The organism is Acinetobacter brisouisimilis (assembly GCF_000368265.1).
GTDB lineage: Bacteria > Pseudomonadota > Gammaproteobacteria > Pseudomonadales > Moraxellaceae > Acinetobacter.
Window position 1 is genome coordinate 1,123,870 of the sequence record NZ_KB851219.1, and the last position, 115,343, is coordinate 1,239,212.

The 115,343-nt window shown below is 39.8% G+C and carries 124 protein-coding genes, 3 pseudogenes and 1 CRISPR repeat array (1 of these 128 running past the window's edge); of the genes and pseudogenes, 25 read left to right on the forward strand and 102 right to left on the reverse strand.

The features are described from left to right. Window positions 1-6 precede the first annotated feature (6 nt). Window positions 7-394: direct repeats of the CRISPR family, unit length 28 nt; unit sequence CTTCTAAGCTGCCTACATGGCAGTGAAC. Window positions 395-525: 131 nt separating this feature from the next. The 6 genes from cas6f to cas1f all read right to left on the reverse strand — a co-directional run bounded on the left by cas6f (window position 526) and on the right by cas1f (window position 9,546). Continuing rightward, entirely contained in the window at window positions 526-1,140 is a 615-nt protein-coding gene (cas6f, locus tag F975_RS09020) for a type I-F CRISPR-associated endoribonuclease Cas6/Csy4 (RefSeq protein WP_004752515.1), read from the reverse strand. Next, window positions 1,140-2,180 (reverse strand): type I-F CRISPR-associated protein Csy3, encoded by a 1,041-nt coding sequence (gene csy3, locus F975_RS09025; protein WP_004752517.1) that lies wholly within the window; start codon window positions 2,178-2,180, stop codon window positions 1,140-1,142. The genes cas6f and csy3 overlap by 1 nt, the downstream gene beginning before the upstream one ends. Before the next feature lie 2 nt (window positions 2,181-2,182). Beyond that, the gene (gene csy2, locus F975_RS09030) at window positions 2,183-3,283 is read right to left on the reverse strand and encodes a type I-F CRISPR-associated protein Csy2 (protein ID WP_004752519.1); all 1,101 of its coding nucleotides are present in this window, start codon (window positions 3,281-3,283) and stop codon (window positions 2,183-2,185) included. Further along, on the reverse strand, window positions 3,283-4,617 hold the full coding sequence (gene csy1 / locus F975_RS09035) for a type I-F CRISPR-associated protein Csy1 (protein WP_004752521.1): 1,335 nt from the start codon (window positions 4,615-4,617) through the stop codon (window positions 3,283-3,285). The genes csy2 and csy1 overlap by 1 nt, the downstream gene beginning before the upstream one ends. 448 nt (window positions 4,618-5,065) lie before the next feature. Next, a complete protein-coding gene (cas3f, locus tag F975_RS09040) occupies window positions 5,066-8,581 on the reverse strand; it encodes a type I-F CRISPR-associated helicase Cas3f (protein WP_004752523.1) in 3,516 nt (1,171 codons plus the stop codon). Next, window positions 8,578-9,546: a type I-F CRISPR-associated endonuclease Cas1f gene (gene cas1f / locus F975_RS09045; protein ID WP_004752526.1), complete on the reverse strand. Its 969-nt coding sequence runs from the start codon at window positions 9,544-9,546 to the stop codon at window positions 8,578-8,580. The genes cas3f and cas1f overlap by 4 nt, the downstream gene beginning before the upstream one ends. A gap of 439 nt (window positions 9,547-9,985) precedes the next feature. Between cas1f and proP the strand changes: the two are divergent. Continuing rightward, window positions 9,986-11,464: pseudogene (gene proP / locus F975_RS15490) on the forward strand (glycine betaine/L-proline transporter ProP). A gap of 55 nt (window positions 11,465-11,519) precedes the next feature. Here proP and F975_RS09055 read toward each other — a convergent pair. Both F975_RS09055 and hrpA read right to left on the reverse strand, forming a co-directional pair. Continuing rightward, the gene (locus F975_RS09055; RefSeq protein ID WP_004752532.1) at window positions 11,520-12,623 is read right to left on the reverse strand and encodes a beta-ketoacyl-ACP synthase III; all 1,104 of its coding nucleotides are present in this window, start codon (window positions 12,621-12,623) and stop codon (window positions 11,520-11,522) included. A gap of 25 nt (window positions 12,624-12,648) precedes the next feature. Then, window positions 12,649-16,500, reverse strand: coding sequence for an ATP-dependent RNA helicase HrpA (hrpA, locus tag F975_RS09060; protein WP_004752534.1), 3,852 nt, complete (start codon window positions 16,498-16,500; stop codon window positions 12,649-12,651). A gap of 339 nt (window positions 16,501-16,839) precedes the next feature. Here hrpA and ahpC point away from each other — a divergent pair, with 339 nt between their 5' ends. Continuing rightward, window positions 16,840-17,403, forward strand: a complete 564-nt coding sequence (gene ahpC / locus F975_RS09065; RefSeq protein ID WP_004752537.1) for an alkyl hydroperoxide reductase subunit C — start codon at window positions 16,840-16,842, stop codon at window positions 17,401-17,403. A gap of 55 nt (window positions 17,404-17,458) precedes the next feature. Here ahpC and F975_RS09070 read toward each other — a convergent pair whose 3' ends face one another. From F975_RS09070 to aceI, 5 genes are all read right to left on the reverse strand, one after another. Beyond that, window positions 17,459-18,262 carry an SDR family NAD(P)-dependent oxidoreductase gene (locus F975_RS09070; protein WP_004752539.1) on the reverse strand — a complete coding sequence of 268 codons (804 nt, stop codon included), beginning with the start codon at window positions 18,260-18,262 and terminating at the stop codon, window positions 17,459-17,461. 71 nt (window positions 18,263-18,333) lie between these two features. Further along, window positions 18,334-18,723 (reverse strand): MerR family transcriptional regulator, encoded by a 390-nt coding sequence (locus F975_RS09075; RefSeq protein ID WP_004752541.1) that lies wholly within the window; start codon window positions 18,721-18,723, stop codon window positions 18,334-18,336. Window positions 18,724-18,732: 9 nt separating this feature from the next. Further along, a complete protein-coding gene (locus tag F975_RS09080) occupies window positions 18,733-19,461 on the reverse strand; it encodes a PDC sensor domain-containing protein (protein ID WP_004752542.1) in 729 nt (242 codons plus the stop codon). 66 nt (window positions 19,462-19,527) lie between these two features. Next, window positions 19,528-20,244 (reverse strand): FadR/GntR family transcriptional regulator, encoded by a 717-nt coding sequence (locus F975_RS09085; protein WP_004752544.1) that lies wholly within the window; start codon window positions 20,242-20,244, stop codon window positions 19,528-19,530. A 619-nt stretch (window positions 20,245-20,863) separates the two neighbouring features. Further along, window positions 20,864-21,283, reverse strand: a complete 420-nt coding sequence (aceI, locus tag F975_RS09090) for a chlorhexidine efflux PACE transporter AceI (protein ID WP_004752546.1) — start codon at window positions 21,281-21,283, stop codon at window positions 20,864-20,866. A 99-nt stretch (window positions 21,284-21,382) separates the two neighbouring features. On the opposite strand from aceI, the gene aceR reads away from it, so the two are divergent. From aceR to leuE, 3 genes are all read left to right on the forward strand, one after another. Continuing rightward, a complete protein-coding gene (gene aceR, locus F975_RS09095; protein WP_004752548.1) occupies window positions 21,383-22,276 on the forward strand; it encodes an HTH-type transcriptional regulator AceR in 894 nt (297 codons plus the stop codon). A gap of 70 nt (window positions 22,277-22,346) precedes the next feature. Beyond that, a complete protein-coding gene (gene tal / locus F975_RS09100) occupies window positions 22,347-23,327 on the forward strand; it encodes a transaldolase (RefSeq protein WP_004752550.1) in 981 nt (326 codons plus the stop codon). A gap of 70 nt (window positions 23,328-23,397) precedes the next feature. Continuing rightward, window positions 23,398-24,060 (forward strand): leucine efflux protein LeuE, encoded by a 663-nt coding sequence (gene leuE / locus F975_RS09105; protein WP_004752552.1) that lies wholly within the window; start codon window positions 23,398-23,400, stop codon window positions 24,058-24,060. A 1-nt stretch (window position 24,061) separates the two neighbouring features. Here the strand turns inward: leuE and F975_RS09110 are convergent, their stop codons facing one another. The 8 genes from F975_RS09110 to F975_RS09145 form a co-directional block, all read right to left on the reverse strand. After that, window positions 24,062-24,397: a DMT family transporter gene (locus tag F975_RS09110; RefSeq protein WP_004752555.1), complete on the reverse strand. Its 336-nt coding sequence runs from the start codon at window positions 24,395-24,397 to the stop codon at window positions 24,062-24,064. A gap of 711 nt (window positions 24,398-25,108) precedes the next feature. Continuing rightward, complete coding sequence (locus tag F975_RS09115) at window positions 25,109-25,327, reverse strand: hypothetical protein (RefSeq protein ID WP_004752558.1); 219 nt, start codon at window positions 25,325-25,327, stop codon at window positions 25,109-25,111. 131 nt (window positions 25,328-25,458) lie between these two features. Then, window positions 25,459-26,211, reverse strand: coding sequence for an adenosylcobinamide-GDP ribazoletransferase (locus F975_RS09120; RefSeq protein WP_004752559.1), 753 nt, complete (start codon window positions 26,209-26,211; stop codon window positions 25,459-25,461). Continuing rightward, entirely contained in the window at window positions 26,208-26,816 is a 609-nt protein-coding gene (locus F975_RS09125) for a histidine phosphatase family protein (RefSeq protein ID WP_004752561.1), read from the reverse strand. The genes F975_RS09120 and F975_RS09125 overlap by 4 nt, the downstream gene beginning before the upstream one ends. 1 nt (window position 26,817) lies before the next feature. Further along, window positions 26,818-27,870 carry a nicotinate-nucleotide--dimethylbenzimidazole phosphoribosyltransferase gene (gene cobT, locus F975_RS09130; RefSeq protein WP_004752562.1) on the reverse strand — a complete coding sequence of 351 codons (1,053 nt, stop codon included), beginning with the start codon at window positions 27,868-27,870 and terminating at the stop codon, window positions 26,818-26,820. Beyond that, the gene (cobU, locus tag F975_RS09135) at window positions 27,867-28,388 is read right to left on the reverse strand and encodes a bifunctional adenosylcobinamide kinase/adenosylcobinamide-phosphate guanylyltransferase (RefSeq protein ID WP_004752564.1); all 522 of its coding nucleotides are present in this window, start codon (window positions 28,386-28,388) and stop codon (window positions 27,867-27,869) included. The genes cobT and cobU overlap by 4 nt, the downstream gene beginning before the upstream one ends. Window positions 28,389-28,396: 8 nt before the next feature. Next, window positions 28,397-29,026: a 2'-5' RNA ligase family protein gene (locus F975_RS09140; RefSeq protein WP_004752566.1), complete on the reverse strand. Its 630-nt coding sequence runs from the start codon at window positions 29,024-29,026 to the stop codon at window positions 28,397-28,399. 2 nt (window positions 29,027-29,028) lie between these two features. Continuing rightward, a complete protein-coding gene (locus tag F975_RS09145) occupies window positions 29,029-29,349 on the reverse strand; it encodes a hypothetical protein (protein WP_004752569.1) in 321 nt (106 codons plus the stop codon). A gap of 119 nt (window positions 29,350-29,468) precedes the next feature. Between F975_RS09145 and F975_RS09150 the strand changes: the two genes are divergently transcribed. The 3 genes from F975_RS09150 to F975_RS09160 all read left to right on the forward strand — a co-directional run bounded on the left by F975_RS09150 (window position 29,469) and on the right by F975_RS09160 (window position 31,697). Then, window positions 29,469-29,894 (forward strand): HD domain-containing protein, encoded by a 426-nt coding sequence (locus F975_RS09150; protein WP_004752571.1) that lies wholly within the window; start codon window positions 29,469-29,471, stop codon window positions 29,892-29,894. A gap of 63 nt (window positions 29,895-29,957) precedes the next feature. Further along, window positions 29,958-30,875 carry a LysR family transcriptional regulator gene (locus F975_RS09155; RefSeq protein WP_004752573.1) on the forward strand — a complete coding sequence of 306 codons (918 nt, stop codon included), beginning with the start codon at window positions 29,958-29,960 and terminating at the stop codon, window positions 30,873-30,875. A gap of 315 nt (window positions 30,876-31,190) precedes the next feature. Continuing rightward, window positions 31,191-31,697, forward strand: a complete 507-nt coding sequence (locus tag F975_RS09160; protein WP_004752574.1) for an RcnB family protein — start codon at window positions 31,191-31,193, stop codon at window positions 31,695-31,697. Window positions 31,698-31,748: 51 nt separating this feature from the next. Here F975_RS09160 and F975_RS09165 read toward each other — a convergent pair whose 3' ends face one another. From F975_RS09165 to F975_RS09295, 27 genes are all read right to left on the reverse strand, one after another. Continuing rightward, window positions 31,749-32,408, reverse strand: a complete 660-nt coding sequence (locus tag F975_RS09165; protein ID WP_004752576.1) for an SOS response-associated peptidase family protein — start codon at window positions 32,406-32,408, stop codon at window positions 31,749-31,751. 129 nt (window positions 32,409-32,537) lie between these two features. After that, on the reverse strand, window positions 32,538-34,703 hold the full coding sequence (locus F975_RS09170) for a malate synthase G (RefSeq protein WP_004752578.1): 2,166 nt from the start codon (window positions 34,701-34,703) through the stop codon (window positions 32,538-32,540). Between the two features lie 315 nt (window positions 34,704-35,018). Continuing rightward, window positions 35,019-36,173, reverse strand: coding sequence for a cell division protein ZapE (gene zapE / locus F975_RS09175; protein WP_004752580.1), 1,155 nt, complete (start codon window positions 36,171-36,173; stop codon window positions 35,019-35,021). Between the two features lie 282 nt (window positions 36,174-36,455). Beyond that, complete coding sequence (gene pyrF, locus F975_RS09180) at window positions 36,456-37,136, reverse strand: orotidine-5'-phosphate decarboxylase (RefSeq protein WP_004752582.1); 681 nt, start codon at window positions 37,134-37,136, stop codon at window positions 36,456-36,458. A 30-nt stretch (window positions 37,137-37,166) separates the two neighbouring features. Further along, window positions 37,167-37,526: a lipopolysaccharide assembly protein LapA domain-containing protein gene (locus F975_RS09185; protein ID WP_004752584.1), complete on the reverse strand. Its 360-nt coding sequence runs from the start codon at window positions 37,524-37,526 to the stop codon at window positions 37,167-37,169. Window positions 37,527-37,560: 34 nt separating this feature from the next. Then, on the reverse strand, window positions 37,561-37,869 hold the full coding sequence (locus tag F975_RS09190) for an integration host factor subunit beta (RefSeq protein WP_004752586.1): 309 nt from the start codon (window positions 37,867-37,869) through the stop codon (window positions 37,561-37,563). A 157-nt stretch (window positions 37,870-38,026) separates the two neighbouring features. Then, window positions 38,027-39,703, reverse strand: a complete 1,677-nt coding sequence (rpsA, locus tag F975_RS09195; protein WP_004752588.1) for a 30S ribosomal protein S1 — start codon at window positions 39,701-39,703, stop codon at window positions 38,027-38,029. A gap of 95 nt (window positions 39,704-39,798) precedes the next feature. Further along, window positions 39,799-40,491, reverse strand: coding sequence for a (d)CMP kinase (cmk, locus tag F975_RS09200; protein ID WP_004752590.1), 693 nt, complete (start codon window positions 40,489-40,491; stop codon window positions 39,799-39,801). A 253-nt stretch (window positions 40,492-40,744) separates the two neighbouring features. After that, window positions 40,745-41,638: an amino acid ABC transporter substrate-binding protein gene (locus tag F975_RS09205; protein ID WP_004752592.1), complete on the reverse strand. Its 894-nt coding sequence runs from the start codon at window positions 41,636-41,638 to the stop codon at window positions 40,745-40,747. A gap of 178 nt (window positions 41,639-41,816) precedes the next feature. Further along, complete coding sequence (gene tadA / locus F975_RS09210; protein ID WP_004752595.1) at window positions 41,817-42,320, reverse strand: tRNA adenosine(34) deaminase TadA; 504 nt, start codon at window positions 42,318-42,320, stop codon at window positions 41,817-41,819. Then, entirely contained in the window at window positions 42,310-43,431 is a 1,122-nt protein-coding gene (locus F975_RS09215) for an enoyl-CoA hydratase/isomerase family protein (protein ID WP_004752596.1), read from the reverse strand. Before F975_RS09215 ends, tadA begins: the two co-directional genes overlap by 11 nt. Further along, on the reverse strand, window positions 43,428-44,141 hold the full coding sequence (gene ung / locus F975_RS09220; RefSeq protein WP_004752598.1) for a uracil-DNA glycosylase: 714 nt from the start codon (window positions 44,139-44,141) through the stop codon (window positions 43,428-43,430). The genes F975_RS09215 and ung overlap by 4 nt, the downstream gene beginning before the upstream one ends. Before the next feature lie 25 nt (window positions 44,142-44,166). Then, window positions 44,167-44,766 carry a 6-pyruvoyl trahydropterin synthase family protein gene (locus tag F975_RS09225; protein WP_004752599.1) on the reverse strand — a complete coding sequence of 200 codons (600 nt, stop codon included), beginning with the start codon at window positions 44,764-44,766 and terminating at the stop codon, window positions 44,167-44,169. 104 nt (window positions 44,767-44,870) lie between these two features. After that, on the reverse strand, window positions 44,871-45,488 hold the full coding sequence (locus F975_RS09230) for a TetR/AcrR family transcriptional regulator (RefSeq protein ID WP_004752601.1): 618 nt from the start codon (window positions 45,486-45,488) through the stop codon (window positions 44,871-44,873). 24 nt (window positions 45,489-45,512) lie between these two features. Further along, on the reverse strand, window positions 45,513-46,286 hold the full coding sequence (locus tag F975_RS09235) for a TatD family hydrolase (RefSeq protein ID WP_004752603.1): 774 nt from the start codon (window positions 46,284-46,286) through the stop codon (window positions 45,513-45,515). A gap of 13 nt (window positions 46,287-46,299) precedes the next feature. Then, window positions 46,300-46,644, reverse strand: a complete 345-nt coding sequence (locus F975_RS09240) for a PilZ domain-containing protein (RefSeq protein ID WP_004752605.1) — start codon at window positions 46,642-46,644, stop codon at window positions 46,300-46,302. Window positions 46,645-46,658: 14 nt separating this feature from the next. Beyond that, the gene (locus F975_RS09245; protein ID WP_004752606.1) at window positions 46,659-47,672 is read right to left on the reverse strand and encodes a DNA polymerase III, delta' subunit; all 1,014 of its coding nucleotides are present in this window, start codon (window positions 47,670-47,672) and stop codon (window positions 46,659-46,661) included. After that, complete coding sequence (gene kdsB, locus F975_RS09250; RefSeq protein ID WP_004752609.1) at window positions 47,669-48,430, reverse strand: 3-deoxy-manno-octulosonate cytidylyltransferase; 762 nt, start codon at window positions 48,428-48,430, stop codon at window positions 47,669-47,671. The genes F975_RS09245 and kdsB overlap by 4 nt, the downstream gene beginning before the upstream one ends. A 2-nt stretch (window positions 48,431-48,432) precedes the next feature. Further along, window positions 48,433-49,452, reverse strand: coding sequence for a tetraacyldisaccharide 4'-kinase (gene lpxK, locus F975_RS09255; RefSeq protein ID WP_004752610.1), 1,020 nt, complete (start codon window positions 49,450-49,452; stop codon window positions 48,433-48,435). A 3-nt stretch (window positions 49,453-49,455) separates the two neighbouring features. Continuing rightward, complete coding sequence (msbA, locus tag F975_RS09260) at window positions 49,456-51,180, reverse strand: lipid A export permease/ATP-binding protein MsbA (protein WP_004752613.1); 1,725 nt, start codon at window positions 51,178-51,180, stop codon at window positions 49,456-49,458. Further along, complete coding sequence (locus F975_RS09265) at window positions 51,177-51,605, reverse strand: ExbD/TolR family protein (protein ID WP_004752614.1); 429 nt, start codon at window positions 51,603-51,605, stop codon at window positions 51,177-51,179. The genes msbA and F975_RS09265 overlap by 4 nt, the downstream gene beginning before the upstream one ends. Further along, the gene (locus tag F975_RS09270; protein WP_004752616.1) at window positions 51,602-52,246 is read right to left on the reverse strand and encodes a MotA/TolQ/ExbB proton channel family protein; all 645 of its coding nucleotides are present in this window, start codon (window positions 52,244-52,246) and stop codon (window positions 51,602-51,604) included. The genes F975_RS09265 and F975_RS09270 overlap by 4 nt, the downstream gene beginning before the upstream one ends. 16 nt (window positions 52,247-52,262) lie before the next feature. Continuing rightward, entirely contained in the window at window positions 52,263-53,153 is an 891-nt protein-coding gene (locus tag F975_RS09275) for a ParB/RepB/Spo0J family partition protein (protein ID WP_004752618.1), read from the reverse strand. Continuing rightward, window positions 53,150-53,935 carry a ParA family protein gene (locus F975_RS09280; protein ID WP_004752619.1) on the reverse strand — a complete coding sequence of 262 codons (786 nt, stop codon included), beginning with the start codon at window positions 53,933-53,935 and terminating at the stop codon, window positions 53,150-53,152. Before F975_RS09280 ends, F975_RS09275 begins: the two co-directional genes overlap by 4 nt. A gap of 20 nt (window positions 53,936-53,955) precedes the next feature. Continuing rightward, complete coding sequence (rsmG, locus tag F975_RS09285; RefSeq protein WP_004752622.1) at window positions 53,956-54,588, reverse strand: 16S rRNA (guanine(527)-N(7))-methyltransferase RsmG; 633 nt, start codon at window positions 54,586-54,588, stop codon at window positions 53,956-53,958. A gap of 83 nt (window positions 54,589-54,671) precedes the next feature. Further along, a complete protein-coding gene (gene murU, locus F975_RS09290; protein ID WP_004752624.1) occupies window positions 54,672-55,361 on the reverse strand; it encodes an N-acetylmuramate alpha-1-phosphate uridylyltransferase MurU in 690 nt (229 codons plus the stop codon). Next, window positions 55,358-56,374 carry an aminoglycoside phosphotransferase family protein gene (locus F975_RS09295; protein WP_004752626.1) on the reverse strand — a complete coding sequence of 339 codons (1,017 nt, stop codon included), beginning with the start codon at window positions 56,372-56,374 and terminating at the stop codon, window positions 55,358-55,360. Before F975_RS09295 ends, murU begins: the two co-directional genes overlap by 4 nt. A gap of 120 nt (window positions 56,375-56,494) precedes the next feature. Between F975_RS09295 and F975_RS09300 the strand changes: the two genes are divergently transcribed. Then, a complete protein-coding gene (locus F975_RS09300; protein ID WP_004752628.1) occupies window positions 56,495-58,915 on the forward strand; it encodes an LPS-assembly protein LptD in 2,421 nt (806 codons plus the stop codon). Further along, window positions 58,912-60,234, forward strand: a complete 1,323-nt coding sequence (locus tag F975_RS09305; RefSeq protein ID WP_004752630.1) for a peptidylprolyl isomerase — start codon at window positions 58,912-58,914, stop codon at window positions 60,232-60,234. The genes F975_RS09300 and F975_RS09305 overlap by 4 nt, the downstream gene beginning before the upstream one ends. Window positions 60,235-60,325: 91 nt before the next feature. On the opposite strand, the gene hfq is transcribed toward F975_RS09305, so the two are convergent. The 4 genes from hfq to tsaE all read right to left on the reverse strand — a co-directional run bounded on the left by hfq (window position 60,326) and on the right by tsaE (window position 64,278). Then, window positions 60,326-60,847 carry an RNA chaperone Hfq gene (gene hfq, locus F975_RS09310; RefSeq protein WP_004752631.1) on the reverse strand — a complete coding sequence of 174 codons (522 nt, stop codon included), beginning with the start codon at window positions 60,845-60,847 and terminating at the stop codon, window positions 60,326-60,328. A gap of 91 nt (window positions 60,848-60,938) precedes the next feature. Continuing rightward, window positions 60,939-61,883, reverse strand: coding sequence for a tRNA (adenosine(37)-N6)-dimethylallyltransferase MiaA (gene miaA, locus F975_RS09315; RefSeq protein ID WP_004752633.1), 945 nt, complete (start codon window positions 61,881-61,883; stop codon window positions 60,939-60,941). A 6-nt stretch (window positions 61,884-61,889) separates the two neighbouring features. After that, window positions 61,890-63,809 (reverse strand): DNA mismatch repair endonuclease MutL, encoded by a 1,920-nt coding sequence (mutL, locus tag F975_RS09320; RefSeq protein WP_004752636.1) that lies wholly within the window; start codon window positions 63,807-63,809, stop codon window positions 61,890-61,892. Further along, window positions 63,796-64,278 (reverse strand): tRNA (adenosine(37)-N6)-threonylcarbamoyltransferase complex ATPase subunit type 1 TsaE, encoded by a 483-nt coding sequence (tsaE, locus tag F975_RS09325; protein WP_004752638.1) that lies wholly within the window; start codon window positions 64,276-64,278, stop codon window positions 63,796-63,798. Before tsaE ends, mutL begins: the two co-directional genes overlap by 14 nt. Before the next feature lie 490 nt (window positions 64,279-64,768). Between tsaE and F975_RS09330 the strand changes: the two genes are divergently transcribed. Continuing rightward, a complete protein-coding gene (locus tag F975_RS09330) occupies window positions 64,769-65,287 on the forward strand; it encodes a DUF6714 family protein (RefSeq protein ID WP_004752640.1) in 519 nt (172 codons plus the stop codon). Window positions 65,288-65,459: 172 nt separating this feature from the next. Here the strand turns inward: F975_RS09330 and F975_RS09335 are convergent, their stop codons facing one another. The 40 genes from F975_RS09335 to F975_RS09520 all read right to left on the reverse strand — a co-directional run bounded on the left by F975_RS09335 (window position 65,460) and on the right by F975_RS09520 (window position 94,954). Further along, complete coding sequence (locus F975_RS09335; protein ID WP_004752642.1) at window positions 65,460-66,080, reverse strand: lysozyme; 621 nt, start codon at window positions 66,078-66,080, stop codon at window positions 65,460-65,462. Between the two features lie 58 nt (window positions 66,081-66,138). Beyond that, complete coding sequence (locus tag F975_RS09340) at window positions 66,139-66,360, reverse strand: hypothetical protein (RefSeq protein ID WP_004752644.1); 222 nt, start codon at window positions 66,358-66,360, stop codon at window positions 66,139-66,141. A gap of 1 nt (window position 66,361) precedes the next feature. Then, the gene (locus tag F975_RS09345) at window positions 66,362-66,637 is read right to left on the reverse strand and encodes a phage holin family protein (protein WP_004752647.1); all 276 of its coding nucleotides are present in this window, start codon (window positions 66,635-66,637) and stop codon (window positions 66,362-66,364) included. A gap of 66 nt (window positions 66,638-66,703) precedes the next feature. Then, window positions 66,704-67,621: a LamG-like jellyroll fold domain-containing protein gene (locus tag F975_RS09350; RefSeq protein WP_004752649.1), complete on the reverse strand. Its 918-nt coding sequence runs from the start codon at window positions 67,619-67,621 to the stop codon at window positions 66,704-66,706. Next, window positions 67,614-70,292: a phage tail protein gene (locus F975_RS09355; protein WP_004752651.1), complete on the reverse strand. Its 2,679-nt coding sequence runs from the start codon at window positions 70,290-70,292 to the stop codon at window positions 67,614-67,616. Before F975_RS09355 ends, F975_RS09350 begins: the two co-directional genes overlap by 8 nt. Continuing rightward, window positions 70,258-70,515 (reverse strand): hypothetical protein, encoded by a 258-nt coding sequence (locus tag F975_RS09360; protein WP_004752654.1) that lies wholly within the window; start codon window positions 70,513-70,515, stop codon window positions 70,258-70,260. The genes F975_RS09355 and F975_RS09360 overlap by 35 nt, the downstream gene beginning before the upstream one ends. 3 nt (window positions 70,516-70,518) lie before the next feature. Then, window positions 70,519-70,734, reverse strand: coding sequence for a hypothetical protein (locus tag F975_RS09365; RefSeq protein ID WP_004752656.1), 216 nt, complete (start codon window positions 70,732-70,734; stop codon window positions 70,519-70,521). Next, window positions 70,731-71,765, reverse strand: a complete 1,035-nt coding sequence (locus F975_RS09370; RefSeq protein ID WP_004752657.1) for a baseplate hub domain-containing protein — start codon at window positions 71,763-71,765, stop codon at window positions 70,731-70,733. The genes F975_RS09365 and F975_RS09370 overlap by 4 nt, the downstream gene beginning before the upstream one ends. A 2-nt stretch (window positions 71,766-71,767) precedes the next feature. After that, window positions 71,768-72,913, reverse strand: coding sequence for a hypothetical protein (locus tag F975_RS09375; RefSeq protein WP_004752659.1), 1,146 nt, complete (start codon window positions 72,911-72,913; stop codon window positions 71,768-71,770). 99 nt (window positions 72,914-73,012) lie between these two features. After that, window positions 73,013-73,192: a hypothetical protein gene (locus F975_RS09380; protein WP_004752661.1), complete on the reverse strand. Its 180-nt coding sequence runs from the start codon at window positions 73,190-73,192 to the stop codon at window positions 73,013-73,015. Further along, complete coding sequence (locus tag F975_RS09385) at window positions 73,189-77,289, reverse strand: transglycosylase SLT domain-containing protein (protein WP_004752662.1); 4,101 nt, start codon at window positions 77,287-77,289, stop codon at window positions 73,189-73,191. Before F975_RS09385 ends, F975_RS09380 begins: the two co-directional genes overlap by 4 nt. A 64-nt stretch (window positions 77,290-77,353) precedes the next feature. After that, complete coding sequence (locus F975_RS09390) at window positions 77,354-77,956, reverse strand: hypothetical protein (RefSeq protein WP_004752664.1); 603 nt, start codon at window positions 77,954-77,956, stop codon at window positions 77,354-77,356. 26 nt (window positions 77,957-77,982) lie between these two features. Then, on the reverse strand, window positions 77,983-78,396 hold the full coding sequence (locus F975_RS09395; protein ID WP_034425922.1) for a hypothetical protein: 414 nt from the start codon (window positions 78,394-78,396) through the stop codon (window positions 77,983-77,985). A 66-nt stretch (window positions 78,397-78,462) separates the two neighbouring features. Beyond that, window positions 78,463-79,227 (reverse strand): BRO-N domain-containing protein, encoded by a 765-nt coding sequence (locus F975_RS09400; RefSeq protein ID WP_004752668.1) that lies wholly within the window; start codon window positions 79,225-79,227, stop codon window positions 78,463-78,465. 349 nt (window positions 79,228-79,576) lie between these two features. Further along, complete coding sequence (locus tag F975_RS09405) at window positions 79,577-79,789, reverse strand: hypothetical protein (protein WP_004752670.1); 213 nt, start codon at window positions 79,787-79,789, stop codon at window positions 79,577-79,579. Window positions 79,790-79,794: 5 nt separating this feature from the next. Continuing rightward, window positions 79,795-80,334, reverse strand: coding sequence for a phage tail assembly chaperone family protein, TAC (locus F975_RS09410; protein ID WP_004752672.1), 540 nt, complete (start codon window positions 80,332-80,334; stop codon window positions 79,795-79,797). A gap of 39 nt (window positions 80,335-80,373) precedes the next feature. Continuing rightward, a complete protein-coding gene (locus F975_RS09415) occupies window positions 80,374-80,835 on the reverse strand; it encodes a phage tail tube protein (RefSeq protein WP_004752673.1) in 462 nt (153 codons plus the stop codon). A 70-nt stretch (window positions 80,836-80,905) separates the two neighbouring features. Next, on the reverse strand, window positions 80,906-81,256 hold the full coding sequence (locus tag F975_RS09420) for a DUF3168 domain-containing protein (RefSeq protein WP_004752675.1): 351 nt from the start codon (window positions 81,254-81,256) through the stop codon (window positions 80,906-80,908). Then, the gene (locus F975_RS09425; RefSeq protein ID WP_004752677.1) at window positions 81,253-81,825 is read right to left on the reverse strand and encodes an HK97-gp10 family putative phage morphogenesis protein; all 573 of its coding nucleotides are present in this window, start codon (window positions 81,823-81,825) and stop codon (window positions 81,253-81,255) included. Before F975_RS09425 ends, F975_RS09420 begins: the two co-directional genes overlap by 4 nt. Before the next feature lie 3 nt (window positions 81,826-81,828). Beyond that, window positions 81,829-82,179 carry a phage head closure protein gene (locus F975_RS09430; protein ID WP_004752680.1) on the reverse strand — a complete coding sequence of 117 codons (351 nt, stop codon included), beginning with the start codon at window positions 82,177-82,179 and terminating at the stop codon, window positions 81,829-81,831. A 3-nt stretch (window positions 82,180-82,182) separates the two neighbouring features. Beyond that, entirely contained in the window at window positions 82,183-82,419 is a 237-nt protein-coding gene (locus F975_RS09435) for a hypothetical protein (protein WP_034425924.1), read from the reverse strand. A 51-nt stretch (window positions 82,420-82,470) separates the two neighbouring features. Further along, window positions 82,471-82,614: a hypothetical protein gene (locus tag F975_RS15855; RefSeq protein WP_004752683.1), complete on the reverse strand. Its 144-nt coding sequence runs from the start codon at window positions 82,612-82,614 to the stop codon at window positions 82,471-82,473. Between the two features lie 2 nt (window positions 82,615-82,616). Further along, window positions 82,617-82,901, reverse strand: a complete 285-nt coding sequence (locus tag F975_RS09440) for a head-tail connector protein (protein WP_004752685.1) — start codon at window positions 82,899-82,901, stop codon at window positions 82,617-82,619. Next, the gene (locus F975_RS09445) at window positions 82,882-84,159 is read right to left on the reverse strand and encodes a phage portal protein (RefSeq protein WP_004752687.1); all 1,278 of its coding nucleotides are present in this window, start codon (window positions 84,157-84,159) and stop codon (window positions 82,882-82,884) included. Before F975_RS09445 ends, F975_RS09440 begins: the two co-directional genes overlap by 20 nt. Continuing rightward, window positions 84,160-84,336, reverse strand: coding sequence for a hypothetical protein (locus F975_RS15715; RefSeq protein ID WP_004752689.1), 177 nt, complete (start codon window positions 84,334-84,336; stop codon window positions 84,160-84,162). It abuts the gene before it with no gap. Between the two features lie 62 nt (window positions 84,337-84,398). Beyond that, entirely contained in the window at window positions 84,399-85,721 is a 1,323-nt protein-coding gene (locus tag F975_RS09450; RefSeq protein ID WP_004752691.1) for a phage major capsid protein, read from the reverse strand. Further along, entirely contained in the window at window positions 85,718-86,347 is a 630-nt protein-coding gene (locus F975_RS09455) for an HK97 family phage prohead protease (RefSeq protein ID WP_004752693.1), read from the reverse strand. The genes F975_RS09450 and F975_RS09455 overlap by 4 nt, the downstream gene beginning before the upstream one ends. A gap of 45 nt (window positions 86,348-86,392) precedes the next feature. Then, entirely contained in the window at window positions 86,393-86,659 is a 267-nt protein-coding gene (locus tag F975_RS09460) for a hypothetical protein (protein ID WP_004752695.1), read from the reverse strand. Then, window positions 86,660-86,854 (reverse strand): hypothetical protein, encoded by a 195-nt coding sequence (locus F975_RS09465; protein WP_004752697.1) that lies wholly within the window; start codon window positions 86,852-86,854, stop codon window positions 86,660-86,662. A gap of 8 nt (window positions 86,855-86,862) precedes the next feature. Next, window positions 86,863-88,551: a terminase large subunit gene (locus F975_RS09470; RefSeq protein ID WP_004752698.1), complete on the reverse strand. Its 1,689-nt coding sequence runs from the start codon at window positions 88,549-88,551 to the stop codon at window positions 86,863-86,865. Window position 88,552: 1 nt separating this feature from the next. Then, window positions 88,553-89,026: a terminase small subunit gene (locus F975_RS09475; RefSeq protein WP_004752700.1), complete on the reverse strand. Its 474-nt coding sequence runs from the start codon at window positions 89,024-89,026 to the stop codon at window positions 88,553-88,555. Between the two features lie 232 nt (window positions 89,027-89,258). Continuing rightward, window positions 89,259-89,504: a hypothetical protein gene (locus F975_RS09480; protein ID WP_004752701.1), complete on the reverse strand. Its 246-nt coding sequence runs from the start codon at window positions 89,502-89,504 to the stop codon at window positions 89,259-89,261. Next, entirely contained in the window at window positions 89,501-89,815 is a 315-nt protein-coding gene (locus tag F975_RS09485; RefSeq protein WP_034425926.1) for an HNH endonuclease, read from the reverse strand. Before F975_RS09485 ends, F975_RS09480 begins: the two co-directional genes overlap by 4 nt. Window position 89,816: 1 nt before the next feature. Then, entirely contained in the window at window positions 89,817-90,185 is a 369-nt protein-coding gene (locus tag F975_RS09490) for a hypothetical protein (RefSeq protein ID WP_004752703.1), read from the reverse strand. A 429-nt stretch (window positions 90,186-90,614) separates the two neighbouring features. Further along, the gene (locus F975_RS09495; RefSeq protein WP_004752705.1) at window positions 90,615-91,085 is read right to left on the reverse strand and encodes a hypothetical protein; all 471 of its coding nucleotides are present in this window, start codon (window positions 91,083-91,085) and stop codon (window positions 90,615-90,617) included. A 10-nt stretch (window positions 91,086-91,095) separates the two neighbouring features. After that, complete coding sequence (locus F975_RS09500; RefSeq protein ID WP_212749272.1) at window positions 91,096-91,452, reverse strand: hypothetical protein; 357 nt, start codon at window positions 91,450-91,452, stop codon at window positions 91,096-91,098. Window positions 91,453-91,486: 34 nt separating this feature from the next. Then, window positions 91,487-93,310, reverse strand: a complete 1,824-nt coding sequence (locus F975_RS09505; RefSeq protein ID WP_004752709.1) for a DUF5906 domain-containing protein — start codon at window positions 93,308-93,310, stop codon at window positions 91,487-91,489. Then, entirely contained in the window at window positions 93,307-94,209 is a 903-nt protein-coding gene (locus F975_RS09510; protein WP_004752711.1) for a primase-helicase zinc-binding domain-containing protein, read from the reverse strand. The genes F975_RS09505 and F975_RS09510 overlap by 4 nt, the downstream gene beginning before the upstream one ends. Then, complete coding sequence (locus F975_RS09515; protein WP_004752713.1) at window positions 94,209-94,712, reverse strand: phage regulatory CII family protein; 504 nt, start codon at window positions 94,710-94,712, stop codon at window positions 94,209-94,211. The genes F975_RS09510 and F975_RS09515 overlap by 1 nt, the downstream gene beginning before the upstream one ends. A 29-nt stretch (window positions 94,713-94,741) precedes the next feature. Then, window positions 94,742-94,954 (reverse strand): Cro/CI family transcriptional regulator, encoded by a 213-nt coding sequence (locus F975_RS09520; protein ID WP_004752714.1) that lies wholly within the window; start codon window positions 94,952-94,954, stop codon window positions 94,742-94,744. 100 nt (window positions 94,955-95,054) lie between these two features. On the opposite strand from F975_RS09520, the gene F975_RS09525 reads away from it, so the two are divergent. The 7 genes from F975_RS09525 to F975_RS09560 all read left to right on the forward strand — a co-directional run bounded on the left by F975_RS09525 (window position 95,055) and on the right by F975_RS09560 (window position 99,712). Next, window positions 95,055-95,696 carry a LexA family protein gene (locus F975_RS09525; protein ID WP_004752716.1) on the forward strand — a complete coding sequence of 214 codons (642 nt, stop codon included), beginning with the start codon at window positions 95,055-95,057 and terminating at the stop codon, window positions 95,694-95,696. 106 nt (window positions 95,697-95,802) lie between these two features. Next, the gene (locus F975_RS09530) at window positions 95,803-96,111 is read left to right on the forward strand and encodes a hypothetical protein (protein ID WP_004752718.1); all 309 of its coding nucleotides are present in this window, start codon (window positions 95,803-95,805) and stop codon (window positions 96,109-96,111) included. A 3-nt stretch (window positions 96,112-96,114) separates the two neighbouring features. After that, window positions 96,115-96,834 (forward strand): hypothetical protein, encoded by a 720-nt coding sequence (locus F975_RS09535; RefSeq protein WP_004752720.1) that lies wholly within the window; start codon window positions 96,115-96,117, stop codon window positions 96,832-96,834. Between the two features lie 275 nt (window positions 96,835-97,109). Next, on the forward strand, window positions 97,110-97,391 hold the full coding sequence (locus F975_RS09545; protein WP_004752724.1) for a pyocin activator PrtN family protein: 282 nt from the start codon (window positions 97,110-97,112) through the stop codon (window positions 97,389-97,391). A 263-nt stretch (window positions 97,392-97,654) separates the two neighbouring features. Next, entirely contained in the window at window positions 97,655-98,356 is a 702-nt protein-coding gene (locus tag F975_RS09550) for a hypothetical protein (protein ID WP_004752726.1), read from the forward strand. A 105-nt stretch (window positions 98,357-98,461) separates the two neighbouring features. After that, on the forward strand, window positions 98,462-98,857 hold the full coding sequence (locus F975_RS09555; RefSeq protein WP_004752728.1) for a transposase family protein: 396 nt from the start codon (window positions 98,462-98,464) through the stop codon (window positions 98,855-98,857). Between the two features lie 516 nt (window positions 98,858-99,373). After that, window positions 99,374-99,712: a hypothetical protein gene (locus tag F975_RS09560; RefSeq protein ID WP_004752730.1), complete on the forward strand. Its 339-nt coding sequence runs from the start codon at window positions 99,374-99,376 to the stop codon at window positions 99,710-99,712. A gap of 508 nt (window positions 99,713-100,220) precedes the next feature. On the opposite strand, the pseudogene F975_RS15500 reads toward F975_RS09560, so the two are convergent. The 3 genes and pseudogenes from F975_RS15500 to F975_RS09570 form a co-directional block, all read right to left on the reverse strand. Next, a pseudogene (locus tag F975_RS15500) lies at window positions 100,221-100,349 on the reverse strand (IS5/IS1182 family transposase); the annotation flags it as partial. A 31-nt stretch (window positions 100,350-100,380) separates the two neighbouring features. After that, the gene (locus tag F975_RS09565) at window positions 100,381-100,785 is read right to left on the reverse strand and encodes a hypothetical protein (protein ID WP_004752732.1); all 405 of its coding nucleotides are present in this window, start codon (window positions 100,783-100,785) and stop codon (window positions 100,381-100,383) included. 62 nt (window positions 100,786-100,847) lie between these two features. Next, complete coding sequence (locus F975_RS09570; protein ID WP_034426297.1) at window positions 100,848-101,996, reverse strand: tyrosine-type recombinase/integrase; 1,149 nt, start codon at window positions 101,994-101,996, stop codon at window positions 100,848-100,850. A gap of 106 nt (window positions 101,997-102,102) precedes the next feature. Between F975_RS09570 and F975_RS09575 the strand changes: the two genes are divergently transcribed. From F975_RS09575 to F975_RS09585, 3 genes are all read left to right on the forward strand, one after another. After that, window positions 102,103-103,038: a pseudouridine synthase gene (locus tag F975_RS09575; RefSeq protein ID WP_004752736.1), complete on the forward strand. Its 936-nt coding sequence runs from the start codon at window positions 102,103-102,105 to the stop codon at window positions 103,036-103,038. 83 nt (window positions 103,039-103,121) lie between these two features. Beyond that, window positions 103,122-103,424 (forward strand): type II toxin-antitoxin system RelB/DinJ family antitoxin, encoded by a 303-nt coding sequence (locus tag F975_RS09580; RefSeq protein WP_004752738.1) that lies wholly within the window; start codon window positions 103,122-103,124, stop codon window positions 103,422-103,424. 96 nt (window positions 103,425-103,520) lie between these two features. Beyond that, window positions 103,521-103,964 carry a GNAT family N-acetyltransferase gene (locus F975_RS09585; RefSeq protein ID WP_004752740.1) on the forward strand — a complete coding sequence of 148 codons (444 nt, stop codon included), beginning with the start codon at window positions 103,521-103,523 and terminating at the stop codon, window positions 103,962-103,964. 1 nt (window position 103,965) lies between these two features. Here the strand turns inward: F975_RS09585 and F975_RS09590 are convergent, their stop codons facing one another. Then, the gene (locus F975_RS09590; RefSeq protein ID WP_004752742.1) at window positions 103,966-104,679 is read right to left on the reverse strand and encodes a pseudouridine synthase; all 714 of its coding nucleotides are present in this window, start codon (window positions 104,677-104,679) and stop codon (window positions 103,966-103,968) included. A gap of 124 nt (window positions 104,680-104,803) precedes the next feature. Here F975_RS09590 and F975_RS09595 point away from each other — a divergent pair, with 124 nt between their 5' ends. Beyond that, window positions 104,804-105,259, forward strand: coding sequence for a DUF441 domain-containing protein (locus tag F975_RS09595; RefSeq protein WP_004752744.1), 456 nt, complete (start codon window positions 104,804-104,806; stop codon window positions 105,257-105,259). 61 nt (window positions 105,260-105,320) lie between these two features. Here F975_RS09595 and F975_RS09600 read toward each other — a convergent pair whose 3' ends face one another. After that, a complete protein-coding gene (locus F975_RS09600) occupies window positions 105,321-106,241 on the reverse strand; it encodes a LysR family transcriptional regulator (protein ID WP_004752747.1) in 921 nt (306 codons plus the stop codon). A 127-nt stretch (window positions 106,242-106,368) separates the two neighbouring features. On the opposite strand from F975_RS09600, the gene metE reads away from it, so the two are divergent. Further along, window positions 106,369-108,654, forward strand: a complete 2,286-nt coding sequence (metE, locus tag F975_RS09605; protein WP_004752749.1) for a 5-methyltetrahydropteroyltriglutamate--homocysteine S-methyltransferase — start codon at window positions 106,369-106,371, stop codon at window positions 108,652-108,654. 169 nt (window positions 108,655-108,823) lie between these two features. On the opposite strand, the gene F975_RS09610 is transcribed toward metE, so the two are convergent. Together F975_RS09610 and tkt are read right to left on the reverse strand one after the other, a co-directional pair. Then, window positions 108,824-110,056: a chloride channel protein gene (locus F975_RS09610; protein WP_004752751.1), complete on the reverse strand. Its 1,233-nt coding sequence runs from the start codon at window positions 110,054-110,056 to the stop codon at window positions 108,824-108,826. 151 nt (window positions 110,057-110,207) lie between these two features. Next, window positions 110,208-112,196 (reverse strand): transketolase, encoded by a 1,989-nt coding sequence (tkt, locus tag F975_RS09615; protein WP_004752753.1) that lies wholly within the window; start codon window positions 112,194-112,196, stop codon window positions 110,208-110,210. Between the two features lie 390 nt (window positions 112,197-112,586). Here tkt and metK point away from each other — a divergent pair, with 390 nt between their 5' ends. Then, the gene (gene metK, locus F975_RS09620; RefSeq protein WP_004752755.1) at window positions 112,587-113,753 is read left to right on the forward strand and encodes a methionine adenosyltransferase; all 1,167 of its coding nucleotides are present in this window, start codon (window positions 112,587-112,589) and stop codon (window positions 113,751-113,753) included. 65 nt (window positions 113,754-113,818) lie between these two features. On the opposite strand, the gene F975_RS15505 is transcribed toward metK, so the two are convergent. Further along, a complete protein-coding gene (locus tag F975_RS15505; protein WP_004752757.1) occupies window positions 113,819-114,061 on the reverse strand; it encodes a hypothetical protein in 243 nt (80 codons plus the stop codon). A gap of 191 nt (window positions 114,062-114,252) precedes the next feature. On the opposite strand from F975_RS15505, the gene F975_RS09625 reads away from it, so the two are divergent. Next, window positions 114,253-114,432, forward strand: coding sequence for a hypothetical protein (locus tag F975_RS09625; protein ID WP_004752760.1), 180 nt, complete (start codon window positions 114,253-114,255; stop codon window positions 114,430-114,432). A 48-nt stretch (window positions 114,433-114,480) separates the two neighbouring features. Here F975_RS09625 and F975_RS09630 read toward each other — a convergent pair whose 3' ends face one another. Together F975_RS09630 and F975_RS16025 are read right to left on the reverse strand one after the other, a co-directional pair. Then, window positions 114,481-115,023, reverse strand: a complete 543-nt coding sequence (locus F975_RS09630; protein WP_034425928.1) for an FxsA family protein — start codon at window positions 115,021-115,023, stop codon at window positions 114,481-114,483. A gap of 251 nt (window positions 115,024-115,274) precedes the next feature. After that, window positions 115,275-115,343 (reverse strand): annotated as a pseudogene (locus tag F975_RS16025) (hypothetical protein) (it continues 113 nt past the right edge of the window).

The window sequence follows — 115,343 nt, forward strand, 5'->3', positions numbered from 1 at the left end:
TATAATCTTCTAAGCTGCCTACATGGCAGTGAACTCACATGGTTATGCTGATGATCGTGTACTTAACTTCTAAGCTGCCTACATGGCAGTGAACGCTAACTTCTCTGATGAACTAATCAGTCGAATCTTCTAAGCTGCCTACATGGCAGTGAACGACGATGTTTGTATTCACGACGTGCATACGATCTTCTAAGCTGCCTACATGGCAGTGAACCATATTTTTGTATCATGTCGGAATTTTGGACACTTCTAAGCTGCCTACATGGCAGTGAACTACGGAGAAAAACAATGACAATCTTAAAAATACTTCTAAGCTGCCTACATGGCAGTGAACCATTACAAGGATTGGCTAGCTTCATTGATCAACTTCTAAGCTGCCTACATGGCAGTGAACAATAAAAATATCACAAAAAATAAAGCTATAACAGTGAGTTAAACCTAAAATCCAGCAAAAGGCCAAAGTTTTCACTCACCACTATAACTTATTGATTTTATTAAACTGTTAAAGAGTAAAAAAATATTGGGTTAAAATTCGGGTACAGATGAAACGGAACTTAGCCCATAGGTACTAAAAACCTGAGTTTCAGATTTTTCTGCAATTTGTTTTTCAATAAATAATTTATAGTGATGTTTACAATTTTCTGCTAAGTCTTTCGAGCTGCTATCACTGAGCATTTGGATATAAGGTAAATTTGTTGTTTTGACGAATTTACAATAATGAGCCAAGGCATCTTCATAACTATAACGCCCTTTTCTTGCTTCAGCACGAGCAAGTCGTTCAGCACTACTTTTAACTTGTTTCCGTTTATAGATTGCGTAACCAGTTACTTTGTCCATAGGTACGGCTTTAATGGAACTAATATGCACATAATCAACATAACGACTCAGCCATTTTTGTACTTCTAAATGGTTAAACATATCTTCAGATGATGCAAAAACTCGTAGCTTCTCACCAATGAAACCAGTACTTTTTTTAGGGTCAAACCGATATTGAGGAAATGAAAAACCAACTTTAACGGTATTTTCAGCATTCTTAATACTTGCTAAAGCAAGATGTAACTGTTTATAAATTTTAGACCATAAAAAGTGTATTGAAATATCATCATCAGGTAGAAATTTAATTTCCAGATAATATTTCATTATTTATCACTCTCACCGAATACACCGCCACGGACTAAAACAGACATCACATAATGTTGCTGCTCAATAGTAGGTACTTTATTTTCATTAACCCAAGCATCAAACAAACTATAGAAATCTTGTTTCTCTTTTGGTTGACGGTATGCCTTTCCTTCAGAAGTTACCGAACCATAAGGTTCGACTGCAATTGGTTTTTCGGCATCTGGATACCATGTATCAATTGTACGTAGTGCATTACCAATTTTCTGTGAATGCAAACCTGCTTCTTTGTCTTTCACCGCATATAAAGTTTTACTTTTTGCACCTTTAGCATTACTTGTATCTAAAATAAGTTCCTGTGATGGATAGACTTCTTGCCCCTCACCGAGGCGTGCAAAACCTGTCACTTTTAATAGAACATGTTCATCACCATTTAAACCCGCTTGCACCCAGTTTGATAACTCATCAAACTGTTTTTGCTGATCTGGATGAACTGTAATTTCATTTAAACGATTACTGAGTGCGTCAAAATTTAAAGTATTTTTAGGTTGACCATCTACAATACGTGCGACTGATACAGTGACATTTTCCGCACCAATACGATTTCGCCACAAGAATCGTCCATTTGCTAAATTCACAGCATAACGCTTCGCCAATTCAATAAATTTATTATCTGTTTGATATGCTGAAACTACAGTACTTAAACGCTCCGAAAACCCTACATCATTACATGCAGATGGCTGTCCTACATTCGGCAACACACGTAAGGTAAAACTTACAGCGACGGTGTCCTTACCTTGAGGCAAAGCTGCAACATCTACTGTTTGCAAATTCGCTTTATTCACTGCAGCATCAATATAGGCAGGATCAATTTCTTTGCTATTTTTTGGGCGGTTTGAAATCGTACCACGTACCGATTTTTCTTGAATCAAAATTGCTGTTGTTACGTCATCTTTTGCAATATCAGCCCAATTTACTGCAAACATACGACCATCTGACGGATCTAGATGACGGTTAAATGAAAGGACTGATGCTGTTTTTAATTTGTCGTTCTTTGCCATGATTAAAATTCCTCTTCTTCTGTTTCAAATTCAAATGAATGATTTTCTAGTTCATCGACTGATGATGGGTTTAAATTTAATTTTGGAGCAAATGACTGTACTAATTCATACACCCCATTTTTAGGTTCTGTATTGTAATTCCATAAAATGTCTACAATATTCTTGATACGATGTGGGCTTTTCCATTCACCAAGACTCAGTAATGTTTCTACAAAAGTTGCTGGATATTGATCATTTCTCAACCCATTGACCATACCTTGTGGCTGTATTTCAGTCAGCGCAGCATAACCAATTGGAATTGGAACCAACCACCCTTGTAAATGCTCAGGTCGTGGACGAATTTGCCAATTTCCTTCGGCCACATCTGTTGAGTCAGTATTATTATTTGCTGTACTGACAAAATTTAATCGCTGAATATCTAGTAAAGTGTCGAGTAAATTTGGTTCGCTTTTCTGCGTATCTAGATAGTGAGCATATTGTTTCAACCAAGCTTGATGTGCCGTTAATACTTCGTGACGATGCATCAAGGCAAAACCAGGTAATAAATAATGACGTAATTGTTTGGTTTTATCTTCAGCATCACTGGATAACCAATTGACCAATTTTGGTTTCATACGTTTGTGCGGAAAAATAGACCCTCCTGCCAAGCGCATGCCATACACCAATTGATTCAATTTTTCCAATAAAGTCTGTGTTGCTAAAGATAAATCCTGATCATTCGCAGATAAATGTTGATCTAGCCCATCACCTGCCAAACCAATCACCAAGCTGACGTCCATATGCCCCTTGCCTTCTTCAATTATTGCAGGGGTTGAACCATCTGACTTTAAAGGATGGCGCGCTAAATTAAGCTGATAAGGTGAATAGCGATAACTACTACTTTTGGTTACTTGTGGAATAAATTGATGTGAAATAACTCCAATACCACAACATTCAATCTGCTGATATTCCGCAACCTCATTCAACTTTCGCTGCAAATTGTGCATAAACCCTGTAAATGCACTGGGCGCAGGAAAGCCCCATGTTAAATGACTACTAACAATCGACACATTTTCAACATTTAAGCGAACGATATATAACGCTTTAGAATAGGTTTGAGCCATTATGCAAACTCCTCTTTCAACAATTGGAGTTTTTCACGCAAAATCAATGACCATGCACGATCTTCATTGTCATCTAAATCTGTCAATTTTGCTTTTTTGACCAAAATTTCGCTCAGCCAATTCCCAAAGTTATAACCAATTTCTTTACGCCAGTCTCGTTCACGATACGCGTGTAACCATACTTCCTCATCTTCGGTTAATTCATTCGCATCTTCTTTATCAAAAAGTGCTTCTCGATAACCACGATCTAGCCAGAAACTTTGCGCAGCACTAAATTCCTTTGTCTGTGTCCATCCTGCAACAGCACTTTGTTGCAACTCGAAACTCAAATCAATCACACAGTCTGCTAACTCAGCGACCAATGCATCACGTTGGTCTCGAAATTCAACGGTATTACGACGATCTTCTTTTCGATATAACGCAATAATTTTGTTCAATAGCGATTTTACATCTTTACGGTTGATTAAATATCCTGAAAAAACCGTATCGCCTTTCGGTAACGCAAACACCTGACCTTGCCAAGTGGGAGGGATAGATGGCATTAACCACATTAAACCACGGCGGTCACTATTTAATTGTGAGATATTTTGTGGCTTGGAACCACCAAAATTTTGCACTAATAAATTTGGATACTCACGGCTTTCTTGTGAGTGATTTAATTTTTTAAAACGTGCTTCACGTAAAATTTTGCTGTTTTCACCAAAACGATCATTCGAGATTTGCTGATATGCACGGTGCACTAATGCACTTGGATATAACAAAACCAAGGTGTGATAATCATCTTGCTGTACAGGAAACAAAACTTGCTTAGACAAACGTCCTGCATTTAACTCAGTGGGTAACTGACTAAAAGCCAAGAATCGCTGATAACGAATTTCAGCCAAATCTTTGTTTAGTGCGAGTGCGACTATAAAATCAGTATCAGCATTTAAAAGACGATCCAATAAAGTCTGTTCTTGGAACTTTAACCGCAATAATTTAAACACATCTAAAACAGCAGCATTACCAATCACATCTGCTTCAAGTTGAACACCTTGTGAACCCACATATTCATGTGTTTGTTCAGTCACGTTATAAAACATGGCTGATGCTTTCGAATCAGGATGATGCTGTTTTGGCGTATGCGTTGCCAACCGCAATTGGCTTATCCGCAAACTTGCATCTTCAAGCCATGTTTCAACTTGATATTTTTCTAAGAGTTTCTCACGCTCTGCTACATCATCCGCTTTCAGTTTTTCAAGCTTCTCATTCAAACGCCCCTGAATGTATTGCTCAATTAACTCACGAATGCTGGTAGGTTCAGAGTCCGACACTCCGTCTACTTCTTCGTTCATTTTTATACTCAATAAATTTCTTAATACAAAACAAGCTTTTTTTTAGAATCCATTTCTTGCTATCATCTACGATAGATTGACTATCGCAGATGATATGTAACTGCAATTGATTAGACTCTTCTAACCAAATGTATGCCAAACATCATTTCCTCCTCACCCTTTTGGGTAGTGTGATCTAGCAGATCGGTAGTTAATTTAAATTTAGAGATTGCCGTCTCTATATCCCTAAGTTAGCTAATATCATTAGTAGGCTAACGATTATTAATTAATCATAGATCTTTTGATTTAGCAAGAGATCTATTTCAGTTTCTCTTGATCTAAGTTTTTACTTAGTAATATAGAACCGTTCACAGCCATATAGGTTGCTTAGAAATACTAATGAAAATAGCTGACTCAGCTAAATTGTTCACTGCCATATAGGCAGCTTAGAAGTCTTGATTTATCAGGGTTATTCCCTGATAAACCCAAGCCAATCATGGTATAGCCATTTTCGTTGTCCTGATAATTCAGGCAAAGTTAAACTCAAATAACGTCCACAATTTTCAATCCAACTCCGTTCATTTGAATTTGTATCCAAATATTTTATTAATGATTGTTCGGGATCTTGATTCGGCCAACAATGAATTTGAGTATTTTTAAAGAGCTCAATTTTTCTGACAAAACTTTCTCTTTTTAACCAGTTGCCTGTTTTATCGTTATATTCACTCAGTTCTAAAGGCTGTTCTGCTTCTGCTCTAAATGCCATAAATTGCTCAGCTTGTGACTGTCTAAATTGACTCAAGCGTTGCAAAACTCCTGTGTAATGAATCGGAGTATCCCAAAAATCATACGTAGGAAATTTCACTCGTAAACCATTATGAGAAATTTCTGCATCAAGTTTTTGACTAATTCCTCGATTTAGCAGTACATGTGTCATTCGATCATGTTCTAAGTCTGCTAAACGGTAATAGCCTTTTTCTTTTATATAATTTTTCCGAATTTCATCGGGCGTATTAGGTCGTAAACGAGCAGTTGCATCTAAATTTTTTAAATGTTCATCTGCAATCAGTCCATCATTGGCAGTTTGAGTCGAACTTTTTAAAAAATGTCGTGATACTTGAAAGTTTGCATTTTCAAACCCTGGTTTAGAAAAGCATGCCTGATCAGGATTTTTATAATACCGAATATTACTTTCCATCAAAAAGACATTGGTCTGATCATATTTTTCAACGCGATGTCGCCTTGCCCGTCCAGAAGCCTGAATAATCGAACGCATTGATGACGGCTCTAAAATCATCCAGTCATAATCATGGTCACGTCCCACTTCACAAACAGGTGAAGCCAATACCAAGATGATCTGTTGTTGCTCAGGATAACGCTGTAACCAACTCTGAATCATCGGATGGTCATGAGGTTGTTTACCCTGATTACGATCCAAAATTTCATCTAAATATTTTTCAATATTGGCACGTATTAATAATGGAAATCGAGAGTGGTAAACACATAAATGAACTCGGTTTTTTGGATCAATCTTTTGTTTTAAAAGCTGCTGTGCAATGGTTGCTAATGGATCAATATTGGCAAATCGTACTAAACCGACACTATATTGTTTAGCTGTTTTAGGATCGGTAATGCAATTCAGTTGATGTGCTTTTAACACGGTCGCTAAAATTTTTTCAGTAAAAATATCCTGCCATTTTTTTATACTGATTTCTTTTGGTAGACCAACCCATTCTGTTGTACGTCGTTTGGTTTCAGGTGCTTGTTGATTTAAATACTCCACACGTTTTTTAGTAAAGTTTAAATGGGCCTTTTTAAATGTAGCATCAACTTCTGTAGTACTTCTATTTGAGTGACATGGAATCACTTCATGACAAATGCTGGTGGCATTTTCATCAAACCATGCTGCAATAATTGGCTGATCAGGTTGTGTACGATTTTTATTATAGAACTTACGCCCTGAACTATAAGCCAAAAACAATCCATTAATTTCCGCGGGCATTAATGTAGCTGAGGATAAAAGCACCCGACTACCTAGTAAACCAGCCCAATACACCAATCGAGTTAACGCATAATAATCCTCTGGTGAAAAATCGTCGGGTTCATCAAATACTAAATCTGATGACATTAAACGCAGCATAGGCGCAATTTGCTTCCCACCACGGGTACTTTCTGTCGCAGGAATTAAGTGATCAATAGTGCAGCATAAAATCGGGCTCATCAGCATTTTTTTGACCTGATGATTACCTTTCAGCCATTGTGCAAACATATGTTGATTGTCAAGTATGCCCTCAAAATCAATCTCTGCATCATCATAATCTATAAAACTTTCTTCATCAGATAAGCCCACTAAAGATTCTGAACCCATTTGTTCTGCTAACACTGGATTTTGATTCGGGTCTATATTTTGACTTTGTTCTTCTAAAATTTCTGATGAACTTTTTTGACTGTAATGCTCGAATATTTCTTTAACAGCGCCGCCACCGACCATAATGGCTAAATCAGTTTCATCTAAATCTAGTTTTTGACGTAATGCTTTCCCTGTCTGTAAGGTTAAAGTTCTTAAGCCTAATGCAATATTAAAACGTGCACCCTGTTCAGGATCAGCTAAACCATACATAATGCGAGTGTTGGCTAAGGTTTTTCCTCGACCTGTTGATGCAAGATTAACTCCAAAGAATCCATGATTTGGATATTTTTTTTGTATAGTCCGTGCTTCTTGATAAGATTTATCTTGCCACTGGTAATAGCTATTATTGGTTTTGCCTTCAAGACTTTTTTGCTGTGGTAAACGATCAAATAATTCATGTAACCGTGTCATCGCCCCCATAAGTTGCCGTGCATTTTGACTCACACCAACCAAATGATCATCTAGAGGCTGTTTCAAATCTCCAAACTTATCCGTATTCGCAAATCTTTTATATGCTGGATCATGCCATTTAGGTGTTGGTTCACAACTTGAATAATAATGATCTGAAAGCATTAAAACTAAGCGTGAAACATGGCTGATATAAGGATCATCTAGACTTGGTAAAGATGGTAAAGCTAAAAATTGCTTTAACTTCATAGCACAAGCCCTAACTTCTTTAGACCATGTGATACTGTTAAAAGGAAGGTGCTCTGCTGATATATTCCAGCATTTTTTGATATCCTTATCTCGACTCTGATCATCCTGTAAATACTGACGTGGGTAGCACCATTGAAAATTAAGGTCATTCAAAACATTATTAAAGTGCGACCTTTGATACTTGTTATCTTGACTTTCTGCTTGAGCTTTATTTGGAAATAAATAGTTTGGAATTGGTAAGCGGTGGTGAGAAACAATCAACCATGAGGTTAATTTTGCAATTTCAGGTATATCTTTAAATGGTGATGTAGAATATTGAATATAATCATCTTTCACTACATTGATTAACCAAGAAAGATTATGATTACTTGATGATATTTCTGATAATGCACCTATCCAGTCCTCATCAGATTGACCACAAGATTTAACAAAAGCTTCAAATAAACGCAAAGAAATCCATTCATGCCGAAATGGGTCTGCGATCGACTTTTGACTTTTTTTCGCATTCGCTAATTTTTGAGCAAAAAATGGATTGGCTTTTCCAAAATCATGAAATAAAGCTGCAATACGGCTAACCAATGTAATTACGGCGGCTGAATTCCAATTGCTATCGCTATAATCCAGTTTGATCAGTTTAACTGTTCGGTTCACAGGAACAATACCCTGCGCATTAAACTTATTGCGATTCCCTACAATCCAAAGCAACTCGCTTCGCCGCCGACCACGAATCCAGTGACAACTCACAGCGGTACTTTTGGTCACGGTTTTACGTAATAATTTCTTAACTGCAATTAAGCCATCTTCTGTAATTACAGTTTGCCATGTGTTATCGCCTATTCGGTCGGCAAAGGCATCCAACACACGGCGAGTGCGAGGAATGGCTTTCTTTTTACATTGAGAAATAAAGGTCACAATCATGCTTGATCTCCACCTTCAGACAAAGATCGTTGCAAAGCTTGCTCTTTCACCTGATCAAACATAAAGTCTAAACATTGATGCTCAGTAAATTTTTGCAATATCTGTTGGCGAAATTCTTGTTCAGTCATTTTCTCTTTGGCACAAATAAATGCCCATGGCAGCACAATTGCATCTTTAATCAAATCTGCCACATCAAATACCAAAGCACCGCGACGGGTTTTACCATGCATCACAGCAAAGCTATGCGAAATCCCCAGTACCCAAAGTGTGGTTGCTGCTAAACCATACGCCAAGTAATTCCCATGATTGAGAAAATCATTGGCTAAATCGCCTTGTTCGGAATTACGCTCAAAACCAAGCTTGCAACGTGTTGCCGCAATTTTATAAAGTTGTTTGGTGGTTTGTGCTTCGACAAGCAACAAATCGCCCACTTTATCCTGATGTGGAATTTTCTTTTCAAACTGAGAGAGTGCTTGTTCTATATCTAAATCATCAAGATAAAAACCTTCAGCTTGTAATTCTCTGTCTTTTGACCAAATTTTACGAACATATGCAATACGTGCATGCTGGAACTGCTTTGCCACTTGCAAGCGTTTCGCTTCATCAAACCAAAACTGCATCCACCCCTGCATGTACTCCGTTGGGCGATACTCACTTTGTGGCGTCATCCACTCAATTTCACTTCCCATAAACAGCGGGGTTCCGCCGCCACCACAAAAGCCTACCAAAACACCTGCACTAGCAAGCATTCGCATTGCAGCTTGAGTAATTGATGTACCTGTACCCAGTAAAATCACTGTGGTGTTCGCGATAGGAATATTCCAATATTGATTTTCATTTTTAGCTTCAGTCAAATATAGTACCCGACCATCTTTTTGCATGACACGTGCATGTTCAAGGTAATAGACATTTGCACGTTTTGAATGAAGAATGGCTTTTAAATCTGATGGATTAAGTTGCTGCATTGGTATTTTATCTTTTAATAAATTATGGATCTGAGTGTATGCCAATCAAGGTAAAAATGAAGCCTGATTTCATTTTAAGACGACAACCATTGACGTTATAGTTCAGGGTTTAATTTGGAAATGTAGGTACAAAATTCCTCCCCTCAAGCTACTCACATAAAAATAAATAAAATTTCATTTGATTACAAAAAGCCAGCTTTTTAGCCACTATTTGTAAGCAGAACTTAAACATTTTTATCTTTTATTCAATTATTATAAATAAATGTTTGAATTTGTTTAACTTTAAATTAAGCATTATAAGAAAAAATAAGTATGAGTTCATTTCGCTTTTTCTAAAGCACTTATTTTCTCTTATCATGTTGAAACAATTTCTTGTCAATCACCGACCGTTTTTTCAAAAGCTGGTCAGCTTTTGCTCTCTGATTTCACAAGGAATATTATGCGCAAATTAAGAAAAAAACCTCAGCCCTTACAAATTGATGATATCAATATCATTGATCAGCAAAAAACTAAAAAGGCGATTACTGCTGCTGCAATCGGTAATGCAATTGAATGGTTTGATTTTGGCGTCTATGGCTTTGTCGCGTTCGCACTGGGTAAAGTGTTTTTCCCACATGCTTCACCAAGCATACAAATGATTTCGGCACTGGCAACGTTCTCAATCCCGTTTATTTTTCGTCCATTAGGTAGCTTGTTTTTTGGTGTTTTAGGCGACAAATATGGTCGGCAGAAAATTCTTGCCATCACCATTATTATTATGTCGCTGAGTACCTTTGGTATTGGGCTGATTCCAAGTTATGCCAGTATTGGGCTTTTGGCACCTGTCTTGTTGTTTATTGTCAAAATTGCACAAGGTTTCTCAGTGGGTGGCGAATACGCAGGTGCCAGTATTTTTGTTGCCGAATATTCACCTGACCGTAAGCGTGGATTTATGGGTAGCTGGCTGGATTTTGGTTCGATTGCAGGTTTTGTACTCGGTGCAGGTCTGGTTTCCCTGATTACTTTCTTTGTAGGCGAAGACCAGTTTTTAGAATGGGGCTAGCGTTTGCCATTTTTCTTAGCCCTGCCACTGGGGATGATTGGTTTATATTTACGCCATGCTTTAGATGAAACACCAACATTTCAACAGCATAGCGAATCACAGGAAAAGCCTCAAAAACTCAGTATTCAACAGGTTTTTAAGCAGCATTCGCGCAGTTTGTTTATCTGTATGGGTTTAGTGATTTGTACCAATGTCAGCTACTACATGTTACTGACTTATGTGCCAAGTTACTTGACGCACAACTTAGGCTATTCAGAAAGTCACGGCGTTCTGATTATTATTGCTGTGATGATGGGCATGTTGTTTGTACAACCCATGATTGGCTGGCTGAGTGATCGCTGGGAACGCCGCCCATTTATTTTCATGGACAGTTTTATGCTGATTTTCCTGTCTTACCCTGCATTTTTATTGCTAAACAGCCATGTCATTATTTTAGTTTTCTTGGGGTTACTGATTCTTGCCCTATCATTGAATATGCTAATCGGGGTGATGGCTTCGACGCTACCTGCGTTATTCCCAACCGCGATTCGTTATAGTGCACTTGCCAGTGCCTTTAATATTTCTGTGGTGATCGCAGGTTTAACGCCAACCTTAACCGTAGCACTGGTCGAAACAACTCAAAACCTAATGATGCCAGCCTACTATCTAATGCTCTGCGGTATGTTCGGTTTAGCCACAGCATTTTATTTAAGAGAAACTGCCAACAAACCACTGACAGGCGCTGCACCATTAGCAACCTGCGAAGCTGAGGCTCAGGAGTTACTAGAACAATTTCATGATCATATTGAACAGAAAATTGATATCCTAGATCAGAAAATTGGACATTTACAACGTAAACACCAAAACCTAGCTGATCAGCATCCCAAAATTAACTAAACCTGACCCAATAAAAAAGCCCAGAATTTGGGCTTTTTTATTTGAAAGACTGCAATTAAGCGACTTTTTTCAGCAAGACTGTACCCACTGAATAACCTGCACCAAATGAACTCAAGATTGCATACTCGCCGACTTCAACTTCATGTGCCGTTTTATGCATCGCAATTATTACGCCTGCTGAAGAAGTATTGGAAAATTCATCTAAAATAATCGGTGCACGGGCAGCTTCTGCCTGTTTGCCTGCCACATATTTCAAAATCAGTTCATTCATGTTGGCATTGGCTTGATGTAACCAGAAACGCTTGATTTGATCAGCATTTAGCTGATTTTTCTCAAGTTGCTGGTTGATCATTTGTGCAACCAATGGGCACACTTCTTTAAACACCTTACGCCCATCTTGGTTAAACAGCAAACCATCCCCAAAGGCATCTTCGCAGCGGTTTAAGAAGCCAAAGTTATTGCGAATATTGTTGGAGAACTGGGTTTGTAAATTTATATCTACCAACTCAAAACCTGCTTTATCCGCACTTGCTTCAATAATTGCCGCAGTTGCCACATCACCAAAGATAAAATGACAATCGCGCGATTTGAAGTTGAGATGTGCCGAGGTAATTTCAACATTGACCATTAACACACGGCGCGCACCCGCCTGAATCGCATCACGCGCCTGTTTCAAGCCAAAAGTCGCTGAAGAGCAGGCAACATTCATGTCATAGGCATAACCCTTGATCCCCAATGCCGACTGAATTTCAATCGACACCGCAGGATAAGCCCGCTGCATGTTGGAACATGCCAAAATCACTACATCAATATCGTCTGCCGTGACATTTGCCTGTTGCATGGCTTGTTGCGCTGCAGTCACGCCCCACTCCGCTTGTAATGACAATTCATCATTACTGCGTTCAGTCAAGCGTGGGTACATGCGGTCGATATCTAAAATACCCGATTTTTCTACCACATAACGGCTTTTGATACCTGATGCTTTTTCAATAAACGCTTCGCTTGAACCCTGCAATTCTACAAGCTCACCTTTGGCAATTTGCTCGGCATGCTGTTGATTATAGCGTTCTACATAAGCATTCAAGCTGGCGACCAGCTCCTGATTGCTAATCGCTTCGGCTGGATGAAATAACCCTGTCCCTGTAATACGAATGCTCATGTCAAATTCCTCAATGATTCAAAAATCAAAGACCCAACTGTTGCCATTGCTTTTGCAAGCGATTTTCGGAAATTGGCATCTTGGTTTTCATGGGCTGTGAAAATAGTGAAATTCGCAGCTCTTCAACCATGGTGTACAATTCACGTAGTCTTGGGTCATTTTTATGCTTGAATAATTTTTCCATCCAAGGGTCGACCTGATCAATGGCAGCATTATCTCTTTGCAAGTTATTTGGTAGACGCTCCAGTCGCATTATGAGTGCTTTCAAATAACGCGGGAACTCTTGCCACAAACTCAAAGGTTGTGTATAGACGAAATTATCCAGACGCATCAAGTCTAACTGGTCTTCAATATCGTCCATATTCTTGCCAAAGATCCCTTGATCAAGCGTAAGTAGTTGACGGCGAATGGTTTGCCATGGGATCAGAATGTCATTTAACAGGCTTAAAATATGCTGACCATGCGTCAAAAACTGCTTTTTGACTTGCGTGACCAATTCTGCGAAGGCTTTGGCATCGACAGGTAATTCATTAATCACTTCGTCCAAAGTGGCATAAACCAACATTTGTTCCAGTTTAGCTTTATCACCGAGTGGCGAATAAGCCAAAGCCAGTGGCTTAGAAATCTGTTTTTTCAACTGTCGAATTGCATCGCCCAGTTGCAAATGTACTAAACGGATCACCCCTTGCTTATGCTGATGCATGGCTTCGGCTTGATCATTGAAGGTCTGAATCACTACACCCGATTCGTCTTTGGCATCTAGCTCAGCAAAGGATTTGGTCGGGACAAGTGCCTGAAATTGCTTGACGACCACGCCCGTAACTTTCTGAGCCGCTTCAAACACGAACTGTTCAGGGAAGGTTTGAAACTCACCCTTAGACTGTTTCACAGGTCGATGAGTTTCTGTACGACAACGCACCTTGAGTTCGGGCAGATCGCGCCCTTTTTCAATCACGCGGCCTTTTTCATCTACCACCACAATAAATGGCATAAGATACGGATCAATGCGTTCAAACGAGAAATCTTTCTCTGTAATTTGTTCACCACGTAGTGCAAATGCCAGATATTTAAAAATATGCTCACGTAAATGCACCGCATCTACAGCGTTCAATAATTTTTTAGCGGTGTCTGGAATCGGCACGATATTACGGCGCTTATCTTTTGGTAAGGCTTTGAGCAAAGCCTCGATCAAATCCAAACGCCAGCCCGGAATTCCCCAAGACCAGATATTTTCATCAACCTGCGGCAGTGCCTGAACTGGAATTTTGACCGTTGCCCCATCTTGATCATGACTTGGGTCAAAACGGTAACTGGTGGCTAAACGCAGCTCACCATTATGCAAATAATCAGGGAATTGCTGTGTGGTTGGGCGATCACTTTGCCAAAGTGCGTCATTTTCCACAAACAGGTAACGTGGCTGTTTCGGCTCAATGGTCGCATGCCAGTCTTCAAAAGCACGGCGACTGGCAATTTCTTCAGGCACACGCGCTGCATAAAATTGATAGATGGTTTCTTCATCCACCACTAGATCACGGCGACGCAATTTATCTTCAACGCGTTCAACTTCCTCAAGTTTGAGTAAATTGTGCTTCAAAAATGGCGGCATGATGCCCAAGTGACCTGTCGTTAAAGCATCACGCAGGAAAATTTCATGCGACGCTGCGTGATCAACCTTTTCAAAATTAATCAGGCGTTTCGGTTCAATAATCAGACCAAACAGTGAAATTTGCGCATACGCATTCACAATCCCCGACTTCTTCGACCAATGTGGCTCAAAGTAATGGTATTTGAGTAAATCACGTGCTGCCAGCAAAATCCATTCAGGGTCAATCTTCGCCAAGGTACGCAAATACACCTGCGAAGTTTCCACCATTTCAAAGGCCATCACCCATGAAGCGCCTGCTTTATGCAGACTACTGGCAGGGAAAATACGCGCTTTTTGCTGACGCACCGCCATATAGACATTACGTTCATCGGTTTTGTTGGCAATAAACGACAGTAACCCCGTGAGCAAGGCACGGTGCAGGTTTTCATAACTGGCAGGCTTGTCATTCCACGACAGTTTTAGACCTTCAGCCAGTTCAACCAACTGCTTATGGGTCTGTCGCCATTCACGTAGGCGCAGCCAACTTAAAAAATGCTGACGGGCAAACGTGCGACGTTTGTTTTCCGTCATCACTTCACGATTGCTTTGTAGCGTATCCCAAAGTTTCAAATAAAACAGAAAATCTGAATCTGCTTCTTTAAATAAAGCGTGCTTCTGATCTGCCTGAGTTTGTTTGTCGGCAGGACGTTCACGTGGATCCTGTACAGCCAATGCGCTGACCACCACCAGAATTTCCTTGAGTACCCCAAAATGCGAACCTGCAATGATCATACGAGCTAAACGCGGGTCAATCGGCATTTTCGTCATCATTTGCCCGACTTTGGTCAGCTCATTTTTACGTTCGCTCATCGCGCCGAGTTCAACCAGAAGCTTTCGACCATCATTCACCAGACGATGATCAGGTGGCTCAATAAAATCAAATTCTTCGAGATTGCCCAATCCCAAACTTTGCATCTGTAAAATCACCGATGCCAAGTTGGTTCGCTTGATTTCAGGTTCGGTAAATTCTGGGCGACTTAAAAAATCTTCTTCGCTATACAAACGAATGCAGACACCTGCCGCAATACGACCACAACGACCTTTACGCTGATTGGCAGCTGCTTGTGATACTGCTTCAATCGGCAAACGCTGCACCCGTGAACGATAGCTATAGCGTGAAATACGCGCAAAACCACTATCAATCACGTAGCGAATATTGGGAACTGTCAGCGCGGTTTCGGCAACGTTGGTGGCAATAATAATGCGTCGACCTGACCCACCTGGATTGAAAATCTTCTGCTGTTCAGAAAGCGCCAAACGCGCATATAAAGGTAAAATTTCAGTATGACGTGGGCCATATTTTTGCAAAGTTTCTTGCAGCTCACGAATTTCTTGTTCTGTACTGGAAAAAATTAAAATATCAGCATGTTCTGGATGACCCTTTGCGGCAGCATCAGCAAAACATTCTTCAACGGCCTGCACCACAGCACGTGGTAAGTTTTCTTCAAAGTCATCGAACTCATCGTCATCACTCCCGCCAATATTCATCTCAGAAATTGGGCGATAGCGCACTTCTACAGGGAAACTGCGCCCTTCGACTTCAAAAATTGGGGCCTGACGGAAATATTCACTAAAGCGATTTACGTCTAATGTTGCCGAGGTAATAATAACTTTTAAATCTGGGCGTTTTGGCAATAACTGCTTCAAATAGCCCATAATAAAGTCAATATTGAGAGAGCGTTCATGCGCTTCATCAATAATAATCGTATCGTATTTCGTTAAAAAACGGTCATGTGCCAGTTCCGCCAGCAAAATCCCGTCCGTCATTAAACGAACGATTGAATCATTTGAGCCTTGTTCATTAAAACGGATTTTAAAACCAATCGACTCACCGAGTTTTTCACCCACTTCTTCGGCAATCCGCTGCGACACACTGCGCGCTGCCAAACGACGAGGCTGGGTATGCCCGATCATGCCTGTTAAGCCACGTCCTGCAAGCATGGCAATTTGTGGTAACTGTGTTGTTTTACCTGAGCCTGTTTCACCCGCAACAATAATGATCTGATGCTTTTGAATGGCAGCAATCAGGCGCTCAGCATACTGGGTAACAGGTAAATCTTGGTTGAGTTTAATTTTGGGTAAGCGTTGAAACCGCGCTTTTACCTGTGCATTCGATTTCTCAAATAATTCTTGGTATTGCTTTTGATCTGCATCCTTCGTTTTGCCTAGTCGATTTAAACGATGTCGGTCACGCACCATAACCAATTGATCTATATTTAAATCACTTTGCACCGAATGCTATCCTCATACATAAAAGTGCCTAGTTTACTCGACTCTGATCGTGATAGAAAGAATTACATTTTCAAGTTTTTTTGAATCAAACTCTTGAATTCAAACCCCTGAATCGCCATATTGAGTCAAAGTGATGCGAAATAGGATTGTGACTGTCATCACCTTGCAATAGATGCACATAACAATCTTGATTGTAAGAAGTGAAAGGTATTGCAAAAATCAATAATTCATTTTTCCGATTCTTTGCATTAAAAAATACTATTTTACCAATGATGTTTTTTTTCTTATTCTAAATTTCGTAAACAGATTACTACTTCCATCCATCTTACGGAGATAATGATGAGCTTAATTAATACTGAAGTTAAACCATTTAAAGCAACTGCATATCATAACGGTCAATTCATCGACATTACTGAAGCCACTCTTAAAGGCAAATGGTCTGTATTCTTCTTTTATCCAGCAGACTTCACTTTCGTATGCCCAACTGAGTTAGGCGATCTTGCAGACAACTACGCTGAATTCAAAAAATTAGGCGTTGAAATCTATTCAGTTTCTACAGATACTCATTTCACACACAAAGCTTGGCATGATTCTTCTGCTGAAATCAAAAAAATTGAATATCCAATGGTTGGCGACCCAACTTGGGCACTTGCTAAAAACTTCGAAGTATTAATTGAAGAAGCTGGTCTTGCTGACCGTGGTACTTTCGTTATCGATCCTGAAGGTAAAATCCAAATCGTTGAAATCAACGCTGGTGGTATCGGTCGTGACGCTCAAGAACTTCTTCGTAAAGTAAAAGCAGCTCAATACGTACACAATCACCCAGGTGAAGTTTGCCCAGCAAAATGGAAAGAAGGTGACGCAACACTTGCTCCATCTATCGATCTAGTAGGTAAAATCTAATCTTTCGATTAGATCATCTCTAAAAAGAGCCCCTCATTTGAGGGGTTCTTTTTATTTAGGCAGAAGCAATGCGTTTTTCGAACATATTTGCCACCAAATTGACCATTGACTGGCGTGACAGCACTCGCGCAAGCTGTGCCGTCAAATAATTAAGTTTCCCTGTAATGACAAAGGTTTGCTTTTTCTCCAATCCACGGATCGCAGACTGAATAACCTCCTCTACTGTCATTGCCTGCATACCTTCTGTATTTGCCTGTGCGACCTCTGCAAAATTGGTCGTGGTATTTCCTGGGCAAAGTGCTAACAATTGCACACCAGAATTGCGGTACTCTCCTGCTAATGCTTCAGTAAGATTTAAGACATAACTTTTAGTTGCACCATAAACGGCGATATATGGTAAAGGCTGAAATGCAGCAGTTGATGCAACATTTAAGATAATCCCTTGTTTTTCTTGTAACATTTTTGGCAAAAACAATTGGGTTAATTGTGTCACAGTCAACATGTTCAGCAAGGTCATTTCTTGGTAGCTTTGTAGTGATTGCTCTAGAAATTTTGTCCATTTACCAAAACCCGCATTATTGATCAAAATATCAACATTCAAACCTTGTTGAGTAATTTTTTCAAATAGTTGTGATGCGGCATCCAGTTTTGCCAAATCCAGTGAAATACAATCGACTTGAATCGAATAACGCTGCTGTAGCTGTTCAGCCAAATGCTGCAATTTTTCAGTGCTACGCGCCACAATAATCAGGTGAATACCCTGTTTTGCCAAATATTCAGCAAAGCCTTGTCCAATCCCAGAAGATGCACCTGTAATTAAAGCTGTTTTATTTTTAAATTTTTCTAAGACATGACTCATATTGCATTTACCTTTTATCATTGAGTCATGACTATAAACTCGTCCCTTAGGGACAGAGTCAAGTGTTTATTTTAGGCAAGGTCATCAGTACATATTTGCTGATCTTCATCGGCATATAATCGGGTCAAGGTTTGATCAAGATCTAACAAATCGTGTTGTAACTGTATCAAATGCTGTTTCTGCTGTTCTAATTTTTGCCATTTTTCAGTCATGAGCTGCTTGGCAATATCTAAGGGAAAGCGCTGTTGCTGCGCTTTGATATGAGCCAGCTCTTGAATCTCAGCCAAGCTAAAACCAACAGTTTGTGCTTGGCGAATCATCTTGACCAAGCGTATATCCAGATCAGAATATACGCGATATTTACCCAAGCGCTTTGGTTCAGGCAGCAAACCTAGCTGTTCATAATGACGAATGGCTTTGGGTGTTGTGTTACAACATGCTGCAAGCTGTCCAATATACATAAATTTTATCTAAGTGCGGGATGAAGAATAATTCTGCATTAACATCAACTGAAATGGATGATTTTGTGGCACAGCGTTTTGAGTCGCTTTTGTCTGCTCACGAAATAATGCGCCTGTGCGGTATTTTGCCGTATTGGATAAAATAATTCGAGCATCATCATTGGTGACGACAGCAGTCTGATCCAATCTACGCAATCGAGGTAAAATAAGCTGATCTAGCGTTGAAACCAATAGGTCAATCACAATGACCCCAACAAATTGCTGTGCAATCATGACAGGATGTGAAAATGTGATGGTATAGGCATGATTACAAATATAATCAACATAAGGTCCATCAACATACGGTTGTTTATTTTTTGTAGGATAATTAAACCAGTCAAATAAGCGAAAATCCAAGCGCTGTTGTAAATCCTGATAGCTTTCTAACTCTGCCTGCTGAATTTTTTGATCTTTTTTATACCACCATTCGAGTGTCCAGTAACCTTGTTCTTCTGGAGTTTCCGAAGAGTAGCCAGCAAATCCCATACCATGACTGTATTGGCTCTGTTGTAATGCAGTTTGAATATGCTGTTGAAGTTTGTACCGATCTGAGGATGTCAGCTTCACGCCTTCTGGCAAGAGAGAATCTGCTGAAAGTAAGTGGCGAGCTTGTTCTACCAGTCCTTTGGCAGCTTGAGTAATTTCGACAACGACTTGGTTCAGTAAGTTCTGAATCTGTTCAATCTGTATATCGCTCATGCTTTTATTTCCTTTTTTTACCACTTTTTCTTTGTGCTCGAACAGTGTCAGAAACTTACTTTGATTTTAAAGTGTTAACTTATATTCAAGCATTTGATCTGTTAATGTATCAAGCAAATTTTGTGCCTGTTGAGCGGCGGCATCAGCATCCTGCTGTTGCAAACAAGCAAATAGTTTTAGGTATTCAGCAACAGTTTGTGTATGAATTTTATCGTTTTTGTACAATGTTGCAACCAGTGGCAGCCATTCTGCCTGAATAGCGAGTTCCTGATTGGCTAAACGCGAAGATTGTGCATAAGCCACAATCATCAATAAACATCGCATGTCAGTTTGGGCACGCACATCAGCAGACTGTGCATCTTGAAAAGTCAAGATCAGTTCATGCAGTTTGGATAATTGCTGAGGGGTTGTGCGTTGCGTCGCAAGTTTGGCACTATGCGATAAAATTGCACTATGAAACTCGCATAGATCAGCGAGATATTCATTACTGACTTGGCGTAAAGGTTGTTGCTGTAACACTTGGTTGGCAGAAAGCTCACAAACAAAACTTCCACCATTTCGTCCACGACGTGTATCAATTAATCCTTTGACACGTAGCGTATTCAGCGCTTCACGTACAGTTACAGGTGACACGCCCATAAGACGCGATAAATCAGCTTCGTTTGGAAGTTGTTCATTTGCTTCAAGCAACCCTGCAATAATGGCATTGCCTAATCGTTCCACGACCTGTTCAGAACGTGTGGCTTGACCGATTGGTGCATATATAACGGTATGTGCTGTCATCGCTAGTTCTCGTCTAAATCAAGCATCATGCTTGATACGGTAGGCTAAAAAAGATAAAGCTTTCCATAAAACCCCTCATCCCTATTGTCTCTAAGCAGAATATGCAATGCTTATCTATATTTTAGAAATTCCATTTCTGATGCAGATGGTTGGCTTAAATAATTTAACTGGTTTGCATTCCAGCATTGAATTGCCAAATTGATCATCTTTCAATGTTTTATGGATGCGCTGATTATAACAAATCGTTTATAAATTAATGTCGTTTCTTGAAAAATCAACGATAATTTGAATGGTTTAAATGGACCAATTGCATTAATCTCATACAGATATTCCAAATATCGTGCCATATCACGAAAATTCTAGATAGATTTAAAAAATTATTGTTTTCCCTATATTATATTTTTTAATTCATATTAAATATAAGTTATTGTTTAATATAATTAATCAAGTTTTAAATATGAAATATAATTTATTATACAAAATGCTATCCAATATAAAATTTTTCTAGCCTTTAAATCAAAATAATCTTAGTGCTTTTGTAAATAATGGAATTTCACCATAAATTTATAATTTTTCTTTTTTGATCAATTACTTTTTTTTAATTCTCTAACTGAGATAATTATGTTTGACCCAAACTGTATTTTCTTTCAATTACATCAAAACACCATTGAAATATAAAGGTATACACTAAAATGCATAAAGTAATACTTATATCGAGCAGCAATGCATTCAAAAAATCTAAATTTAAACTATAGGCAATCAGCGGTACGCTTATAAATAGTAATCCCCCTTCAAAACCAATCGCATGCAGAATACGTATCCAAATACTACGTTGCAACTTTAAATAGCATTCCAATTTTTCAAACAGATTGTTATAGAGCATATTCCAGAACACTGAAATAATTGCCATTGCCAACCCTAAACTTCCCATAAGTTCCACAGGTATTTCAAACATATAACTTAATACTGAAGTCATGATCAACAATAAAATACCTTCATAACTTAACGCATGAATCCATCTTTTCTTTGACATCAACATAAAATTTTCAGCTCTTTTGCTTGGAATCACTGCATTTTATTTTTATTATTCTGATTAATCGAATTAGATTCTTTCAGAATAATTGATAGATGAATATAAATGAACATTAACCAAGAACAACTCAATATCTTTAAAACTGTTATGGAAACAGGCTCTTTTTCTGCCGCTGCCCGCCAGCTTGGTAAAGTCCCCTCTGCGGTCAGCATGTCGATTGCCAATTTGGAAGTTGATCTCAACTTGCAGCTGTTTGAACGGGTTGGGCGTGAACCAAAACCGACCGCACAAGCTCAGGTACTTTACGAAAAAACCCTGTATTTGCTGACGGAGATGCAGCAATGGGTACAGCATGCAAATGCTCTCAGTGATGGTCTGGAATCGACGTTAAGTATTGTGGTGGTATCTGAACTGATTCATACGGAATGGACAGATTATATTGCCCTGCTTGAACAACAGTTTCCCACGCTACAACTTGATATTTTTTCAGCACCACAAGAAGATGCTTTACGCATGCTGATGCAAGGACAAGTCCAATTTGCCCTGATGTTTGAGCGAGAATATCTTGATCATCGTGAATCGTTTATCGAGCTGAAACGAGAAACCATTGTACCCGTTGTCAGCTTGTCACACAGCCTAGCAAAGCAAAATCAAATTCCACTAGAAACACTACAGCGTTACCGTCAAGTGATTGTCACAGGGCGCGACCAGCATCAAAAACCTGAGCTATTGTTTTCGACTCAATACTGGCGCACCGATAATCATCAGCTTGCTCTTTCTTTAATTTTAAAAAATCTGGGCTGGGGGTTATTGCCATTGACCATGTTGGAGCAAAATCCGCATTTATATACCCAGTTGAAGATTCTGGATATTTTGGAAATCACCCCACAACTTGAATATTACATTGACCTTGTCTGGAATAAAGAAGCGCAACTTGGGCAAGCCAGTCAATTTTTAATTGATTTTGTTCGACAACAGCGTCTTAAAAAAGTGCAATAAAACACATCTTTTTTGCAAAAAGCTATGCTATAACTAGATAGATTCAAAACATGATCGAACAGTTTAAACAATGACAACTTCCTCTTTATCCCAATTAAAAAAATTGACAACCATTGTTGCTGACAGCAGCGACTTAAGTGCGATTGAACAATTCCGCCCACTCGATGCAACCACCAACCCATCCTTAATTACGGCGGCCGCAGCCCAAGAAAGCAGCCGTGAACTGATTGAAGCCGCTTATACCCAAGCCAAACAAGAAGGTTTATGCGCTGATGAGTTGATTGAACGTACGATTGATATTTTAACTGTCAAATTTGGTGTAGAAATTCTAAAACTCATCGAAGGGCGAGTTTCAACGGAAGTTGATGCAAGCTTGTCTTACGATACCGAAGCAACAATTGCCAAAGCCAAAGAATTACTAACCTTGTATAAAGGCTATGGGATCGACCAAAACCGTATCCTGATTAAAATTGCTTCGACATGGGAAGGAATTCAGGCAGCAAAAGTACTGGAAGCTGAAGGTATTCACTGTAACCTGACGCTATTGTTTGGTTCTCATCAAGCCAAAGCCTGTGCAGATGCTAAAGTCACCCTTATCTCACCGTTTGTTGGCCGTATTTTGGACTGGTATAAAAAAGCAGAAAATGTTGACCATTATCCAATCGAACAAGATCCAGGTGTGCTATCGGTTAAAGCTATTTTTAACGATTATAAAGCCCACGGTGTTCAAACTGAGGTGATGGGTGCAAGTTTCCGCAGTATTGAGCAAGTTCTAGCTTTGGCAGGTTGTGACCTATTAACAGTTGCGCCAAATTTACAGGCTCAACTGAATGAAGATCAGCGTCAGGTCACTGCTCAGTTAGTTCCAACACAAAATATTATTCCTGCTGAACCAGAGCTGACTGAAGTAGAATTCAAACATCAGCTTGAACATGACCTCATGGCATTTCAGTTATTACAGGCAGGTATTGATGGATTTATTAAAGCGCGTGAACAACTCAGTGCTTTATTAAGACAATCTTTTGGTATAACTGCCGAATTAAAGAACTAAAATATATTCTCTTTCTTATAGCAACCGAAACTGATTTAAACAGTTTCGGTTTTATTTATGGTCGGTTATCGTGTTTGGGATTATTGATTTACCAAGATTTATTATTGGTACGATTTTAATTGTTTTACTTCCTGGTCCAAATTCCTTATATCTGTTAGCGACAGCTTCTCGTTATGGGATCAAACGAGGCTATCAAGCTGCTCTTGGCATTTTAACAGGAGATAGCATACTGATTTTAGCGACAGTGCTAGGGGCTGTATCTTTAATCCATGCTTACCCAATCATCTTTACGGTTCTAAAAGTGTTGGGTGCAGGTTATTTGGGATATTTAGGCATAAAACTGTTTTTGCACAGTATTGGCATTTGGAAAAATGCTAAAAACCAAGTTGTTGTCACAGAAGTTACATCAACAAGTGAACCTCCAATGATCGCATTACGCCCATTTCGTACTGCACTCACGATTAGTTTGCTGAACCCGAAAGCCATCTTATTTTTTCTGTCTTTTTTTGTGCAATTCGTTGACCCAAAGAGCTCGGCACCAATGCTCAGTTTTCTGATTCTTGCCGTGATTTTACAGTTCATTAGTTTCAGTTATTTAACCAGCCTGATTTTTGGCGGCAGAAAGTTGGCGCGTTACTTTTCTCAGCAGCAGCGTCTAGCAAGTCTGGCAACCTGTGCGGTTGGTATTTTATTTTTAACTTTTGGTGCAAAACTCGCTTTTTCAACTATTTAAATTAATGCCCAACTGTTTTTGAAAATAAGTTCATAATCAACACACCTGCAATAATAAATCCGATACCAATAAATGCAGGTGTATCTAGAGCTTGCTTAAATACGTAATAGCCAATGATTGCTGTAAATACAATACCAACTCCACTCCAGATGGCATAAACCACACCAATATTAAGAGTTTTGGTGACCTGAGAAAGTGCATAAAATGATGCAGTATAAAAAACAATCACTAAGAGTGATGGTAATAATTTACTAAAACCTTCTGATTTCACCAGAAAAGTTGTTCCTAAAACTTCGGCAATAATTGCAAAAGCTAAAATGATATAGGCATAAAACATCAAGCTCGTGAAAACCCCTAAAAAATGCAACTCACTTTAAAGATCCCATAACAACTATAAGCAATGACTTAATTTAGTATCACAGCAAAACCGTTCTGAAAGAGTAGTTTGTGAAAATACTTCTATGCTAGCATTTTTGATATTTGACTCTATATCACGATCAGAGCAAGAGATTCATGTTTTTTGATTAAACTATATAACCTGAAAGAACAGGTGACCATCATTCCAAATAACAAAGCACCCGAAGGTGCTTTACTCATTTTATGAAATAGCCCAATTAAACATCTGTCCGAAGGCATACACGATGGTGATCAGCATTAATACAGATGATGACGTTAATAATAATTCTAAAGTTGTCATACCCCACCTCTCTCAGGCAAGTTGAATATTTTTTATACAATATTTTAAGAAACAATTCAATAACAAAAAAATATAATTTTACAATCTTTAAATACTCAAAATTTCATTAATTAACTTTTCTTATACAACATTGAATTCAATCATGTACTTGTATTACCAATACTTTCTCTTTAACAAGTGGATAAATTTAATTTTAATTTTAATCGTCTTGCTTACGACTTAAAAACACTGTGATGCAATGCACAAATTTGATCATACCGTTCATACAAAATGAAAAAATTATAGGGAGAAAAATAATGAAAGGCTCAGATAAATAGCATCTACCTACCTGAACCATTCACGTTCAACTACTTAATTTTCAATAACTTTATAGATTTTACAATCAGCTTCACTTTGAAAAAGCAATTCGATTGTTGGTAAAATCCGTTCTCCATAAATCTCAATAAAATCAACTTTTTGCTCTAAAGAATACTGCTCAGAGTCCTCTCCATCTGCCAATTCTTTCAATACAGCTTTTGCCATATGATACACATCAAATTGATCTTTCACTTGAATATGAATCGTTCGCATAACTCGATTCCTCATCCTGATCTAATTGGTGATTTTTTTATAACATAAATCTTCAAATGAGAATTTTTTGTAATTGTTAAAATTCTTCGCATTGTGATCAGTTTGTAAAAATATAAGTGAGTTATTCTGTGTCAGAAAAGTCGCATTGATAGCAGGATTGCAAGGCTAAGTAAGCTCACACATTCAGAAATTTCAATACTGGCCCCCACGGTATCACCTGTGATTCCGCCTAAACGACGTACAAATACATGACGCAAATACCCCAAACAGCTACAAAATACGACTGTAACCACAAGCCCTACCCATCCCAAGCTGCTACATGCGAACAGGCAAATAAGCAATATGATCCATAAAAGCTTGCGAGGTAAATCCTGCAAAAAGGATGAACCCAGTCCATGTGCTCGTAGATAGTCACAAGTCAGAAATAAAAATAAGGCTGTTAAGCGCCCAAGAACAGGAATGATCACCAGTCCATACAGGTGTTGAGTTTGTAAAATTACATAAATGCTGGAAAATTTGAGCAGTAAACTCAAAACCAGACTCAACACCCCGATTGGACCACACTGTGGATCTTTCATGATCTTTAAAGTGCGTTCACGGTCACCATATCCACCAACCCAAGCATCAGCCGTATCTGCCAAACCATCCAGATGCAATCCACCCGTTATAACTACCCAAACCGTTAAAATCAGGCTGGCGGAAAGTAAAACAGGTAAATGAATAGAATTAAGCCCCCACGCCATCGCAAAGATGAGTCCACCAAGGAACAAACCAATCACAGGATAAAAAGCGAGTGAGTAAGCATTTTGTCGCGGGCTAGGTAACTGTTTAAGCTGTATGGGAAAAATGGTTAGAAACTGTAATGCTATCCAAAATGGCATCATAGGATTTGCTCTTGAATACACAATTGCAAGTGTTCGTTCTGCTTGAGATATATCGCTTGAATACTGGCAAGTTCAGCAGGCATAGTCAGCAGTTGAGTGAGTGGCTGTTGTTGAGCCATACATTTTAACCACTTAATCACACCACCATGACAAACTAGCAATACCTTTTGCCACCGTTGCTGCTGTGCCTGATTAAGCAGCATTTGGCAGCCTTGCTGTAACCTGTTCTGAAAATCCAGTAAATTTTCCCCTTGTGGGGGTGCATACTGACAAGGATCTTGCCAAAACTGCCCTAACTGTTCTGGCTGAGTTTCATGGATATGTTGTAACGTCAGACCTTCCCAATCGCCAAAATACAACTCTTTAAATTGTGGCATCGTGATGAGAGGCAAACCAAACTGTTGCTGCACATCCTGAGCAAAACTGAAGCAGCGTTGCAATGGCGATGTCACTATTGCATCCCAAACAGGATGCTGTTGTAAATATAAGGCTATCGTATCCTGCATTTGTTGGCAGCCTTCGGCAGTCAGGGCATCATCCAGATGCCCGCGCAAGGTATGTCCCTGTGTTGTTTGTCCATGCCGTAATACATCCAATTGCAGCATTTTATTGCTTTTCACCTGTTACCGCAGCTTGTTGAAAGGTTGCCATTTCATTATGCAGCACACATGCCATTTTGAGGATACTCAGTGCAACACCTGCGCCACTTCCCTCACCCAAACGCAAATTCAATTGCAAAATCGGCTGTGCATGTAACTCTTTTAAAATACGGCGATGTCCATACTCCGCAGATTGATGCCCAAACAGCATCCATGTACGGACTTTAGGTTGAATCTGTACTGCAATTAAAGCAGCCACAGAGCTAATAAAACCATCGACCAGCATTGGAATACCAACTTGTGCGCAGCGCAAATACGCCCCAACCATTGCAGCAATTTCAAAACCACCGACTGCGGCTAAAATTTTAATTGGATCTGCCTGCACATCAGGTTGATGCAACTCAATAGCCTGTTGAATCACCTGTTTTTTATGTTGCAATTTTGCATGATCAATACCTGTCCCTACACCTGTAAGTACTTCGGCAGGTTCATTTAATAACAAACAGGCCAGTGCTGATGCTGAACAGGTATTCCCGATTCCCATTTCACCTGCGATAAACAAATTACTATGTTGTTCTACCGCCTGATCGACACTGTTTTTACCAATTGTCATCGCAGCGATGCACTGGGTTTCACTCATGGCAACCGTTTTTACAAAATTCTGTGTTCCTGCTGCAATTGGATGCTGCTGCACACCTGAATAATCATAAGCATCACCGACCGTCCCACAGTCAATCACCTGTAAATGCGCCTGATGCTGTCTGGCAATTACACTGATTGAAGCGCCACCCGATATAAAGTTCTGAAGCATTTGTCGGGTCACGGCTTGCGGATAAGCAGAAATATTTTCTTCCATCACGCCATGATCCCCTGCAAACAAGCTAATCCAGACATGATCAATATTGGGTTGCTCGGTACGCTGCAAACTTGCCAAGGTGACTGCTAACTCTTCCAGATCCCCCAATGCCCCAGCAGGTTTTGTCAGTTGAGCCTGTCTTTCCAATGCTTTTTCTTGAAATACGCTATCGATATTACGACACGGCTGTAACCACCAACTCATTTTTCTACTCCTTTCAATTGTATCGGAAACCCAGCAACGCAAAATACTGCATGTTGACAAATCTGCCCCAAAGCCTGATGTAAGCGTCCAGACTCATCGACAAAACGACGTGTAATTTCCCCCAACGGCACAACCCCAAGTCCCGTTTCATTGCTGACTAGAATGATTTCAGATTTTAAATTCGGTAATAATTCTAATAATTTCAGGCATTCACGTGAATGTAAATCAGGATCTTGTGCGCAGAGAAGATTACTCATCCAAACAGTCAAACAATCAATTAAAATAACCTGATGTTCAGCATCCAATTCCTGCAAACGCTCTGCCAAATATATCGGTTCTTCAACCAACTGCCAATTTTGATCACGTTGCTGCTGATGCTGATGGATACGCTCCTGCATTTCATGATCAACTGCCTGAGCCGTAGCAATATACACTCGCGATTTTTGTGTTGCCAGTGCGAGCTGTTCAGCATAATGACTTTTTCCTGAACGCGCCCCACCCAATACTAAATGCAACATAAATAAAATTAACCTAAATGAAAACGATAATGTGCGGACAATTCACCTTGTAATTGGCGTGCCTGATATGAACCAAAAGTCAAATATCGAAATTTAACGGTCCATGGTTGAACTGGTATTTGCTCTATCTGTTCTAAAATTGGATTGGCAGCAAATTCATCCCGATACAAGCCTATCGTTACGTGCGGACAGTAAATGATTGCATCAATTTCTTTTGCAACAGGCCAAAAACAGTGGCGTAGCTGCAATAAAATATTTTGTTCATCAATCACATCTACAAATAAAGCACTTTGGAAACTGCGTACTCGACCCAGTTTGAGCTCAAAAGTATTTGCCTGTAATTGCTGTAACAATTCAATCTGTTGCTTGAGCTGGCGTTCATGAAAATGATCAGGTAAATGCTGTAAATGAAATGGTGATTGCCAAAACCCGCATACAAACAATGTAATATGCCAGCGTCGACGGTTAGGCATATACAGATAAGATTGAAATTGCTGTTGTATTTGCTTTAAATACTCGCTACAGGCAGCATCGTCTATCTCTAAATACCAGAGAGAAAATTGGTCTCTTCCTTTATGCCAATCTGAATAATCTGCGTCCAGACTTGCAAATGTATGGCTGTTGGGCTGTAAAAACATGGCTAAAACAGCGTAATTCCCACATAGCGATATAAATCTGCTACTCCCAATTCCATTTTATAAATAAGCAACTGCTCTACCTGAGCATGAGTGATTTCTTCAAATACATTCATTTCTTGTGTATGAATATCATCGACTGAATGGGGTAAGCAATGCTCAAACTGATCTGCAATATATTCAAACCCCAAATCCATCGCAACAAATGCCGTATGCTCGCAAGGCTGCACATACTGTTCTTCTTCCCAATTCAGCACAACATGCTGGCAATACGGACAAGCAAGGTTTATCTGCTCACCCTGAATTTCAATAAGCTGGTAATTCATAAAATATCATTTTTTTCAGATACTATAGTTTAAAATATTTTATGCCAAATAGCATTGTATACTTTGAAATTGGTTATAATTTTGGCAAAAAGAGTGGAACATCTTTCAAGGAACTCAACATGGCAACTCTAGAAAAAGCCATTACGTTTGCAACACGCAAACATGCAGGACAGGTCGATAAGGCAGGTCAACCTTATATTCTTCACCCACTACGTTTAATGTTAAAAATGAAGAATGAAATACAGCAAATAGTCGCTGTACTGCATGATGTCATCGAAGATACTGATGCAACAATTGTCGACCTCATCTCTTTGGGTTTTAGTCAAGATGTCATTGATGCCGTTTGTGTACTCACCAAAAAAGAAGGCGAAAATCGTATAGAAGCTGCATGGCGTGCTGTCAAAAACCCAATTGCACGAGAAGTCAAACTTGCCGATGTTGCAGACAATATGGATCTGAGCCGAATTACCCACCCAACCGAACGGGACTTTTTACGCTTAAAAGAGTATCAGCAGGTTCAGGAAATCTTGCAGCATGACATTTAAAACTTGTATCTATTTATAAGAACGTATATTTTCTAAATACTTTATCTCTCAGGTCGGCTTTTTATGCTCAGCGATTTAGACGATTTCTACTGTTTTGCTTTGGTGGTTGAACATGGCGGATTCAGTGCAGCTGAACGTGCTACAGACATTCCCAAATCTAAATTAAGTCGCCGTGTATATAATTTAGAGGAACGTTTAGGTGTTCGCCTGATTCAGCGCAGTTCACGTCATTTTGCGGTGACTGACATTGGTATGAATATTTACCGCCATGCTCAAGTCATGATGAATGCCGCGCAAGCCGCACATGATCTGATCGACCATTTGAGTGTTGAACCACGCGGTATTGTCAAGGTCAGCGTACCTGTTTCAGTTGCTCAAAATGAATTTACCAAAATTCTCCCCGACTTCCTGAAGCGTTACCCAGAAATTCGTTTGCAACTGCTCGTCAGCAATCGTCGTGTCGATGTCATTAATGAAGGGGTTGATGTCGCCTTACGCGTTCGTGCAAAAATTGATGATGACCCTGGACTGATTGTGCGTAAATTTGACCGACATGAGCAACATCTTTTCGCGAGTCAAGCTTATCTGAATCAGTATGGTGATTTGAAAAGCCCAGAACAGTTAAGTGAGCATAAAGTCCTGAGCATGGTAGATGAACATGCCGATCAGTTTATGGTATTACATAATCAACAAAATCAGCCGATTAAAATTAAAATTAATCCAATTGTGATGGGTTCGGACTTGATGATGCTGTGTCAGCTGGCTCGACAAAATTGTGGTATTGCCTTATTACCAGACTCGATTGCGGCTGACTATGTTAAAACAGGCGAACTCGTTCGTGTCCTACCTGAGTGGAAAGCACCACATGGTATTTTACATGCGGTTTATCCTTCTCGACGTGGCATGTTACCTGCAGTTCGAGTTTTTATTGACTACTTGGTAGAACATCTAACATACAAAGATGGTATTGATGTTTTTTAAAATAGCTCGCAAATTAGCATAAGATTACAGCTTATCTATTGAGCTTTAATAGATAAGCTGTCGTATCTCCATTATTTACCCGTAATATATTGATAAGTTAGTAACAGGTAAGAAATTGGTCAGAACATATTCTCCCCAATTTCTATATTTAAAGATCTGACAATATATTTATGCGTATGGTTTTTATCTGTACAAATAAAGATGAATTTTAATATGTCAGATTCAATTTACTTAGCTTGATAACGTATTATTTTATTAATGATAAATACACAAACAAAATAATATGCGCCAAGCACAGTCAACTGGAGAAATCTCGTGAAAACCCAATTAATGGCAATCACCTTAGCAATGACTACCGCCTTATCCGCAGGTGCAGCATTTGCAGACCCAAATGATAACTATCGTGGCGGCCCTCAACAAAACCAACAAAATGATCATCGTGACGGCGGTTATCAGCAAAATGATCGCCACAATGGCTATCAACAACAACGCCCATCAAACGATCGCCATGATGGTGGTTATCAACAACATCAGTCAAATGATCGTCGTGATGATCATCAGCAAGATCGTCACTGGACTCCTCGCTACCAACAACATCCTCAAGCTTATCGACATGATATGCCACGACCAGGTCAAGAATGGCGTAGAGGTGGACGCGTTCCCGCTCAATACCGCGGTTACGAATATGAGGTTCGTGACTGGCGTTCACATGATTTACCAGCGCCTCCACGCGGCCATCGCTGGGTTCGCATTAATGGCGACTACGTTCTTATTGCCATCGCAACAGGCGTAATTGCACAAATCTTGCTTGGTGGACATTAATTCCTCTCTGCAAGTTTTCAATCCTAAAGCACCTAAATATAGGTGCTTTTTTTATTCAAACATGTTGAGCTGAGGTGTTTGCTTAATTAGTTTTTGTTTGGGTACATGTAAACATTCAAATTCATCTACAGGAAAACCTTCAACAAAATGGGTAATATTTGGACTTTTCCAATTTAACCATGCCTTTAAATGATGATGCGGAACAACAATCACTGAACGTTTTACATTTCCAGGCTCATGAAAATCTTTCATCATCGGGTGATCTAAAGCATCCATCGTCAGCATAGTTGCAGAACGAATAATTTGCTCTCCGATCTTCACGATTTCATATAAAGCTGCAATAAAGAAAGCCTGCCCATCTTTACGTTTCACACCCCAACGCTGCGGTTTATCATCAATATATTTACTTTCATAAAACTCCGTAACAGGAATCACACCAAATTTGCATCTCAAGATTGATGCCTGAAAACTTGGTTTTTGCAGCAGCGTTTCCTGCCGAGCATTATAAGTATGCTTGGCAACCGTTACATCTTCCGCCCATTTTGGTACTAAACCAAACATGACGTTACGCCATTCTAACTCTCGCTCTGCCTGAAACAGTAAAGGACAGTTTCCCATAGGGTAAACTTCATCAGCATACTCAAAATCAATCACAGGTAGCTGTAATTGCTGAAGTTGAGTGAGTGTTAGAGGCTTGAAATTCGCGCACATATTCGAATCAAATTTGACTGTCTCGACTTATTATCAATGAAAAATCATATTTTTTCTAATTCAGACAATCTAAAAGCTATTTCATAGACATAAAAAAGCCTCCGAGGAGGCTTTTTTTAGTTTAGGTAATTAATCACCTGTATAACCTTTCAATTGTAAACGTGCTGCATGCAATAGAGGTTCTGTGTAACCTGCTGGTTGCTCTGCACCTTTAAAAATCAAATCAGAAGCAGCTTTGAACGCAATATTGTTGTCAAAGTCTGTTGACATGGCTGTATATTCTGGGTCATTGGCGTTTTGCTCATCAACCACTTTCGCCATGCGGTGTAAAACTTCTTCAACTTGTGCTTGAGTTACGATACCGTGACGCAACCAGTTCGCAACGTGCTGAGAAGAAATACGTAATGTTGCTCGGTCTTCCATCAGGCCAACATCATTAATATCTGGAACTTTAGAACAACCTACACCAAGGTCAACCCAACGTACCACGTAACCCAAGATCCCTTGACAGTTATTTTCAAGTTCTTTGGTAATTTCTTCAGCAGTCCAGTTAGTTTCAGCAGCTAAAGGTGGTGTTAACAAATCATCTAAAGGCAATGCTGATTCAGACAATAATTCTTGCTGACGCTCAGATACATTGCATTGATGATAATGGATTGCATGAATCACAGCACCAGATGGAGATGGAACCCATGCACATGAAGCACCTGCTTGAGGATGTTCAATTTTGGTTTTGTACATGTCAAGTAACAAATCTGGTTTTGGCCACATGCCTTTACCAATCTGAGCTTTACCACGTAAACCACATTGTAGACCAATCATCACGTTACGGTTTTCATAAGCTGCAAACCATTTTTGGTTTTTCACTTCAACCTTACGCACCATTGGACCTGCTTCCATAAAGGTATGGATTTCATCACCCGTACGGTCCATGAAGCCTGTATTAATGAAAATGGTACGATCTTTTGCTGCTGCAATACAGTTTTTCAAGTTTACAGATGTACGACGTTCTTCATCCATAATACCGACTTTCAAACTCTTCGCTGGCAGACCAATCAATTGTTCTGCGCGTTCGAATAATTCAACCGCGAATGCAACTTCTTCAGGGCCGTGCATTTTTGGTTTAACAATATACATTGAACCTTTGCGAGAGTTCTTAACTGTATTTTGTCCCAAAATATCAACCTTAGACAATAATGGAGTCACCAAAGCATCCATGATGCCTTCGTAAATTTCTTCACCATCGACCAAGATTGCAGGGTTTGTCATAAGATGACCAACGTTACGCAACAACATCAGTGAACGACCATGAACTGTCGTCGTACCACCTACCAAGTTATGATAGCTACGATCTTGATTCAAAGCACGCTTAACTGTTTTGCCTGATTTTTCAAAAGAATCTTCTAAAGTTCCTTTCATCAAACCAAGCCAGTTACGATAGCCTTCTACTTTTTCTTCAGCATCAACAGCAGCAACTGAATCTTCCAAATCCTGAATGGTTGTTACAGCCGCTTCAAGCACAATATCTTTCACATGAGCGCTATCTGTTTTACCAATCGGGCTATTGGCATCAATTTGCACAATTGCATGCAAACCATTTTCTTTCAGTACAATTTCTGTCGGCTGAGCAGGATTACCATTGTAACCAACAAACAATGCTGTTTTTGCAAGTGTAGTTTTTGTGCCGTCTTTTAGCGTAACAACCAATTGGTTATTTTCAACTGTATACGACACTACATCTGCATGAGAACCTTGAGCTAAAGGGAAAATTTCATTTAAGAAATTTTTAGCAAATGCTACAACTTTTTCGCCGCGAACTGGGTTATAAGCTTTGGTTTTTTCTGCACCATCAGTTTCAGGAATAACATCGAAACCATAAAGTGCATCATACAATGAACCCCAACGCGCATTGGCAGCGTTTAGGCTATAACGTGCGTTACGCACAGGAACAACCAATTGTGGTCCTGCAAGTAGTGCAATTTCTTCATCTACATTTTCAGTTATAATTTGGAAATCTTCTACTTCGGGTAATAAGTAGCCAATTTCAGTCAGAAAAGCCTTGTAAGCTTCTAGTTTAAATGTGTTATTGCGATGCCATTCATCAATTTTAGCTTGAAGCTCATCACGCTTAGCTAAAAGCGCTTTGTTCTTTGGGCTAAGATCAACAACAACTTGTTCAAATCCTTTCCAGTAGCTGTCGCTGTCTAAACCTGAACCAGGTAGAGCTTCATTTTCAATAAAATCGTACAATTCCTTAGCAATTGCAAGTTTGCCTTTTTGAATACGTGCAGTCATTGTCTTTCCTGATTGTGCTACTTTTTATTACCGAAGTATTCAGTATAAACATTTATACTGGGCTGAATAGCTTTATTAAGTTGCGAAATAGTGAATATTTAAAAACCAACACTATCTCACCATATCATTGATATATAAAAATAAAATACAGAAAAAAAGGATGTAAATTATTTTTAAAGGCCCTGTAATTAGACTAAAGTGCCACTCGTCATCATTGCAGTCAAATTGACTCTAACAAATTTTAACCGATAGCGTCTATGCTTTTATTTTACGCAGATGTAAGAAAATAAAAGCGCCTTTTCGGCGCTTTTATTTTTATATTTCTTCTTTTTTATCAGATGTTTGCTCTATGTGATGATGCTCAGAATTCAAATAATCATCCGACTGCATTTCAAGCAACCGTGAGCGTGTCCGCTCAATTTCAAATGCCAGCTTTTCACCTGAGTAAATTTCAATAATACTGTCTTGTGAAGTCAACAATAACTTGACGCCACGGTCATAAAACTCATCGACCAAATAAATAAAACGTCGTGTTGCATCACTGAGCTGATCAGTTAAATGTGGAATATGGCTGACCAGTACCGTATTGTAAATATTCGCAATTTCAATAAAATCAGCAGGGCTGCGTGGCTTTAAACACAACTCTTTAAATTCGCACCACAATACATCCTGACTATGACCAAGTGTTTCAATCTGGCGATGGTTAATCTCAATATTACTTTTGACGATATGTTGTGACTGAGTCAGCGCATGAAAACGCTCATCAATCCATCGGTCTGCTTCAGGTGTAAGTGGATGCTTAAACAACTCTGCCTGCTTCAATACCCGCAAACGATAATCCACACCCGCATCAACGTTTAAAACGGCACAGTTTTCTTTGACCATTTCGATGGTTGGCAGGAAACGATCTCGGTGAATACCATTTTTGTATAAGCCATCTGGTGCAATATTTGACGTTGCAACTAAAGTAATCCCTCGTTGGAACAACTTTTGGAACAAATCACTTAAAATCATGGCATCGGTCACATTCGATACAAAAAACTCATCAAAACAAATAATGACCGCATCTTTATAAATCTGATCAGCAACCAAATCCAAAGGATTACGCTGCCCTGAAAGTTTGTTTAATTCCTTATGCACATATTGCATAAAATGGTGAAAATGCATTCGGGTTTTACGTCGAAATGGAATTGAATCAAAAAACTGATCCATCAACCAAGTTTTACCACGCCCCACTCCACCCCACATGTACACACCTTGTGGTGTAGTTTGGCGGCGAAAGCGGCGGAACGCTTTTTTTGAGGCCTTATAACGGTTTAGCAACTCTTGCCAGACTCGCTCCAGCTCATGCACCGCCTGAGCCTGCGCATCATCTGGCATAAACTGCCCTGAAGACAATGCTTTCGCATAACGTTCCGCAGGCGATAATGCCGCGGCATGAGTCAGATTTTCAGATTTAGAATTAAACATATGCTTCAATATTTCGTGTCAATAAACAACGTTATGCGAATTTGGCTGTGATTTTTATGTCTTAGGCAATAAGCCTAATCATAAATACAATCATTTTAAACATTCATTCCCTTGCACCATAAAAATCTGAATAAATTATATATTCATCCATATGATTTGCAGCACAATTCCACCGTATTATTTTATAAAGCAAAGCCTGATTTCAAGTTTTTTTACCTTGAAATTGCAAAAGGCGGCAAAATTGCACGCCTTTTTTAACATTAAATGAGTATTTAAAGTAAATTATATTGTTGCCAAAATATCTCGCAACACTTGCTGAGGGTGTTGTGCTTGAGTAATTGGTCGACCAATAACCAGATGTGTAGAGCCATCCTGCATTGCCTGCGCAGGCGTCACAATACGTTTTTGATCATCTGCATTTGAACCTGCTGGGCGAATGCCTGGAGTCACGAGAGCAAATTCGCTCCCCAAATCCTGACGTAAAATTTTGGCTTCCTGCGCAGAACACACAACACCATCCAAGCCACAATCATAGGTCAATTTTGCTAAACGGCGAACCTGATCAACTGGCTCAACATCCAAACCAATATCACGTAAATCTTCACGCCCCATAGACGTTAATACGGTAACCGCAATCAATTGGGTTGAATAATTTCCAGCTTTTAGTCGCTCAACACAAGTTTCCATCATTTTGCGACCACCAGAAGCATGGACATTCACCATCCAGACGCCCAAATCTGCAGCGGCACACACTGCCTGTGCAGTTGTATTTGGAATGTCATGAAATTTCAAATCCAAAAAGACTTCAAATCCAAGATGATGTAAAGCTTTTACAATCTGCGGACCTTCATGAGTAAATAGTTCCTTACCTACTTTCACTCGGCAAAGTTCAGGGTCAAGCTGTTCAGCAATAGTTAACGCTTGGGCTTGGCTTTTCGCATCTAAGGCAACAATAATACTCAAGAGATTAATTCCAACCAAAAATAAAGCCCATTATAATGGGCTTTTATCTTCTGGGCTAATATCCAAAACAGTTTTTTCTTGCCTACTGTGAGTAATTGCTTCTGTAGCAGCCAGTTGCGCGCTTTGAATCTGCTCTTTACGTAAATGATCAATATCTTTACGTAAGCGCTGGATTTCCCAACGACTTTGAAACACACGAAAAACCTGTACGCCTAACAACAACCCCAGCACCACACCTAAAGCCAACGTTAATAATAACATTAAGCCTGAACGCATAGCAGGAACCTGAGTAAATAGTAGATCTACACTTAACTCAGTACCATTTTGTAAAACCAAAGCCAATGAATAGCCAAACAATATAATCAATACAAGAATAAGGATAAAGCGCATAAGGCCTACCTCCTACATCAGCGTGCTGTTTTAGTTATTTTTCACTTCCAGCTTCATTGACAGCATCACGCAATGCTTTACCCGGTTTAAAATGAGGAACCGCCTTTGCTGCAACCTCAACAGATTTACCTGTTTTAGGGTTACGTCCTACACGTGGTTCACGGTGATGTAGCGCAAAGCTTCCAAAGCCGCGGATTTCAATACGATTGTCCGATGACAACGCCTCAATCATTTGATCAATCATAATCTTGACAGCTTCCTCAACAAGAGGCTCAGCCAAATGCGGATTTTTCAAAGAAATACGTTGTATTAAATCAGATTTATTAAGTGCTTCTGTAGTCATCTATGACCTCATTGGTTTATATCGATTTATCAGTCAATTGATAATAACCCGTTTAAATACAAAACGGTAGCGCAGTATACCAATACTACGCTACCGTTTACAGTAATTAAATAAAAAGTATCAATTAGTTACACTAATTTTCAACCTTTTTACGTTATTACTTCATTTGAGCTTTAATCAAATCACCAATAGTCTTAGGACCATTGTCTTGACCAGTAGCAGTTACTTGACGTAAGTTAGCAACAGCTTCTTTCTCTTCAGCTTCATCTTTTGCTTTAATAGACAAGTTGATAGAGCGAGATTTACGATCAACATTGATGATTTTAGCTTCAACTTCTTGACCAACTTCTAAGAACTTAGTCGCATCTTCAACGCGATCACGGTTGATTTCAGATGCTTTAAGAGTTGCTTCAACTTCGTCAGCTAACTTAATAGTAGCGCCACGAGCATCAACTGCAGTTACAGTACCTTTAACAAGCGCACCGCGTTCGTTAGTAGCCAAGAAGTCGTTGAATGGATCGCTATTCAATTGTTTGATACCAAGGCTAATACGGTTGCCTTCAGCATCTACAGATAGGATAACTGCTTCAACAGTATCACCTTTTTTGTAACGACGGATTGCTTCTTCGCCTTGTTCATTCCAAGAAATGTCAGACAAGTGAACTAGACCATCGATACCGCCAGGTAAACCGATGAAGATACCGAAATCAGTGATTGACTTGATCGTACCTGAAACTTTTTCACCTTTGTCATGGTTCTTAGCAAACTCTTCCCATGGGTTAGCACGAGTTTGTTTGATACCAAGAGAAATACGACGACGTTCTTCGTCTACTTCAAGAACCATTACATCAACTTCATCACCGATCTGAACAACTTTAGATGGGTGGATGTTTTTGTTAGTGTGATCCATTTCAGAAACGTGTACTAAACCTTCAACGCCTTCAGCGATTTCAGCGAAGCAACCGTAGTCAGTAAGGTTAGTTACGCGCGCTTTAACGATAGAACCTTTAGGATAACGGCTCATGATCGCTAACCATGGATCTTCACCAAGTTGTTTAAGACCTAGTGAAACACGGTTACGCTCGCGGTCAAATTTAAGTACTTTAACAGTAACTTCTTGACCCACTTCAACCACTTCTGAAGGGTGTTTGATGCGTTTCCAAGCCATATCTGTGATATGAAGAAGACCATCAATACCGCCAAGATCAACGAATGCGCCGTAATCAGTAAGGTTCTTAATTGTACCTGTAACTGTTTGACCTTCTTCAAGCTGAGCAAGAAGAGCTTCACGGTCAGCTGAAGATTCAGCTTCCATAACAGCACGACGAGATACAACAACGTTGTTACGTTTAGCATCAAGTTTGATAACTTTGAACTCTAACTCTTTACCTTCAAGGTGAGTTGTATCACGGATAGGACGAGTGTCTACCAAAGAACCTGGCAAGAACGCACGAACTGGACCGATGTCAACAGTGAAACCGCCTTTAACTTTACCAGAGATAACACCAGTAACGATTTCGCCATCTTCAAAGATTTTTTCAAGTTTAGTCCAAGTTTCAGCACGTTTTGCTTTTTCACGTGACAAAACTGTTTGACCCATGCCGTTGTCAAGCGCTTCAACAACAACATCAACAGTATCACCAACTTGAACTTCAAGTTCACGTTGGTCATTTAAGAATTCTGCACGGTCAACAACGCCTTCAGATTTAAGGCCAGTGTCAACAGTTACCCAGTCGTCATCGATGCTTACTACAACACCTTGGATGACTGCACCCTTTTCAACGTTTAGATTTAATTCGCTTTCTTCAAAGAGGGCTGCAAAAGATTCGGTCATGTTATACCTGATAAATTCAACAGTCTTGGATCAGTCAAGGCTGGTTTAGTTACGCTGACATATCATCCATAAATCTGATCAAGTGATGTGTCAAGCTAATAAAATGCTTTTGCTAATTGCACATCGATATAATTAACCATTTGTGCAAAGACTTCATCGATTGTTAACAATGAGCTATCAATCACCAAAGCATCTACAGCCGGCTTAAGTGGAGCGACTTTGCGCTCCATATCTCGTTTATCGCGTGCTTGTATATTAGCTAAAATGTCATCTATTTTAGCATCCTCACCCATGCTCTGCAACTGTTTTACGCGACGCTCGGCTCTTGACTCTGCTGATGCTGTTAGATAAATTTTTGCCTGTGCTTCAGGGAATACAACTGTTCCCATATCACGGCCATCTGCGATTAAACCAGGCAACTGAGCAAAATCTCTCTGGCGTTGTAACAACGCATCACGTAATTCAGGAATTACGGCAACTCGAGATGCAAATGCACCCACCTCTTCGGTACGAATAACCTGTGATACGTCTTCATGATCTAACAAAACCCGAATACCTTGCTCTGTTGCTACAAATTCAATCTGTAGATTACGAGCAATCTCAACACACTCAGTTAAATTATCTTGCAAAACTTCAAGTAATTTTCTTTTTTCCAATGACAAGCCAAGCAACCGATATAGCGCCCCAGAATCCAACAGGTGATAATGATAGTGTTGCGCGATTTTGGTTGCCAAAGTTCCTTTACCAGAACCACTTGGCCCATCAATCGTAATTACATGAATATTCATAAATCATCCAAATATAAATTTAATATTTAGGTTTAGTTAAGCTAGCTAGTCTGCATTTTGCATGCAATAAATTCAATCATCTTTTCTTATTTTAAAAAGAAACGTCATACATTTTATTATTAGGCTTCTTTTATCATGATTTGCAGCTATTTTGAGTTTATTATTCGCAGAAAATAATACCTAAAAACATCTATTATCCGCTAATCAGCGGTCTAGCCAGAGCATTTCTGGCTAGACCTTTGAATTGAATATTTTAATTACCTGCGTCTGTTGGGCGCATTCTTAAAACTTTATTCGCTTTATTTAATTCCATATTTAAAGCGATATTGCGAGGTGGGATTGGAGATAAAAACCATTTTTTATAGAGTTGATCCATTTTTCCTGAACGCCACAGCCCCACAATCACCTTATCTGCTATAGCTTTCATTTTCACATCATGATTTGGCAACATGATCGCATATGGGTCAACTGATAATGCCGTACCTACAATTTTATAGTCGCGTGGATGCCCTGAAGTTGCAATTAAACCCGCAAGGGTTGAATCAGCACCAACAAAAGCATCTGCTTTGCCTGCTGCAAGCAATGCAAATGACTCGCCATGATCACGACCATAAATTTTATGAATCGTTAAATCGTGACCGCGAACGGTTCTATTTAGGTATTTGTCAGCAATCACACCTGCAGTTGTTACTACAGTCTTATTATCTAAATCATCAAACTCTCTCACATGTGAAGTGCTTTTCACAGCCATGCGAATTTCAGCCATATAATAGTTCGTTGAAAATTTAACTTCACGATCGCGAATCACTGAATGGGTTGATGTTCCACACTCCATGTCAATTTGCCCAGATCTTAGCATTGGAATACGTTCAGTTGGAGAAACTGCTTTATACACCACATGTAAATTTGGCATGTGTAATTCTTTTTTAATTTCTGATGCAACATCATTACAAATATCAATTGCATAACCTACTGGGTGTCCATTGACCACATAAGAAATGGGCTGTGAGGATACACGGTGCCCAATAACCAACGTACCTGTTTTTTGAATTTTGGCCAATGTATCCACTGCAAAAGCAGATGTAGCTGACATAGATAATGCACAAACCATGCTAGATGCACAAATTTTTCTAAGACCTGATTTCATACTTTCCCTTTATGATCATATCAATATTTATTGTTTTCCCAATATTATTGATATTCACATCTCAATATAATTTATGAACGCACAAATATAGGTCATTTTATATAAATTATCAGTAAAACAATAAATTACATGATCAAAATTAGAACATAAAAAATATTTTAAATCTAAATAATACGTTTTATTGTTTTTTTTCAGCTCTACGCTTTTTAAAAAAAGCACTTAATAGTGCACTTGCTTCTTGCTGTAAACAACCATCTTGATACTCAAAAACATGATTATAGTAGCCATTATTTTTTAATAGTTGACGCGCACTCAACAAAGAACCTGCTTTAGGCTCATACGTTGCAAAAATAACTTTATGAATACGGGCATGAATCAATGCACCAACACACATCGTACAGGGCTCTAAAGTTACATAAAGCACAGCATCGTCAGGAAGGCGGTAATTTTGAATACGGGCACAAGCATCACGTAATGCAACGATTTCGGCATGCGCTGTAGGATCTTGCAAAGTAATTGGCGCATTATAACCTACGCCAATGACTTGATTTTGACTGACAATCACAGCACCGACAGGGATTTCACCCTGAATTTCTGCAAAGCTTGCCTGCTCTAGTGCCAACCGCATCCATTTTTCATCATCAGAAGAAAAATGGTGCTGAGTCAATACATTAAATGACATGGTATTGTTTTAAAATCGCATTCCAACTTTCAATCGTTGTAATTGGAGGACATGCTCCCAAAATCCCTTTAAGGCTGAGTTCTTCATACTTTTGCCACTCTGGAGACAAGTCTTTATCAACCAGACGGGCACGTACACCCTCAATGAAATCTGGATGGCGAATCTTCCAATTTGAAATCTGGACTTCAAGATCAAACACTTCGTTCCATGAGTGCACGTTACGCCCCCACTGCCATAACAACCAAGTCAGTGCAGCAGTTACAGGCGAACCTTTTTGTAAGTTTTCACTGGCTTGGCGCAACCAGTCACTTCGCGCATCACTCAAACCAATGATTGCTTCATAATCATATTCAAAATGAACACCACGGCAAACACTATGCAGCACATCAAGAGAGTTTTGCAAAGGCCCCGCACCAACTGGTCGATGCAAACTATTGAGTGTGTCATCAATTGCGCGGAAATCCCCAGCAGGATAATGCGCCCAATCAATATCGATCACTTTTTTCAGAACAACATCGCGCTGTGCATCACAAATATGAGTTGCCCAACCAATCGCGTAAGCACCAGCTGAGGTCATGATTGATCCTGTTAAACCAGTAAACAGTCCAACCGCTCCTCGGTCTGCCAAGAAACGGGTACCGCCCACATCTGGATATAAACCGATATTAATTTCAGGCATAGCCAGACGAGAATATGGCGTAACCAAACGGAATGGCGCAGCCATAAACAGACCAAGTCCACCGCCCATTACATACCCTTCACCCCATACTACGATTGGTTTGGCATAGTTATGTAATAACAAATCCAAGGCATATTCTTGTTTGAAAAACTCTGTTGCTGTATCTGCATCGTTTTCAAGTACTAACTGGCGTAACTTGCGAACATCGCCACCCGCACAAAATGCTTTAGGTGTGGTGGAATCCAGCCAAATTGCTTTAACCGTATCATCCTGATGAAAATCTTCAAAAACATCTTTTAATGCTTTAACTATGGATAAATCCAAAGCATGTAGAGATTTTGGTCGGTTTAAACGTACAATACGCCAGCCATTTTCTGCTTGTTCAACAATAAGGTCTGGATGATACTGCTGAGTATTAGAAGGTTGTGTCATGCGTCCAGCTGCCAGTTTATTGGCTCAATGCCATTTAGTTTCAGATAATTATTGGTCTTAGAAAACACTTTACAACCAAAAAAACCACCACGATTTGCCGCGAGTGGTGATGGATGGGCTGCTGTAAGTACCAAGTGTTTTTCTCGATTAATTCGTTGTCCCTTACGCTGTGCGTATGCACCCCAAAGAATGAAAACAACATGTTCGCGTTGCTCATTTAACACATCTATCACATGGTCAGTGAATTCTTCCCATCCTTGACGCTGATGCGATGTTGGTTGCCCTGCTTCCACAGTCAATACACTGTTCAGCAATAGCACTCCTTGCTTTGCCCATTGGCTTAAATCACCATGATGGGGTATTTTTATACCAAGGTCAGCGTGAAGCTCATGGAAAATATTACGTAAAGATGGCGGTAATGCAACCCCTTTTTGTACAGAAAAGCTCAGACCATGTGCCTGATTAGGACCATGGTAAGGGTCTTGCCCTAAGATAACCACTTTAACCTGATCTAAAGGTGTCGTATTCAGTGCATTAAAAATAAGTGGGTTTGGTGGATAAATCGTTTTATCAGCCTGCTTCTGTATCATCAAAAACTGACGTAAATCATCCATTTTTGCGCTGAGCAGAAAATCTTGCAGTGCATATTTCCACGAAGCTTCCAATTGTACTTTATCTAACTTTTGCTGCTGTTGTTCCGTTAATGACATGTAAAAACCAATATCCCATTTAGTTTCAAGAAATTTGCACCTGTAATTCAACTTTAGGATTCAGAAATGCTTCTCCCTGCTTTAATTTACGATACATTTCGGGATCTGACCATTCTGCCTGAACCTGCTCAGAAAATTCAATTTCTTCAAGAGTCAACACACCCATTTGTGTATTTTCAATGTCTTCCAAGAAACTCTGCGCGTATCCCGTGTCAGTTTCATGCACAATCACCGAGTACACTTCAACATCACCTTCCCCATTTTGGGTTTGGGTTGATTTTAGAACCTGTTGAGCTAAATAGAAAAAAATCCGGGAGAACTGCTCTGCAGAAGGCGAAACGGGCAAGCTGATCCAGCGAGCACTAAAAGTTTGACACGCCTGAATATATTCAGCACTGTCCTGATTCCAGAAACAGATCGCATGATCGAAACTATCGAATAATTCTTTGATAACGCCTTTTAGCAAACCAAAGTCATAAACCATTTGCCCATGATCCAGCTTCGATGCTTTAAGCAACAGCTCGACTTTGTAACTATGACCATGAATTGAGCGTTTGCAACGATCTGAGGTACAGTTTCTTACAATATGAGCATTCTCAAACTTAAATAACTTACGAATTAACATGAGGCTAATGAATAACTATGAATCTTGAGTAGGACGTTCGATTATAGAACAAAAGTCGATTTTTGCGGAATAATTTTCATGTGAAGTTGCATTTTACTCACAAATCAGTCTTGAGCATGTGACATATGCATTTTTGGTAGTGCCAATGCTTGCTCAATATAAGCAACACGCAAACTGTCACGCGAACCCAAATAGCGCTGATAAAAACTAGAATTGAGCAACATCGCTGCGCCATGGGTCAACGACCAAATACCAGCCAGATAATCACGCACACTCATTTGACTTTGAATAGATTGCAAATAATCTTCGGTAATCTCAATAATAATTCGCAAACGCTGGCGACGAATCTGATATAACTGGCTAAACAATTGCTGTATACATGTACCAGTCATAGATAATTTTTCTTCCACACTATGAAATAAAACAGTGCGCTCGGAATAATGCAAATGATGCAACATAAAAAATGCCAGATGCTCAGCAAAATTCTTATTGGCATCTTGCAACATTTCCAGCAACATCTGTTCATTGCGAATAATCAGCAACATGTAAAGTTCATCTTTACTTTGAAAGTGCTTATAAAGTGTACCTTTTGCCAGATCTAACTCCGCAGCCAGAGCATCTAACGTCATCCCTGCTTCGCCATTTTCTAATAATAATTGTTCAGCAACTTGAAATATTAATTGTTCCCTTGCTCGAAACTGTGCTTGACGATCCGTCTTCATTTACTACATTTTCCAATAATTACATTATTTTAAGTTAAGAAGGTTTTCAAAATTCTGGCTAGTAATTTGGCCAATTTCTTCTACAGTCAAACCATAAACCTGCGCAAGCGCTTGAGCAACAAACGGTACATATTTAGGCTCATTGGTTTTACCGCGATATGGCATAGGTGCCAAATAAGGGCTATCTGTTTCAATCAATAAACGATCTAAAGGGACATGCTTGGCAACATCTCGCAACTCTTGCGCATTTTTAAACGAAACAATTCCTGAAAATGAAATGTAATAACCACAATCTAAAACGGCTTTTGCTGTGGCTAAATCTTCAGTAAAGCAGTGCAAAATACCATGTGTCGATTGCTCGGCACGAATCATATCAATCGTGTCCTGTTTCGCAGAACGTGTATGCACAACAACAGGTTTTCTCACCTGTTTTGATGCTTCGATATGTCGAGCAAAGCAGGCTTTTTGCTCTACAACATACTCTGTACTATGGTAATAATCTAAACCTGTTTCGCCAAGTGCCCATACCTTAGGATCTTGTGCCAATTCAACCAGACGCTCTACGGTTGCACTTTGCATCACGTCAACATCTTCACAAGGATGAACGCCTACGCTATAGCCAACATCGGCATATCGCTTTGCAATCTCAGATAAAGCCACATAATCCTCTAGTGCTACCGATATTCCCATGAATTTTGTGACACCAGCATCGCGCGCTGCCTGTAAAGCTTGATCCAGATCACCTGCGTATGGGCTTAAATCCAGCATAGTGAGATGGCAGTGAGTATCGGTAAACACTAGAACTCCAATTTTAAATCGTATAACTAAGGTGATTGAGTGACAAACTTCCTGCAAGCAACTTTTCTGCTTCAGCCTTGTAGTAAGCACCTTTATCATTTGTCAGTTGAATCGCAAATCCCTGAGGTTTGGCAACTGACTCTTTGTAGTTAATCCAAATGACTTTACCTGTTAGGGGAATTTTCTGGCTTTGATCTGGCAAAGTTGCCAAAACAAAAACTTCCTGTCCAAGTCGCACAGGTTGCTGCGAAGAAATAAATAAACCACCACCATTTACAAATGGCATATAGCTCGCTTGTAACGTAACACGATCAGTAATATTGGCTTGGATAATTCCGCCCATACGAGGTTGTAACATTATTCTTCCCCCTTCTATTGATTGCGGTTAGCATTCATCAAAAGTACAAACATTTGATCTATCACCAGATTAGTTTGCACATTCTGTTGAATCATTATTTTACTCTGTTGTAACTCTGCATAAATGTCAAACAATGCTTCTAGAGAATAAAAATCACACAATTGCGTAAAATCTAAATCTATATTTTTTACAGATTGTTTCAGTTTGACACAAATTAGATCGGACAACAAATATTCAAGTAAATGTTGCAACTCAGCAAAATTGAGTTCCTTTGCCCATTTTGTTGCATAGCGGATTGGCGAACTCTTTTGTTGTACCAAATTTAACCAGTCTTGCATAAATTCCTGACGTCGACTTATCCATGCTTGTTCTAGCAGACTGATCGCCTGTAAAGGCATACCATTGGCTAAATTCAGATACAGTTGAATCTGCTGAACATTTAAGCTTGTCAATTGTTGCTGCAAGTAATCTGTTGCTTGATCGAGCTCAATACGGTCTAGCGGGTAACGTTGTAATCGACTACGGATCGTTGCTGGTAATTTCAAAAAATGCTCAGCAACAAGAATGATCACAACTCGCTCACCAGGCTCTTCGAGTGTTTTAAGCAAGGCATTCGCAGATGCGATATTCAATGCTTCTGCAGGTTGAATAACGATCACCCGCCAACCATCTACCGTTTGTTGCACAAAAGGGAGTAGCTCTCGAATCTTTTCAATCTTGATTTGGGCATTGGCTTTTTTATTATCTTCGTCTGTGCTAATCGATACATAATTTGGATGAGTATCTGACTTTAACCACTGACAACTACCACATTGCCCACAAGCCCCGTGAGTCTGTTTATTTAAACACAATAACCAAGCAACAAAATGCTCGACAAAAGCATCCTTACCACAGCCCTGCTTACCATAGAACAATAAACCATGCCCAATATCTGGAAAGCGTTGGGTCAGCATTTTCCAGACTGGTTGCTGCCACGGATAAATCATGCTATTGGCAGACTCTGGTCGGGTATCAATATCCTGAATCATTGAAATACAGAAACATCCAAAGCATTTAAACGGTCTAAGTCTTCCTGAGTATCTACACCTGGTGGTAGGTTAGCTTGTGCAACTGCAATCGCAATACGTCGGCCATTTTCCAATACACGCAATTGCTCAAGGCTTTCTAAACGTTCAAGCTGCCCCATTTCCCATGTAACATATTCTTGTAATAATGCAACGCGATAGGCATATAAGCCCAAATGGCGGTAAGCCACATTATGTAAATGCTCTGACTGATGTTTAACGGCATCACGATCATAAGGAATCGTTGCACGACTAAAATACAGCGCTTCGTGATATTTAGACATGACCACCTTGACAATACTGTCACGGCGAAATTCATCTAATGTATGAATTGGCTCACACAGTGTCGACATTGAGCACTGCGGCTGATCAACCAATAATTGTGCAACTTGCTGCACCAGTTGTGCTGGAAGCAAAGGCTCATCACCCTGTACATTGACAATAATGTCTTGAGCATCCCAACCTTTAATTTTTGCGACTTCACTTAAGCGATCAGTGCCTGATGGGTGATCTGCAGATGTAATGACAACATCAACACCTTCAGCACGACAAATTTCTACAATCCGTTCATCATCGGTCGCGACACACAGGTCATCAAAACCTTGTACTTTTTTTGCCTGATCTACGACACGTAAAATCATTGGGCGACCATGAATTTCTAATAATGGCTTACCTGGCAAACGCGAACTGGCGTAACGAGCAGGAATAACAATATGCTTCATAATCAAACCTTTGCAATATGAATATTAAGTTGCTGTAATTGATGTTCTAGCGTGGTATAACATGCAGTAGACAGCACTGCCTCTACAGGTAATACCCAAATTTCTCGCTGTAACTGTTCCGCGTGTTGCTGTAACAATTTTTTTATTTTCACTGCATCTTTTTCAGTCGTGATGATAGGTGCAGCATCTTCAAACTGTAAATCACTGAGTTCATACGCATAATGATCAGCAAATTCATGTGCTTGAATATTAGTCACCCCAATACTGTTTAAACTGTCATAAAAACGCTTTGGATAACCGATACCAACAACGACATGAAATTTTTGCTTTAAATCAAGTGCAGTTAAATCGTCTGAATTTGTATTTAGTAAATAAGGCCGTCCAACTTGTAAATGCATATGCATTTTAGAAGCTGGCTGAGCTGAATGTTCAATGACTGTACCTTGATTTAAACGTGATGCTGGTTCACGTAAAAAACCTTCTGGTAACAGTTTTTGATTACCCAATCCGCGATTATTGTCTAAAACAATCCATTCTAACTGACGTGCCAAAGCCCAGTGTTGTAGACCATCATCACTAATAATTAAATCAAGCTGATGATGTTTTAACAGTAATTCTATCGCTTGCTGGCGATTTGAGCCCACTGCCATTGGCACATGGGTATTTTGTACGATCAGGCATGGCTCATCACCCACAACATCAGCTGGAGAGTCTGGCAGAACCAATGCTGGAAAAGGCCCAGCACCACCGTAACCTCGACTGATTACCCCAACTCGTACATGATGTTGTTGTAAATATTTAACCAGCTGAATAAGTAGCGGCGTTTTTCCACTTCCACCCACTGTAATATTTCCAATCACCATAACAGGCACAGGAGCTTGGTAAATTTTTTTTAAGCCTGAGTGATACAATTGTTTATTCAACTGAAACCCAAAGCCATATAAACAGGATAATGGGCGTAATAGCACCAACCATTGAGATTGCTTATTCCAAGCTTCCTGAATGCGCTGTGCTAAACCCATCAATTAATCCTCGAAGTTACGCTGATGCAACTGAAAATATGCACCATGCTTCGCAAGAAGTTCTGTATGTGTACCTTGTTCCAGAATGCGACCTTGATCCATCACCACAATAATATCTGCATTTTCAATCGTCGATAACCGATGGGCAATCACAATTGTGGTACGTTGCTGCATGGCTTGTTCAAAAGCTTTTTGAATAAAATATTCTGACTCGTTATCCAGCGCACTGGTCGCTTCATCAAGAACTAAAATAGGTGCATTTTTCAAAATGGCGCGGGCAATCGCAATACGCTGACGCTGACCACCTGACAAAGTCAAACCTTGTGCACCCAAGACCGTATCGTAGCCTTGTGGTAATTGCATGATAAAATCATGTGCATAAGCTGCTTTAGCCGCTGCAATTACTTGCTCATCACTGGCATTTTGCAACTGACCATAGGCAATATTGTCACGAACACTACGATCAAACAGTACCACTTGCTGATTCACCATCGCAATCTGGCTACGTAAACAATCTAATTCAATATCTTCAATTTTCAAATCATCCAACAGAATGTTACCCGATTGGATCTGCTGAAAACGTACTAATAGATTCACCAGTGAGGTTTTACCTGCACCTGAACGCCCCACCAATGCAACCGTCTGGCCTGCCTTGATTTGCAAGTTAAAATCATGGATTGCATGTGAGCCATCAGGATAAACCAAATTAACCTGCTCAAAGCGGAGATTACCTTTAAGCTGCGGTTTTTGGGTTCCTGTATTTTCCTCTTCTTGCATATCCAGCAAATCGAATACAGAATGCGCCGCTGCCAAACCACGCTGCAATTTTTCATTGACTGTGGTTAAGTTTTTAATTGGTTTACTGAGCATACCTGCTGCGGTAATAAAGGCCACAAACTGCGCAGATGATGTATTACCCAAAATTTCGGGGCGCAGTGCAATCCACATAATAATTGCCATCGCAATCGACATGATAAATTGCACAATCGGTGTGTTTAAAACATTAACAATATGAAGTTTTAAACCACGTTTCAAGTTATCACTTGAGCGATCAAATAAACGCTGTTCTTCTAATTCTTGCGCACAAAACCCTTTTACTACAGCCTGTCCCAAAATCGACTCTTGCACTACATGGTTGACATCCCCCATGGTATTTTGCACTTGAGTCGAAAGTTTGCGCATACGTTTTGCTGCCTTACGCACCACAAAACCAATAATTGGTGCAAACACCAAAATAACCAGAGAAAGCCTCCAGTTTTGATAAAACAGATAACCCAGAAGTCCTATTGTTGTCAGGCCCTCTTTGAGTAAAATTTGTACAGATTCAGATGAAGCGGCAGTCACCTGCTCAATGTTATACAGAATTTTAGACGTAATATGCCCACTTGAATTCTTCAAATAGTAGTTTGGAGGCAAGCGCAATAACTTGCCAAAAACTTGCTGACGAATACGAAAAATCAGGTGTCTAGAAATCACTGCCGAATAGTAATCTCCCAGAACAGAACCAATACCCCGTACAAAAATCAGCAAAACCACTAAAAATGGAAAAATTGAGGTCTGATGTGTATTTTGCGTCTGAATTGCATTGATTACAAATTCAAGGAGCTTAGCAATTGAAACTTCCGTGCTTGCACTCAAAGCAAAACCGATTAAAACCAGTAAGGCATATCCCCCATAGGGTTTTAGATAAGCCAGCAGACGAAAATAAACTTTAATGTCTTGATTCACTCATAACCTCGAGTAGGTGCTTTGGTACTAATATTGATATTGACGAAACCGAGTTGTCCCGCAACATCCATTACACGAACAACATCCTGATGTGTCGCTTTGGCATCTGCCGCAATCACAAACATTAAATCGTGTCGTCCATCAGCAGCCTGTTTCACTGCAGTAGACAAATCAGCAGTATCGTGACTGGCAAGCGCCTGCCCATTTACCGAATAATGCCCGCCGGAGTCTACCATGACTTCAATCTTGTGATCGTATTGTTTAGGTGGAACACCTTGCGCATCAGGTAAAGTTAAATTAATACGGCTTTGCTGATAAAATGTTGTCGACAATAACAAAAACACCAAGATGAACAACAAACAGTCAATCATCGGTGTTAAGTTGATGTGGATTTCTTCAACGCGCGAAGCTCTTCTGAATTTCATGCAACATCCTTTGCTCTATCTTGGTCATACGCTGGCTTTTGACGTTGATAAAATAATTTTGCATGAAACAAAGTTGCTTGTTGTTCTAGCTCAGCAACATATTCTTGTACCAGACGTTGAAAATAACGATAAGCAATCAAGGCAGGAATTGCCACAACCATCCCCATGGCAGTCGCAATCAGGGCTTTGGAAATCCCGGGAATCATTAGGGTTGGACTGACATTTGAGCCGACATCGATCACCAAGAATGATTCAATAATCCCAATCACTGTGCCAAGTAACCCAAGTAAAGGAGAAACTGCACTCATTGTCCCAAGGAAATTAATATTTTTTTCTAAATAATGAATTTCCTGAGAAGCTGCCGCTTCCATCTGCGCACGTGCAAACTGATCCGTTTCATGCTTGGCACTCAGACCTGCAAACAGTACCTGTCCCAATGCAGATTCAGTCAGTTTAGAGTTTTGCTGCAACAATTGAGCAATTTGCTGAACTTCAGTTTGTGCAGTAACTGTTAGGTCTTTTGGAATCACAGAAGCGTGGCGTAAACGAATAAAACGCTCAATACTAATGGCAACTGTAAAAACAGAGCATAGTAAAAGTGGCAACATAAGCCAACCACCCGCCTTAAAGAGTTCCCACATATCTACCCCAAAAATCTTAGTTAGTTGTCAGACAGATGTTCAAAATACCATCTAGCTCATCTAGTGAATGATAATGAATCACCAGCTTACCTTTACCTTGCTGATTATGATCAATCTGTACATTGGCATTAAACCGCTCAGATAATTTCTGAGTCAATTGCTCAAGATCAGGAGATGGCACCGGCTTCACTTTTTCATTTTTTGGTGTATTAAATTCACGCACCAATTGTTCGGTTTGACGCACCGATAAGCTTTTTTCAATAACAATATCAGCAATGCGTTCTTGATCTTTTGCCTTCAATGTTAAAATCGCACGGGCATGCCCCATGTCTAAAATACCCGTTTGCATCAATTCTTTCACAGGTTCAGCCAATGTCAGTAAACGCAATAAATTACTGATCGTCGTGCGTGCTTTCCCCACAGTATCGGCGATTTCCTGATGGCTTAAACCAAATTCTTCATGAAACCGCTGGAGTGCCATTGCTTGATCAATCGGGTTCAAGTCCTGACGTTGAATGTTTTCAATCAACGCCAAAGCAATCGCTACCTGATCATTCATTTCACGGACAATCGCAGGAATTTCAGTTAAACCCGCTAATTGTGCCGCACGCCAACGACGCTCACCTGCAATAATTTCATACGGATAGCGTTCATCATCTACTGGACGAATCACAATAGGCTGCATCACGCCATGTTTTTCGATTGAAGCTGCAAGCTCTTGTAATGCTTCTTCATTCATAAAACGACGTGGCTGGTATTCACCACGTTTTAATAAATTGACATCAATATTTTTTAATTGCCCATGATCATGCGCTTGTTGTTCAATTTTCAGTTTTTCTTTTTGAATCGAACCGAGCAAAGCATCTAAACCGCGCCCTTTTGCTAATCCGCGTTTTCTTACGCTCATGCTGATTGTCCTTTTTTTACTACTTTAGTTTTTTTAACTAATTCGGTTGCCATTTTCAAATAGGCAACTGCGCCCTTGGAGCTTTTTTCAAAGAAAATTACAGGAAGTCCATGTGCTGGTGCTTCAGCTAAGCGTATGTTACGCGGAATAACGGTTTCATAGAGTTTTGAACCAAAATACTGTTCAAGCTCAGCAGAAACATCCCGAGTTAACGCATTACGCGGATCATACATGGTACGCAATACACCTATAACCTGTAGTTGTGGATTTAATACCTGCTGAATACGATCAATAGTCTGAGTCAAATCAGCCAAGCCTTCCAAAGCATAATATTCACACTGCATTGGAATCAACACACCCTGTACAGCCGCCAAAGCGTTCACAGTAATCAGGCTTAAACTCGGTGCACAGTCAACAATAATAAAGTCAAAAGACTGTTCAACTTGTTGCAGCGCATCACGCAAAATAAACTCACGTTTCTTCTGTTCTGCAATCGCAAGTTCAACCCCAGAAAGATCACGGTTTGCACCCAGCAATTTATAACCCACTTCTGTTTTACTAATTGCTGTCTCAATAGGGACTTCGCCCAGTAAAACATCAGTCACGGTATACAACAAATCATTTTTTTGCACACCCGAACCCATGGTGGCATTTCCTTGTGGATCCATATCCACCAGCAAAACACGCTTTTTCAATACAGCGAGAGAAGCTGCCAAATTTACTGCGGTTGTTGTTTTACCGACCCCACCTTTTTGGTTTGCAATTGCAATAATTTGAGCCATGTTCAATAAAACCCCAATCCTTAATTTTTCTGCAAAATGATTAAATGACGTTGCTCATCTAAACGCGGCACTTTTAATTCAATCACTTGATGGTTAAATTCCTTGGAAAACTCAGCTATTTCCTCATTTGGAATTAAACCTTTCATCGCACAAATATAACTACCTGTATGCATATATGGCTTAGATGCAGCAATAAAATCAGTCAATGATGCAAAAGCTCGACTGGTAATGACATCAAACTGTCCAAGCTCACGAATACTGTCTTCATCTTCCACACGAGTTTGCACTGCGATGACATTAGGCAATTTCAAATCTGCAATAAACTGTTTTAAGAAGCGGATTTTTTTGCCATTTGAATCGAGTAAAACACACTCACGTTCAGGCTGACATAACGCAATAATCATCCCTGGCATACCACCACCTGTGCCTATGTCCAGCAAACGTCCTGCTGGCAAAGAAGGTAAAATGCTCAAGCTATCTAACAAATGTTTCACCAGCATTTCTTTCGGATCACGAATTGCAGTCAGGTTATAAGCCTTATTCCAAAGCACTAGCGCATCTTGATATTTCAATAATAGATTCAAAGCATTTTCATTCAGGTCAAGCCCTAATGCCTTACTGCCTTGTTTTAATTCCTGAAAAAAAAGATGCATAGCCAAACTCGTCCGTTAAAATTAGGTGAAGTATACTGATTTATCTGCTCAAGCATAGAGCAGAATGCTTAGTGAATACCCATTTAAGCATATTGCCTCTGGCGGATTTGTCGATCTAGATCAGATAAACGTTCAGGTGTACCGACATCAACCCATGCTGCTGGCAGTTTTTGCGCCGAAATTCGCCCTTGTAACATCGCCTCTTTTAATAAAGGTGCTAAAGGGCGCTTTCCTTCTGCCAAACCTGCAAACATTTCAGGCGAAATCACAGCAATACCACTATAAGTCAGGGCTTCACCCTGCTGATTTTGCTCAAAAGTATACGCTTTTTGTGCATACAGAACAAAATCTCCTTGCGGATGTTGTGCAGGATTATCCACTAGCATCAAATGCGCCAGATTTTGACCTAATTCAACGTGCAATAAGGGCGCAAAATCATAGTTTGTCCAGACATCACCATTCACTAAAATAAATGGCTGATCGCCCAGTAGCGGTAAAGCATGAATAATTCCACCCGCGGTTTCCAAGCCCTCACCTTCATTTGACCAGTGAATCTTGACACCAAACTGATCGCCTGTACCTAAAGCTGCGATAAGCTTCTCGGCAAGCCACGCAGTATTGATCACGATATCGGTTACACCAATTTTTTGTAATTTTTCAATATGCCAGACAATCAAAGGTTTATCGGCAACTTCAAGCAAAGGTTTAGGAGTATGCAAGGTCAAGGGACGCATACGATTTCCTAAACCAGCCGCTAAAATCATGGCTTTCATGCTGTGACTTCCTGATATTGACCATATTTTTCAGTAAAGCGCGGCATAATGCGCTGTTGCATAAACGAAATAAAGTCTGCTAACTCAGGATAGGCTTGACTTTCTGTCAGTACATACCACATCACACGCGGCAAATCTTTTAAATAGCCAGACTTGCCATCACGTTCAAACAAGCGCACAAAGATCCCTAAAATTTTAATGTGACGTTGTAACGCCATAAAATCTGCATCGCGTTTAAATTGCTCAAAACTACGGTTCTGCTTCGCAGCTTCAGGCAACAAAGTATAAAATTGCTCAAACCATTGATATACACGCTCAGGCTGCCATTGCACATAAGCATCACGGGTAATCGAAATCAGGTCATAAGTATCCGCACCAATCACGGCATCCTGAAAATCAATCACACCCAAATCAATTTCACCATCTAACTGCATCAAATTACGGCTATGAAAGTCACGATGCACAATCACTTGTGGCTGAGCCAAAGCTGAATTCGCCAGAAGATCAAACGTATTTTCAACTAAAGTCTGCTCGGCTTCACTTAGTTGAATCTCCAGTGCAGGAAACATCCAGTCGGTTAACAAGCGCATTTCTGTTATCAACTTATGATGAGAATAAGCTGGCAAGTCTTGCGTACCATCAATCGCTTGCAACTGAATCAGTTGTTTAAAACTTTGCAGATAATATTGATCTACCGTGTCTGCATTCAACAAATTCGACAGCAATACGTCACCAAAATCTTCAAGCAATAAAAAGCCAGCATCTAAATCTTTTGCAACAATATGTGGAACACGAACCTGATGCTGATCTAAAAATTCATCAATACGTACAAAAGGAACACAATCTTCTTTTTCAGGTGGTGCATCCATCAACATAAATGATTTATGATCTAAGGTAACGCGTGCATAACGACGGAAGCTTGCATCACCTGTTAAATAACTGATTTCAAATCGATCCGAACGAAGGACAGTGATTAACCATGTTTGTATCAATTGTTCACGTTGAGTATTCATTTGCAAAATAATCTAATACAGGCTGAATTTTTGAAGTCCTAAGTGTAGCCACTTATAGACTTTTTCTCTATGATGCGACAATAATTAATTGCAAAAAAGCATACTTGGTTAAAGAGACACATGAAGCAACAGTTTAGATTTAATCCCCTAGCGACTGCAATTTTGACACTTTTGTGTGGCAGCTCAATACAATCAAGCTATGCTGCATCTTCAGATGCCGTATCTTCTGTGGACAATCAACAGCTCAAGCAACAGTTAAATGAAAGCTACCCAGGACAAAACTTTTTTGAACAATATTATGTCAGCAAAGACAGCCCTGAAGCTCAACAGCGTGTCCCTGATCCGAAATTTTCACCTTACTGTCAAGGTATTTGGGTAACTCCTGTTCAATCGACCACCAAAGCACCAGATCCAAACAATACCACGACTTATGTAACTGCTGATTATGGCTTTTATAATCCGAATGGCGATTCTGAACTCAAAGGAAATGTCATTCTAGACCAAGAAGGTCGCCAAGTACGTGCTGAACATATCACTATTGATAAAGACCAAACTATTGCACATGCACAGGGCAATGTTCAGCTTGCTCAAAGTGGTTTGATCTCACAAAGCAGTAAAGTCGATTACAACTTAAAAGAACAAACAGGCAATTTAAATGACAGCTATTTTATTGCCGAACAAACACATGCACACGGCCATGCACAAAATATCGAACGTAAATCAGCCTCTACAGTCATTTTAGAAAATGCTAGCTATACGGCATGTGCGCCAGGCAAAACACCTGACTGGCATATTAAAGCCAAGAAAATTGAACTGAATCAGGAAACAGGACGTGGTTCAACGCACGACACCACATTGTATGTTAAAAATGTTCCTGTGATGTATTTACCTTATTATAACTTCCCAATCGATGACAGAAGAACAACAGGGTTATTGACACCAAGCTTTGGCTGGTCAAGTGGTGAAGGCTTCCTGATTTCTTTGCCTGTTTATTTGAACCTCGCACCCAACTATGACATGACGCTAACACCACGCTATTTGGGAACACATGGCGCGATGCTTGAAGGCGAATTCAACTATAAAACAGCAAATTTTGGTGAAGGTTCAATTACGGGTGGCTATCTACCAAACGACCCAGACTATAGTAATAAAGACCGTAAGTCTCTACGAATCACTCATGACTGGACCATTAACCAATATTTCTCAACTAACTTTGAGTACAACTATTTATCAGATATTGACTATATCTATGATATAAAAAATGATCCGAACATTTCTACTGACTTAAACCAACGACGCGTAGCTCAGCTTAACTTTGCCAATGCAGTCCCTGGTTTAGATGCAAGCCTTAAAGTCGAAACCTACCAGACTCTCGATAAAACCCTGTCTGATGCAGACAGACCATATGCCCGTCTGCCACAGTTCTTATTGAACTACACCACACAAAATCCTCAAGGCTGGCAATTTGAGTACCATAATGACAGTGCTTATTTTCAAAAAGACCTTAGTGGTGGTAATGGATTAGCAGAAAGTGGGACACGTCTATATAACTCAGGCGCTGTTCGCTACAATTACCGCACACCTTGGGCATTTGTGATTCCTGAAGCATCAGTACGCAGTCTGAATTATTTTTATAATCCGAATGGAAGCAGTTCTGAAACTAAAACTGTGGTTGTTCCACAATTTACTTTGGATACAGGTTTAAATTTTGAGAAAGAAGGTAAATTTCTACAAACTTTAACACCACGTTTGTTCTATGCTTATGCACCATATAAAAATCAAACTGGTTATCCTAACTTCGATACAACGACAGCATCGGTAAGTTATGACCAACTGTTTAGTCCATACCGTTTTTATGGTAATGATCGCCTAGACGACAATAATTTTATGTCTTTAGGCCTAAGCTATAGTTTATTTGATCAACAAGGCTTAGAACGCTTAAAAGCTGCTGTAGGTAAAAGTTTTTATTTTTCAGACCGTAAAGTTACTTTAAAGGATGGAGATACTGTTCAGACCAGCAGACAATCAGACCCTGTTCTCTCATTATCTAGTCAAATTACAAATCATTTTACGATTGCTTCTACTGTGGCTTGGGATGATAGTTCAATTGCCCAAGCGAAATTCCAAACTTACTATACATCTGCACAAGGCACGATTTACAACTTAGGCTATTATAAACGTAAAGAAGTCAATAATGCTCAACTTACATATAATCAAGTTGTTGCATCTCTCATACAACCAGTCAAAGATAACTGGCGTATCATAGGGCACGTTCAGTATGACATTGACCACAGTCTAGCTCGTGAATTTTTATTAGGTGTCAATTACGAGTCGTGCTGTTGGGCAGTTTCAGTCTATGGTCGTTCATATTACAACGATCTTGATGATGTCACCCTACCTGGTGTAAAACGTAAAAATGCAATTATGGCAGAATTTACATTAAAAGGACTCGGAGCCTTCAACAACAAACTGGCATCTTTACTTGAGCAACGTGTTGTCGGCTTTAACAAATCTAATCAATCTTGGACACAATCTCAATGAAGAAACAACAACTGACCCGTCTTTTTAAAGCAACAGCGCTCGCTCTTCTGATCTCTAGCTCAGTTCCAGCGTTTGCAGCGACAAGCGACGAAGTTGTAGCTATTGTTGATAATAGTGCGATTTTACGTAGTGACTTAGATCAAATGACAGCCGAACTTGCTCGTCAATTACAGACACAAAAACAAGCACTCCCACCCCAACAAGTTTTACAGCAACAAGCTTTAGAGCAAATTATTCTACGTCAAGCGCAACTAGAGCTAGTAAAGCGTTATGGTGTCAAACCAAATGAAACTACACTCAACGCAGCTGTTCTTAAATATGCTGAACAAAACGGTATTCATAGCCTAGATGCTTTTCAAAAACAACTTGATGCCCAAGCACCAGGTACTTATGAAATGGTACGTGCCCGTATAGGTCAAGAGCTTGCAATTAACCAGTTACGTCAGCAACAAGTGATGTCACGCATTAAAATCAGTGATCAGGATGTCAATAATTTCTTAAAAACACCTCAAGGTCAGGCTGCAATTGGTAGTCAAGCGCATATTTTACATGTTCGCGTTTCAGCAACAAATAATCAAAATGATATGTTGAATTTGCGTGCCGCTGCTGATCAGGTTAAACAAGACCTCAGCCAAAACAATGATCTTCAGGCAATTAGTAAAAAAGACTCTACAGCTGAAATTAAAGTTGTGGGTGCTGATATAGGTTATCGCAACTTGTCAGATATTCCAGCTGAGCTTGCTGCACGTGTCACCAATCTACAAATTGGGCAAACCAGTGAACTTATTCCTGCTCAAGATGGTGTTCACATCTTAAAATTATTAGATCGTAAAGCAAGTGATCAAAAAGCCATCGTAACACAATATCATGTACGTCATATTTTGATTCAAACTTCTGAAGTGATCAGTCTTGATCAAGCAAAACAAAAAATTGATAGCATTTATAAGCGCTTAAAAGCAGGTGAAGATTTCAAAACACTTGCTTCTGTGTATTCAAATGACCCTGGTTCTGCTGCTAACGGTGGTGATTTAGGCTGGGTTAATTTGGGTATGATGGTGCCAGATTTTGAAGAAAAAATGAAATCCACTCCTATAGGTCAATTGAGTGAACCATTCCAAACTCAGTATGGTTGGCATATTTTGCAAGTACTAGATACTCGCCAACAAGATATGACTAAAGAATATCAAGAGCGTTTAGCACGCCAATATCTAGGCGAACAACAATTTAATACAGAATTAGACGGTTGGTTGCGTGAAATTCGTGCAAATGCCTATGTTGACATTAAAGACCCGAGTTTGAATAAAAAATTAAATAATTAAGCTTAAAAAACCGACATTATGTCGGTTTTTTATTAAATGCAGAAAATAAAAAAACCAGCCTAAAGCTGGTTTTTTTATGAACCGTTATAAATTAACGATTATTTGCATCTTCGTCTGGTGTGTCATCAAATTTGGTATCGTTATCAAAACCAGAAGCCTGACCGCCGAAGCCACCTTGACCACCGAAGCCACCTTGGCTACCAAAACCGCCTTGACCACCAAAACCGCCTTGAGCACCAAAGCCACCAGCTTGACCGCCGAAACCGCCTTGACCACCAAAGCCGCCGCCTTGACCACCAAAGCCGCCGCCTTGACCGCCACCGAAACCGCCTTGACCGCCGAAGCCACTACCTTGTTGACCACCGCCGAAGCCACCTTGACCACCGCTTACAGGCGCGCCTGCTGGACGAGGGTTACGTGCTGGGACTACTGTCGAAATTGCGTGTTTATAAACCATTTGGCTTACTGTGTTTTTTAATAAAACCACATATTGGTCAAAAGATTCGATATGACCTTGTAATTTAATTCCGTTTACTAAAAAGATAGAAACTGGAATACGCTCTTTGCGAAGCGAATTCAAAAAGGGATCTTGTAAAGTTTGACCTTTAGACATGTCGTTACTCCAAAAAAATAAAAATGTAATCAGCGCAAAAACTATCTTTAATTTTTTAAATTTATAAAAAAGATAGTTCGCAAATTTTGCTTTATCTGTAACAGATACGCAAGTCTTCTTGAGCCTGCTTTAACGTTAAAAAAGTGGTGAATTTGTGATTTTCTCTTAATGAACGTAACCAAGTATATTGACGCTTAGCCAATTGTCTTGTAGCAAATAAAGCTTGCTCACGCATTATATGCTGATTATTGTGACTTTTGTCACTATTTATCAAAAAATTGAGTGCTTGTCTGTATCCAACACAACGCATCGAGGGAATATTTGGGTTTAAATCGTATTTACCAATCAACGATTGAACCTCATTTAAAAATCCAATTTCCCACATATCATTGAGTCTTTGCTCAATTCTCTGATGTAATTCTAACCTATCTGGTAGCAAAGCATAATTATGAAATTTGTAACGGTATGCTACATTTTTAGGCTGCTGTGCTTGCAACTGAGTAATTGGAATACCTGTTAAGCGAAAAACTTCTAGAGCACGAATAATGCGCTGTTTGTCACTTACCTTAAACTTCATTCCTGCTACGGGATCAACTCGGCATAATTCTTCATAAACATCTTCCCAGCCTAATTGCTCTGCTTGAGCCATGATTTGGTCTCGAATCTGCTGATCTGCACTTGGAAGTTGGTCAGATAAACCTTCAAGCAAAGCCTTGAAGTACAACATCGTACCACCAACCAAAATCGGAATCTTACCTTTAGCATGAATCTCATCAATCAGACGAGTAGCATCCTCTACAAACTCTGCTGCTGAATACACTTGTAGTGGCGTAATAATATCAATTAGATGGTGTGGGTATTTTTCCTGCTCTGCTTTGCTTGGCTTAGCTGTGCCAATATCCATATCCTGATAAACCAAAGCAGAATCGACAGAAATAAGTTCAAAATTCCCTTGCTCATAGAGCTCACATGCCAAAGCAGTTTTACCACTTGCAGTTGGGCCCATTAAATTGATGACGGGCAATGTATTTGGCATGTAACTCTATTCTCCTCGAGCAAATAATTTATCTAGTTGTGCCAGTGGAAATGCACGCCATGTCGGGCGACCATGATTGCACTGGCTGGCAAATTCGGTTTGTTCCATCTGGCGCAGCAGCGCATTCATTTCCGACAGGCTGAGTTGCCGATGAGCGCGTACGGCACCATGACATGCCATGCCTGCCAATAATTGATCTCGCTTTTGCAGCAAACCCTGCACTTCATCATTGGGATCTAAATCGTTGAGTAATTCGGGAATTAATTGTGTGAAATCAGCTTTCTGCAAAATGGCAGGTACACCACGCACAATCGCCTGCTCATCTCCATACTGATCTAATTCCAAACCCAAACGCTGCAACTGTGGCTTAAGCTCATCAATTCGCATGGCTTGCATACGGCTAATAGAGATGATTTTAGGAATTAAAAGCTGCTGTGATGTCCAAAACTCAGGTTTATCCCACGCTTGTTTCATCTGTTGCAACAAAATTCGTTCATGTGCGGCATGCATATCGACAATAATCAAGCCTTGGGTATTTTGCGCCAAAATGTAAATACCATGTAGCTGAGCAATTGCAATACCTAAAGGGTATTCATCCTGAAGACCTGATGATGAAGCCGCAACTTCTTCAGCTTGGCGCAATGGCGTTAAATAGGTCTTTAACGCATTATTGACCTGTGAACTTGGCTGATAATTCGACATCGTTGAGCGTTGATACTGCACAGGTTCAACTTTGGCTTGATCAAACTCGGTCATCAACTCAGCCGATGGCTGAGGTATTTCAATTTGTGGCTGTTTAGCAGCATACTCAGCATATTGATGCAGGACAAACTGTTCCTGAATTTTCGGCTGAGCCAATTCTGTAGTCGAGCTCATCGCTTGCGCTAAATCAGCACTTGCCGTTTGAAACTGTGCCAAAGTATCTTTAGCATAATGTCTTACAAATTCATGCACTTCACGTTGATTTAAAAAGCGAATTTCGTGTTTGGTTGGATGTACATTCACATCAACATTTTCAGGTTCAACTTCCAGAAATAGTAAATATGCTGCATGTTGATGCCCATGCAAAATCCCATCGTATGCCATACGCAATGCATGGGAAATGGTTTTATCTTTAACAATCCGACCATTCACATAAACATACTGCAAGTCTGCCTGCGCTCGCGCATCTGATGGATGCCCTAACCAGCCGCTCAAGCGCATCGAAATACTTTCAGCATCAATCCAGTAGGCATTTTCAGTAAAAGAGCGACCTAAAAGCTGTTGCACACGTTGGAAACGCAGCTCACCGCTATCAGCAATCGGTAAATTCAAACGAATCTGGTCATTGTGTTCCAGCACAAAACGAATATCAAAATGCGTAAGTGCTAAACGGCGTACAACTTCTTCAATATGCCCAAATTCGGTACTCGGCTTTTTTAAAAATTTACGGCGTGCAGGAACATTAAAAAATAAATCCTGCACACGAATCTGTGTGCCTTGGTTACTGGCAACAGGTTTTATTTCCTGGGCATCAAACGCAGTGCCATTCACCTCAACCTGATAACCAATGCCTGACTGATCTTGGCTACTGGTCAAACTTAAACGCGACACAGCAGCAATCGATGCCAATGCTTCACCACGAAACCCCAAACTCACAATCGCATGCAAATCATCAGCAGTCTGAATTTTACTGGTGGCATGGCGCATCACTGCAAGTGGCAAATCTTCAGGGTGAATCCCTGAACCATTATCCATGATTTCTATCAGCGTACTGCCGCCCTGCGCCACCCGAATGATTAATTCTGTTGCCTGCGCATCAATTGCATTTTCCAGCAGTTCTTTAACCACAGATGCAGGGCGTTCAATGACCTCTCCTGCGGCAATCTGGTTAGCAAGCGCAGGGTTAAGGGTATGAATCCGCCTAACGGCATCATCCAACGACATTGAAAGCATCCTGAATCTGTAGCAACACTTGTGGATCTTGGGCAGTTAAAATTACGCTACGCTGCAATTCATCTTCTTCATTTTTTGAAATTTCGATACTCAGATCGGCATCTGGAATTTCGTCACTGCCTTTACTTGGCCACTCAAAAATAAATAATGCGTTTGGTGTTTCCAGATAGTCACGAATCCCCATCAATTCCAATTCATACGGATCGTTAAGACGATACAAGTCAAAGTGAAATATCGCACGCTCAGCAATCTGATAAGGCTCGACAAGCGTATAAGTCGGGCTTTTTACTGCACCTTTGTGTCCAAGTTTTTGTAATAAATAACGCGTCAGTGTCGTCTTGCCTGCACCCAAATCACCCATTAGATAAATCACGCCTTGTGAAAAATGGGCAGCGACCGCTTGTGCAAGTCGTTGTGTATCCTGTTCAGAGGTTAAAGAAAGTTGCAAGGTATTACTCATAACACTGAAAATAGTCAATAATGCTGTGCATATGATAGCATTGCCCCCTATGAAAACCTACCACCTGTTATGTCTGTTGCTGTGCCATGAATAAATCTGATTTCACTCCACCGATGATGCATGGCAAAGTTTTATTAAAATAATTAATACTTATTAAATAGATAAATAGATGTAACTAAATCAGAGTTGCAATAAGGTTGCAGCCATGTTGACTGATCATTAGAAATAGTCACTTTAAAGCTAGTGCTAATCAAGATTGTAAGAATATCAACCTTTCTCCAATAAGTTCAACAAGCTCGCCAGATTAAAGCTCTACGATGTTAAAGTGAGTCAATTTTATATATTCAATAATTTAAACTAAACTAGTAATGACGTAATTTTGTCGCAGATTAATTTTTTAGAACTTAAACCAATATAATTATTCAAAAAAGTATGAGTGCTAATACAGTGTCGATGCTCAAAATGCCCTGAGCCTATGTGAAAATTAATTATGAAAGTAAATACCAAAGAGCTTCTTGAAGAGATTTTCCCACCTTTCCAATTAGCAGATAACCGCTCTCTACTTGAGTGTGATTTTTATGATACACATCATAGATATTTTGACGAAATTGATGATGATTACTTATCTGCAATAGAAATATCAGCAGAAGGGTTACTTCTTGAATACAACCTTGATTGGCCTGAATTTTATTTAAAAGCTAGCTTAGAGGCGATTCGTTCACGTAGTAGACCGCATGAGGGGATCAAAACATGGAAAGATGTAAGTTATGAATATTTGTACTACTTTGGACAAGACTGTAGTTTTTTAAGCTCAGAGGGCTTTAAATTCTTTTTACCTGCTACATTCTACTATTTCCTATCAACGGATGAAAATAAAGCTTATATGGATTGGTTTATTTTTAGATTGAACTCTCAATGGGAAAAAGATTGCTATGTTTTTAATGATGATCAAAAGAACTTTATTAGTGAATTTATAAAAAAGCATTACAGCGGTTGGGCATACATCTAAGAGTTATAGTGTTGAATAAACCTTTCGAGATAGATTTGTGCACCATACACGTTAAAAACAAATAAAACCGCATAAAATATTTCTATCATATGCGGTAATAGACTCAAATGAGTCACAACACACCACTTTTAAGCCAATGATTTATAAATAGTAAAAAATTAAAAATCCTTTACTACCCCATAAACAAAGCTTTTTCAACCGCCCGACGATTCACCAAACCCTGTACACGCTTACCGTTGTCAAACACCCAACGATCAAACTGACTAACAGCAGCAGTAAAGTTGGACTGATTCAGCAGAGTCAGCAAGGTGCTTTTCACAAATGCTGTTTCACCTACGTTGTACACAAAGCTCGCCAACGCATCAAACTGATTCTGAGTGACATTGACCTTGATATACTTATCTAGGCATTGATCCACCCATTCACAGTCGTTCTGCAACCACAATTCAGCCTGCCCTTGGGTACATGTATCCCCTTTCTTGACCGCCTGACCATTTGGGTACTTGATCGTGCCATAGCCAATCGTCCAGACTCCCCCAGTATCCAAATAAGCGGTGGTTCGTAAACCTTCAGACTGTCGGATCAGAGCATAACCTTGGTCTGAAATATCATACTGCCCTGTGACCTTGGCTTTTGGCACTTCAAAACCAATCATCTGTATGAAAACAGTTAATCCATTCTTTTCAATCACAGCATCTCCTGCTGTGACTTGTGCTTGCGTCAATTTTCCACCTGACATGGCACGCAACCAAGAATATGCTTGTGCAATCTGTTGAGTTTGATCTACGCTCATATTTACTTTTCCTATATACATAAAAAAACCGCCCGAAGGCGGCCATAGTTGATTGTGTTTAATCAGACTGATCATCATGTAATTCAGGCTGATAAATCTTTTTACCCAGGTGTGAAAGCATCGGCAGAATGACCGTCGAAACAATCAACTGATACTGCAAAGGCATGATTTTGTAATCGAGTGTCCACTGCAAAATGCTTGCTGCCAAAATTAAAAAAGCCCCCAAATATGGGAGCTTTACGCTTAAATATTTCAATGCACTATCATTTGTAAACTTCATACTATCTCCAGTTTTTAAACTTACCTTTTAACCATGTTTCAATAAAGGCACTCCCCACAATACCTAAACCTGATGCAATCCCCACCAATGCAAGTGGATGAATTGCTGGGAACTGAATCACAACAACCCCTGCAATAACGCTAACGGCTGAGCCTAGTAATGTACGACCAACTATTAGTCTGGCTGTGAGCTTTTCATTGGAGACTAGCAACTTTGCCAGACCGATTAATGCACCCAGCGTGAATAGCGTTAGAAATGTTTTCTCATGCTCCTGCATGAAGCCCCCCTTATTTTTGGCAATAAAAAACCACCTTAAGCGGTGGTCATCTTTCAATTTTAATCATTAAGCAGCAATAAACTTACGTGTAGGCGGTATGAAGCCTGCAATATCATAACGGGCATGACGCGTTAAGCGCCATGAATCCCAATAGGCGGCTGTGCCATCGCCAAGATTTGAGCCTGACCCTAGATATATCCTTGTTCCTGTCAAACTGAATGTCGTGTAATCAGACGTATAGCCAACTAATCTTCCGTCTGCGAATACATAAAATACTCCGTCTTTTCGTATTAAACAGCTATGTTGCATCTCTCCCGTTATTACAGTTCGATCAGTCTGGATTGGTGCAGGGAAAGAACCATTATCTCGTAAAATTAGATTAAAGCCTGATACAGCACTTTTCGGAAATTTACAGAATAATAGACCTCCTTGTGCATCCTGTGAGCCGATTGCAAATAGACGACCATTATCAACACCACCTGTAATGCTCTTCATCCACATTTCAGCAGTAAAGTCTGAAGTTCCTAAAGCTGTACAAGGTAATGAAAGTCGACCATTACCACTCAACGCAATCGTGCCCTCACTGAACTTTGGCGTTGCCAGCGATGGACTGACAATTTTGGCATCACCTTCTACTGTAATGCTTCTGGCATTTGCCGATGAATCTACAATTGCAGTGGATGGAAAACTGCTGGCATCAGCAAAGATCAGAGAATCTACTAATGAAAAGTATGGGTCATTGACAAGAGTACTCACCGTAATTTCTTGACTGAATTTCTCACTTTCATTTTTTATAGAACTAACTCGTACATAATAAGTTTTTCCAACTTCTATTGCTGTATCTGTATAGGTGCTTACATCACCCGCAAAGATCATTTTCGGAGTCGGTAAATTATTAGTATCAATTGGCGTTTCAGAGCAGTAATAGCGCTGCTCGTCAACGAAACCATCTAACTTCCAATTTAGCTCTAAACGATTAGTCATCTTTGTACTCGACTGTCAAATCATAAGGTGCTGAGAAGAATTGAGATAACTCAACGCTATGATGAAATGATTGATAGGATTCAAAGCCATCCCGTAGCGATTTCAATGTAATCTCAATCGTGCGAGTGTTCGAATTCATAGCTGAAGTTGAAAATGTGTAGCTGTTCAATGTACCCAAGCTTAAATTTTGAGTCCGTAATTCAACTTCATTTTCATCAAACTCAACTAAAATCAGCTGATAGGTTGTCCCTGTCTCAATCATGACACCACTTTCAAACCACCCTAAAGGACTCCCACCTGTTTGCTGAGTACGGTTGCGATCAACCCAGGTTAAAATTAAATCCGTCTCAATTTCTGCTGGGAAATACTCCCCATTGATCTGGACATTGGCAGGTGGATAAGGGCGAATGGCACGGGCTGCACAACTGATTGAATGTGCTGTGGCTTCACTCAGCTCTAAAATGTCGGAACCCGTCAGCGTCAGCGCTTTCATGGCAACTGTTTCACCACTAAGATACTCAGTGCTGTCCAACCCTGAATAATTGTCCCATCCGTACAGTCGTGCTGCTGCACTGTGCTTTTGTACGGTGGTATCAAATACCCCACGTTTTACCGTCAGAATATGGGTAGTAGTGTCAAAGCTGACAAATGCCATCAGTTCATCATCGAGCTGGATACGGTCATTGACTTTCAGCAAGTTAAACTCAGCTACATTTACAACTTCAAAGGCTGTATCTAAGTAACCAATCGCAGCTTTTAAAGTCGCACTTGGACAGAAGTCTAGGGTGGCTTCTTCAGCATAGCCTGCCCCTGAATTGCTGTATAAACTGGCATTGATGTGGTAATTATTAGGACGTACCGCAGCCATTCCGATAAAACTCAAGTCAGGATTCTTTTCAAGTTTTGCATCGATCTCGTCTTGACCATACTGCTCCACCAATTCGATAAAAGGTACTTCAAAGGCAATTGCGGTTGCATCTTTGGCGGAAATGTCAGATTTTACAGGTGGCATGTATTCAACAACAGCTTGCATCGGGCTACTGAATGAGTCTTCAATGGCTTTGATTGAAACGGTATTATCCACCCCATCCCCAAACTTGATCTCAGTCACCCGAAACACGGCTTCAGACAAACCGTAACGGGTGTTAGACAGTTTGAATACATACGCCTTGTGCCAGTTCTCGGCGATAGATTCAGGTACATCAAATTCAATACTGGCCAGCTCAGAAGACAAGGTTTTTAAATCCCGTAATGCCACTCGACTGGCAAGACTGGAATGAGTAAAGCCCTTGTATTCAACATTTTGAGAAATGACACCGCCTTGCTGGGCAATACGGGCAACATCCTGAATGGTAATAGTCGAATCTTTGGCACGTTCACGATCATAGTAGGTGACTGTCACCTGATTAATGCACTCAGCCAGTGTTTTACGTTCAAAGGTCAGCGACTTGTAATGGCTTTCAGTCAGATGGACTAGGTCAGAGACATGATAGTCATCCCGAATCAGTTTCAGTGTCCACAGATTGGTGATGCGATCGACATACAGTTCGCCATTGATATGTTCCAGAACATTATCGATAAACTCTTTGATCGAGGTTGAGTCACTCCAGACTATCGACATCCCCATACCTTCAGCGTATAGGGTATCTGCACAGGCTTTAAAACTAACATCATCAATCAAGCCCGTATTTGCACCTTTACCCCACAGTTTATTGGTCAGGCATTCACGGATGATATGAGCAGGATTGATATTTTTATATATTTTTGAACTGACTTGAAATGAGAGTGATAAATAAATACCACCAACTGAACCATAGGGAACACAATCAACAGCCGCACAAAAGAGTATGTTCTTTCCAGTTTGTACAAGTGAACCTGGTATCGTCACAATGCTTTGAAACGTCGATGTCTGGGTCAAATCAATCGAAGTCCCATTGAAATATAAGACTGCACCATCGTCATGGGTCACATTTACAGTTAAATCACCAAAATCAGTATTATCATCGACCACAATATACTGTCTGATCATGATTGCACGACCAGCTTTTGAATAAATCTTAGTATGAGGTAATGGTAATCCTGAACCTGCTTCAACATCACCAAATGGTGATTGACCAGAAAGCCATAAAGCATCATTAAAGTCAGTCGCAGCAAAAGGTTCTAATTGTGATAATGCCGTGAAATCATCCTGAGTATCATAAAGAAAATATGAGTCATAAGAGACTTCATTTCCATACGTTCTGATTTCTGCTTTATCGTCATACCATTGTGGCTGACCATCTTGCAGTGTATGTATGCGTTGTACACGCCATTTTGAATCAGGTAAAGTTGCGCTGGTGCCAATATACAGATTGTCAAAAACCACTGACGTGACCCCGCGCCATGCGCTAATCAAATCTCCGCAAACGCGTTTTAGTACACTACTTTTTTGCTGGTCTGGATAACCAAACAATAGGTCAATACTGCCCTGAACCCCGCCTGCCTGCTCATCACCACCAAATAAATTCGGTTTGTTGATCGTAATTCGTTTATTTTCAGATTCTTCATTGGTATAAGCATCTTTGTCTTGAAAACGAATCTGGGTGATTGCATCTATAGGCCCATGACATAAAACAAAATGTCCCGATGCAAAGTATTTATAGCCGATCGTCTGTGCTTTCTTGCTGCCCATCTTGCTTTGCTCTCTCTATCACCTGCCGTGCCATGGCATCCTGCCCAAACAATTGTTCAAAACGTTCAGTGCTCATACCATGGTTAAAAAAGTCCTGAATCTCAGCATTACTCATACCTTGATCCAGTAAAAAACGTCTCGAACCGATGGTGCAAAATCCTGCAGCCCGTATATGACGCACAAAAATAAAGCCCGCATTGTGCGAGCTGTTTGGAATATCCATAAGTTATGCCTTTTTCTTGATGGCTTGCGGTGTGCCCGCCTGAAAAGCCACGCAGTTGGGTGCAACATCACAGGTGCCAAAAATCACGGGAATGGATGAACCTTCATCAGCAGTGGTTGCTTCAAGCTTGCCCGCGCTCAATGTTGATTTGATACCTTTGCGGGCTTGTAATACGGTAAAAATCGAAAGAACGGCAATCGCTGCCCATACCCAAATCATATAATCCTCGTTGTGGTCGGGTTATCTTCAGGAATAAAAGAAAAACCCATGAAATTGTCGGTATTGCCAAAGCCATCACAGGCAGTTAGTGATTTCATGCAACCAGGATAAACATAGACATAATGCACATTGGCAGCGGCCGTATCGTAGCTGGCTTGAGCTGTTATTTTGGCTGCAAGTGCAACATCTAAGTCAATCTGTTCCTGATGGACAATTGTTTGTGCTGCTGCATAATCATCTGCATAAGTCGGACTACTTGGATCAAGTGCATCACGATCCACAACAGCAGCATCAAAATTTTCCTGTGCTGTGGCCCGATTACTTTCAGCCGTGGCAAGTGCGGTTGTCGCATCAGCCAGTGCCTGCAGTGCTTCATCCGTAGTCAGGTAATCAGCGAGTGAATCAAGTCGACGAATCAAGGTAATGCTATTGCCAGAACTGGCTTCGATGCCAACGTTCACACTATTGCTATTTTCCAACATGCCAAGTCTGAAATAACTGTCGACATAACTCTCAAGACCGCGCAGCGCGACTGCACTTCCGTTCACCGAAACCAGTGTTGTTCTAACTTTCCAGTCGTCCTTATTCAGTTTGCAGCCTGTGCCATACAAGTCATGTGAACAGGTGCGCTGGTACTTGTAACGTGCACCCACGCGCGCCAGACTGGTATAGTCATTTTCAAAGGTTAGAACGATGGTTGCAGCGTCAGGCTTGACACCAGTTAAACGTCCCTGCCAAAGTAATGAAACTGTACCGCTCTGATACTTGCTGAGTGTCAGAAAAACCACCTCTTCCAGTGCCGATCGCAGACAGCTTTGGGCAAATTCAGAGTCCGCCGCAAAGGTCACTTCCAGGCTATTTTTCTCCAGATCACTACTGGAGCTGATTGAACCGCGTTTAATGGCCAACTTAGTCCAGGTAACTCCGCCAACAATGACATCCTTATCTCCTGAGCTATAACGAAAGATTTGTGCACCGCGCACGATGGTATAAAGCTCACGTCGGGTTCTTTCTCCAAAAAGTCCAAACATATTTAAACTCCCAATTCCAGAATCGGCACAGCAACCTCGGCAATACCTGCCCCCTGATAATTTAGTGTGATGTTGTCAGCATCGAGGCGATGTAACCCCAGATAGGAAATCCGTTGAATACTCGCTGCAGCCTTGTTCAGCGCAGGTGAAATCGTCAGTTGCACGGTAGAGACTGACGTTAAAGCAGATGCCGTGATTGTGTGTGCTGTCCAAATACCATTGCATTTGATTGCAATATGCTTGCGCTGATCGGCAAGCTGCTTGTATTGATCGGCTTCAACCAATAGCGTTGTGGTGACTGTTCCCGTGCTTTTACTGCGTAAATTGGATTCATAGGTGGGTAGCCAAAACGGGCGATAACGACCTTGCCGCCGAAACAGAAAATTCTTATAGTCACGAATCTGCTGCTGCCCTTTCAGCACCGCCCGATACTGCTTGCTGTAACGGGCAAAATTCCAGTCGGAACTTTGGTAAATATCGCCCATTTCATTGTCTAAAATATTCTGCTGCTGATTTATCTTGGCTTCCATAGCATTTCCTGAGTACGTTAACCCAAAGAAATACAGATCATCGCCCAAGAATTGCACTGGAGTATCAGGCTCAATCGCTGGCTCATCGACTACAACAAAGTCAACCGACATGGAGGCATGAATGCCACTGATATTGCGGGTGATGTCCCTGTTAATAAAGCAGACTCGCACTGGGTATAACTTTGCGCTGTCAAAATGAATGACTTCACTCAGTTTTAACCCTGTTGCCTGTACTTCAAGTATTTCGACCAGTTGTAAGTCAGTAGCATTCTTCAGCAATGCCAGAGAATTATCCCGAAAATCATAAATGTCGGTGTTGCAGGCAATGAAATCACTGCTGACATCACCTACAAATTGACGTTCCTGATACAGTGGCACAGCCCAAAGTTGACGAACTCCGCCCCACTGCACATTGAACTGTTGAGCTACAGCTTGACGTACACTCAAAGAAGAAAAGCTCAGCGTTTGCCGAGCTTTGTCCTTGAGTGGAGTGCGTTGTTCTGTACCGTCCGAGGCTTCAAAAATATCGGTTTTAAAGCTGATACTTTCATTTGCCCCAACCAGTACAGGCGTGGTGAGCAAAATCAGATCACCATACAAATTGGTATTTACGATCATTTAAGACCTATAAAATAAAAAACCACTATTTATAGCAGTTGTGTCTTATATGAAATTTAATAATGCTATAAAGCTCACTTAAATTAAGATCTATAGCTATTAACCAAAAAACTTATGAATCAGTCGCTGAAAATAATGCTTTTTACGCATCGGCTTCTGTTTCATGCCATCCAAATATCGTTGACATATCTTTTTCCCACGATCTGACTGCATAAACTGCTGTACAGCTTCAGGAGTAAGTACATTGCGTTGCTCTAACTTAATTTCAATTTTGCTCATCCGATTATCGCCTTGATTGAACTACGGTTATTCCGAATAAAATTGGTGAAGACACGAGTACCCGCAGTGGTTCCCATAAAATCACCCACGATGGATGGGTCTAAAATGTTGTTAATTTGCAAATGTTGCGGTTGACTTGCTTGCGTTGTTTGTGAATTTTGTGCTAATTGAACATCTAAATTTGCACTTAAAGCACTACCCGCATTAAAATCCAACGTTTTAGTACCACCAACAATCCCGCCATCAGCGCGCATAGCAGGCAATTTCCCTGTTTGGTTGATATAGTCAAGCGTACTAACCCCCAATTGCTTTACTGCACTTGCTTTCAATACATATTCATTATTAGAAAGCATTGCAGGAATTGAATCTGACGTTTCAGTTCCCGCACCACGGACATGACCACCTGTTGCAAAGTTTGCTGCAACACTAGAAATGTTAGAGATAACTGATGCAGTTGCAGCTGCAACAGAAGCCATTGCTGCTAAGTTAGCAGGCCACGGATTCGCAGCGGCTTGAGCAATACCCTGCTGAATTGCAATAATAGACTGAGCAATTGCAAATGCTTTTTGAACAGCAAATGCAGCCTTATATGCTGCTGATTGTTCTCCAAATGCCGTTTTCATCATGTCAGTCATAGAGCCAAAAATCTGCTCACCGTAACTTAATTCTGTCTGCAATTGCAGTTGCTTAGAAACAAGTTGAATGTCTTGCTCACGCTTTGCAGCATCAGCGAGAATTTGTGCACGTTCTTGTTCGCCTTTAGTCACAATTGCAGTCAATTGTGTTTGATAGTCTTGTTCTGATAAAAGATTGTTACTATGTTTATCTTTTAACTCATCTATTAAGCCATTTTGAGCATTCTTACTTGACGCAAGCTGTGACTCACGTAAATCATTACTGCCCTTGTGCAAATCAGCAATTGTTTGCTTGTTTACATCAAACTGATTTGCTGAAAACCCAATAGCAGATAAATAGGCTTGCTGATATGACTTTTGTGCATCCTTCGCTGCTTTATCAAGCGTTTTTTGTTGAACCAATTCTAAATAAGCCCAACGAATATCAATCTCCTCTTTACTTATGCCTGTTGTGTTTTTCAACAAATCACGCTCAAGCTTGTAACGCTCAACAAGCAATGCTTGTTCTGAAACCAATCCTTCTTTTGCATTCAGAATACGACTATCACGCTCAAGTTCAGCATTTTTTAAGTTATGCTGAAAGTCTGCATCTTTTGCAGCAAGTAAGTCTTTTCGTGCTTCATCAGACAACGTTTTGTCCTTAACAATTCCATCACGTTCAAATGCATACTGCTGTTTCATATACTCAATTGAGTCCATAGTCGCTTGCTTTGCAGATAAAACTTGCTGAGCTTCTTCGCGTTTGACTGCATCAATTTCAGACTGCATTTGACGATCTAGCGTTGCTTTATCTGCGTCTTTCTCAGGTTGCTTCTTACTCAAATCAGCATCTATAAGCTGCTTTTTAACTGCATACTCATTTTTTAACTGAGTAATACGATCTGTTTCAAAAGCATGTAGCTGGTTATATTCCTCCTTCTCTTGAGCATGTAGGGTTATGAGTTGACTTTTATATAGCTCAGCCTGTTTTGCTAAAGCATCTGTACGTGCTGATCCAGTCAAAGTAGAATTAATCGCTTTTTTGGCATCGGTATTATCCTGAGCAAGTAGTTGCTCTTTGGTGTAATACTTTTTCTTAAGCTCAAGCTCTTTATTTTGGTGGTCTTGATCTGCTTGAAGCATATTCGCCATAGCAGCTAATTGATCAGCTTGTGATGGCATAGACATTGACGTATCAACTTTAGTGCTGTTATTAGCACCTGCCGCATACTTTAATACTCGTTGTCCATGATTTTGCATCTCTTTAGCTTTAGCGGGTGACAAATAGCCAATACCACCAATTTCTTGGTAACCACTCTTAGTACGAACACGATCTGAGATACGACCAGCTTTGAGCGCATCTACACCAGCTGGGCCACCGTTATACGCCATAATAGCATCAAGCCAATTACCATATTTTTTGTAATTTTTAATCAAGTCTTGGGTTGCGGCTTGTGTGTCTCTGACAGGATTATTCACTTCTCCTTGAAGTATTTTTGCATACTGATCTCTAAAAACTTGTGTAGTTTGTAATAAGCCCTTAGCCCCTGTTGAGCTTTTTGCATTAATATTACCAGCAGACTCTGTTGCAATTAACCCAGTAATTAAACCTGCTGGCAAACCACCTGATTTTGCTACATCTTCCAAGCTATATTTTACTACCGCAGCAACTGCTCCAGAGATTCTCTTTTTGTCATCGTTATTTAAGTCGTAGTTCTTTTGACTAAACCCCATATTTGCAATACGTAACTGATCTTTATCTAATGCTGTATTTAAATTCATCCCCGACGATGTTTTAAAATCTGCAAAATATTCAGCTTTTTCACGACTAGCGCCCGCTTTTACATTTGAATTAATATAATCCTGACGTTGCTTATCTCCCAAAATGTTAGTTAATGCTTCACGCTGCTTCTGTGTATAAGTATTCCACTTATCTGGCATGATACCTAATAAACGGGCTTGATCTGATAAAGCCATGTTTAATTTTTCTTGAGATTTTCTATTTGTATCTGTCACACCAGACAATGCATCAACAACCTTTTTTTGGTTATCTAAAGCTGTTTTTGCGCTATCTGTTTTTTCAGCAAATTTAACTGAAGTTGCAATCTGTTGGTCAGTATAAATCCCAAGTTTAGACATTCCATCCGCAAAATCTGTCGCTGAAATTTTGCCATTTTTGAAATTGGCAACCAGATCATCAACAGCTTTTAATGCATCTTTACTATTTGCATTTACATAAGCAATTTGTACAGCAGAATCATAAAACGCTGCGTTTGCATCATCATAAGCCTGTTGTGTTTTCTTTAAGTCTTCAGCAGCATCATAGGCAAATGCTTTTTTCTTAGCACTACTTAAATTGTTGTAATGTCCTACCAAATCAGAAATTGACTTACCTTGACTATCAAATGCATCTGTTGCATCTTCAGTTTTTCGAGTCATCGCATAGTAAGTACCGCCTGCAATTGCAACTTGTACACCCAAAGCAATTAAACCTAATGGCCCACCGACAAGGCTAAGCATTGCGCCACCCAAACCACGTGTAACCGTAGTCAAAGTAATGGTTTCTCCAGCCATTCGAGCAAGTGCGATCTGATAACGTGTATATTCAACAAGACTCGCAGCCGCTTGATAACCAGCTAATCCAAACGACAAAGCAAGACGAGTCCCAATTACCGCAGCCAATGCAACAGCAGCCGCTTCAACTTTATCAAAGTTATCAGCAACAACTTCAACAACAGGAATTACACCACTTATTAATGTGTTTTGAATACCCTGCCACTGCAAATCTAATAACTGTAAATTTTGTTTTGCATTAGTTAAACTTTTAATCATGTCATCCGACATGATTGCCCCTGCATTTTTTGCAGCATCACCCCATTTTTTAAAGCCTGCACCACCGTTTTGTAAAAGCGGAATAAGCAAAGAAGAATCAGAAATGATTGCTTCCATATAGAACTTCATGTCGTTTTGAGACGCGCCAGCTTTTTCTAAAGAGTTGTAGTAAAGCTGCAAGGCTTCTGGTCCACTTAACTTTTGAAATTGTTGAATAGTTACACCAACACGTGGGGCAATATTTATAAAAAAATCTGCCAATGGCCCACCGCCAGTTTGTTGAAAATCGCCTATGCGGTCTTGCATATCTTTCATCTGATCTGCAAATTTTTCGATACTAATTCCTGCAGTTTCAGCACCCTTGGCATAGTATTGAAACTGGCCTGTCGACGCATTTGAAAGTTTTGCAAAGCGTTCAATTTCATTACCAGCATTAATGACTTTTTCACTATATGCAACAATACCAGCGACAGACAAACCACCCGTAACTGCAACAAAGCCTTTTACCGCAAGGCTTGCAATATCAAATGATTCTGCAATTGCTTTGGTTGACTTCTGTGTTTGTCTTTCTGCGCGGCTCAAAGGTTCTGTATAACCTGCAATTCTGGCAACAAGATCTAGTGTCAAGCGCCCAAGTGATGCTGTTGCCATGTGTTTCTCCAAATTTCAGGCAATAAAAAACCGCCTTTCGGCGGTGATTTTCAATAAGAGTATATTAACTGTTGTTTACACAGACTTTAAATTTCTCAGCAAGTTGATGAATTGTATCTACAACTACTGGTGCGCGTGCACCACCCCATGTTCCAACTGGATTAAAGCCATCATTTGATACTGATCCACTGTTTTTTTGCGCTCTTAGAATATTTTGGAATACAAGTTTTGTTTTCCCACCCTCATCCCATATCTTTGCATCATATTGAATAATATCTACAACAAAACCACCCATTTGCGGCTTAGTTCTAATATTTCCTGTGAACACTATAATTTTATTATTTTCATCAAGATATTTAATAGAGCTACCACCACCAACGACCTGATTATTATTTTTTTGATAGTAGTTCCCCGTATATTGCCCCACAAAACTTCCAGCCGTATCTTGCAATGTCACACTATTATTCGAAAATGAATCTATACCACAAAATTTTATCTTACTAAATGCTAATGGTTTTTCAGATATAAATGACTCATCAATCTTGTCAATTTGCGTTTGCTTCCCACCTGTTTGCATACTAACGGTTGAAACATTTGAAGGCAATTGAATCGGAGCTTGTACACACCCAACCAAAGCCAAAACCGACATTAAAACTATTTTTCTCATATTTCACCTTTTCAATCTTATTAGAATTAGTTTTTGCAGTTCATATCGTAATATTTAGAAAATGCTTGCTGGCTATCAAACCCTGATTCACGCAAAGAACGTAACTTATCAGTTATACGTTCCCCTACATAGCTATCAAGCTCGGAAACACTTTTATCTGGATAAATTTTTCTATATCTATTTGTTAATTCTTCAGTCCAAACCTTATATATTCCAATACCCTGACCTATTTTCATTGATGCAGCAGTACACTTTGCTAAATTAACTATATCCATTTTAGGATTAATATTTACAATTTTTGCAGCCTTATCTTTCTGCTCCTCAGCATATTTGTTTAAATCAGAACCCTGTTTTTGGTCTATAGGCTTACTTTTTTCTGTTTTACTACAACCATTTAAACTAAGCATAGCAAAGCAAAAAACCAATATTATTTTTTTCACACCAAAACCCCATCAAATGATTATTTAATGAGGTTAGCGAATTTAAAACCTTAAAGCTAGCTTAAATTAACCAGTATTTCGACTCATCAATGCCAAACAATCTGCATTAAATAATCCTTGTAACTGTTCATTTTTACTCAAACTATAGGTGTTTACAGATTTTCGCATATCATTTAACAACCCATCCAACAACTGAATCGGTGCATTTTCACGTAGCAAATGCTTCATCATTAGCTGTTCACATTCATCACGAGCATTAAAATACGGCTCTACAATGCTAAAAATACGCTGAAACTCTTTAGCTAATAAAGGTAAATGCTTAACCTCAAATTTATTGGGTGATGGCACACCCGTTGCCTGACGCAAAGCATAATGAATTGCTTTGGTAAAGGCATCCTTGCGTCCAACGTGATGTGTACAGACCACCACCAAGCGTTTAATTTTTTGCATATCTGCACTGGTTAAATATTCGCGCGGTTCAGATTGTGCAATATCGTATTTACCTGTTTTACGAATACTTGGCAGAACTTCAGACGTGACCCATTTTTTAAATTGTTTTGCTTCAGGCTTACGACTTTTTAAAATACATGAATACAACCCAGATTCATTAATGATTGTCATTGGTCGACTTTGCTCTACACCATTCTCAGACCTGATATGCAGATTGTGCATAGCAGCTTCATCAGCATCTAAGTTACGTGTCATTTGAGGTGCTGATGGATAATCTAGTGCATTTGCAATATCAGCAGCAACAAACCAAAGTTCACCATTAATATCAATGATGCGAATATTGTGTGATTCATGAAACGTAAAATTTGAAATAGCATTCATGATGAATACCCCTTTTGATATAGGAATGTTCACCACCGATTGAGACCAATCAATTTAGGTGGCGAGTTAAGTAGGATTGGTCTTACCAGTCAAAAGGTTCTGGCGCACCGAAGTGCTCCCACCTAACCCGCCATAACGGGTGCTTTTCTACAGGGTGCAGAAAGCTATAGGCAATAAAAAACCGCTACAGCGGTCATTTGACCTTTTGACATAATTGGAGACCAATCCAAACATCAGATTTTGCTGATGCCTTTTTAAAGTAAATGGATTTGCACATTCTGTCAATCACTCTAGCGAAATCTAATCTTAGTTAGTTTTTTAGTAAAAAGCTAACTTTTAATTAGATTTTTTATACCAACCCTGTGGCTAAAGCATCAAACAAATCCATTTCAGGTTCTTCTGGAATGTCTTCATGTGGCATAAGTGACAAAGCATCAATTCGATGTTGCTCTTTAACTTTACCATTATGATAAAACGCCATCAGGTTTCCTACAGCTTGTTCAACTCGGCGACCAATGTTCAAACTACCTCGTTTAAAACGATAGGCTCGCCAAATTGCCATTTCCGCTAAACTGATTCGCTGCTCTGCTTCTGCAATGGTTCTTCCGCCAATTCCGTTAAGGACGAGTTCACAGAGGAGTTCGTTTCGCTCAAGTTCTTCGTCCGTGACTTTCCCAAAAAATTATTTATATCATCGGAAAGTTTATAAACGGCTGCAATAAAGTTTGGGTCTGAATCGTACACGTCTTGAATAGAATCAAAGAAAGCTTTGCCCATTTCATCCAAACATACACTCCCCAAAATTTGGGCAGCTTGTAAGCGGTCAGAGTCTACTGATTTAAGTTTAGAGTTTTCTATGTTCTCAAAATCAATATCCCAATCAAAAGACTTTGCCGCATCCCGTCCTGCTTTAAAGTTTAATCGCTTAATGAATACTTGACCTTCCAACTCAACCGAATCATCAATTTGAAGTTCTGCGTTAGCAGTTAAAGCCTTTAGTTCTTCAATGTTGTTTTCATTTACAGTAACGAACCACTTTACTAAACGCTCAATCGGAGCGCCCGTCTTTGTTAAATTTTTCGCTTTTTTAAAATCGATTTTAGCCATGTTGTTCTCGAAAAAAATAGCCCCATAAGGGGCTAAGAGTTAAGGGGTACGAAGAATCGTATTCACAGAACTGGTACGCACCAGCGGGAAGGCATACGTCCAGACACCATCCGCTTCAATTTTTGGAGCTGATTTATTCAGGTAACCCGTAAATGTTGCCCAATTTCGAGTTGTCGGAAGCGTTACATTGCCGTTGGTGACAGTCGGTGCAGCATCATCACCTTTTGAACCGACAAACCAACTTAGTTCTGTTCCTGCTTCAGCAAGACTTAGCGCAGTTGCATGCGATGTATTTTCATCATCAAGCTGAACAGTCAAAGTACCTTCACCAGGATCAACTATACCTTTTTCATAAGATTTTTCTTCATCATCTAAACACGTTACATCAATTTTAGACGTTGAATCAGAACCTAAATCAACTGCGTTATAACAAGTGAAACGAACAATTGCGCCTGCAACTAAGGCATAAATCTTCGTTCCTTGGGCTTTAATACGTGCCATGAGTAGCTACTCCTCAATTTTTTGGCATAAAAAAAGCACCCCAAATGGAGTGCTTGCTAAATTTTAAAAACTAATCTGAATCATTCAGCCATACGGCTTCAAAACTCATACTTCGTGAACCTTGAGGCGGTATACCTGTATTCACAAAACCCGAGATATTGCATTGATATTTAAGTGCAGAACGTACCGCTTTATATACTGCATACGCTTCGCTTTCGTTTTTTCCGTAACAATCAACTTGAAGATGCAAGCGATCCACAGTTGCAGGTTCATCAATATCATTAAAAGGTTCACCACCTGTAATGAACCATGTCACGAATGGATATTGAGTATTTTCAGGTGCTAAATCTTTATAAATTCGATCTGCAACTAATGCGGCCACATCAGTATTGGCATTTAGCACATTAAAAACAGGAATCATAATTTTGCTAACTCCTTATCAATTTCTGCACTAAATACTGCTGCAAAATCATTTGTCACATTACTGATGTTGTTCTGCAATGCTGGACGCATAAACGGACGTGCTGCCGCGGACTCGACTTTTTTCCCAAAAAAATCAACACCATTAGTTAAAACTTTTGTTTTATTTTTAGCAATTACATCACCTCGCCCAAATTCAATGAACCGCCAATAAAAAGTATCACCACCAGGATTCGCCTTATCGCCATCGGTTTTGTAGGTTTTCCCAGCCAAACCTTTACGAATATTGGCTTTAGACTTCACATAATACCGCGCACCACCACGAATTCCGACACGCATCATCACATTTTCGCCTGAAATTCTGCCCGCTCTAATCGTTATGTTTTTCCAGATTCGTTCAGTCGTTCTTGGGTCATCCACAAGTTTTGAGTTAGAAATTGCAGCTTTACGCACAACTGCCATTGCTTTACGCGTTGCACGTTTAGCAGCATTTTTGGCGGCTTTACCATTTGACAGCATTGCAAGCTTAGCTTCGACTTCACCCAAACCATGAATATATTGTTCTGCCATAGATCACTCCCATTCTTTTAAACCTTCAGCAAGGTTCAAAGTCAGATATTCACGACGACTATTTAAGTCATGTTTCGGATTACCATCTATGCGATACAATACGCCATCAAACAAAACTCGATATGTCGTATCTACTTGAGCAACTTTTGAAGAATAACGAATCGTGGCCCGAGCTTGTAATGTCCCTTGAGCTGCACGATCCGCAATCATATCTTTGGTAGACAAGTCTGCAACCGATGCCCAAACTGTCGCAAAATCTACCCAAGCCGCAGCCGTTTGCATACCGTTGTTGTCACGTCCAGCGGTAACGTATTGCTGAATCGTAATACGATGTCTTAAAGCGCCAGCTTGCATAAATTAATCATCCATAAATTGTGGCTTATCAGGATCAGGCTTTTCATCACCGATCAAATCAATCAGACTTTGTACCTGATTCATCAATTGACTGTTCTGATCCACTATTACGATCAACTGTTGATTCTGAGTTACTACTGTTTGCATCAGACTCGTCATCATCTGACTTTGCGCTGTCATCGCTTCGAGTAGTTTGTTGATTGTTTCTGTTGATGAGTCGTTGCCAAGACTGTTTTGCATTTTCGACTTGCTGTTTAATCCACTGTCTACGTTCTTCACAAGATTTACATGTCATTTTTGCCATGCCTCCCAAGCCAATTGAATCGCCATCACACGAAATACGCCATTTTCATGAATAAATAGGCGTTCACCGTGCGAGAAAATAAGTGTGGTATAGCATGGCGATTGTTGTACCCAGTTAATAAATTCTTCCATTGCTATAGCACCAAAGGTGTGTAATATGGATTTAAAATTGCCAAAACTGGTTCAGGCAGAAAGTACCCATTGCTAGGCATTTCTTTTTCAATGTTGCGGTACTGGTCGTAATAACCACATAGCAACAAAATGGCCCGTTGCTGAATTTTATTTTCAGCATCAAACTTTGTTGAAACGTGGTCTTTAACGGCTTGCTCTGCTGTTTCTAATAGCATTTGCAAATCGTCTACATCAAAACCATCGTCATATTTTAAGTTTCTGGCAACATCATTGACCGTTAGAGCCATCATTACCCCCCGTAGATTTTCCTGAATTACTCGAAAATGGATCATCTTTCGCATCACGTTTAGCCAAAGCGTCCAAACTATAGTTTTGCTGCTGCATATAGGGTGTATCACCACCAGAAACAGGCTTCAGATTGAACTTAATACGAGCCTCATTCGGTGCAATAATCCCGCCTTTGACACCATTGCTGTAATAGGTCATCTGTGAATTACTATCCATACGAATAAGACCATCCGTATTGAAAAACACTTCCAGACCTAAAGCTTTTAAGTCAAAGGTATCATCTAGTAGATTTTCAATGGCTTCGATTGGGCTTTGCAGACAGTCCACATAGTAAATGAGGTTCATGTCTTCAACTTTCTGCCCCTGCGGGATACCCCCCAAACCAATCTTGAATGCTGGTACATGGAAAACTGAACAACAGACTTCGGCAGAAAGCTTATGTTGCTCAATCAATTGAGCATCTGAAGCAGGCATACTGAGCTGGACATACTTCATATCACCGCCAAGTACTGCGGTCTTACCTATATTTCCCGATGAATAATTTTGGTTCCAGGCATCACGGATTTTCTTGGCATCATCCTCAGCAATTTTCCCTGGTGCAGTCAGAATTCCACTTGGTCGGCTCATGTTATGAAAGAAATTTGCACCATAGTTTTGTATGGCAACCCCACCAGATGCGGCAAGGACACATGCCGAAATTGGGCTTAGACCTACCAGCGGGTGATAAAAGCAATTCCAGCGATCATGAATAATTTCAGATGCAGGCAAAATAATCGATTGTGATTGCTGTGCAAGTTTATCGATCCCGATCTGATAGAAAACCTCACCAGCATCACTAACCAATGGCGTGACAAGATCAGGATTCAGCACAAATAACTGCTGCACTAAGCCAAAGGCATCACGAAATTTCAAAACATAGGTGTTACCACGTGTCAGTTTTGAAATTGCCCAATGCTCAATAAATTGCTGCATAGTCTGAAAACGATTGGGCTTCTGTAGAAACTTAAAGCGTGGATCTTTAACCGTCGTCCAAACTTCCCCATCTTTCTTACGTAATTCGAGAGGAAGTTTTCCTAAATCTTTAGAAACCAGCGAAACGCATGAAAAAACGGCATGAAAAGATAGTAAATCTTCACGCTTTAACCCCATATTTCGCTGCCAAGCACCTGTAAATGGCTCATTTATGATTGGAGACCACCCACCACCGCTAACAGGTGACATGGATTTTTTGCGTAAAAACTTACTCAATATGCCCATTTAATCACCTTTTTTTGCAGATTTTTTATCTTGTTCAGCAGGCTTAATCGATTGATTATCTGAAATAACCTCAGCAGCACCCAATTGAATCAAAACATTTGCCTCATAATCTTGAAGGTCATGTACAGATCCAGCCTGACCAGAGCAAAGATCTTTCAAAAATTTAACTTTTGGCATTTTCTCTACTCAATAAAAAGCCCCTAACAATTTAGGGGCTTTGGTTTTAAATAACTGGAGCATTAAAATTGAATATAACCTGCCGCAACACCGCGTGGCTTCCAACGAATAAAACGCTCACCACGAATCGCAATCAAATCACTTTGGTATAGGCTGACCCAAATCGGATCTGCATCAGTACCCGTATTAATTGATGCTTCTGAGCTAATCGCAAAATCTACAGCGCCATCATCAGCCAAGAGGATTTGAGATGGAATGACTAACACAATTTTATCAGTACATGCCGCTGAGATTTCGACAGGTAAAGTAAGCAGCTCTTTAAGGCCATTGATATTCATGCCTTCAAAGTATTTTTTACCCAAAGCATCACGTAATACACTTAGTTGTGCTGCACGAGTTTCTGACATCACCCAAGTTGCACCCTCCAAAGTCAGACCAGCGTCAGTTGCCTGCTTAATCACTGCGGTCAAATCTGCTTCAATTGCAGCACCAGTAACACCAGAACTTTGAATAGCAACCACACCATGTAAAATAGATGCTGGGCTATCAGCCGATTCAGCTTTTGCTGGGTCAAAGAATTGCCCATCAATAAATTCAGCTGTAGATTTAAGTAAATCATCCAAAACAAGACTGTCCGCTTTAGGATTTGAAAAGCGAACAAGCTCTTCTGAAAGCATGACAATACCAGCCACTTTTGACTTGGTTAAAGTCACACTATCAAATTTTGGATTAGTCACAGGCTTGGTTTTCGCCTCACCAACCCAACCAACTGTTGAAGTTCCTGTTTGAGATGCTAATTTGATATTAAACGGGACTTGACGCATCTTAGCTGCAAGTTTATCTACAGCAGTTTTTCCACGTAAAAGCTCGATAAACTCATTTGAAAGCACCTGAAAATCGACTAATGCAGCACCAAATGTTGCCTCAGTAGTTGTACCCACTAAAGCCTTTTGCGTCACTGCATTTTTAACAATTTCTGGCGCTTGCCATGATTCGAGCACTTGAGATGCAGTTACTGCACCTTTGCTTAATGCAGCTACTGCTTGGGCTTTAACAGCAATGGCATAGCCAATCCCTTTTGGTAAATTACTTTCAGTTGTAACTGATTTTTTACCTTGTGTTGAGTCTTTGCCTTCCTGTGGAGTATTACCTGCAACAGGTGTGGTATTTCCAGCCCAATCGGCTTGTCCTTTTTGAATATCTTCAAGGCGTTTCAAGTTTAATTGAAGGTTTGCAATTTCAGCTTCATAGCCCTTAATTGTTGTTTCATCATCACCTTCAGGGGTTTTACCTTCTTTTAATGATTTATCCATTACACCCGAGATTTTTTTCTGAGTATCTTGGATAGTTGCCTTAATTTTGTCGATATGTTCTTGCAAAGTCATACGAGTTTCACTCCAGTAGATTTAAATTTAGGTGTTTCAAGCAGCTTTACCCCACCTACTTTCGGTACTGGAGCTGCTGAATTTGTTGAAATAGGTGGCGTACATGGCAAAGATTTTTCTTGCTGACTTTCTGACTGAGTTTGCTGCTTGCCAGAATTGCAAAGTGATTTAATGCCTGTAATGGTGGCTTCTTGATTTGCAGGAATAGTCACGGCTGAAAGCTCATACCAGTCCCATTTAATGAACTTGTATCCCCAAGTTCCTTGAATATCGGCAACCTCAAGCCCACGAAAACCAATGGAAAGCCCACGAACTAGACCTGTTTTAATACTGTCCCAGGCTGTTTGCAGGCGCTGCTTTAACTCTTCAGACTCAACCTGATCAGGTTTAGTTAACTGAATTTTGACTTGAATGCCTGCATCTGTGACAACTGCATCAGTTACTTGACCAATTGGCTGTTGCTTATCGTGTTGCCATAAAAATGGTACTGGTAAAGTGAACTGAGCACCCTTTGGCTCAACAACATCATCTACACGATCAGGTGTAGGTGTTGTGGCAATGCCTTCCAGTGTCCATTGGTCTTCATTAAATGCTTTGACATTCAGCAAGCTATACGCGAGCTTCATATTTTTTAAACTCCAAAAAAAACCGCCAAATCGGCGGTTTTAAAATTAAGGTTTCTTTGGTGGGGAAGTTCTTTCACAACAGCATTCTGAATGATCTGCTGGATCAGGCAATTTAACTTCAATCGTGCAACGTGCACTGTACTCAGTGCCACGACTACCCATTGAGTTACTTAATCTAACTTCTGCACCTGGTCTTGGACTATCCAAACCAACTTGTTTCAGAACATGTTCCAACAAAATTGCTTTAATCTCATTTTCAGTAAAATAAGCTGAGATAACTTTTTTATGAACTTCAGTCTGTTGAATCCCCATTTATTTACCTCGCTTTGACTTAACTGGCTGATTCAAACGAGCCTTTAAAACACTGAGGTCTTCACAAGCCAAAAAAAATCGCTCATCAATGTGAGCGATTTCTTCAGGGGTTTTTCCACTGGTTGTACAGGCACCTAAATGTGACTGCACATGCCGCAAATCTGTCATTTGCGACTGAATTTCATGAACATTCATATAAGTCCCTATACAAAATAAACACTATGATTCTGCACTGGTGGCTCAGGATTCATTGACATCAAAGCAACCCCGTTAAATGTGGCAATCAGTGGGTCAATCTTGCCCTTGCCTGATTCTTGCTTGCGGATCGTCAAGGCATTGCCCTGATAAACACCTTTCGCATTGCCAACACACCAGTTCATCATGCGTTGCCCTGCATGTAAAAATTTACCCTCAGCAACTTTGCGCTCTGTTGTCTGTACATAGCCTGATAACTGAAAGCCTTGAGGTACACCAATCAATAATTCAAAAGGAATTTCTTCAAGCAAACCATCCTGAAGCGATGGCATGCCTAATTTATCCAATCCAATTGCAGCTTTTTCTGGAAACTTTCCTGCATCATAAATACGCTTACACAGCTTTGCAGCTTGGCTGACATCATCCCCAATATTTTGGACAATCACCAATTCCCCCGCCTGCTCAAAATCCTTGAGCACTGGAGCAATTTCTTTACGACGTTCTAAAGCAATCGGATGAACCCAGGCACGATTCCAGCAATACCAGATCGAACGGTCATGCTTATCACGACCAATGACAGCCATACCAAACAAGTCATCTAGTCCGCCACCATCAAATCCAACAGTGCAAATTTCGCTGAGATCTAAAATGGACTCGATAAAAAGCTTGTCCTTGTATGCAGATAATTGCCAGAAGTCAGCTCCTGCCCAACGATCTGCACGCTTGTTGATGCCGATTTCGACATTCAAATATTTAGCCAAGAAAATTTGGACTGAATCATCCCCATTTTCCTGAGCTTGGGCATATTTATTGAGCAAGAATCGAATATGTGTAGAGCGCCCCAAATTGGGATTGGTCACATAGAAATAATCAGGATCTAAATAACGTTCATCCTGAATCATCTGATCAGGGAACTCATACAACAGCGGTAAAAAGGATGGATTATCAATTTCACCATCACGTACTTTCCGCGCATAATCTAATTTCTTTTTAAATATTCCTGCTGGCGGTTTATCCGACTGAGTAGACAACCAAATTAAGAAACCTTCAGGGAATGAGGCCATACCACCTGTTGCTTCTTCAAGCATTGCTTCAGCATTGGCACGTTCACCAAAAATCCATAGCTCATCGACCAGGATATAAGCCCCTTTCTTACCACCTACCGATCCCGTATCCGCAGCAACAACGCTCAATACGGCTTTAGTTTTCCGATGCGTGACTGTTCGAGTGTGCTCAGAAATACTAAATAGAATTTTTAACTTGGGATCTTCAAGAATCATATCTCGAATCGGTTTAAATGAATTATCTGCAACCTCTTTCGTAGGCGCTAAAATAATAAATTCAGCCGAATGACGATCATTCAGAATAATTGCAGTGAGCATAATGCCCGCAGCAATGGTCGATTTTGTATTTTTCTTACTGATTAACAGGAAAAATTCATTAATCAGGCGCTCATTTTTTTCATAGTCATAAGCACCAAAAATTGTAGCAACAAATTCAAAAACCCACTCGCCCGTAACCTCACCAACTTTAGGCTTTCCAGCAACGTCAACCAGTGTAAGTTTTTTAAATACATTTAAAGCCATTTGGGCTTCTTCTGGAAACAACGGCTTGCAAGCGATCAGAGATTCTTTGGCTAAAATCTTCTTTTCCCAGTCTGGGCAAGCTGTTGTCCAGATCGGGGACATTGAAGACATATCAACTCACTCTTTGTTGACCACGTGCTGCACGTTGATTGCCAGCCGTTGCAAAATCATTGTCATTTTCCGAGACATCACCCGCAGCATCATCACGGCCCTGCTTCACTCCCTTTTCTGCAACCTTTCCATGTTCATAAGGCAATGCAGCTTTGGCTGCTTCAATCCGAGTCTTACGATCAATACGTGGATTTTTATAAATATATTGCAAAAACTCTAAGGAATTGGTTACAGTATCCATGTCTTTAAGTTCAGCATTGATTGCTGCCTCACCTAAAGGCATATGCTCAATTCCCCCGCCCCCCTGATGATTCAAGCTCGCCAGATGGGCAATGACCTCGGGATTTTTTGCGAGCTGGCTGCCCTGCATCGTCGCAGAGCGTTCAGAATAGCCAGCCAAGACAGCAGCCTCTTTATTTGACTTGCCCTGCAACTTTGCTTGGGCAAATGCCTTCATCTTTGCAGTTAAAGCCATTTGTTTACCTCAAAATCTTAGTTTTTGGAAAAACTTACTGAGATTTACCAGTTTTTCAAAAATGTTTAGTTATTTTTAGCCCAAAATGGGATTTTTTTTGCACGTGAGGAAGGGGGCGGTGTCCATCAGCCAATGCTAATTTATTTTTTGATACCCCCCAGCCGTTATAATATGCACCAATCTTGTGCAATGACTGGAAACTTCGTGGTTTCATAAACTTAAATTTCATTTTTTAAGATGTTCCACGATCAATTGACTGAAATCCAAGTCGTTCTAATTGTTCCACGGTGAGCTGTTCAATGGTCATGCCATCATGCATAAAGGCAACAGGCTTGCCAGTCACTTGAAAGGCTTGTTGAATCTGTGAACCTAACTCTCGGACAGCTTCAATCGAACCAAGCTTGTTGAAGTCAGCACGTACTACAATCAAAGCCATGTCAGGATGAATCTGGTCAACTTGAATATCTAACTGTTTCATCGTGCTACTCCCTGACCTTGTTTGCTTTCTTTGATGGTCTTCTTACTGTGACAGTCTTTGCATAATGACTGGAGGTTGTTCATATCGTTTGTGCCACCTTGAGCCTTGTTGATGATGTGGTCACACTCCAGATCCATCGTGACTCGCCCACACTGGCAGCATGTCCACAGGTCACGCTCATGCACTGATTGCTTCAAGCGTCGCCACGGACGACCACCACGACCTTGCCCAAAGTTTTCTTTACGCTCTAATACTGGAGCTTTACTACCCAGTGACGGCAGGCTGTTTGATTTAAGACTAGGTAATCGCATATCACTTCACCGTATAGAGCTTGGCATCTTGTGGAATTGGATCAAGAAACTTCAACGGTGCAGTCCCGACCAAACGACGTTGGCAATTGGTACAAACACCTTTCCAGTTGCGTATATCCCAAAATAAAACCTGACTATCTTTCGGTGCAGTGATATGCACAACATAATCAGCAGGAGTCATATAGCCACGCTTGTCGCACTCATCACACCATTGGTTTGCTTTTAGATATTCAGCACCTGCTTTTTCCCAAGCCTTTTCATTGTCTGACTTTGTTACTCTGGAGAGCAGATGGTCACGTCGTGCCAAAGCATCATCATCAGCTTGGCGTGCACGCTTGCGCTTTTCCCAAACATCATCTTTTTGAGCCATAGTCACTCCCATAAAAAAACCACCCGAAGGTGGCTTGTTTGCCCAATCTCTCGCGGGGCTAGACGCTACTCACCTACTTTAAAAACCACTGGATGGGCACAGTATTTTTAGTTTTCAGCTTTCGTTCTGCATGTATGGCGGGGCATCACTCCCAACTTGATTATTGCTTTCCTGCATATCCCATCCATGCGCGATAAACTGCATGGGTTGTACCTTCTGTCGTGAGGTCTAAACGTGTTCACTCAAACAGTCTTTAGCTAACCAGTGAACATGTACAAATGGGTTTAAGCATAATTTCTCCATAAAAAAACCGCTTGCCTTCGTACAAGCAAGCGGTATAAACCTTAAAACTGGAAACTACAGCGTTAAATACAGTTTTCCATTGTGGGAAAAATTAATTCAAATTTGCTTTTATGTCAATATCTAATTTCACTTAGATTTATAAAGCTGATTAAAAATCTTTTCCTCACCTAACTCATACTCATGTTTAAAATCATCCAAAACAGCATCAATATGTTTCTTTAAATACTTACGTACAGTTGAGTCACTAAAACCTGATAATACTTCACGACTACGTTCGGTCGGCTTGTAATTTGCTGGGACTTTACAGAACTCAATCAATGCAACTCGAACGACAGCCAAATGATAAATACTAGATAAATCTTTTTGATTAAATTGATCTTGGTACTTAATAAGCAATACAGACGCAAACTTTTCAATATTCTCAGTTGAGTTTGCACCAAAGCACTTCAGGCGAATGAGATTGTCTTGTAGTGGTGATAATTGAGCATAGCTCATCATGATACAAACATCAGCTGCTGTCAGTGAAGGAACACCACTTGAAGGCATTGCATCAAAATTCACAGTCTTTGGATTTAAATAACGCAGTAACTTTTCCATTGGCTAGCCCTCAAATAGCACGTAAGTGAATGACAGGTGAACGAGGGGAACGAGAAAAACAGTCATTCACCTGCTCGTTCACCTGATAAGCATTTGTTTTTATATATTTTTTCATTAAAAGTGAACGAGTGAATATAAAAATACGCGCGCGCGTAAGAGCAAAAAAAATAAATACAGAGGGGCTATATAGAAAATTTAAAATAAGGAGAGATAAAAAATAATTTCCCACGTGTGCGCGTAAAAAGTCGTTCTCTCGTTCACCTGCAACCTGAATTACTTTTAAATTCAGTGTATTACTAGGTGAACGAGTAGGTGAACAAGGCTTTTTGTCGTTCCCCTCGTTCACCTGACATGGCTTATAAGCCATTGTTTTTACATGGCAAATCTTAGGATTTGCACAATTATTTGTCAAGCACATTTGGTATCCCCTTATCAAACTCATTCATACACTCGCCATACCAATCCATTGCAGTCTTATCCTCTGGAACTTCACCGACCTTTACGAATAAAGACTGTCCCTCCTCTCGCATGTATCTCCATTTCTGTTTCTCAAGCAATTCAACTCCATCAATCTTTTTCAAATCCTCGGTAAATTTTCGATATGAATATTTATGCTCAAGTGTTGAAGATGCCCATTCTTTATATGCGTCGTAGAGCTGCTGTGCTTTACAACTGGCACATGGATATTTGGTTTCACCTGCAAGCCACTCATCAATAAAAACCTCTATAGATCGCTTACTTGCATTAATTAATGCACGCTTTGCATCTGTAATCGGTGGCTTATCATGTTTAAAATCATCTAAGGGAACATTTAAAAGACAGGTATAGAATGCGTCTAATCCATCCCCTGCTATTTCGGCATATACCTGCTGACTAATTTCTTCATCGAGTTTGTTTTGTGGTGAAATGACAAACCATCGACGTGCTTCACCCTGCAAGGGAAAAGGGATATTTTCATTCGATGCAAATGCCATATTGAAATAGGCAGGGACTTGTTTCTGAGGTCGCTGCTTCTCATTGATGGTGACACTTTTAGCTGTAATCAGTGCATTTAGGTAAGGTGTGACATTATATTTGGTAGCATTTGTGGCAATTTCCTCACCAAAAATAAAGGCTGCATTGTTTAACCACCCGTTAAATTGCGGGCTTTCAAGTTCCTGAGATGTAATTACACGATGGTATTTACCGTAAATTCCACCCATGACCTTTTCAAATAATGTGGTTTTACCTGAACCTTGGATGTGACTTGCCATTAGCACAGCACTATGAGCCTTTTGACCTTCGTTTTGTAATGGGTAGGCTAACCACTGGAGTAACCAGCGCTGAATATCTTTATCGCCATTACATAAACTATGAATCATTTTTAATATCCCCAAACAACGAGATACAACTTGCTTGTGCTCTAGTCGGTTCTGCTCCTGATCCAGTAGCTCTTTTGCAGCATAGCCGTCAAAGGTGTTGATGTAATTGGGGTCAATGTCGATTTTTCGGGTTGGGTCAAAAATCAATTTTTCATAGTCAATTTCACTGCGAGTCTGACTTTCAATCCATTCTTTATATTCTTTTGGATACATCAGTTGTGCTGCTGACCATGACACAACACGATTGAGTGATTTATCATAAATGAAAGTTTCACCTTTGAGCAAAATACAGTTCTTACTCATATTCGGCGCAATAGAACCCATATTTTCAGTTAGAAGCTGCTCAACGTCGGCTTTTTCAATGGTTTTACGGTCTTCATGGCTGTACCAAATCTTAAAAATGCTGCTTAGAGTATGTTTAAGCGATGAAATTTTAAATTTATGCTTGGTTTTATAGTCAAATGCGTCATTACTGCATGCAATAACAGCATAACGCTGCAAAGCATCCTGTAATTTTTCATGAACTTTATCTTTAATTGGGTCTGTTTTTTCCCCATTCCCCTCTATTTTTGCCGTACCAGATTCAGAATGCCCATTCATTGGCGGTGCAAAATCTAAAACAAAATCATCATTCACAGGATTTATATTGTCATTTTCCGCACCATTTTCGACCATTTCACCTGAAAAGTGGTTTGCGGTATTTAAAGGGGTATGGGGAAAATCTATAGCAAAATCAGAAGACTCAATTGCGCCTTTGATTTGCCGACGCACTTCACTTAACCCTGCAAGTACATGCAGGTCGTTAAAGTCAGATGGTGGCTTAGCTTTGGCTTGTGGCTGCTCGTTATTTTCTTCAAGACTCATACGTGCTCCACTATTTTAAAATCGGGTAATACAATAATGCCGCCTGTAGCAGCCACAGCTTTATTCGCAGCTTTTAGACCTGCGTTTAATGTTGCACTGTCATCATCTGCACAGTAAACAAGCTGTAAATTTGGATATTTGGAGCGGATAGCAATACCTACCTTGTCGATATTGCCCGACTGAAAAGCCACTACTGTCGTATAGCTTGTTGCTTCAAAAATACTGGCTGCTGTTGCGTAACCTTCCGCAATACAAATAATCTGATGCTGATCTATGATTTCACCAATGATGTAAAAACAATCATTCACTCGTCCACCTGGTAAATATGGCTTATGGCCATCGGCATGGATCTCTTGCACGTTCCAAATTTTTCCGCTGATGTCAAAAAGTGGTACAAGTAAGTTGCCTTTTCCATTAATTTTACAGCCGTGATTTTTGACCTGTTTACGATCTAAATATGGACAATCACGATCTACTGATTTAGCCTTCCACGTACGTGCAGCACGCATTGCGGCTGTTGCCTGCGCTTTAATTTTTTTCTGCTCAACATCAACTTGATCAGCTTCTGCTTTCTCTCTCCATTTTTTACGGTCTTGTTCACTGACCTTGCTGTCTGCTGATAATCCTAGTATTGCGCCAACTTCTATTAAAACAGAGGAATAATCTAAGCCACGTGCTTTTTCAATCAATGCAAAGCCATCTCCAGCACCACACTGACTACAGATAAAAGTACCCTTGCCTTGTTTATCATCACAACGAAAACGGTCTGTACCACCACAAATCGGGCATGGGCCATGTTGAGTTTTCTTGCCAGGAACCGTAATGGCGAATGCAGGAAAAATAAGATCTTTCCAGTTGTTTTGCGCTGCATCACGCACCTGGTCAAAAGTAAGAGCCATTAATCTTCTCCAGTGAGTTCATGATGCTTTTCAGCCATCGCTAAAAGGGTCGATGCAATACGAATCAGGTCATAGGCTTCCTTACGGATCATTGCCAGTTCATCTTCAGTAATCACATGATCTGCAATTCCTCCAGCAACTGACTGTGCTAGATCGCCCTGCTCTTTTGCCAGTTTTCCAATTTTTAAAACAAAATCTGCTTGGCTGGAGACTTCAACTTTTGGCAACTCAAACCATGCAGCATTGCCATGAATTGCACAAATGCTGTCCATAATGCGAGGGTCACGGGTTTCTGACAGAATCGCTTCAAGGTGAAAGATATTCGGCTTATGGGTTGGTGTGGTGGGGTTTAATGAACTGCGAAAAGTGTTGATGTTAAAACCGTTTTTTTCAGCAATTTGTGCCATAACAGAATCATCATTGTGACGGTAAACGGCTGCTTTGAGTGCCATCGTTAAAGGCATAACTGTCAGTTCACGACGTTGTAAGCTAGTGAGTTGCATGTTTAAAACTCCGAAAATAATTCATTTTTTTAGTTATTTGTGCGAGTTACATTTTGTTTAGACTTCTGCAAACGCTTTGGAATGCGACCCGCAGCTAACTCTCTGATCTCATATTCACGGAATTCTGGAATGTCTTCACCATCACGCCATTGAGCAATTGCAGATGTTGTAAGTTCAAGCCGATCTGCAAGCTGAATCAGTTTTTTATAGCCAAGTAATTCCATTGCTTCTTGACGAGTCATATTAACTCCAAAATCTAAGTTGTCTTAGATTTAATTAGACACAACTTATCTTTGATAGTCAATAGCTAAGATAGCTTAGATACTTATAGTGGGATTTTTTATGGAAACTATCGGCTCTCGAATCAAAAAACTTAGAAAAGAGAAAAAATTAACTCAAGGAAAATTAGGAGATTTAGTTGGTGTTTCCGATGTTACAGTCGGATTTTGGGAAAAAGATGTAAATGAACCCAAATATGAAAACCTTGAAACTTTAGCAAGAATGCTTGATTCCTCTATTGAATATATAAAATATGGGCAACATGAAGTAAGTGAATCAGTTAAAGATTTTAGACCGATTTCAAGAATGTTACCTGTTTTAGATTATGTACAAGCAGGGAATTGGACTAATGTAAGATCGCTAGAAGCTCATGAAATTGATAAATGGCTCCCAGCTCCACCAAATGCAGGGAAAAATAGTTTTTATATGATTGTACAAGGTACAAGCAATGCACCTCATTTTAAAGATGGTGACTATATCTGTATTGACCCTGACATATCAATAGAACATATACAAACTGGCGAAATGGTCGTTGTAAGATGTGATGATGAAGCAACTTTCAAAGCCCTTGTTAGAGAGCCTAATAGTATGTATTTACAAGCTTTAAATCCAAATTTCCAACCAAATATTATTCCACTAAAAGAAAATTGCATATATAAAGGCAAATATATTGGAAAATTTGAGCCTTCCAAAAAGTTCCTATAATTCAATCTAATAAAAAATATTCTAAGATGACTTAGAATATTTTATTGACACAAAATCTAAGATGGCTTAGCTTATTCAATATCTAATCTAACTTAGGTTTTATGTTATGAAAAAAACTCTTTTATCAAATGACCAATTCGACACAATTATTCATTCTCGCCTATTTGCAGAAGACTTTGCTCAACCAGTTCGTGATGACGCTTTTTTCAAAAATAAAGCCGTTTCTCAAATCGAGTCCTCAATCAAAGCGATTGGCTCAGCTAGTTCAGCATATGAGTTCAATATAGCAGTTGCACAAGCCAACGCATTTATTTCTGCTGCTCACGATTATGAGTTCATTGACTTAGCTGAAAAAGTCACTTGGACTCAAGCAGTTTGGAAAGCTGTACGTGCACAAAAAGTACTGGAGGCTTGATCGATGGATATTCAGCAATTAAAACCTGTCGCTGTTGAACGCGATGAATATGGTGTCTGGACTCACCCTGAAATTAAAATATATACCATTTCAAAATCTGATCACTTTGATTATTTTTATGATTCAGCACTTATTGATATGAAACGTTATTTCAATATTGATATAGCTTATGTTTATTTTGAATATGATGTAGATGAAGAACTTAAAAAGCTATGGTTAGAGAAGCTCAATTATAAAGCTATTAAACAATGGTCACCTTCAAAACCAGACCAAGACCCAAATTGGTTTTTAATTTCAATTTCTGAAAATGAATTCGGTCATGTGATGGCTATATGGGCAAAACCTAAAAAGCTTTATCGCTATGAAATTTGTCCTGAAGAAGAACGCCAGGCGTTTGAGCGAAATTTTGTTGAATGTGGCGGCTATCTAGATGATTTAGTTTGGGAAGAGTGCAATGACGGCAACGGTACATATGAGCCAAATTGGTCAGAACGCCATTTTGAATTGGGTGAAGATGAAGCTGTCATTGAACATGCTAGTCATGTTACTGCTCTCCTCATGTCATGGCTTGAATGCGCAAAATCAAAAACTATTCCTAAAGGCTATGTTCTAGTGCCATCTGAACCTACAGATCGCCAAAAACAAGTTGCTGCTGAATTACTTCATTCAACAAATGATCACCTCGCTATCTATAAAGCAATGGTTGCAACAGCTCAGTGGTGATGATCATGCCAACTAAGATTTTAAGCTTTTCATTTATGGGTGTTCTTTTTTCAGCATATTTAATTATCGATTGTCTGGAGAAGTTTTGATGCTAATTTTCAAAGACCTGAACCATATCGAACATGTGGTTCATCTCCGAAATATCAATAACGTGGTACTGCACACACTGAACAATGAACACCGCATCACGTTCCATTTTGTTAGCCCGCATGTGCTGCCTGTACAAGTGGATCTGAACACCTTTAACCGAATCAAGTCTGCCCTGGAGAAGTACGATGCTCAATAATCAGCTTCAACTCAGTTCGTATCATATTTTGATGCTGCGCTATGGCTCTCCAGTGGTTCTGCTTGAAACCGTGGTGAATGATTATTTCCCACACATGGATATCAAACATGCGAACCGTCGTGCCAACTCTCAGGATCTACCCTTTCCTGTGTTTAAAAGTGAGCCTGACAACAAGCAAGCGAAGTGGTTTGTAAATATTGCAGATTTGGCTGTGTACCTAGATAAGCAGTGCAGTATTGCAAAGCAGGACTTTGTGGCGATGAATGGGTGAAAACACCCTTCACTCGTCTACTCCAATCAGATTTTTTCAATAAGAACTTAATGAATATCAAGTTCTTATTTTTATATACATTTTACTGATTGCTTTGTTTTTTATTGGAAATTTTACTATAAATTTCATTGGTAATGAAATTTGATTTGAATAAAAACATTGGAACGACAAGTTCTATCACCTATTGGTTTTTTCATCTAATAAAAATTCACTTTAACTGTTAATATTTACCACTCAATTTTGTAAACACACAGGGGAAAACTATGTCTAACAATGTATGGACTACAACTATAATGTTTGATGAAAACTATCGGGTATTTGATTTATCTTTTCCTGGTAAGTTTGACTATGTTGAACTATACAAAATAAAAGGCGATTCAGAAGAAGAAAAAAAATACAGAAAGCAACTGCGTAATACAAAAATAGAAATAGTAGATCAATATCATTTAAGTAAAAGAATAGAACCAAACAATGCACCAACTATTTTATATGCACATGGCTTTGGTAAAACAGTCAAGTTGCCAAGTTTTTTTCGTACACAAGATGGCTTTGTAATTTTGACAGAGGCATGTGCTAACGTGCTTAAACAATTTCGTTTGGGGCAAAGTACTCTTTATCCATTATCTTTTTTTGATATTAAATTAAATGAACCTGTAAATGATCAAACATATTACTTTCTTAATATTGCTGAGCTAAGAAGCTATTTATATCCGGAATATTGTACTAAGGAATTAGATAAGCATTCTTATACGAAACATGAAGGTTATCAAATTTATAAATTATACCATGCCGATTATAAAGATCATGCTATAGCAATTAAAAAAGAAGCTGTAAATTGTGATGTCGATTTATGGCAAGATCCAGAATTAAATCATTCAATTTTTATATCTGATGAACTTAAAAAAGCTTTAGATGATGCACAGCTTGTTGATGCTTGGCAATTGTTTTTATGTGACCTTAAATAATAACAAAAAAATAAATAATAGATCTCTTTTATAAATCAAAAAACACACAACTTTTAGATCAAAAAACATTCTGCAAAACTTTAGATTTTAAAGCATCATTGCGCCATGAAATATCCCGAATTTAAAAAGCTTCCTGATTTCCAGTTTAAGCATTATACAGGCATATCCCGTTCAATATTTTCTCTCATGGTTGAACAAATGCAGATGCAAATCCCTGCTAAAGGCAGATCACCCAAACTATGCCTTGAAGATCAGATTTCACTTGGTCTCAGCTATTGGCGTGAATATCACACCTTATTTCACGTTGCTACAAGTTATGGCGTATCAGAGCCGACAGCATCTAGAATTGTTCGTCAAGTTGAGGATACTTTGATTCGATCAGGTTTATTTAATTTACCGAAAGAATTACCCCAAGGTGACGGTATAGACTGGAATGTGGTGATTGTAGATGCCACTGAAATTCCAATCCAAAGGCCTAAAAAAACAGAAGAAAAGTTATAGTGGTAAGAAAAAGGCACATACATTATTGCAAAGCAAGACTTTGTGGCGATGAATGGGTGAAAATTAAACTTTAATTAGTGCAGCACAAATGAGGTGATGCACTAAAGTTTCATTAGGCATATACGAAAAATTATTATAATGTGTTCAAAATCACATTAAATAGAATAATTTTTATGAGTACTATTCAAATAAAATTTTATGATACTAATACTAAATCTTGGTGTGAGGTTACTCCCCCACCGCCACCAAAAAAATTAACTTCAGATTCATTAACTTCACTTAATGATGATCCATTACTCTTTCAGAAAAACCCGAATCATCTTCATCAAATGATGAAAAATATTCTAAACATCGATCTATATTAATAAATAAATTAAAAATGGCACTACAAATGGGCTTTGTTGCACAAACATAAAAATGCCAAAATTCTCTTAGGTTTACTAAATTTTAGTAACTTAGGGTACCCTACCAGTAACAGCCTTTTCAATATTGGGTCATTAATTAGGAGTTTTAGAAATGATAAATAACAGAGAAATATCTGCAATAATTACTCTCATTAAAGATTTAGATTATGAAATGCTTGATGATAAGGAATGGAGAGATCTACAAAGCATAGATCCCTCTAATGATGAACAACTTTTAAAAATTTTTAATCAAATTTGTGTTTCTACTTATGATGATCTAGATATGCATTCAAAAGATTTAATTAAATCAAGCTTATCAAAAGTATTGTCGTCAAGTGATTTTGATTATCAAATAATATTAGGTCAACTTAATATGCCATTTGAACCAATAGAAAATCCTAAGTATTTTTTTGCATTACTGTGGTTGGCATTATTTAAAAAAGAATTCTGAATTTGGAGCTATTAGTGGAGTTGCAGCTCCAGCTTGCGGTATATTGCCTCGTTGAGCCCTTATAGGGCGCAATGCCAAACTGGTTGGTTAATGATTTTAAGTGAGATTTGTTCAACTTGCTCATAAACCAGTTTATCTCACTCTACTGTTATTAGGTGGAGTGAGATAAGCTTAATGCTTGAATTGATCGTTCATCACGTTATAATTCTGCTGTCTTTAAATATGCCAGTTTTTATATGAAAAATAAGAAATTAATTTTATCACTATTAAGTGGGATACTTTGTTCCGCATGTACTTCATGGCAGTGGTAAGCAGATCCGATTCACCGTGACTATCGACCTTTGGTCAAGTCGATCTGTATCGAAAACAATCCAAAGGTCAAAATTGATCATTTTCAGGAAATGTTGATTAATCGACTGGAAAGCTATCGTATACAAACGCAAGTATTTGACTCTCCATATAAACCTGAAACTTGCGATTTTGTTCTTAAATAGACCTCTTTCATAAATCATTTTTTACTCAGCTCTAAATTATAGATTCCTGCAATCAAATTAAATCTTAAACCCAGTCTTTTTCCTCGATTGCGATAACATCTAGCAAGAACCTTAAAGGTTTTGAGCCTGCCAAATACATGCTCAACCCCAATTCTTCTTTTACTGATTTCTCGATTATAAGTTTTCAGTTGGATTTATTTCTGCCAATCTTTTTGATAACTCAGCATCGTTTCCATTAAGTAAAGGTGTACCTTCATAATAAAACTTAGAAGAATATTTACCATGATGATCTAAAAATAAAGATAAAGCACACCAATTATCACCAGATTTTTCACATTCTTCAAAAAGAATATTGATTGTTTTATAAGGTTCCATAGAAGAACGTAAAGGATAATCATCTGTATATAATTTTAGATTATCACCAACCCAACATAAGGCTGTATCCTTATTTCTCAATCCAATATTATTGTCTCTAAGTCTTTCAGTATAATAGATAATATTTCGCCAATCATTTACAGCCAAAGATGCAATTTTTTGAAGTATAGAATTAATTAATTCTGATTTTCTTAAAAAATTCATTTTATCCTCCCGCTCTATTTTCAAATTAAACTCTAATCCACGTACCATCTGCTTTCTGATATTTAGTGGCTTTGTTGCATAAACCTATTCATGATTGCTTTATCAAACTCAAGTACATTTTTCCGAATCAAGTCCAGATTCACATACCTCTCCAAACTCGACCAACTATCATGCAGCGTATATTGCTGAATCTGAGGAATGGTTAGCCCCTGCTCTGCCAAACGTGTCGCAGCTTCATGGCGTAGGTCATGCCACCACAAATCCTCTATGCCATATATCTTACAGGCTTTGGTAAATACACGAGTTACTGCTCCAGCATCTAGTGGGATCAACAAACTATCATCATCGGTTAAGCGCATCATCTTCTTACGCACAGTCGGATCTAGTAACTGATCGATAATCTGTTTTGCCTGAGCAGATACTTTAAAGCGTTTATTGTTCCCCTGAGCACCATTTGGATTCTTGATGTTACGTACAAGCCAAACACCATGTTCAGGGTCATAATCGTCTAAACGCAAGCCAAACAGCTCTCCGCGCCTTCTAGACGTATAGATCGCCAGCCACATAATCAAATGCAGCGGCATGGTGGTATTGGTATTCATCCAACGATCATAAAAGTAACTGGTGAGCGTTTGCAGTTCCTGGCTTGTTGGCAGACGACTACGGGTTTCAGACCCTGCTATCTGCCGTGCATTACGCAAGCCACGTGCAGCCTGTTCGAGTTCTTTCACTACCGATGGCTGATTCCAAAGCAACTCAGCATGGTTCAGCACAGAACGCAGATATTGGATCTCCTGATCCGCAGTTGACTTGGCGATTGGGTCTAGCCCCATCTCAGGAATACCAGCACGACGTTGCAAGATATACTGAGCAAAGTCCTCTCTGGAGAGTTGGTCGATACGTCGCTGACAAAATGGAAATTGCTTAAAGAATTTCAGCTTGTAGCGTTTAGATGTACCGACTGCTTCATTGATTTCGTCCAGGTACTGATCAATCGCATCTGCCAAAATCATGGCAGTTGAGTTCTTTCCGAGTAGAATATCTGGGTTTTCCTCAATTTCTGCTTCACGCTTTTTTATCCAGGCTTCCGCTAAAGCCTTTTTACTAAATGTGCGAGATTCATTAAAATTGATGTCTTGCTTACGGACTTGTATCAAAGCTCTATAGCGAGTTTCGCCTTTACTTGTTGTTCGTTTTGTAATTGTACCCATGTTTGCAACCATGAAATTAGGGTTGCAATATGATTGCACTAAAAGCAAATTTACGCAATTATTCGCATCTTATCACAGATCAAATTCACCATTGGAAAGAACTTAAATGACTGATATTTTGAAAAATTTAAAAAATTCAAATACAAAGGATGTTTTCGTTCCACCGATGATGCATGGTGTTACTGCCAGTAAAGTATTTTTAATTCCACAAACTGAACATGACACAATTTTTGCTTTTCTTTGTGCACATTTTCCGCATATTCAAACAACAGAATGGCAACAACGCTTTGATGATGGTTTAGTTTTTGATTTATCAGGTGAAAAACTCACCCAACGGACACCTTATCAAAGTAATCAGCATATTTATTATTATCGTTTTTTAGAAAATGAAATCGTTGTTCCGTTTGAACACCAGATTATTTTTGAAAATGATGATTTACTGGTGGTTGATAAACCGCATTTTCTGACCATGACACCTACAGGGCAGTATGTACAACAAACCCTTTTAGTACGTCTAAAGCAACAAACTGGCAATGCTGAACTCACTCCAATTCATCGACTAGATCGTGAAACAGCAGGAATTGTATTATTTTCCAAGCGACCTGAAACGCGCGGTGTATATCAACAATTGTTTGCAACACGACAAATCGAAAAAATCTATCATGCGATTGCCCCCTACCGTGCTGACCTCAGATTTCCCATCACAACTCGGTATCGTATGGAAAAGGGTCAACCTTTCTACACCATGCAAATTGTTGAAGGCGCAGTCAATAGTGAAACCGATATTGAACTTTTAGAACACAATCAAAACTGGGCAAAATATATCCTTCACCCAAAAACAGGCAAGCAACATCAGTTACGGGTACACTTAAATGCGTTGCAAATTCCAATTCGCAATGACCCGTTTTATCCTGTTGTTGCTCATAAAGCAGACGACGATTTTTCTCAGCCACTTCAACTTCTTGCTAAAGCGCTTCACTTTTATGACCCAATTACCACGCAAGAAATGAGATTCACATCACAAAATGACTTATTTTTGTAATGACACAACCATAACATATGCATTGAATTTCGTTATGATTTGATTAAAATGGATCAATACTTATTTTTGTTCTGGTTTTAGCCATGAGAAAAACAGAAGTCTATCAAGTACGTTTAGACTCACAAGAAAAAAAACAGGCTTTTGCAGTATTTAAGCAATTGGGGATTACGCCTGCACAGGCTGTTCGTTTATTTTTCAAACAGGTTGTTCTGACCAGATCTATTCCTTTTTCTATAGAAAATCAAAATATTGATTTGGATCAACTCCTCAAACTAAAAAAATACCAACTTTCTGCATCACCCTCAGCTGTTGAGTCAGAGGAGGCTGATCATCAAGATATTTTTGATGAACTCGATGCAATCTTAAAAGAAAATTCGCAGAGTTAATGGCATTACATTTTTCTACAATACGCCTCATTCTTTGAGTTTTTTTTTGCTATTCTCAAAAAGAATAATAAATCAAACACAGCAATGGAGTATGCCATGATTGTAAGACGTGCAACTGCTGAAGATCTACCACAACTCGCGGTGCTATTTGATGAATATAGACAATTTTATGGAGCATCTTCTCATATTGAAGAATCACTCAATTTTCTAAAACAACGTTTTGATAATAAAGAAAGTGTTATTTTTATTCATATTAAAGATAATGTTTTTACTGGGTTTATTTTACTCTATTTAGGTTTTTCTTCTGTTACCTGTTCAACCTACTACATTTTAGATGATGTTTATGTCACACCCACCTATCGACGTCAGGGTTCTGCACAACAACTGATTGATACTGCGATTCACTTTGCCCGCTATGAAAATGCACTGCGCATTACACTTGAAACCCAGAAAACCAATATCATCTCCCATAAGCTCTACGAAAAAATGGGTTTTGTGAAAGATCAGGAATTTCAGACCTTTCACTGTTTTTTAAGGTAATCTAATTTTTGGTACGCACTGTTGCTAACTCAACCTGTTCAGGCGTGAGATAAATCCATTCACCATGTTTAAGTTCTTCTGGTAATGCAAATTGCCCTACCCGATGGCGATGCAATTCGATGACTTTATTGCCAACTGCAGCCATCATACGCTTGACCTGATGATAAACCCCCTGATGAATGGTCATGTGCAATTCATGCTCGGATGTTTGTTGGAGCTGTGTGGCTTGAAAAATTCCTTTTTCATTGCGTAGTTCAACGCCTTGTTCTAAAGCCTGTATTTGCTCTGGAGTAATCGGGTCGGCTGTGGTCAGCCAATATTCTTTATCGACATGTTTTTTAGGATGAGTTAGTGCCTGTAAAAATTTACCATCATCAGTCAGCAAAATTAAACCCGTCGTGTCCTGATCCAGTCGCCCGACGGTCTGAATACCACGTTCGCGCAAATATTCTGGAAACAGTTCGAAAACGCTAAAATGATATTGTGCTTGATGTGAACATTCATAACCTTGTGGTTTATTTAACGCAATATAGACCTGTTCACGATAACGGCATACTTGCTCTCCAACTTGCAGCTCCAAGTCTTGCGGATCAAATTGGGTTTTGAGTTGATCACAAAGCTCGCCATTGACTTTAACCAGACCTCGCTGAATCAGGTTCTGGCATTTTTTACGTGAACCAAAGCCTTGAGATTGCAAAATTTTTTCCAACAGCACTAGATGATCTCGATATTTTTAAATTGTGGTATTTTACGCAGTTTTTAGGAAATAATCTCGATTTATGAAAATTCCGACTGTTTCAGTTAGAATGCTTGGTTATTGAACCAACTGAGAACTGCACATGACTTCATCTTTGGATTTAAACTTAATTGCGTTAATTGTGCTTCTTGCTTGCGGTATTCTTAGTCACAATTCCTCAGTGACCATCGCCAGTGCCTTACTGATCGTGGTTCGCATCTCCCCGCTTGATCAATATTTTCCATTTTTACAAACGCATGCTCTCAGTATTGGGATCACCATTTTAACGATTGGTGTACTGACACCGATTGCCAGTGGCAAAATTCCAGGAGAAATGATTTTAAAATCATTTGTGAGTTATAAGTCTATTTTAGCCATTGTGATTGGCTTATTGGTCGCTTGGCTCGGTGGTCGGGGAGTTAAACTCATGAGTAATCAACCCGATGTTGTTGCAGGCTTACTCATTGGAACTGTGGCTGGGGTAGCTTTACTGCGTGGTGTTCCTGTAGGCCCATTGATTGCAGCGGGAATGTTATCTCTATTGATTAACCACTCGTAAAATCATGTAAATATTATGCTCTCAAAAGAGAGCATAAACTGAATCCATCGAAATGCATCATTTAAGAAGAATAATAACTCGTTCTTTTTTGAGAAAATTTATCCAACTGTTTTAAAAAACCTTCAAAATAATTTTTCTCTTTCTCTTCTGTACGAAACCCTGCATACAAAGTACGGCGTAAACCTTGTGGAGAAACGCAGTCTAAACGGCGACTGGTCACCCAACCTTTCTGTTCGTATTCATTCACCACCCAGTCTGGCAATGCCGCAATCCCCCGTCCACTTGCCACCAGTTGAATCAACATTTGGGTGAGGTCGGTAGTACGGATATTTTTAGGCTGAATGTTGGCAGGAATAAACAGGTGCGACATGATATCTAAGCGGTGTTTATCGACTGGATAAGTAATCAGAGTTTCTTCCGCCAACTCTTGTACGGTAATACGATCCGCTCGTACCAAAGGATGGGTATTTGACAAGACCAGACGAGATTCGTATTCAAAAATTGGGAAATATTCAATGCCCTTAAGCGCAATTGGATCTGCGGTAATCAGCAAATCAAACTCACCGCTTTGCAGTAATTCATGCGGGTTTGATTCAAACGCTGAAGCAAAGTCCAAGTCAACATCAGGATATTGCTGACGATACTGGTTGAGCAGTGGCATGAGCCAGTCAAAACAACTATGACACTCTGATGAAAAAATAATCCGCCCCGTTTGTCCATGCACAATACGGGTAATGTCACTTTGGGTAATCTGAATCTGCGGCAAGATATCATCAGCAAGTTTTAATAACCGCTGTCCGACATTGGAAAATTGTACAGGGCGGCTACGGCGATTGACCACTTCTACGCCATACCACAAATCTAACTCTTTCAACTGATGCGAAATCGCAGAAGGTGTCAGGCACAGATCATTGGCTGCAGAAACCAGTGAACCATGCTCTCTTAAAGCAATTAAAGTTTTTAAATGTCGAATTTCTAACATACAGCAATCTTAAATTGAATTTAATTCACTATAACATGAAATTAATTAGTTTGCTTCAACATGAATTCTATTCCACTATTATTTCATCAAATGAATTTTATTAATATATAATTTCAGGTAATCTTCCATGACCATTCAAACTCATATTTTAGGCTATCCGCGTATTGGTGCAAAACGCGAACTTAAATTTGCCGAAGAAGCATATTGGAAAGGCGAAAGTACCCAAGCTGAATTTTTAAGCAAAGCACAAGCCATTGAAGCAAGTAACTGGCAAGCGCAAGTCAATGCAGGTTTATCTTTATTGACTGTGGGCGACTTTGTATTTTATGACAGCATTTTAACTCATGCTGTGCACTTAGGTGTAATCCCACCACGTTTTGATGAAGCAGCAAAACTCAACACAGTCGATCAACAGTTTTATTTGGCACGTGGCCGTGCACCTGCTTGTACAGACGTCGCAGCACTGGAAATGACCAAGTGGTTTGACACCAACTATCACTACTTGGTGCCTGAATTTATAGCCAACCAAACATTTAATGCTAACTTTTCTGACTTGTTTGCTCAAATCGAGCGTGCCAAGGCATTCAACACACCATTAAAAGTAGTTGTTCCTGGCCTACTCACCTTCCTGTATTTATCTCGTATTGTAGATGATCAGCAAAAATCAGAAGCAACGCATGTATGTGGTTGTGGTGCAGAACACAAAGACATTGCCGCAGATAAAGCAACTTTACAATTTGTAGATGCTTTAATTCCTGTTTATGCAAAACTTTTTGATGAATTAAAAGCGCGTGGCGTAGACTATGTTCAAATCGATGAGCCGATTTTAGTTCTGGACTTGGCATCTGAATGGCAAGCCGCATTTGAACGGGTTTATAACCTGTTACAACGTCGTGATGGTTTAAAATTGATTGTCACCACGTACTTTGAAACTTTAGGTACTAACCTGAATTTAGCAGTCAATCTTCCTGTAGCTGGTTTACATATCGACATTACCCGTGAAAAAGTAGGCGAATTTTTCTGGAAGAAAGTAATTGACCAACTGCCAACCCATAAAATCCTGTCTTTGGGTGTAATCAATGGTCGTAGCGTCTGGGCAAGTGACTTACCTGCACTGAATGAAGTGGTTGAAACAGCGAAAAAAGCGCTTGGTGATCGTCTATGGTTATCAATGGGTTGTTCATTATTACATGTTCCTGTCGATTTAAACTCTGAACAAGTGCCTGCTGCAATTGATGGTAAATTAGCATTTGCCCGTCAAAAACTCGATGAGCTGGTGGCTTTAGCAACGGGCAACATTTATGCCAATGAAAAACTCAACAAAACAGCTCTATCAGCATTTGAGTTAGTCGGTCAATCTCGTCCAGAACCATTTGCAGTACGCTTCAAAGTTCAGCAAGAGAAATTCAACTTACCGTTGATTCCAACCACAACCATTGGTTCATTCCCGCAAACCTCTGAAATCCGTGCAGCGCGTGCCGCGTGGAACAAGGGCAATTTGTCCAATGCCGACTATGAAGCAGCCATGAAAAAAGAAATCGCCTATGCGATTGACCAACAGGAACAACTTGATCTTGACGTTCTTGTCCACGGTGAAGCTGAGCGTACCGACATGGTTGAATACTTTGCAGGTTTATTAGATGGTTTCTGGTTGTCTAAGTTTGGTTGGGTACAGTCTTACGGTAGCCGCTGTGTACGGCCACCTATCATCGTGGGTGATATCACTCGTCCAAATGCAATGACTGTAAAATGGATCAAATACGCCAATTCATTGACGGACAAAATCGTCAAAGGCATGCTAACTGGGCCTGTCACGATTTTGAACTGGTCTTTCCCACCACACCGTACACGACGTGAAGTCTGCTTACAGTTGGCCGAAGCGATTCGTCTGGAAGTCGCAGACCTGCAAAATGCAGGGATTGAGATTATCCAGATCGACGAAGCTGCATTCCGTGAAGGTTTACCACTTCGTAAAGCAGACCAAGCTGAATACTGGGATTGGGCAGTTAAATCATTTAAACACTGTTCAAGTAGCGCCAATGTGGGTACACAGATCCATACTCACATGTGTTATTCAGATTTCAAAGACTGCTTACCCCAAATCACTGCAATGGATGCCGATGTCATTACCATCGAAACTTCACGCTCTGGCTTGCAATTACTTGAAGTGTTCCATCAGCAAGATTATCCAAACGCGATTGGACCAGGTGTATACGACATTCACAGCCCTCGCACACCAAGCGCTGACAACATGCGTACAGTCATTGATGGTGCATTACAAACCATTCCTGCCGAACGTCTATGGGTGAACCCAGACTGTGGTCTGAAAACCCGTAACTGGGAAGAAACTCGTGCTGCATTGAAACAACTTGTAGACATGGCAAAACAGGTTCGTGAAGAACTTGCTGCATAATAATAAAAAACAATAAGATCAAGTGTCTAAGTTCGCTTAGGCACTTTTTAGTGTTTGAGAATCACTAATTTTTTCAATCATAAAACATCAAAACAACTGATCAATACAACACACCTTTTTTGTTCTTCTTTTGATTTCTAATGTGCTTAAAATATTACATAAAATCCAATTATTTATATTCAGAATAATCAGGTTTGTGAATACGATACAAACCACAATTCCCTGAAAATAAATAAGCTAACAAACAGGTAATGACCGCATAAATAGACACAGAAGTTCCAAATAATTCAATCGCCAAGACAATTGAGGTCAACGGCGCTTTACTCGCACCAGAGAACAAACTCACCAAGCCCAAGCCTGCCAACAAAGACAGTGGTAAAGGCAAAAACTGACTCAAGCCATTACCTAATGTTGTTCCTACAAAAAATAATGGCGTAATTTCTCCACCTTTAAAGCCTGAACCTAAGGTAATCGCAGTAAAGACTGTTTTGTTAATAAAATCAGTCATCGGCAATGGCATTTGAAATGACGCAATAATCGTTGGGATACCCAAACCATTATAATGTTGATGACCTACCAACAAAGTCAGCAACATAATGATGATACCGCCAAGCATCGGGCGAAATGGCATAAAAGTGACATACTTGGCAAAAAAATCACCAACTGTATGAATCGCCACGATAAAGAAACGTGTCACCAAGCCAAAGATTAAACCTGCAACAATTAAGCTTAAAATGACAGATAAATTGAACTCAGGAAAACTGGCAATTTTATAAAAACGATGTGGATGCAAGATGTGAAAAAACTCAGGTACACTTGCCGCAACAATAGAAGAGACAAAACAAGGAAATACAGCGGAATAACGCAAACTGCCTAATGCCGTAATCTCCAGACCATAAATCGCACCTGCCAATGGCAAACCAAAAATAGCTGAAAAACCAGAACCAATACTGGAAATCAGAAAAATCTTGCGGTTATCTTTGGATACTTTAAGCAACTGGGCAATATGATCAGTCAATGCCCCTGAAAGCTGGACTGCAGGTGCTTCCCGTCCTGCTGAACCACCAAAAAACTGGGTTAAAATCGCAGTAAAGAAAATCAGTGGACTCATGCGTTTGGGAATAAAAGAGCGAGGCTCATGAATTTCATCAATCAGTAAATGCGTACCCCGTTCAATGGGTGTGCCATAGCGATAAAATAAAAAACCAATTCCCAAACCAACAAAAGGTAAGAAAAAAATTAACCAGGGATACGCTGTCCGAACTTGGGTTGCAAAATCAAAACAGGTAAAAATGAGCGTAGATGCCAAACCCGAAATTAACCCGATCACTATCGATGCAACCAACCAATACAGTGAATATCGAATAATTTGCTTATATTCAGAAGAAGGGAAAATTTTCATTGTGGTCACATGCTGCAAAGCAGCGATTTACCAAGAGGAGTTGAGTATGGGGCAGCTATTTTAGCATGAGTTATTTTGATTTGAGTTGGCGTTTTTAACCAAACGAAAAAAGCCCTGAATGATTCAGGGCTTTTTTCAGATATACGATAAATTATGCAGTCAATTCATTTACTGCAGCAACAACAGCATCACTTGTAATTCCGAAGAATTTAAACAAATCTTTCGCTGGTGCAGACTCACCATAAGTCGTCATACCAATCACTTTGCCGTCTAAACCAACAAACTTCCACCAGTAGTCGACATGTGCCGCTTCAACTGCAACACGCGCACGCACGGCAGCAGGAAGTACAGCTTCACGGTATGCCGCATCTTGCTTCATGAACTCTTCAGCACATGGCATAGAGACTACACGTACACCTTCAAGTTGAGCATAAGCTTCCATTGCCAAAGCAACTTCTGAACCAGTCGCAATGATGATGGCTTTTAACTCGCCTTTTTCTTGAGCAAGAACGTAACCACCTTTCGCAGCATTTGCAATTTGTTCAGCAGTACGAGTTTGGAATGGCAAGTTTTGACGAGAAAGGATCAACGCTGTTGGGCCATCTTTACGAACCAAAGCAGATTTCCATGCAATCGCAGTTTCAATCGTATCTGCAGGACGCCATGTATTTAGGTTTGGCGTACCACGTAAAGATGCAATTTGCTCGATTGGCTGGTGTGTTGGACCATCTTCACCCAGACCAATAGAATCATGCGTATACACATGGATCACACGTTGTTTCATAAGTGCAGACATACGCACAGCATTACGTGCATATTCCATAAACATCAGGAATGTTGCTACGTAAGGAATGAAACCGCCATGCAACGCAACACCGTTGGCAATTGCAGTCATACCGAACTCGCGTACACCATAATGCACGTAGTTACCCGCAGCGTTGTCTTGTACACCTTGGCAACCTTTCCAAAGTGTCAGGTTAGAACCTGCCAAGTCCGCAGAACCACCCAACAATTCAGGAAGTAATGGGCCAAAGGCTTGTAAAGTATTTTGGCTTGCTTTACGTGTTGCAATAGTTTCTGCTTTTTCATTGGTTTGAGCAATGAACGCATCCGCTTGAGCTACAAATTCAGTAGGCAAATCACCCTCAATACGGCGAAGTAATTCTGCTGCTTCAGTTGGGTATTTTGCTTGGTATGCTGCAAATACAGTATTCCAAGCTGCTTCTGCTTGAGCACCCTTCTCTTTGGCATTCCATGCTGCATAAATATCAGCAGGAATTTCAAACGCAGCTTCTGTCCAGCCTAAAGCTTGACGAGTTAATGCAATTTCATCATTACCCAATGGTGAGCCGTGGCAATCTTCTGTACCTTGTTTATTTGGTGAACCTAAACCAATAATGGTCTTACAGATAATCAGCGTTGGTTTATTGGTTTCAGCTTTCGCTTCAACCGTTGCTTGACGGATTGCAGCAGCATCGTGACCATCTACACGTAGAACTTGCCAGCCATATGCTTTGAAACGTTGTTCAGTATCATCGCTGAACCAGCCTTCAACTTCACCATCAATTGAAATGCCGTTGTCATCGTAATACGCAATCAATTTACCAAGTTGCAGTGTACCTGCCAAAGAACATACTTCGTGTGAAATACCTTCCATTAAACAGCCATCACCCAAGAAACAGTAAGTGAAGTGATCAACAACGGTTAGGTCTTCTTTGTTGAATTGAGCAGCCAAGGTTTTTTCAGCCAAGGCGAAACCAACTGCATTCGCAATCCCTTGACCTAAAGGACCTGTAGTCGTTTCAATGCCTGGTGCATAACCATATTCTGGATGACCTGGAGTTTTAGAATGTAACTGACGAAATTGTTTCAAATCTTCAATTGAAAGGTCATAGCCTGTTAAGTGAAGCAAAGCATAATGCAACATAGAACCATGACCATTCGATAATACAAAGCGGTCACGGTTTGCCCATTGTGGGTTGGTCGGGTTATGTTGTAAAAATTCACGCCAAACCACATCGGCGATATCTGCCATCCCCATTGGCGCACCAGGATGCCCTGAATTAGCTTGTTGCACTGCATCCATCGCAAGTACACGAATTGCATTTGCAATACGACGTTCGTTTAAAGGGGTTGTCATAGGTCAGAATCCAAAAATTGAATGTTTAAAGAGAAATAAGTGAATTAAATATTCAAGACCCGACTATTGTCTTAAAAAAATGAAGGTGGGTAAAGCCTATTGCTGATGAATTCAACAAATCCCATGAAATTCTTTAGCAATTCACTCAGATTACATACAATCTGTAAAAAATCCAGCTTATTCACTTAGTAACTATAACAATCTGTTTTTATTCTAAAATCACAATTTCTTAAATATTTCAAATAACTTATCAGTTTTGCGAATGCTGAATATCAGTAAAAAGAAACCTCTTTTGCAAGAAATTTATTCAATTTATTCAGGTTTCTCTAGTCGTATCGTGCTAGTCGAGGTAACATATTGCGTCTTTAAATTTACTGTGATAGGACTTTCATGCGCGAGTACGCTGTTTTTACTTCGGAATCTGTAAGCGAAGGTCATCCAGATAAAATGGCCGATCAAATCAGTGATGCTATTTTGGATGCAATTTTAAGAGAAGACCCATATGCGCGGGTGGCTTGTGAAACATTAGTAAAAACGGGTGCGGTTGTACTTGCGGGTGAAATCACAACCACTGCCAATGTCGATGTCGAAGCGATTGTGCGTAAAACAGTCAATGGTATCGGCTACCATCATTCAGATCTTGGTTTTGATGGCTCAACCTGTGCTGTTATTAACATGATTGGTAAGCAGTCTCCTGAAATTGCACAAGGTGTTGACCGCCAAAAACCTGAAGATCAAGGTGCAGGTGACCAAGGTTTAATGTTTGGTTACGCAAGCCGCGAAACTGATGTGTTAATGCCAGCGCCGATTTCTTATGCACACCGCCTCATGGAACGTCAGGCTGAGTTACGCCGCTCTGGTACATTACCTTGGTTGCGTCCAGATGCAAAAAGCCAAGTGACTTTTGCTTATGAAAATGGCAAACCTGTTCGCCTAGATGCAGTTGTACTGTCAACACAACACGATCCTGAGATTTCACAAGCAAACTTAAAAGAAGCTGTGATTGAAGAAATCGTGAAAAAAATCATTCCTGCTGAAATGTTCCATGCAGGCACCAAATTCCACATCAACCCAACAGGTATGTTTGTGATTGGTGGACCAGTGGGTGACTGTGGTTTGACAGGTCGTAAGATTATTGTCGATACCTACGGCGGTATGGCACGTCATGGTGGTGGTGCTTTCTCTGGTAAAGATCCATCTAAAGTTGACCGTTCTGCAGCTTATGCAGGTCGTTATGTTGCAAAAAATATTGTTGCGGCAGGCTTAGCTGATAAATGTGAAATTCAAGTGAGTTATGCGATTGGTGTTGCAGAACCAACTTCGATTTCGATCAACACATTTAACACTGCAAAAGTAGATGATGAATTGATCATTGCTTTGGTTCGTGAGCACTTCGACTTACGTCCATACGGTATTACTCGCATGTTAAACTTGATCCAGCCAATGTACAAGCAAACAGCAGCCTATGGTCATTTTGGTCGCCAAGGCTCTGACACTGCATTTACATGGGAAAAAACTGACAAGGCTGAAGCACTTCGTCAAGCTGCTGGTCTGTAAGCGTAAATGTAAATACAGTTAAACCTAAAATAGCTCGCTCTCGGCGGGCTATTTTTATGCCTGCTTTAATTTATTGTTTTTTTGCCTGAATTTAACAAATCTGTAATCGTCTTTGACTCAGGCTCAACTGGGTGATTATTAAAATAAAGTTTGCCTAGTGTGATTCCCAACGCAATCACTACTCCAGCAACACAACAAAAGAACCAGAAACCAAAAGGGCTGCGAATATTGTGAGAGCCACAATTTGGACAGGTGTTATCCGTTGCGCGAACAACCTGATTACAACATGCACAGCGATATTGATACATTACCTCCCCCTTTTAATTCAGATGAAGCAATTATGTTCAAGCCATTTTTTGATCATAGTCACAGAATAAAATTGCTTCAAGATATTTTTATGAATTTATTCGAGCAAATTATTCAAAGATATTATTTATAGAGTTCGATGTATTCTCAGTTTAAAATAACGTCTTTATCGCAATCCAAACATCTCTAGCTTATGGAAAAACTTATTGTTAAAGGCGGCTTTCGTGAACGCGCCAATCGCCAGCGTAAATATCAAAATTCGGAAAATCAACAAACAACCCTACAGCCACATCGCTATACAGTAACTGATCAAGCGCCTGCTACACCAAGCAAGACTGAAACGGCTGAATCAGAGACAAAATCTGAACAATAAAAAACCGAATCCTCAAGATTCGGTTTTTAGAAAATAAATATAGATAATTTAGCTTTTCTTTACATCTTTCATTTCAATTTTTTGGCGATCTGGACTCACTTCGCGCGCTTCACCATCAATAACACTAGAATCATGTGAGCTACTGCCTTGCATATTCTGCATTTGGCGCATTAAATCTGCAAAAGGGTTTTGAGCGTTCTGTTCGCCTCCCATCATCTTATTCATCATGGCTTGTTGGCGTTTTGCCATTGCTGACATTAGTGCATTGACCAACAGTTTTTGTACAGGCGGTAATAACACCAAAACAGCGATCACATCAGTGATTAATCCAGGAATCATCAACAAGATGCCTGCAACAGCAACAGCGATTTTACGTGTCACAACAGGGTCTGTCGCAAGCTGTCCTGTCATTTGCAATTGCTGTAACTGTGGCATAATGGTAGCTGCACTTGAGCGCAACAACTTAAAACCAATAACAAATGCAATGATGAACCAGAAAAACACATACCATCCACTAATGAAATGTGCCACACCAATCCATACCGCAATTTCAAGTATTGCACCTATCAGCACAGCTAGTATTAAGTTCATGAAATTTAAGTTAATCCTTTCAAAATAAATCAGATATACTGCTTTTTTCAAGCTATCTTTTAACAATATGGGCATTCTTTTATTTTTAAAGCCCTAACGATTTAGAATTATTTATTTTTACAAAAATACGGTCTTTTTAAACTTGCATAAAAATAAAGAGCAATCCAATCAAAATTCATGAATTGCTCTCTATTTATTTTGATACTCATCCACCCACTTATGGGAGATTCCAGTAAAAGCTTGTTTCTGACCTAGCAACGGCCTTTTTTCGCTTGTCCTGGAGGACAGAAACCTCTATCTCCATCATCATAACCACCGCT

Bases quoted from the DNA above. Each gene is read 5' to 3' on its own strand.
- F975_RS09460 (WP_004752695.1), bottom strand. From the start codon at position 86,659: ATGGGGATTCAACAGACTGAAGTTCATAAAAAAGTTATCTCAGCTTAT.
- mutL (WP_004752636.1), bottom strand. From the start codon at position 63,809: ATGTCGTTGGATGATGCCGTTAGGCGGATTCATACCCTTAACCCTGCG.
- tal (WP_004752550.1), top strand. From the start codon at position 22,347: ATGACAACTTCCTCTTTATCCCAATTAAAAAAATTGACAACCATTGTT.
- F975_RS09150 (WP_004752571.1), top strand. From the start codon at position 29,469: ATGGCAACTCTAGAAAAAGCCATTACGTTTGCAACACGCAAACATGCA.
- murU (WP_004752624.1), bottom strand. From the start codon at position 55,361: ATGAAAGCCATGATTTTAGCGGCTGGTTTAGGAAATCGTATGCGTCCC.
- cmk (WP_004752590.1), bottom strand. From the start codon at position 40,491: ATGAATATTCATGTAATTACGATTGATGGGCCAAGTGGTTCTGGTAAA.
- metE (WP_004752749.1), top strand. From the start codon at position 106,369: ATGACCATTCAAACTCATATTTTAGGCTATCCGCGTATTGGTGCAAAA.
- F975_RS09390 (WP_004752664.1), bottom strand. From the start codon at position 77,956: ATGAGAAAAATAGTTTTAATGTCGGTTTTGGCTTTGGTTGGGTGTGTA.
- F975_RS09335 (WP_004752642.1), bottom strand. From the start codon at position 66,080: ATGAGCGTAGATCAAACTCAACAGATTGCACAAGCATATTCTTGGTTG.
- F975_RS09455 (WP_004752693.1), bottom strand. From the start codon at position 86,347: ATGAAGCTCGCGTATAGCTTGCTGAATGTCAAAGCATTTAATGAAGAC.
- F975_RS09560 (WP_004752730.1), top strand. From the start codon at position 99,374: ATGATAAATAACAGAGAAATATCTGCAATAATTACTCTCATTAAAGAT.
- F975_RS09495 (WP_004752705.1), bottom strand. From the start codon at position 91,085: ATGGAAAAGTTACTGCGTTATTTAAATCCAAAGACTGTGAATTTTGAT.
- F975_RS09425 (WP_004752677.1), bottom strand. From the start codon at position 81,825: ATGGCAGAACAATATATTCATGGTTTGGGTGAAGTCGAAGCTAAGCTT.
- F975_RS09330 (WP_004752640.1), top strand. From the start codon at position 64,769: ATGAAAGTAAATACCAAAGAGCTTCTTGAAGAGATTTTCCCACCTTTC.
- F975_RS09215 (WP_004752596.1), bottom strand. From the start codon at position 43,431: ATGACACAACCTTCTAATACTCAGCAGTATCATCCAGACCTTATTGTT.
- F975_RS09165 (WP_004752576.1), bottom strand. From the start codon at position 32,408: ATGTGCGCGAATTTCAAGCCTCTAACACTCACTCAACTTCAGCAATTA.
- zapE (WP_004752580.1), bottom strand. From the start codon at position 36,173: ATGTTTAATTCTAAATCTGAAAATCTGACTCATGCCGCGGCATTATCG.
- csy2 (WP_004752519.1), bottom strand. From the start codon at position 3,283: ATGGCTCAAACCTATTCTAAAGCGTTATATATCGTTCGCTTAAATGTT.
- F975_RS09360 (WP_004752654.1), bottom strand. From the start codon at position 70,515: ATGGATATTCCAAACAGCTCGCACAATGCGGGCTTTATTTTTGTGCGT.
- tsaE (WP_004752638.1), bottom strand. From the start codon at position 64,278: ATGAGTAATACCTTGCAACTTTCTTTAACCTCTGAACAGGATACACAA.
- F975_RS09510 (WP_004752711.1), bottom strand. From the start codon at position 94,209: ATGGCTCTTACTTTTGACCAGGTGCGTGATGCAGCGCAAAACAACTGG.
- F975_RS09515 (WP_004752713.1), bottom strand. From the start codon at position 94,712: ATGCAACTCACTAGCTTACAACGTCGTGAACTGACAGTTATGCCTTTA.
- F975_RS09070 (WP_004752539.1), bottom strand. From the start codon at position 18,262: ATGAGTCATGTCTTAGAAAAATTTAAAAATAAAACAGCTTTAATTACA.
- F975_RS15715 (WP_004752689.1), bottom strand. From the start codon at position 84,336: ATGCCAAAAGTTAAATTTTTGAAAGATCTTTGCTCTGGTCAGGCTGGA.
- F975_RS09420 (WP_004752675.1), bottom strand. From the start codon at position 81,256: ATGATTCCTGTTTTTAATGTGCTAAATGCCAATACTGATGTGGCCGCA.
- cobT (WP_004752562.1), bottom strand. From the start codon at position 27,870: ATGAGTTGGTGGTTACAGCCGTGTCGTAATATCGATAGCGTATTTCAA.
- F975_RS09280 (WP_004752619.1), bottom strand. From the start codon at position 53,935: ATGGCTCAAATTATTGCAATTGCAAACCAAAAAGGTGGGGTCGGTAAA.
- aceI (WP_004752546.1), bottom strand. From the start codon at position 21,283: ATGTTGATGTCAAAGAAAAGATGGATTCATGCGTTAAGTTATGAAGGT.
- F975_RS09120 (WP_004752559.1), bottom strand. From the start codon at position 26,211: ATGATGCCATTTTGGATAGCATTACAGTTTCTAACCATTTTTCCCATA.
- F975_RS09295 (WP_004752626.1), bottom strand. From the start codon at position 56,374: ATGAATACTCAACGTGAACAATTGATACAAACATGGTTAATCACTGTC.
- F975_RS09205 (WP_004752592.1), bottom strand. From the start codon at position 41,638: ATGAAATCAGGTCTTAGAAAAATTTGTGCATCTAGCATGGTTTGTGCA.
- F975_RS09565 (WP_004752732.1), bottom strand. From the start codon at position 100,785: ATGAATTTTTTAAGAAAATCAGAATTAATTAATTCTATACTTCAAAAA.
- F975_RS09600 (WP_004752747.1), bottom strand. From the start codon at position 106,241: ATGTTAGAAATTCGACATTTAAAAACTTTAATTGCTTTAAGAGAGCAT.
- F975_RS09410 (WP_004752672.1), bottom strand. From the start codon at position 80,334: ATGGCTAAAATCGATTTTAAAAAAGCGAAAAATTTAACAAAGACGGGC.
- F975_RS09355 (WP_004752651.1), bottom strand. From the start codon at position 70,292: ATGGGCAGCAAGAAAGCACAGACGATCGGCTATAAATACTTTGCATCG.
- F975_RS09500 (WP_212749272.1), bottom strand. From the start codon at position 91,452: ATGGCTTATAAGCCATGTCAGGTGAACGAGGGGAACGACAAAAAGCCT.
- rsmG (WP_004752622.1), bottom strand. From the start codon at position 54,588: ATGCATCTTTTTTTTCAGGAATTAAAACAAGGCAGTAAGGCATTAGGG.
- cobU (WP_004752564.1), bottom strand. From the start codon at position 28,388: ATGTTGCATTTAGTATTGGGTGGGGCGCGTTCAGGAAAAAGTCATTAT.
- F975_RS09480 (WP_004752701.1), bottom strand. From the start codon at position 89,504: ATGAAACAGTTAGATATTCAAGTTGACCAGATTCATCCTGACATGGCT.
- ahpC (WP_004752537.1), top strand. From the start codon at position 16,840: ATGAGCTTAATTAATACTGAAGTTAAACCATTTAAAGCAACTGCATAT.
- F975_RS09465 (WP_004752697.1), bottom strand. From the start codon at position 86,854: ATGAATGTTCATGAAATTCAGTCGCAAATGACAGATTTGCGGCATGTG.
- F975_RS09415 (WP_004752673.1), bottom strand. From the start codon at position 80,835: ATGGCACGTATTAAAGCCCAAGGAACGAAGATTTATGCCTTAGTTGCA.
- F975_RS09140 (WP_004752566.1), bottom strand. From the start codon at position 29,026: ATGTTTTTACAGCCCAACAGCCATACATTTGCAAGTCTGGACGCAGAT.
- miaA (WP_004752633.1), bottom strand. From the start codon at position 61,883: ATGCCAAATACATTGCCCGTCATCAATTTAATGGGCCCAACTGCAAGT.
- rpsA (WP_004752588.1), bottom strand. From the start codon at position 39,703: ATGACCGAATCTTTTGCAGCCCTCTTTGAAGAAAGCGAATTAAATCTA.
- F975_RS09545 (WP_004752724.1), top strand. From the start codon at position 97,110: ATGCTCAATAATCAGCTTCAACTCAGTTCGTATCATATTTTGATGCTG.
- F975_RS09535 (WP_004752720.1), top strand. From the start codon at position 96,115: ATGGATATTCAGCAATTAAAACCTGTCGCTGTTGAACGCGATGAATAT.
- F975_RS09125 (WP_004752561.1), bottom strand. From the start codon at position 26,816: ATGCTGCAATTGGATGTATTACGGCATGGACAAACAACACAGGGACAT.
- F975_RS09435 (WP_034425924.1), bottom strand. From the start codon at position 82,419: ATGCAAAACAGTCTTGGCAACGACTCATCAACAGAAACAATCAACAAA.
- F975_RS09375 (WP_004752659.1), bottom strand. From the start codon at position 72,913: ATGATCGTAAATACCAATTTGTATGGTGATCTGATTTTGCTCACCACG.
- F975_RS09075 (WP_004752541.1), bottom strand. From the start codon at position 18,723: ATGTATATTGGACAGCTTGCAGCATGTTGTAACACAACACCCAAAGCC.
- F975_RS09275 (WP_004752618.1), bottom strand. From the start codon at position 53,153: ATGAGCGTAAGAAAACGCGGATTAGCAAAAGGGCGCGGTTTAGATGCT.
- F975_RS09170 (WP_004752578.1), bottom strand. From the start codon at position 34,703: ATGACTGCACGTATTCAAAAAGGCAAACTTGCAATTGCTAAGGAATTG.
- F975_RS09625 (WP_004752760.1), top strand. From the start codon at position 114,253: ATGGAAAAACTTATTGTTAAAGGCGGCTTTCGTGAACGCGCCAATCGC.
- lpxK (WP_004752610.1), bottom strand. From the start codon at position 49,452: ATGGGTTTAGCACAGCGCATTCAGGAAGCTTGGAATAAGCAATCTCAA.
- F975_RS09055 (WP_004752532.1), bottom strand. From the start codon at position 12,623: ATGAGCATTCGTATTACAGGGACAGGGTTATTTCATCCAGCCGAAGCG.
- F975_RS09430 (WP_004752680.1), bottom strand. From the start codon at position 82,179: ATGCAAGCTGGCGCTTTAAGACATCGTATTACGATTCAGCAATACGTT.
- F975_RS15855 (WP_004752683.1), bottom strand. From the start codon at position 82,614: ATGGAAGAATTTATTAACTGGGTACAACAATCGCCATGCTATACCACA.
- F975_RS09085 (WP_004752544.1), bottom strand. From the start codon at position 20,244: ATGACAGCACATACCGTTATATATGCACCAATCGGTCAAGCCACACGT.
- F975_RS09270 (WP_004752616.1), bottom strand. From the start codon at position 52,246: ATGTGGGAACTCTTTAAGGCGGGTGGTTGGCTTATGTTGCCACTTTTA.
- F975_RS09190 (WP_004752586.1), bottom strand. From the start codon at position 37,869: ATGACTACAGAAGCACTTAATAAATCTGATTTAATACAACGTATTTCT.
- metK (WP_004752755.1), top strand. From the start codon at position 112,587: ATGCGCGAGTACGCTGTTTTTACTTCGGAATCTGTAAGCGAAGGTCAT.
- F975_RS09230 (WP_004752601.1), bottom strand. From the start codon at position 45,488: ATGAAGACGGATCGTCAAGCACAGTTTCGAGCAAGGGAACAATTAATA.
- F975_RS09530 (WP_004752718.1), top strand. From the start codon at position 95,803: ATGAAAAAAACTCTTTTATCAAATGACCAATTCGACACAATTATTCAT.
- F975_RS09520 (WP_004752714.1), bottom strand. From the start codon at position 94,954: ATGACTCGTCAAGAAGCAATGGAATTACTTGGCTATAAAAAACTGATT.
- F975_RS09595 (WP_004752744.1), top strand. From the start codon at position 104,804: ATGACTTCATCTTTGGATTTAAACTTAATTGCGTTAATTGTGCTTCTT.
- F975_RS09305 (WP_004752630.1), top strand. From the start codon at position 58,912: ATGAAGAAACAACAACTGACCCGTCTTTTTAAAGCAACAGCGCTCGCT.
- F975_RS09450 (WP_004752691.1), bottom strand. From the start codon at position 85,721: ATGACTTTGCAAGAACATATCGACAAAATTAAGGCAACTATCCAAGAT.
- F975_RS09585 (WP_004752740.1), top strand. From the start codon at position 103,521: ATGATTGTAAGACGTGCAACTGCTGAAGATCTACCACAACTCGCGGTG.
- F975_RS09475 (WP_004752700.1), bottom strand. From the start codon at position 89,026: ATGGCTTTAACTGCAAAGATGAAGGCATTTGCCCAAGCAAAGTTGCAG.
- F975_RS09265 (WP_004752614.1), bottom strand. From the start codon at position 51,605: ATGAAATTCAGAAGAGCTTCGCGCGTTGAAGAAATCCACATCAACTTA.
- F975_RS09525 (WP_004752716.1), top strand. From the start codon at position 95,055: ATGGAAACTATCGGCTCTCGAATCAAAAAACTTAGAAAAGAGAAAAAA.
- F975_RS09505 (WP_004752709.1), bottom strand. From the start codon at position 93,310: ATGAGTCTTGAAGAAAATAACGAGCAGCCACAAGCCAAAGCTAAGCCA.
- cas6f (WP_004752515.1), bottom strand. From the start codon at position 1,140: ATGAAATATTATCTGGAAATTAAATTTCTACCTGATGATGATATTTCA.
- F975_RS09400 (WP_004752668.1), bottom strand. From the start codon at position 79,227: ATGAATGCTATTTCAAATTTTACGTTTCATGAATCACACAATATTCGC.
- F975_RS09340 (WP_004752644.1), bottom strand. From the start codon at position 66,360: ATGAAGTTTACAAATGATAGTGCATTGAAATATTTAAGCGTAAAGCTC.
- F975_RS09245 (WP_004752606.1), bottom strand. From the start codon at position 47,672: ATGATTCAGGATATTGATACCCGACCAGAGTCTGCCAATAGCATGATT.
- F975_RS09300 (WP_004752628.1), top strand. From the start codon at position 56,495: ATGAAGCAACAGTTTAGATTTAATCCCCTAGCGACTGCAATTTTGACA.
- F975_RS09440 (WP_004752685.1), bottom strand. From the start codon at position 82,901: ATGGCTCTAACGGTCAATGATGTTGCCAGAAACTTAAAATATGACGAT.
- F975_RS09080 (WP_004752542.1), bottom strand. From the start codon at position 19,461: ATGAGCGATATACAGATTGAACAGATTCAGAACTTACTGAACCAAGTC.
- F975_RS09580 (WP_004752738.1), top strand. From the start codon at position 103,122: ATGAGAAAAACAGAAGTCTATCAAGTACGTTTAGACTCACAAGAAAAA.
- F975_RS09490 (WP_004752703.1), bottom strand. From the start codon at position 90,185: ATGGCTCAAAAAGATGATGTTTGGGAAAAGCGCAAGCGTGCACGCCAA.
- F975_RS09550 (WP_004752726.1), top strand. From the start codon at position 97,655: ATGTCTAACAATGTATGGACTACAACTATAATGTTTGATGAAAACTAT.
- F975_RS09485 (WP_034425926.1), bottom strand. From the start codon at position 89,815: ATGCGATTACCTAGTCTTAAATCAAACAGCCTGCCGTCACTGGGTAGT.
- F975_RS09115 (WP_004752558.1), bottom strand. From the start codon at position 25,327: ATGCGAACGATTCATATTCAAGTGAAAGATCAATTTGATGTGTATCAT.
- cas1f (WP_004752526.1), bottom strand. From the start codon at position 9,546: ATGCAGCAACTTAATCCATCAGATTTAAAAGCCATTCTTCATTCAAAA.
- cas3f (WP_004752523.1), bottom strand. From the start codon at position 8,581: ATGATTGTGACCTTTATTTCTCAATGTAAAAAGAAAGCCATTCCTCGC.
- F975_RS09185 (WP_004752584.1), bottom strand. From the start codon at position 37,526: ATGCGCTTTATCCTTATTCTTGTATTGATTATATTGTTTGGCTATTCA.
- F975_RS09350 (WP_004752649.1), bottom strand. From the start codon at position 67,621: ATGACTAATCGTTTAGAGCTAAATTGGAAGTTAGATGGTTTCGTTGAC.
- F975_RS09570 (WP_034426297.1), bottom strand. From the start codon at position 101,996: ATGGGTACAATTACAAAACGAACAACAAGTAAAGGCGAAACTCGCTAT.
- tadA (WP_004752595.1), bottom strand. From the start codon at position 42,320: ATGTCATTTAATGTATTGACTCAGCACCATTTTTCTTCTGATGATGAA.
- F975_RS09385 (WP_004752662.1), bottom strand. From the start codon at position 77,289: ATGGCAACAGCATCACTTGGGCGCTTGACACTAGATCTTGTTGCCAGA.
- F975_RS09365 (WP_004752656.1), bottom strand. From the start codon at position 70,734: ATGATTTGGGTATGGGCAGCGATTGCCGTTCTTTCGATTTTTACCGTA.
- F975_RS09630 (WP_034425928.1), bottom strand. From the start codon at position 115,023: ATGAACTTAATACTAGCTGTGCTGATAGGTGCAATACTTGAAATTGCG.
- F975_RS09405 (WP_004752670.1), bottom strand. From the start codon at position 79,789: ATGGCAATTTGGCGAGCCTATCGTTTTAAACGAGGTAGTTTGAACATT.
- F975_RS09240 (WP_004752605.1), bottom strand. From the start codon at position 46,644: ATGTTACAACCTCGTATGGGCGGAATTATCCAAGCCAATATTACTGAT.
- F975_RS15505 (WP_004752757.1), bottom strand. From the start codon at position 114,061: ATGTATCAATATCGCTGTGCATGTTGTAATCAGGTTGTTCGCGCAACG.
- aceR (WP_004752548.1), top strand. From the start codon at position 21,383: ATGAACATTAACCAAGAACAACTCAATATCTTTAAAACTGTTATGGAA.
- csy3 (WP_004752517.1), bottom strand. From the start codon at position 2,180: ATGGCAAAGAACGACAAATTAAAAACAGCATCAGTCCTTTCATTTAAC.
- F975_RS09575 (WP_004752736.1), top strand. From the start codon at position 102,103: ATGACTGATATTTTGAAAAATTTAAAAAATTCAAATACAAAGGATGTT.
- F975_RS09345 (WP_004752647.1), bottom strand. From the start codon at position 66,637: ATGCAGGAGCATGAGAAAACATTTCTAACGCTATTCACGCTGGGTGCA.
- F975_RS09380 (WP_004752661.1), bottom strand. From the start codon at position 73,192: ATGAGCAAAATTGAAATTAAGTTAGAGCAACGCAATGTACTTACTCCT.
- F975_RS09110 (WP_004752555.1), bottom strand. From the start codon at position 24,397: ATGTTTTATGCCTATATCATTTTAGCTTTTGCAATTATTGCCGAAGTT.
- F975_RS09445 (WP_004752687.1), bottom strand. From the start codon at position 84,159: ATGGGCATATTGAGTAAGTTTTTACGCAAAAAATCCATGTCACCTGTT.
- tkt (WP_004752753.1), bottom strand. From the start codon at position 112,196: ATGACAACCCCTTTAAACGAACGTCGTATTGCAAATGCAATTCGTGTA.
- F975_RS09555 (WP_004752728.1), top strand. From the start codon at position 98,462: ATGAAATATCCCGAATTTAAAAAGCTTCCTGATTTCCAGTTTAAGCAT.
- F975_RS09145 (WP_004752569.1), bottom strand. From the start codon at position 29,349: ATGAATTACCAGCTTATTGAAATTCAGGGTGAGCAGATAAACCTTGCT.
- F975_RS09155 (WP_004752573.1), top strand. From the start codon at position 29,958: ATGCTCAGCGATTTAGACGATTTCTACTGTTTTGCTTTGGTGGTTGAA.
- ung (WP_004752598.1), bottom strand. From the start codon at position 44,141: ATGTCATTAACGGAACAACAGCAGCAAAAGTTAGATAAAGTACAATTG.
- csy1 (WP_004752521.1), bottom strand. From the start codon at position 4,617: ATGAACGAAGAAGTAGACGGAGTGTCGGACTCTGAACCTACCAGCATT.
- hfq (WP_004752631.1), bottom strand. From the start codon at position 60,847: ATGTCTAAAGGTCAAACTTTACAAGATCCCTTTTTGAATTCGCTTCGC.
- F975_RS09470 (WP_004752698.1), bottom strand. From the start codon at position 88,551: ATGTCTTCAATGTCCCCGATCTGGACAACAGCTTGCCCAGACTGGGAA.
- kdsB (WP_004752609.1), bottom strand. From the start codon at position 48,430: ATGAAGCATATTGTTATTCCTGCTCGTTACGCCAGTTCGCGTTTGCCA.
- F975_RS09225 (WP_004752599.1), bottom strand. From the start codon at position 44,766: ATGTTAATTCGTAAGTTATTTAAGTTTGAGAATGCTCATATTGTAAGA.
- F975_RS09370 (WP_004752657.1), bottom strand. From the start codon at position 71,765: ATGTTTGGACTTTTTGGAGAAAGAACCCGACGTGAGCTTTATACCATC.
- F975_RS09610 (WP_004752751.1), bottom strand. From the start codon at position 110,056: ATGAAAATTTTCCCTTCTTCTGAATATAAGCAAATTATTCGATATTCA.